The sequence below is a fragment of the Streptomyces sp. NPDC107498 genome (genome assembly GCF_055582805.1).
The window spans coordinates 201969-305442 of the sequence record NZ_JBVJPE010000009.1; the positions used below are offsets into that span (position 1 = coordinate 201969).

At 72.8% G+C, this 103474-nt stretch carries 93 protein-coding genes; 58 read left to right on the forward strand and 35 right to left on the reverse strand.

The window, feature by feature from the left end:
- The first annotated feature begins 542 nt into the window (after positions 1–542).
- The gene (locus tag ACZ66Z_RS18390; protein ID WP_469935265.1) at positions 543–2036 is read left to right on the forward strand and encodes an FUSC family protein; all 1494 of its coding nucleotides are present in this window, start codon (positions 543–545) and stop codon (positions 2034–2036) included.
- 338 nt (positions 2037–2374) lie between these two features.
- On the forward strand, positions 2375–3430 hold the full coding sequence (locus tag ACZ66Z_RS18395; protein WP_469935112.1) for a lactonase family protein: 1056 nt from the start codon (positions 2375–2377) through the stop codon (positions 3428–3430).
- 152 nt (positions 3431–3582) lie between these two features.
- Here the strand turns inward: ACZ66Z_RS18395 and ACZ66Z_RS18400 are convergent, their stop codons facing one another.
- Positions 3583–4506, reverse strand: coding sequence for a sirohydrochlorin chelatase (locus ACZ66Z_RS18400; protein ID WP_469935114.1), 924 nt, complete (start codon positions 4504–4506; stop codon positions 3583–3585).
- A 214-nt stretch (positions 4507–4720) separates the two neighbouring features.
- On the reverse strand, positions 4721–5716 hold the full coding sequence (locus tag ACZ66Z_RS18405; RefSeq protein ID WP_469935116.1) for an N-acetylglucosamine kinase: 996 nt from the start codon (positions 5714–5716) through the stop codon (positions 4721–4723).
- An 89-nt stretch (positions 5717–5805) separates the two neighbouring features.
- On the opposite strand from ACZ66Z_RS18405, the gene ACZ66Z_RS18410 reads away from it, so the two are divergent.
- Complete coding sequence (locus ACZ66Z_RS18410; RefSeq protein WP_469935118.1) at positions 5806–6483, forward strand: uracil-DNA glycosylase; 678 nt, start codon at positions 5806–5808, stop codon at positions 6481–6483.
- A gap of 92 nt (positions 6484–6575) precedes the next feature.
- On the opposite strand, the gene ACZ66Z_RS18415 is transcribed toward ACZ66Z_RS18410, so the two are convergent.
- Positions 6576–7658 carry a WD40/YVTN/BNR-like repeat-containing protein gene (locus ACZ66Z_RS18415; protein WP_469935120.1) on the reverse strand — a complete coding sequence of 361 codons (1083 nt, stop codon included), beginning with the start codon at positions 7656–7658 and terminating at the stop codon, positions 6576–6578.
- 97 nt (positions 7659–7755) lie between these two features.
- The gene (locus ACZ66Z_RS18420; protein ID WP_469935122.1) at positions 7756–8835 is read right to left on the reverse strand and encodes an NADH:flavin oxidoreductase/NADH oxidase; all 1080 of its coding nucleotides are present in this window, start codon (positions 8833–8835) and stop codon (positions 7756–7758) included.
- A gap of 122 nt (positions 8836–8957) precedes the next feature.
- Between ACZ66Z_RS18420 and ACZ66Z_RS18425 the strand changes: the two genes are divergently transcribed.
- The gene (locus ACZ66Z_RS18425; protein ID WP_469935124.1) at positions 8958–9311 is read left to right on the forward strand and encodes an ArsR/SmtB family transcription factor; all 354 of its coding nucleotides are present in this window, start codon (positions 8958–8960) and stop codon (positions 9309–9311) included.
- A gap of 29 nt (positions 9312–9340) precedes the next feature.
- On the opposite strand, the gene ACZ66Z_RS18430 is transcribed toward ACZ66Z_RS18425, so the two are convergent.
- Positions 9341–9988 carry a DUF305 domain-containing protein gene (locus tag ACZ66Z_RS18430; RefSeq protein ID WP_469935126.1) on the reverse strand — a complete coding sequence of 216 codons (648 nt, stop codon included), beginning with the start codon at positions 9986–9988 and terminating at the stop codon, positions 9341–9343.
- 179 nt (positions 9989–10167) lie between these two features.
- On the opposite strand from ACZ66Z_RS18430, the gene ACZ66Z_RS18435 reads away from it, so the two are divergent.
- Positions 10168–11706 carry an LVIVD repeat-containing protein gene (locus tag ACZ66Z_RS18435; protein ID WP_469935128.1) on the forward strand — a complete coding sequence of 513 codons (1539 nt, stop codon included), beginning with the start codon at positions 10168–10170 and terminating at the stop codon, positions 11704–11706.
- Here the strand turns inward: ACZ66Z_RS18435 and ACZ66Z_RS18440 are convergent.
- The 4 genes from ACZ66Z_RS18440 to ACZ66Z_RS18455 form a co-directional block, all read right to left on the reverse strand.
- A complete protein-coding gene (locus tag ACZ66Z_RS18440; RefSeq protein ID WP_469935130.1) occupies positions 11685–12356 on the reverse strand; it encodes a TetR/AcrR family transcriptional regulator in 672 nt (223 codons plus the stop codon). The two genes, ACZ66Z_RS18435 and ACZ66Z_RS18440, sit on opposite strands and share 22 nt — an antisense overlap.
- A gap of 129 nt (positions 12357–12485) precedes the next feature.
- Positions 12486–13184 (reverse strand): phosphatase PAP2 family protein, encoded by a 699-nt coding sequence (locus ACZ66Z_RS18445; protein ID WP_469935132.1) that lies wholly within the window; start codon positions 13182–13184, stop codon positions 12486–12488.
- A 159-nt stretch (positions 13185–13343) separates the two neighbouring features.
- Complete coding sequence (locus tag ACZ66Z_RS18450) at positions 13344–14279, reverse strand: M56 family metallopeptidase (protein WP_469935134.1); 936 nt, start codon at positions 14277–14279, stop codon at positions 13344–13346.
- A gap of 126 nt (positions 14280–14405) precedes the next feature.
- Positions 14406–14993 (reverse strand): DUF5134 domain-containing protein, encoded by a 588-nt coding sequence (locus tag ACZ66Z_RS18455; protein ID WP_469935136.1) that lies wholly within the window; start codon positions 14991–14993, stop codon positions 14406–14408.
- 170 nt (positions 14994–15163) lie between these two features.
- Here ACZ66Z_RS18455 and ACZ66Z_RS18460 point away from each other — a divergent pair, with 170 nt between their 5' ends.
- The 5 genes from ACZ66Z_RS18460 to ACZ66Z_RS18480 all read left to right on the forward strand — a co-directional run bounded on the left by ACZ66Z_RS18460 (position 15164) and on the right by ACZ66Z_RS18480 (position 19837).
- On the forward strand, positions 15164–15715 hold the full coding sequence (locus ACZ66Z_RS18460) for a GNAT family N-acetyltransferase (protein WP_469935138.1): 552 nt from the start codon (positions 15164–15166) through the stop codon (positions 15713–15715).
- Between the two features lie 157 nt (positions 15716–15872).
- Positions 15873–17279 (forward strand): DUF6421 family protein, encoded by a 1407-nt coding sequence (locus tag ACZ66Z_RS18465; RefSeq protein ID WP_469935140.1) that lies wholly within the window; start codon positions 15873–15875, stop codon positions 17277–17279.
- Positions 17280–17311: 32 nt separating this feature from the next.
- A complete protein-coding gene (locus ACZ66Z_RS18470; RefSeq protein ID WP_469935266.1) occupies positions 17312–18073 on the forward strand; it encodes an SDR family NAD(P)-dependent oxidoreductase in 762 nt (253 codons plus the stop codon).
- Positions 18070–19149, forward strand: a complete 1080-nt coding sequence (locus tag ACZ66Z_RS18475; RefSeq protein WP_469935142.1) for a threonine aldolase family protein — start codon at positions 18070–18072, stop codon at positions 19147–19149. The genes ACZ66Z_RS18470 and ACZ66Z_RS18475 overlap by 4 nt, the downstream gene beginning before the upstream one ends.
- Positions 19150–19246: 97 nt before the next feature.
- On the forward strand, positions 19247–19837 hold the full coding sequence (locus ACZ66Z_RS18480; protein ID WP_469935267.1) for a transglutaminase-like domain-containing protein: 591 nt from the start codon (positions 19247–19249) through the stop codon (positions 19835–19837).
- A gap of 26 nt (positions 19838–19863) precedes the next feature.
- On the opposite strand, the gene ACZ66Z_RS18485 is transcribed toward ACZ66Z_RS18480, so the two are convergent.
- Positions 19864–20586, reverse strand: coding sequence for a lysophospholipid acyltransferase family protein (locus ACZ66Z_RS18485; protein ID WP_469935144.1), 723 nt, complete (start codon positions 20584–20586; stop codon positions 19864–19866).
- Between the two features lie 223 nt (positions 20587–20809).
- Between ACZ66Z_RS18485 and ACZ66Z_RS18490 the strand changes: the two genes are divergently transcribed.
- The 6 genes from ACZ66Z_RS18490 (at position 20810) to ACZ66Z_RS18515 (ending at position 27410) form a co-directional block, all read left to right on the forward strand.
- On the forward strand, positions 20810–21121 hold the full coding sequence (locus tag ACZ66Z_RS18490) for a TlpA family protein disulfide reductase (RefSeq protein WP_469935146.1): 312 nt from the start codon (positions 20810–20812) through the stop codon (positions 21119–21121).
- A gap of 230 nt (positions 21122–21351) precedes the next feature.
- A complete protein-coding gene (locus tag ACZ66Z_RS18495; RefSeq protein WP_469935148.1) occupies positions 21352–21882 on the forward strand; it encodes a flavin reductase family protein in 531 nt (176 codons plus the stop codon).
- A 199-nt stretch (positions 21883–22081) separates the two neighbouring features.
- Entirely contained in the window at positions 22082–22867 is a 786-nt protein-coding gene (locus tag ACZ66Z_RS18500) for an electron transfer flavoprotein subunit beta/FixA family protein (RefSeq protein ID WP_469935150.1), read from the forward strand.
- Positions 22868–22930: 63 nt separating this feature from the next.
- Positions 22931–23893: an electron transfer flavoprotein subunit alpha/FixB family protein gene (locus ACZ66Z_RS18505; RefSeq protein ID WP_469935152.1), complete on the forward strand. Its 963-nt coding sequence runs from the start codon at positions 22931–22933 to the stop codon at positions 23891–23893.
- Between the two features lie 156 nt (positions 23894–24049).
- Positions 24050–25348, forward strand: a complete 1299-nt coding sequence (locus ACZ66Z_RS18510; RefSeq protein ID WP_469935154.1) for a DUF6986 family protein — start codon at positions 24050–24052, stop codon at positions 25346–25348.
- Positions 25349–25424: 76 nt separating this feature from the next.
- On the forward strand, positions 25425–27410 hold the full coding sequence (locus ACZ66Z_RS18515; protein WP_469935156.1) for a serine/threonine-protein kinase: 1986 nt from the start codon (positions 25425–25427) through the stop codon (positions 27408–27410).
- Between the two features lie 59 nt (positions 27411–27469).
- Here the strand turns inward: ACZ66Z_RS18515 and ACZ66Z_RS18520 are convergent, their stop codons facing one another.
- The gene (locus tag ACZ66Z_RS18520) at positions 27470–28501 is read right to left on the reverse strand and encodes a LacI family DNA-binding transcriptional regulator (protein ID WP_469935158.1); all 1032 of its coding nucleotides are present in this window, start codon (positions 28499–28501) and stop codon (positions 27470–27472) included.
- Positions 28502–28628: 127 nt separating this feature from the next.
- Here ACZ66Z_RS18520 and ACZ66Z_RS18525 point away from each other — a divergent pair, with 127 nt between their 5' ends.
- Positions 28629–29585: an ROK family protein gene (locus tag ACZ66Z_RS18525; RefSeq protein ID WP_469935160.1), complete on the forward strand. Its 957-nt coding sequence runs from the start codon at positions 28629–28631 to the stop codon at positions 29583–29585.
- Between the two features lie 80 nt (positions 29586–29665).
- Here the strand turns inward: ACZ66Z_RS18525 and ACZ66Z_RS18530 are convergent, their stop codons facing one another.
- Entirely contained in the window at positions 29666–29845 is a 180-nt protein-coding gene (locus tag ACZ66Z_RS18530) for a hypothetical protein (RefSeq protein WP_469935162.1), read from the reverse strand.
- A gap of 136 nt (positions 29846–29981) precedes the next feature.
- On the opposite strand from ACZ66Z_RS18530, the gene ACZ66Z_RS18535 reads away from it, so the two are divergent.
- Positions 29982–31016 carry an NUDIX hydrolase gene (locus ACZ66Z_RS18535; protein WP_469935164.1) on the forward strand — a complete coding sequence of 345 codons (1035 nt, stop codon included), beginning with the start codon at positions 29982–29984 and terminating at the stop codon, positions 31014–31016.
- Positions 31017–31164: 148 nt separating this feature from the next.
- Here ACZ66Z_RS18535 and ACZ66Z_RS18540 read toward each other — a convergent pair whose 3' ends face one another.
- Positions 31165–31869, reverse strand: a complete 705-nt coding sequence (locus ACZ66Z_RS18540; RefSeq protein ID WP_469935166.1) for an MBL fold metallo-hydrolase — start codon at positions 31867–31869, stop codon at positions 31165–31167.
- Between the two features lie 85 nt (positions 31870–31954).
- Positions 31955–33319, reverse strand: coding sequence for a M20/M25/M40 family metallo-hydrolase (locus ACZ66Z_RS18545; RefSeq protein ID WP_469935168.1), 1365 nt, complete (start codon positions 33317–33319; stop codon positions 31955–31957).
- 345 nt (positions 33320–33664) lie between these two features.
- Here ACZ66Z_RS18545 and ACZ66Z_RS18550 point away from each other — a divergent pair, with 345 nt between their 5' ends.
- Entirely contained in the window at positions 33665–34915 is a 1251-nt protein-coding gene (locus ACZ66Z_RS18550; protein ID WP_469935268.1) for a geranylgeranyl reductase family protein, read from the forward strand.
- A gap of 32 nt (positions 34916–34947) precedes the next feature.
- Here the strand turns inward: ACZ66Z_RS18550 and ACZ66Z_RS18555 are convergent, their stop codons facing one another.
- On the reverse strand, positions 34948–35400 hold the full coding sequence (locus tag ACZ66Z_RS18555) for a nitroreductase family deazaflavin-dependent oxidoreductase (RefSeq protein ID WP_469935270.1): 453 nt from the start codon (positions 35398–35400) through the stop codon (positions 34948–34950).
- A 232-nt stretch (positions 35401–35632) separates the two neighbouring features.
- Here ACZ66Z_RS18555 and ACZ66Z_RS18560 point away from each other — a divergent pair, with 232 nt between their 5' ends.
- The 3 genes from ACZ66Z_RS18560 (at position 35633) to ACZ66Z_RS18570 (ending at position 38443) form a co-directional block, all read left to right on the forward strand.
- On the forward strand, positions 35633–36334 hold the full coding sequence (locus ACZ66Z_RS18560; protein WP_469935170.1) for a TetR/AcrR family transcriptional regulator: 702 nt from the start codon (positions 35633–35635) through the stop codon (positions 36332–36334).
- Between the two features lie 100 nt (positions 36335–36434).
- On the forward strand, positions 36435–37781 hold the full coding sequence (locus tag ACZ66Z_RS18565; RefSeq protein ID WP_469935172.1) for a sensor histidine kinase: 1347 nt from the start codon (positions 36435–36437) through the stop codon (positions 37779–37781).
- The gene (locus ACZ66Z_RS18570) at positions 37778–38443 is read left to right on the forward strand and encodes a response regulator transcription factor (RefSeq protein WP_030685972.1); all 666 of its coding nucleotides are present in this window, start codon (positions 37778–37780) and stop codon (positions 38441–38443) included. The genes ACZ66Z_RS18565 and ACZ66Z_RS18570 overlap by 4 nt, the downstream gene beginning before the upstream one ends.
- A gap of 126 nt (positions 38444–38569) precedes the next feature.
- On the opposite strand, the gene ACZ66Z_RS18575 is transcribed toward ACZ66Z_RS18570, so the two are convergent.
- Both ACZ66Z_RS18575 and ACZ66Z_RS18580 read right to left on the reverse strand, forming a co-directional pair.
- Positions 38570–39370, reverse strand: a complete 801-nt coding sequence (locus ACZ66Z_RS18575; protein ID WP_469935272.1) for a maleylpyruvate isomerase family mycothiol-dependent enzyme — start codon at positions 39368–39370, stop codon at positions 38570–38572.
- 58 nt (positions 39371–39428) lie between these two features.
- A complete protein-coding gene (locus ACZ66Z_RS18580; protein WP_469935174.1) occupies positions 39429–40661 on the reverse strand; it encodes an MFS transporter in 1233 nt (410 codons plus the stop codon).
- Positions 40662–40743: 82 nt separating this feature from the next.
- On the opposite strand from ACZ66Z_RS18580, the gene ACZ66Z_RS18585 reads away from it, so the two are divergent.
- The gene (locus ACZ66Z_RS18585) at positions 40744–41970 is read left to right on the forward strand and encodes an ROK family protein (RefSeq protein WP_469935176.1); all 1227 of its coding nucleotides are present in this window, start codon (positions 40744–40746) and stop codon (positions 41968–41970) included.
- Positions 41971–42066: 96 nt separating this feature from the next.
- Entirely contained in the window at positions 42067–43026 is a 960-nt protein-coding gene (locus ACZ66Z_RS18590; protein WP_469935178.1) for an LLM class flavin-dependent oxidoreductase, read from the forward strand.
- 10 nt (positions 43027–43036) lie between these two features.
- On the opposite strand, the gene ACZ66Z_RS18595 is transcribed toward ACZ66Z_RS18590, so the two are convergent.
- A complete protein-coding gene (locus ACZ66Z_RS18595) occupies positions 43037–43531 on the reverse strand; it encodes an SRPBCC family protein (RefSeq protein ID WP_469935180.1) in 495 nt (164 codons plus the stop codon).
- Positions 43532–43728: 197 nt separating this feature from the next.
- Between ACZ66Z_RS18595 and ACZ66Z_RS18600 the strand changes: the two genes are divergently transcribed.
- Complete coding sequence (locus ACZ66Z_RS18600) at positions 43729–44487, forward strand: methyltransferase (RefSeq protein WP_469935182.1); 759 nt, start codon at positions 43729–43731, stop codon at positions 44485–44487.
- Positions 44488–44505: 18 nt separating this feature from the next.
- Here ACZ66Z_RS18600 and ACZ66Z_RS18605 read toward each other — a convergent pair whose 3' ends face one another.
- The gene (locus ACZ66Z_RS18605) at positions 44506–45063 is read right to left on the reverse strand and encodes a DUF4865 family protein (RefSeq protein WP_469935274.1); all 558 of its coding nucleotides are present in this window, start codon (positions 45061–45063) and stop codon (positions 44506–44508) included.
- 54 nt (positions 45064–45117) lie between these two features.
- Here ACZ66Z_RS18605 and ACZ66Z_RS18610 point away from each other — a divergent pair, with 54 nt between their 5' ends.
- From ACZ66Z_RS18610 to ACZ66Z_RS18665, 12 genes are all read left to right on the forward strand, one after another.
- Positions 45118–46617, forward strand: coding sequence for a recombinase family protein (locus ACZ66Z_RS18610; RefSeq protein WP_469935184.1), 1500 nt, complete (start codon positions 45118–45120; stop codon positions 46615–46617).
- Between the two features lie 414 nt (positions 46618–47031).
- Positions 47032–47565, forward strand: coding sequence for a hypothetical protein (locus ACZ66Z_RS18615; RefSeq protein ID WP_469935186.1), 534 nt, complete (start codon positions 47032–47034; stop codon positions 47563–47565).
- A gap of 1112 nt (positions 47566–48677) precedes the next feature.
- A complete protein-coding gene (locus ACZ66Z_RS18620; protein WP_469935188.1) occupies positions 48678–49526 on the forward strand; it encodes a hypothetical protein in 849 nt (282 codons plus the stop codon).
- 14 nt (positions 49527–49540) lie between these two features.
- Positions 49541–49894, forward strand: coding sequence for a hypothetical protein (locus tag ACZ66Z_RS18625; RefSeq protein ID WP_469935190.1), 354 nt, complete (start codon positions 49541–49543; stop codon positions 49892–49894).
- Positions 49891–50127: a hypothetical protein gene (locus ACZ66Z_RS18630; protein ID WP_469935192.1), complete on the forward strand. Its 237-nt coding sequence runs from the start codon at positions 49891–49893 to the stop codon at positions 50125–50127. The genes ACZ66Z_RS18625 and ACZ66Z_RS18630 overlap by 4 nt, the downstream gene beginning before the upstream one ends.
- A 242-nt stretch (positions 50128–50369) precedes the next feature.
- A complete protein-coding gene (locus ACZ66Z_RS18635; protein ID WP_469935194.1) occupies positions 50370–50765 on the forward strand; it encodes a phage terminase small subunit in 396 nt (131 codons plus the stop codon).
- Between the two features lie 693 nt (positions 50766–51458).
- Positions 51459–51716, forward strand: coding sequence for a hypothetical protein (locus ACZ66Z_RS18640; protein ID WP_469935196.1), 258 nt, complete (start codon positions 51459–51461; stop codon positions 51714–51716).
- Positions 51716–56467, forward strand: a complete 4752-nt coding sequence (locus ACZ66Z_RS18645) for a peptidoglycan DD-metalloendopeptidase family protein (RefSeq protein WP_469935198.1) — start codon at positions 51716–51718, stop codon at positions 56465–56467. The genes ACZ66Z_RS18640 and ACZ66Z_RS18645 overlap by 1 nt, the downstream gene beginning before the upstream one ends.
- Before the next feature lie 106 nt (positions 56468–56573).
- The gene (locus tag ACZ66Z_RS18650) at positions 56574–57011 is read left to right on the forward strand and encodes a hypothetical protein (protein ID WP_469935200.1); all 438 of its coding nucleotides are present in this window, start codon (positions 56574–56576) and stop codon (positions 57009–57011) included.
- Positions 56983–57507 carry a DUF6879 family protein gene (locus tag ACZ66Z_RS18655; protein ID WP_469935202.1) on the forward strand — a complete coding sequence of 175 codons (525 nt, stop codon included), beginning with the start codon at positions 56983–56985 and terminating at the stop codon, positions 57505–57507. Before ACZ66Z_RS18650 ends, ACZ66Z_RS18655 begins: the two co-directional genes overlap by 29 nt.
- Before the next feature lie 3 nt (positions 57508–57510).
- Positions 57511–58356, forward strand: a complete 846-nt coding sequence (locus ACZ66Z_RS18660; protein WP_469935204.1) for a helix-turn-helix domain-containing protein — start codon at positions 57511–57513, stop codon at positions 58354–58356.
- A gap of 300 nt (positions 58357–58656) precedes the next feature.
- Positions 58657–58887, forward strand: coding sequence for a DUF7848 domain-containing protein (locus tag ACZ66Z_RS18665; protein WP_469935206.1), 231 nt, complete (start codon positions 58657–58659; stop codon positions 58885–58887).
- A gap of 330 nt (positions 58888–59217) precedes the next feature.
- Here the strand turns inward: ACZ66Z_RS18665 and ACZ66Z_RS18670 are convergent, their stop codons facing one another.
- On the reverse strand, positions 59218–59793 hold the full coding sequence (locus tag ACZ66Z_RS18670; protein WP_469935208.1) for a TetR/AcrR family transcriptional regulator: 576 nt from the start codon (positions 59791–59793) through the stop codon (positions 59218–59220).
- Between the two features lie 148 nt (positions 59794–59941).
- Here ACZ66Z_RS18670 and ACZ66Z_RS18675 point away from each other — a divergent pair, with 148 nt between their 5' ends.
- Genes ACZ66Z_RS18675 through ACZ66Z_RS18685 form a run of 3 tightly spaced genes read left to right on the forward strand, consistent with a single transcriptional unit; the run spans position 59942 to position 63563 of the window.
- Positions 59942–60220 carry an SHOCT domain-containing protein gene (locus ACZ66Z_RS18675; protein ID WP_469935210.1) on the forward strand — a complete coding sequence of 93 codons (279 nt, stop codon included), beginning with the start codon at positions 59942–59944 and terminating at the stop codon, positions 60218–60220.
- The gene (locus tag ACZ66Z_RS18680) at positions 60217–61008 is read left to right on the forward strand and encodes an ABC transporter ATP-binding protein (protein ID WP_469935212.1); all 792 of its coding nucleotides are present in this window, start codon (positions 60217–60219) and stop codon (positions 61006–61008) included. The genes ACZ66Z_RS18675 and ACZ66Z_RS18680 overlap by 4 nt, the downstream gene beginning before the upstream one ends.
- Positions 61005–63563 (forward strand): FtsX-like permease family protein, encoded by a 2559-nt coding sequence (locus tag ACZ66Z_RS18685; protein ID WP_469935214.1) that lies wholly within the window; start codon positions 61005–61007, stop codon positions 63561–63563. The genes ACZ66Z_RS18680 and ACZ66Z_RS18685 overlap by 4 nt, the downstream gene beginning before the upstream one ends.
- Before the next feature lie 143 nt (positions 63564–63706).
- Here the strand turns inward: ACZ66Z_RS18685 and ACZ66Z_RS18690 are convergent, their stop codons facing one another.
- Both ACZ66Z_RS18690 and ACZ66Z_RS18695 read right to left on the reverse strand, forming a co-directional pair.
- Positions 63707–64318: an ATP-binding protein gene (locus ACZ66Z_RS18690; protein WP_469935216.1), complete on the reverse strand. Its 612-nt coding sequence runs from the start codon at positions 64316–64318 to the stop codon at positions 63707–63709.
- Positions 64319–64490: 172 nt separating this feature from the next.
- Positions 64491–64820: a hypothetical protein gene (locus tag ACZ66Z_RS18695; RefSeq protein WP_469935218.1), complete on the reverse strand. Its 330-nt coding sequence runs from the start codon at positions 64818–64820 to the stop codon at positions 64491–64493.
- A 187-nt stretch (positions 64821–65007) separates the two neighbouring features.
- Between ACZ66Z_RS18695 and cds1 the strand changes: the two genes are divergently transcribed.
- Positions 65008–66132, forward strand: a complete 1125-nt coding sequence (gene cds1 / locus ACZ66Z_RS18700) for an L-cysteine desulfhydrase Cds1 (RefSeq protein ID WP_469935220.1) — start codon at positions 65008–65010, stop codon at positions 66130–66132.
- Here the strand turns inward: cds1 and ACZ66Z_RS18705 are convergent.
- From ACZ66Z_RS18705 to ACZ66Z_RS18715, 3 genes are all read right to left on the reverse strand, one after another.
- Positions 66092–66592 (reverse strand): SRPBCC family protein, encoded by a 501-nt coding sequence (locus ACZ66Z_RS18705; protein ID WP_469935222.1) that lies wholly within the window; start codon positions 66590–66592, stop codon positions 66092–66094. The two genes, cds1 and ACZ66Z_RS18705, sit on opposite strands and share 41 nt — an antisense overlap.
- A gap of 454 nt (positions 66593–67046) precedes the next feature.
- Positions 67047–67487 (reverse strand): SRPBCC family protein, encoded by a 441-nt coding sequence (locus tag ACZ66Z_RS18710; protein ID WP_469935224.1) that lies wholly within the window; start codon positions 67485–67487, stop codon positions 67047–67049.
- Positions 67484–68311 carry a DeoR/GlpR family DNA-binding transcription regulator gene (locus ACZ66Z_RS18715; protein ID WP_469935226.1) on the reverse strand — a complete coding sequence of 276 codons (828 nt, stop codon included), beginning with the start codon at positions 68309–68311 and terminating at the stop codon, positions 67484–67486. Before ACZ66Z_RS18715 ends, ACZ66Z_RS18710 begins: the two co-directional genes overlap by 4 nt.
- A gap of 134 nt (positions 68312–68445) precedes the next feature.
- On the opposite strand from ACZ66Z_RS18715, the gene ACZ66Z_RS18720 reads away from it, so the two are divergent.
- Positions 68446–70839, forward strand: a complete 2394-nt coding sequence (locus tag ACZ66Z_RS18720; protein WP_469935228.1) for a hypothetical protein — start codon at positions 68446–68448, stop codon at positions 70837–70839.
- Here the strand turns inward: ACZ66Z_RS18720 and ACZ66Z_RS18725 are convergent.
- From ACZ66Z_RS18725 to ACZ66Z_RS18740, 4 genes are all read right to left on the reverse strand, one after another.
- Positions 70809–73217: a right-handed parallel beta-helix repeat-containing protein gene (locus ACZ66Z_RS18725; protein WP_469935229.1), complete on the reverse strand. Its 2409-nt coding sequence runs from the start codon at positions 73215–73217 to the stop codon at positions 70809–70811. The genes ACZ66Z_RS18720 and ACZ66Z_RS18725 overlap by 31 nt on opposite strands.
- Positions 73218–73453: 236 nt before the next feature.
- Positions 73454–74062 (reverse strand): Rv1733c family protein, encoded by a 609-nt coding sequence (locus ACZ66Z_RS18730; RefSeq protein ID WP_469935231.1) that lies wholly within the window; start codon positions 74060–74062, stop codon positions 73454–73456.
- 114 nt (positions 74063–74176) lie between these two features.
- Positions 74177–75010, reverse strand: a complete 834-nt coding sequence (locus ACZ66Z_RS18735) for an MOSC domain-containing protein (RefSeq protein ID WP_469935233.1) — start codon at positions 75008–75010, stop codon at positions 74177–74179.
- Positions 75011–75064: 54 nt separating this feature from the next.
- Positions 75065–75559: a DUF6643 family protein gene (locus tag ACZ66Z_RS18740; protein WP_469935235.1), complete on the reverse strand. Its 495-nt coding sequence runs from the start codon at positions 75557–75559 to the stop codon at positions 75065–75067.
- Positions 75560–76345: 786 nt separating this feature from the next.
- Here ACZ66Z_RS18740 and ACZ66Z_RS18745 point away from each other — a divergent pair.
- Positions 76346–77146: a DeoR/GlpR family DNA-binding transcription regulator gene (locus ACZ66Z_RS18745; protein WP_469935237.1), complete on the forward strand. Its 801-nt coding sequence runs from the start codon at positions 76346–76348 to the stop codon at positions 77144–77146.
- 204 nt (positions 77147–77350) lie between these two features.
- Here the strand turns inward: ACZ66Z_RS18745 and ACZ66Z_RS18750 are convergent, their stop codons facing one another.
- On the reverse strand, positions 77351–78529 hold the full coding sequence (locus ACZ66Z_RS18750; protein ID WP_469935239.1) for a glycosyltransferase: 1179 nt from the start codon (positions 78527–78529) through the stop codon (positions 77351–77353).
- 58 nt (positions 78530–78587) lie between these two features.
- Here ACZ66Z_RS18750 and ACZ66Z_RS18755 point away from each other — a divergent pair, with 58 nt between their 5' ends.
- The 6 genes from ACZ66Z_RS18755 (at position 78588) to ACZ66Z_RS18780 (ending at position 85335) form a co-directional block, all read left to right on the forward strand.
- Positions 78588–79382 carry a glutamate racemase gene (locus tag ACZ66Z_RS18755; RefSeq protein ID WP_469935240.1) on the forward strand — a complete coding sequence of 265 codons (795 nt, stop codon included), beginning with the start codon at positions 78588–78590 and terminating at the stop codon, positions 79380–79382.
- A 214-nt stretch (positions 79383–79596) separates the two neighbouring features.
- Complete coding sequence (locus tag ACZ66Z_RS18760) at positions 79597–80169, forward strand: hypothetical protein (protein WP_469935241.1); 573 nt, start codon at positions 79597–79599, stop codon at positions 80167–80169.
- A gap of 133 nt (positions 80170–80302) precedes the next feature.
- On the forward strand, positions 80303–81901 hold the full coding sequence (gene lnt / locus ACZ66Z_RS18765; protein ID WP_469935242.1) for an apolipoprotein N-acyltransferase: 1599 nt from the start codon (positions 80303–80305) through the stop codon (positions 81899–81901).
- Positions 81902–81992: 91 nt separating this feature from the next.
- A complete protein-coding gene (locus ACZ66Z_RS18770; protein ID WP_469935243.1) occupies positions 81993–82475 on the forward strand; it encodes an NUDIX hydrolase in 483 nt (160 codons plus the stop codon).
- Positions 82476–82531: 56 nt separating this feature from the next.
- Entirely contained in the window at positions 82532–83371 is an 840-nt protein-coding gene (locus ACZ66Z_RS18775; RefSeq protein ID WP_469935244.1) for a 3-hydroxybutyrate dehydrogenase, read from the forward strand.
- A gap of 68 nt (positions 83372–83439) precedes the next feature.
- Positions 83440–85335, forward strand: coding sequence for a helix-turn-helix domain-containing protein (locus tag ACZ66Z_RS18780; protein WP_469935245.1), 1896 nt, complete (start codon positions 83440–83442; stop codon positions 85333–85335).
- 61 nt (positions 85336–85396) lie between these two features.
- Here the strand turns inward: ACZ66Z_RS18780 and ACZ66Z_RS18785 are convergent, their stop codons facing one another.
- The gene (locus ACZ66Z_RS18785) at positions 85397–86767 is read right to left on the reverse strand and encodes an MFS transporter (protein WP_469935246.1); all 1371 of its coding nucleotides are present in this window, start codon (positions 86765–86767) and stop codon (positions 85397–85399) included.
- Between the two features lie 332 nt (positions 86768–87099).
- Between ACZ66Z_RS18785 and ACZ66Z_RS18790 the strand changes: the two genes are divergently transcribed.
- On the forward strand, positions 87100–88488 hold the full coding sequence (locus ACZ66Z_RS18790) for an aspartate ammonia-lyase (RefSeq protein ID WP_469935247.1): 1389 nt from the start codon (positions 87100–87102) through the stop codon (positions 88486–88488).
- A gap of 101 nt (positions 88489–88589) precedes the next feature.
- Here the strand turns inward: ACZ66Z_RS18790 and ACZ66Z_RS18795 are convergent, their stop codons facing one another.
- Complete coding sequence (locus tag ACZ66Z_RS18795; protein WP_469935248.1) at positions 88590–90017, reverse strand: hypothetical protein; 1428 nt, start codon at positions 90015–90017, stop codon at positions 88590–88592.
- A 310-nt stretch (positions 90018–90327) separates the two neighbouring features.
- Here ACZ66Z_RS18795 and ACZ66Z_RS18800 point away from each other — a divergent pair, with 310 nt between their 5' ends.
- The 6 genes from ACZ66Z_RS18800 (at position 90328) to ACZ66Z_RS18825 (ending at position 96753) form a co-directional block, all read left to right on the forward strand.
- Positions 90328–91269: an ABC transporter substrate-binding protein gene (locus ACZ66Z_RS18800; protein WP_469935249.1), complete on the forward strand. Its 942-nt coding sequence runs from the start codon at positions 90328–90330 to the stop codon at positions 91267–91269.
- 2 nt (positions 91270–91271) lie between these two features.
- A complete protein-coding gene (locus tag ACZ66Z_RS18805) occupies positions 91272–92234 on the forward strand; it encodes an amino acid ABC transporter permease (protein WP_469935250.1) in 963 nt (320 codons plus the stop codon).
- Complete coding sequence (locus tag ACZ66Z_RS18810) at positions 92231–92995, forward strand: amino acid ABC transporter ATP-binding protein (protein WP_469935251.1); 765 nt, start codon at positions 92231–92233, stop codon at positions 92993–92995. Before ACZ66Z_RS18805 ends, ACZ66Z_RS18810 begins: the two co-directional genes overlap by 4 nt.
- On the forward strand, positions 92992–94209 hold the full coding sequence (locus ACZ66Z_RS18815) for a M20 family metallopeptidase (protein WP_469935252.1): 1218 nt from the start codon (positions 92992–92994) through the stop codon (positions 94207–94209). The genes ACZ66Z_RS18810 and ACZ66Z_RS18815 overlap by 4 nt, the downstream gene beginning before the upstream one ends.
- Before the next feature lie 138 nt (positions 94210–94347).
- The gene (locus ACZ66Z_RS18820; protein WP_469935253.1) at positions 94348–95637 is read left to right on the forward strand and encodes a cyanophycinase; all 1290 of its coding nucleotides are present in this window, start codon (positions 94348–94350) and stop codon (positions 95635–95637) included.
- A 162-nt stretch (positions 95638–95799) separates the two neighbouring features.
- Positions 95800–96753, forward strand: coding sequence for an ABC transporter substrate-binding protein (locus ACZ66Z_RS18825; RefSeq protein ID WP_469935254.1), 954 nt, complete (start codon positions 95800–95802; stop codon positions 96751–96753).
- A gap of 61 nt (positions 96754–96814) precedes the next feature.
- On the opposite strand, the gene ACZ66Z_RS18830 is transcribed toward ACZ66Z_RS18825, so the two are convergent.
- Positions 96815–97690, reverse strand: a complete 876-nt coding sequence (locus tag ACZ66Z_RS18830; RefSeq protein ID WP_469935255.1) for a MurR/RpiR family transcriptional regulator — start codon at positions 97688–97690, stop codon at positions 96815–96817.
- 356 nt (positions 97691–98046) lie between these two features.
- On the opposite strand from ACZ66Z_RS18830, the gene ACZ66Z_RS18835 reads away from it, so the two are divergent.
- Positions 98047–98226 carry a hypothetical protein gene (locus ACZ66Z_RS18835; RefSeq protein WP_469935256.1) on the forward strand — a complete coding sequence of 60 codons (180 nt, stop codon included), beginning with the start codon at positions 98047–98049 and terminating at the stop codon, positions 98224–98226.
- Between the two features lie 45 nt (positions 98227–98271).
- On the opposite strand, the gene ACZ66Z_RS18840 is transcribed toward ACZ66Z_RS18835, so the two are convergent.
- The gene (locus ACZ66Z_RS18840) at positions 98272–99654 is read right to left on the reverse strand and encodes a glycosyltransferase (protein WP_469935257.1); all 1383 of its coding nucleotides are present in this window, start codon (positions 99652–99654) and stop codon (positions 98272–98274) included.
- A gap of 164 nt (positions 99655–99818) precedes the next feature.
- Here ACZ66Z_RS18840 and ACZ66Z_RS18845 point away from each other — a divergent pair, with 164 nt between their 5' ends.
- Positions 99819–102110, forward strand: coding sequence for a glycosyltransferase (locus ACZ66Z_RS18845; protein ID WP_469935258.1), 2292 nt, complete (start codon positions 99819–99821; stop codon positions 102108–102110).
- A 100-nt stretch (positions 102111–102210) separates the two neighbouring features.
- Here the strand turns inward: ACZ66Z_RS18845 and ACZ66Z_RS18850 are convergent, their stop codons facing one another.
- Entirely contained in the window at positions 102211–102951 is a 741-nt protein-coding gene (locus ACZ66Z_RS18850; RefSeq protein WP_469935259.1) for a peptidoglycan recognition protein family protein, read from the reverse strand.
- Positions 102952–103474: the final 523 nt, after the last annotated feature.

The window sequence follows — 103474 nt, forward strand, 5'->3', positions numbered from 1 at the left end:
GCGGACCGGCGGACCGGCGGACCGGCGGACCGGCGGACCGGCGGACCGGCGGACCGGCGGACCGGCGGACCGGCGGACCGGCGGACCGGCGGACCGGCCGACCGGCGGACCGGCCGACCGGCCGACCGGCGGACCGGCGGACCGGCCGACCGGCGGACCGGCCGACCGGCGGACCGGCCGACCGACGGACCGGTCGACCGGTCCGAGCGTGCCCGGCCCCCGACCCCGGCCCGAGCAGGGCGCGGTGCGCCGTCGGCGGCCCGGGTGCGACGGCGTGGGCCAATGGCTCCGTCCGGTCACCCGCACCGCCGTTCCACTGGGCCGATGGCCCACCGCTTCGTCCATCGGTTGAGCCGCTGTACCCCCTGCGGTCTATCCTTGTAGCCATCACACACCTTCGGCGCCGCAGCGCCGTCCGGCGACGAGGCCGGACCGGCCCGCGGTGCTTTCGTCGTGTCCGGGCCCCACCACCCCAGGGGATCTCGCGCGCGGTGAGGAACAGATCAAGGGGGGCGGAATTGGCCGCCGTGCAGAAGTACTTCATGGCTCCGGATCCGGGGCTCGTCCGGCTCCGGATCTCGCTCCGCGCCGTCCTCGGCGTCGCGCTCGCGGTCGCCCTGGCCGAGCTGTCCGGCCTGTCCCTCGCCGCGTCCGTCACCGCCGGGCTCGCCGCGCTGCTCGCCCTCTTCACGGTCGCCGACCCCACGGTGCGCCGTCAGGTCGTCACCACGGCCCTGCTGCCGACGGTCGGCTTCCCCGTCCTCGCCCTCGCTGCCCTCCTGCACGGCGTGCCGCTCCTGCGCGACGCGGTCTGGCTGCTCGTGATCTTCGCCGGCGTCTATGCGCGCCGGTGGGGGCCGCGCGGCCACGCCCTCGGCATCTTCGCCTTCATGCAGTTCTTCGTGACCCAGTTCCTGCACGCCCTGCCCGCCCAGCTCCCCGAGCTGTACGCGGCCACCGGCGTCGCGCTGGGCGCGGCCGCGACCGTGCGGTTCGTGCTGTGGCCGATCGAGCGCCGGGTCCCGCCGCCGGCCGTGCCCGCCGCCCTTCCCGGGACGGGGCTCGCCAGGGCCACCACCCGTCAGGCCGTCCAGGTCGCCGTCGCCTCGGGGGCGGCCCTCGTCGTCGGACAGTTCCTCTCGGAGGAGCGCTGGTACTGGGCCGTCGGCACCGTCTGGTGGATCTTCGTCAACACGGCCTCACGGGGCGAGACGCTCGTCCGGGGCTTCCGCCGTGTCCTCGGCACGGTCACCGGCATCGCCGCCGGATTCCTCGTCGCCGTCCCGCTGGGGGGCGCGCCCGTCATGACGGCGTTGCTGGTCGCCGTGTGCGTGTTCGGGATCTTCTACACCGCCGCCGTCTCGTACAGCTGGATGATCCTCGCGGTCACCGTGATGGCCAGCCTGCTCTACGGGCTGCTGGGGGTGCTGGACGGCGCGCTGCTCCTGCTGCGCGTGACCGAGACCGGCGTCGGGGCCGCGTGTGCCGGCCTCGCCGTGACGCTGGTCCTTCCCGTCCGGACGCACACGACGAACGACGCGTGGATCCAGCGGGCGCTCCTCTGCGTCCGGTCCGCGACCTCGGCGTCCGTACGGCGTCTCGCAGGTGAGGAAGCCGCCGACCCGACGCCGCACGCCGCCGAGCTGGAGGCGCTCCTCGGGCGCGTGCGGCTCTCGCTGGCTCCGCTGGTGCATCCGCTGAACCCCCTCACGGGGAGGAAGCAGCGGGCGCGCCGCGTCCTCGTGCTCCTCGACGAGGCGGCCGGAGAGGTGCGGGGCCTGGTCGCGGTGGCCGCCGACCCGGACGCCGGCCACGACGCCCGCCTGGCCGCCGCCTGCTGGCGGGTCGAGGCCGCCGTGGAAGCCCTCACCTCGCGCGAAGGGGCCGCGGTGGAGCCGGAGGGGCACCTGCGGACCGAGGGCGACGTCCACGCGGGCGTGCCGGCCCTCGCCCATGCGACGGGGCTCGCCCGCGTGCTCACGGAGCTGGACGCTCCGCTGCGGACTCCGCCCGGTGAGTGGCTGCTCCGTTCCTGAGGAGGACGTGCGGGGCGGGTCCGCTCCGGGGCCGGCGCCGTCCTGCCGGGGATCCGTTCGGTGACGCGGCGGACGTCGCGGGCGACGACGGACCCCGCGCGGGCGACGACGGACCCCGCACCGGAGGTGTCGGACCCCGCACCGGAGGCGCGGGCCTCGCCGTCGCGCACGCCGCACGCCGTCGGGCTTCCGTCGTCTCCGAGCCGCGGGGTCCGTCGTCGCCCGCCTTCGAGCCGTGAGGTCCAAGCCCCTCCTTTTGGTCTAGACCGCCTGCTACCGTCGGCCCCACGAGACGACGGCCGGTCGACCGTGACCGGCCCGGGGACAGGGGAGGCGCCATGGGCGGCACAGGGACGGTCCGAGGCCGGAGCGGGGTACGGGCGTACATCGGCTCCTTCACCACGGCGGGCGGCCGCGGCGTCCTCGCCGCCGACGTGGACGGGGAGACCGGCGCACTGACCGTCACCGGCGGCAGCGACGCCGTCGACGACCCCTCCTTCCTCGCCCTCGCCGGGTCCGTGCTCCACGCCGTGTCCGAGACCGAGGCGGGCGCCGTCGCCGCCTTCGACGTCACCGGCCCCGCGCCCCGGCCGCTCGGCGCCCCCGTCCCCGTCGACGGTGCGGGCCCCACCCACCTGGCGCTCGCCGCCGGGCACCTCCTCACCGCCAACTACACCTCCGGCAGCGTCACCGCCCTGCCGCTGGCCGGGGACGGCACCGCCCGCCCCGCCACGGCGGTCCTGCGACACGAGGGCAGCGGCCCCGTCACCGACCGCCAGAGCCGCCCGCACGCCCACCAGGTGCTCCCCGACCCCGGCGGCCGCTGGATCGTCAGCGTGGACCTCGGCACCGACTCCGTGCGGATCTGCGCGCTCGACCCCGCGACCGGGGAGCTCGCCCTCCACGGCGAGACCGCGCTGCGCCCCGGCACCGGACCGCGCCACCTGGCCTTCCATCCGGCCGGCACGCACGCGTACGTCCTGAACGAACTGGAGCCCACCCTCACCGTCTGCCGCTGGGACGCCGTGCGGGGCGTCCTCGAACCGCTCGGGGAGACGCCCGTCGTCCCCAAGGGCACCACCGGCCCCTGTCACCCCTCCGAGGTGGTCGTCGCCCCCGACGGCCGCTTCCTCTGGGTCGCCGTGCGCGGCGCGGACACCCTCGCCGTGCTCGCCCTCGGGGCGGACGGCGCCGAGGCCGGTCTCGTCGCCACCGTGCCCTGCGGCGGCACCTGGCCCCGCGACCTGACCCTCGACCCCTCCGGACGGCACCTGTACGCGGCGAACGAGCGCTCCGGAGACGTCACCTGGTTCACCCTCGACCCGGAGACCGGGGTCCCGTCGCGCGCGGGCGCGATCGAGGCCCCCGCGGCCTCCTGCGTCGTCCTCGGCTGAGCCCCCGCGCCCCGCCGGACACGACGAAGGGCCCGCACCGGACAGATCCGGAGCGGGCCCTTCCGTACGACGCGGGGCCGAGGCCTCGGAAGACGGGCCTCAGCACGAGGACGGGCCTCAGCACGAGGACGGGCCTCGGCGCGAGGACGGCCTCAGAACGACGGGGCGCCCTGCGGCTGCTGCGGCGCGAGGCCCAGCGCGGCCGTGTACTGCGAGAGCACCAGCTTGCCGATGGCCGGGTAGGCGCCCAGCGGCTCGGCGGCGGCACACCCCGCCTCCTTCGACGCCTCGTCGAGGAGACCGTCGGCCAGCTCGGGGCCGATCAGGTACGGGGCGAGGGCCAGCTGCTCCGCGCCGGCGGCACGCAGCTGCTCGGCCACGGAGGCGATGGAGCCCTCCTGGTCGAGGGCGGCGGCCATCACCGGGACGGCGAGGCGCGCGGCGAGCAGCATGCCGGTGATCCCGGCGGCCTGCACGGCCTCCTCCCCGCCGACCGTGGCCAGGATGATGCCGTCGGCGGCCGTCGCGACCGTGAACAGCCGGGCGCGGTCGGCGCGGGCCAGACCGGCCTCGGAGAGGCGCACGTGCAGCGCCTCGGCGAGCAGCGGGTGCGGGCCGAGGACGTCGGTCAGCTCGGCGGTGTTGCCGCCGTCCATCAGGGCCTGGCGCACCTGGCGCATCTGGGCGCTGTCCGGGCCCGCGAGCAGCGGGACGACGACCGCGGCGGGGCCCGTCGGGGCGGTGGCCTCGCGGCCGGCGGCCAGGGCCAGCTCGTACCGCTCGGTGCGCAGCGCGGCCGCCGCCGTGAGCACGGACGCGAGCGAGGGGAACCCGGCGTCGTCGCCCTCCAGGAAGCCGATCGCGGCCTCCAGACCGGGCAGCTCGGAGCGGGCGATGCTCACGACCTCCTCGGCCAGTGAGCGTATGGCGTCGGACGGCGCGCCGGGCACGGCGAGAACCAGTGCGGGAGCGCCCTCGGGCGCCGCCGCGGGTTCGGGGCGACGGTGACGCCCGGACTGGCGGGGTCGAGGCATTCGTACAGGCAGGCCGGAAGCAGGCCCAGTGGGGGAGCTCATGGCGCCGCATGCTACTGGTTTCGACCGTCGCGCCGTTGGCTGAGGTGCGGTCACGTGCCTTCCGTCCCCCTATGTCCGCTCTCGCCCCGGGCTTCCGTTCCGCCACCCTTTCGCGCCCGCCCCGGCCCGACTTCCGCCTCCTTCCCCTCGGCCGCCCCGGCCGGGCCCTCTCCCGCCTCCGCGCACCGCGTCCCACCTGCGCGAACGACCTCGCCTACGCCGCTCCGGCGCCGAACAGGCGGAGCAGCGACGGGTCTTCCGGCAGCCGCAGGGTGCCGGTGGCGAGCGCGGAGGCGAGGGCGACCGCCCCGGCGAGCGGGTCCCCCGCCGCCTCCACCGTCCGGGCCCCCGGCAACAACTCCCCGAGTGCGGACCGGAGGGGCGCGAGCAGGGGCTCGCCCATCTTGAAGAGCCCGCCGGTGAGGGCCACCGGGGCGTCCGGCTCCGTCGGGCACACGGCCTCGGCGGCCTCGGCGATGTGGGCGCCGGCCCGCGCGAGGATGCCGGCCGCCACGGGATCCGCCGCGGCGCAACTCCCCACCTCGGGGGCGAAGGAGGCGAGCACCGCGGGCCGGTCCGTACGCGGGTAGAGCAGGCCCGGCAGTCCGGCCGCGGGACCGAAGAGCTTCTCGGCCCGGGTCAGGAGCGGCGCCGAACCCCCGCGCCGCCCGTCGTGCGCGCGCATCGCCGCCTCCAGGCCGGCCCGGCCGATCCAGGCGCCGCTGCCGCAGTCGCCGAGGAGGTGCCCCCAGCCGTCCGCCCGCCGCCAGGCCGTCAGATCGGTGCCGAGCGCGACCAGGCCCGTACCGCCCGCGACGACGGCGCCCGGCCGCTGCCCGAGCGCCCCGGCGTAGGCGGTGACCGCGTCGGCCGCGAGCGCGAGACGGCGTACGCCCCAGGCCTCCTCGAAGGCGCGCGGCAGTTCGGCCCGCAGCTCGTCGCCGAGGGTCGCCATTCCGGCCGCGCCCACGGCCGCGGCGGCGACCGGCCGCGCGCCGGCCCGCGCCCGCAGGGCGGCGACGACGGGCAGGACCTGCTCCAGGAAGTGACCGGCGGAGATCCCGCCCGGCCCCGTCCGCACCGGCTCCCGGGAGGAGGCGGTCCCCAGGACGGTGCCGCTCGCCGCCTCGGCCAGCGCGACGCGGAGCCCCGAACCGCCGGAGTCGACGCCGACGACGAGACCTGACGCGGGTTCGTTCACGGAGACCACGGCACACCGTCCTCACGGGGCAGTCGGAAGGGTGCTCGGCAGTCTAGGAGGCGGGGCACTGTCGGTGTGGGCCGGTAGAGTGACGGACCGTGACAGCGCGACCCTTGAACGAACTGGTGGAGCCCGGCTGGGCGGAGGCCCTGGGCCCCGTCGCGGGACGTGTCGCCGCGATGGGCGACTTCCTGCGGGCGGAGATCGCCGCGGGCCGGACGTACCTGCCCTCCGGGCCGAACGTGCTGCGGGCCTTCCAGCAGCCCTTCGAGGAGGTGCGCGTCCTGATCGTGGGTCAGGACCCGTACCACACCCCGGGAATGCCGATGGGGCTCAGCTTCTCGGTCGCGCCCGAGGTCCGCTCGCTGCCCCCCAGCCTGGAGAACATCTTCCGGGAGCTGCACACCGACCTCGGCCTGCCCCGGCCGTCGAACGGCGACCTGACGCCGTGGACCCGCCAGGGCGTCCTGCTCCTCAACAGGGCGCTGACCACGGCCCCGCGCAAGGCGGGCGCCCACCGGGGCAAGGGCTGGGAAGAGGTGACCGAGCAGGCCATCCGCGCGCTGGCGGCCCGGGACAAGCCCCTGGTCTCGATCCTCTGGGGCAGTGACGCCCGCAGGGCCCGACCGCTGCTCGGGAACCTGCCGGCGATCGAGTCCGCGCACCCGTCCCCGATGTCGGCGGACCGGGGCTTCTTCGGCTCCCGCCCGTTCAGCCGGGCCAACGAGATGCTCCTCGGCATGGGCGCCGAGCCGGTGGACTGGCGCCTGCCCTGAGCCCGGAGGGGCGCCGGACGGACCGGCGCCCCGACCGGCGGGGCGGACCCGCTCGAAGCAGGGCTTCCGGCCGGGCCGGCAGCGGAACGCCGTCAGAGCACGGCCGCCCGCACGCAGAGCACGTCCGGCAGGTGCTCCACCAGGAGCTGCCAGCTGTCCCCGTCGTCGGCGCTCGCGTACACCTCGCCGTTCCGGTTGCCGAAGTAGACGCCCGCCGGGTCCGCGTCGTCCGTGCACAGCGCGTCCCGCAGCACCGTGCCGTAGTGGTCGCCCTGGGGCAGGCCCCGGCTCAGCGGCTCCCAGGTCCCGCCCGCGTCCGTCGTGCGGTAGACGCGGCAGCGGCGGCCCGCCGGAACCCGGTCGGAGTCGGCGGTGATCGGGAAGACGTAGGCGGTGTCGGGGCGGTGCGGGTGCGCGGCGACCGCGAAACCGAAGTCGGAGGGGAGTCCCGAGCCGATGTCGGTCCAGCTCGCGCCCGCGTCGTCGCTGCGGAAGACCCCCCAGTGGTTCTGGAGGTAGAGCCGGTCCTTGTCGCCCGCGTCCTGGGCGATCTTGTGGACGCACTGCCCGAACTCGGGGTCCGGGTCGGGCAGGAAGACGGCGGACACCCCGTGGTTGGAGGGCGCCCACGCGGCCCCGCCGTCCCGTGAGCGGAACACCCCCGCCGTCGACACCGCGACCGTCAGCGCGTCCGGGTCGCGCGGGTCGGTGACGACGGTGTGCACGGCCTCGCCGCCCCCGCCGGGCACCCACTTCGAGCGGGTCGGGTGCTCCCAGAGCGGACGGACCAGCTCGAAGGACTCGCCGCCGTCCGCCGACCGGAAGAGCGCGGCCGGCTCGGTCCCCGCGTACACGACGTCGGGGGAGTGCTCCGGTGCCGGGTGCAACTGCCAGACCCGCTCCAGGGAGGCCTCCGTGTCCTCGGGGAACCTCACCGCGGGGCGGGCCGGTTCGGTCCAGGTCCTGCCGAGGTCGTCGGAGTGGAAGACGGAGGGGCCCCAGTGCGCGCTGTCCCCGCCCGCGAGGAGGCGCGGGGTCGGCCGCCGGGTGTCGATGGCGACCGAGTACACCGCCTGCGCGGGGAAGCCGGGATCGTCGAACTCCCATCGTCCGTCGCGCCTCCGGCCGATGAAGAGGCCCTTGCGGGTGCCTACGGTGAGGAGCACGTCGGGCATGGCTGCCACCTCCAGGACGCCGTTGTCACTGATACGGGCCAGTCTGCACCCGGCCACCGACAACGACCCCCGGAGACACTCCCGGCCCGCCCGGCGCTCAGATCGCCCAGGCGTACTGCGGCGGCGCGGGGGTCCGCGCGCCCAGTTCACGGGCGGCGCGGCGGGGCCAGGAGGCGTCGCGCAGCAGCTCGCGGCCGAGCAGGACCACGTCGGCCTCGCCGTTGGCGAGGATCTTCTCGGCCTGCTCGCTCTCGGTGATCAGGCCGACGGCGCCGACGGGCAGCCCGGTCTCGGCCCTGACGCGGGCGGCGAAGGGCACCTGGTAGCCGGGGCCCACCGGGATCTCGGCCGGTCCGCCGTTGCCGCCGCTGGAGACGTCGAGGAGGTCGACGCCGTGCTCGCGCAGCAGGGCGGCGAAGCGCACGGTCTCGTCGACCGTCCAACCCCGCTCCTCCAGCCAGTCGGTGGCGGAGATCCGGAAGAGGAGGGGCAGTTCCTCGGGCCAGACGGCGCGCACGGCGTCGACGACCTCCAGGGCGAGACGGGTGCGGTTCTCGAACGGGCCGCCGTAGGCGTCCGTGCGGCGGTTGCTGTGCGGGGAGAGGAACTCGCCGATGAGGTAGCCGTGGGCTCCGTGCACCTCCAGGACCTCGAACCCGGCCGCCAGGGCGCGTCGGGCCGCGTCCGCGAACTGCCCGGTGATCTCCCGGATGCGCTCCACGGTCAGTTCGGTCGGCACGGGGTGGCCCTCGGCGAACTCGACCGGGCTGGGGCCGACGGGCTGCCAGCCCTCGGCCGGACCGACCGGGCCGCGGCCCACCCAGGGGCGTTCGGTGGAGGCCTTGCGTCCGGCGTGCCCGATCTGGATGCCGGGCACGGTGCCGTGCTCCTTGAGGAAGCCGGAGATGCGCCGCAGTCCCTCGATCTGGGTGTCGTTCCAGAGGCCGAGGTCGGCCGGGCTGATGCGGCCCTCGGGGGAGACGGCGGTCGCCTCGACGAGGATCAGTCCGGCGCCGCCGGTGGCGCGGGCCGCGTAGTGCGCGAAGTGCCAGTCGTGGGCGACGCCCGCGTTCGGTCCGCTCGTCTCCGCCGAGTACTGGCACATGGGCGCCATCCAGACCCGGTTGGGCACGGTCAGGGACCGCAGGGTGTACGGCTCGAACAGGGCGACGCTCATGACGGACTCCGTTTCGGGATGCCTCGAAGGTGCTCGTACGATACTCATCGTAGTACGGCGCCTGTCAAACTACGAGAGCTCTCGTACAATGGGCGCATCCCGGATGAAGTGGAGCCGCCGCCATGACGACCACCACCAGCCCGCGCGTCCTCGAGCACCCCGCGCGCGACCAGATCCGCCTCGAAGAGGTGCTGCACGCCCTCTCGGACGCCGTGCGCCTGCGGATCGTGCGGGACCTGGCGCGCGAGGAGACCGAGCTCAGCTGCTCGTACTTCGACCTCCCGGTGACCAAGTCCACGACCACGCACCACTTCCGGGTGCTCCGCGAGAGCGGCGTGATCCAGCAGATGTACCAGGGCACGACCAAGCTCAACTGCCTGCGCAGGAGCGACCTCGACGCCCTCTTCCCCGGCCTCCTCGACTCCGTCCTGGCCGCCGCCGGCGCCCAGGCGGGGCGCGAGGGGGAGACGGCCTGACGGCCGGCCCCCCTCCTCCCCGGCCGCGCCTACAGGGAGCGCATCCGGTTGATCTCCGAGGTCTGCTGGGCGATCACGTCGTTCGCCATCTCCTCCACGAGGACGTTGTTCCCCTCGCTCAGCACCTCGGCCGCCATCGTCACGGCCCCCTCGTGGTGCGCGATCATCAGCTTCAGGAAGAGCTCGTCGAAGGCCTCGCCCTTCGCGCCCCGCAGCTCCTCCAGCTGGGCCTCGGTCGCCATGCCCGGCATCGCGTGGTGATCGTGCGCGCCCTGCGCGCGCGGACCACCGTTGTTTTTCAGCCAACCTTCCATCGCGTCGATCTCCGGTCCCTGCGCCGCCGCGATCCGCGCGGCCACCTTCCTCACCTGGGGCGAGGACGCCCGTCCCGGGACCAGCGCCGTCATCGTCAGGGCCTGTCGGTGGTGCGCGGTCATCATCTGCACGTAGCGGAAGTCCGCGCCGTTCGGGCTCTCGTCGGGAAGCAGTCGCGCGGCCTCCTCGGGGGACACCCGCCGGGCCGGTTCCCCCGGCTTTCCCGGTGCCACCACCTCGTGGCCGGCCGAGGCCCCGGCCCGCGGAGCGCCCTGGTGGGGGGTCGACTCGCAGGCACCCAGGGCGAGTGCGGCGAGGACGGACAGGGCCGCGGCGGCGACGGCACGCTGACGGCGGATCAACAACGCGACCTCCAGGGGTTCTTGCGGGGGCAGTGACCGTTCCTAGCACTTTTCTCGGGGGGACCGATCAAAAACCTTCATTACGGCTGTGTTGCCATCTGTTGAGATGTGCACGCCACGGAAGATACTGCCGGGGAGCAACACCCGTTCAAAGCTGAACGGATACCAGGGAGGACGGAGTGACTTCGTTGCGTACCCCGCGTACCACGTCCGACACGCGTGACCCGCGTGCCCGGCTCAGACGTCCGGGTGTGGCATCCGCCGCCGCCGGGCTGCTGGCCACACTGCTCGCGGCAGGCCCCGCGGCCGCCGTCCCCGACCCCGGAGACGCCGGCCCCGCACAGGGCGCGGTCTCCTCGCAGCAGGCGGCCGAGGCGCGCTCCGCCATCCGGAGCGGCGAGATACCCGGCGTGGACGAGATCGTCCACAGCAAGAACATCGAGCACCTCGCGAACGTCCCCAAGGACGCCCTCCAGAGCCTGAACACGGACCTGGCGTTCCAGGGCAAGTACGCCTTCGCCGGCAACTACGACGGCTTCCGGATCTACGACATCAGCAACCCGAAGGCCCCGAAGACCGTCGCGCAGGTCCTCTGCCCGGGCTCCCAGAACGACGTCTCCGTCTCCGGGAACCTCCTCTTCCTCTCCACCGACTCCTCCCGGAGCGACAACTCGTGCGCCAGCACGACGCAGCCCGCCTCGGTGAAGGAATCCTGGGAGGGCATGAAGATCTTCGACATCAGCGACATCGCCAACCCGAAGTACGTCGCCGCCGTCGAGACCGCCTGCGGTTCCCACACCCACACGATCCTGCCCAAGGGCAAGAACGTGTACGTCTACGTCTCCTCCTACTCGCCCAACGCGGCCTTCCCCGACTGCCAGCCCCCGCACGACGGCATCTCCGTCATCAAGGTGCCCCGCAAGGCGCCCGAGAAGGCGGCGGTCGTGGGCTTCCCCGTCCTCTTCCCGGGCGAGGGCCCGGACGGCGGCGGCAACCCGGGCTCACCCACCAACCCGGGCGTCTCCAAGACCACGGGCTGCCACGACATCACCGTGCTGCCGGAGAAGGACCTCGCGGCCGGCGCCTGCATGGGCGACGGCATCCTCTTCGACGTCGAGGACCCCGAACACCCGCGGGTGATCGACCGGGTCCAGGACAACGTCAACTTCGCGTTCTGGCACTCCGCGACCTTCAACCAGAAGGCGAACAAGGTCGTCTTCACCGACGAGCTGGGCGGCGGCGGCGCCGCCACCTGCAACGCCGAGGTCGGCCCGAACCGGGGCGCCGACGGCATCTACGACATCGTCGGCAAGGGCGACAGGCGCAAGCTCGTCTTCCGCAGCTACTTCAAGATCCCGCGCCACCAGGCCGACACCGAGAACTGCGTCGCCCACAACGGCTCGCTGATCCCGGTCAAGGGCAAGGACCTCATGGTCCAGGCCTGGTACCAGGGCGGCGTCTCCGTCTGGGACTTCACCGACTCCTCCGCTCCGAAGGAGATCGCCTACTTCGAGCGCGGCCCGCTGTCCACCACCGCCATGACGACGGGCGGCTCGTGGTCCGCGTACTACTACAACGGCCTCATCTACTCGAACGACATCGCCAAGGGCTTCGACGTGCTGAAGCTCTCCGACCGCCGTACGGATCCGGCGAAGCGGATCCGGATGGACGAGCTCAACGTCCAGACCCAGCCGGACTACTTCGACTTCGACGACTGACCGGCGGCGGGACGGCCGACCGACGGCCCGAGCGCCGGCGTGCCGCCGGGCGGACCCCCGCCCGGCGGCACGCCCGCCTCCCAGTCCAGCCCGTACCGCTGGAACAGCTCCGACCGCAGGCGCGCCAGCGGCATCGGAGCCCCCGGCAGCAGCACCGCCACCACCGAGCCCATCAGCAGGGCGCGCAGCAGCGGGTAGTCCGTGTCCACGTCCGTGGAGCCGTACCGCGTGACCGTGTCCCGCAGCAGGAACGCCAGGCGCTGCTGCTCCTCGCACTGCACGAACCCGTCCGCCTGCAGGATGCCCGCCATGTGGGTCCGCATCAGGGTGGGCCGGGTCACCGCGAGCCCCAGGATCGCGTCGATCGCCCGCGCCAGCCGCTCGCGGCCGTCCTCCGTGCGCGGCTCCCGTTCCAGCGCCTCCTCCAGGGTGAGGTGCATCAGCCGGTGCACCGCCGCCTGGAGGAGCACGTGCTTGCCGGGGAAGTAGTACGAGATCAGCCCCCGCGCCGTACCGGCCCGCTCCGCGATGTCGCCGAGCGTGGTCGCCTCGTAACCGTGGGCGTCGACCAGCTCTACGGTGGCCTGGAGAATCCGCTCCCGCGACCTGCGCCGAAGCTCTTCATTGACCGATGGGCTACGCGGGGACATGCTGGACTCCTGCGTTGACTGGCTGCCGGCCAATATACTCGGCGCATCTCGTCGGCATGCCCGTGTGGCATGCCGCCGGGGACGCCGTCTGTTCTGGGCGACACGGGGGATCGTCCAGAACAGGCGGCTTCATCGTCCTTCTCCCATTCTGCTCCCGCCGCTCCCCGCGCCGCCGTCGTCGTCCCCGGGGGAGCGCCGCTCCGCTCCGCGCCGCTCGCTCCACCGGTACGCGAGCACCGCCGTCGCCACGCAGCACCAGCCGAGCAACCAGCCCCCGACGACGTCCGAGGGCCAGTGCACGCCCAGGTAGACCCGCGTCCAGCCGACCCCCAGGACCGAGACGAGGGCGGCGCCCGCCAGGGTGCCCCAGCCGCGCCACTCGTCCCGCCAGTGCAGGGCGAGGACCCACAGCAGCAGTCCGCAGGTGACCGTCGCCGTCATCGCGTGACCGGAGGGGAAGGCGGCGTACCGCGCCGAGTCGACCGGGTGGGCCCACTCGGGCCGCTCCCGCCCCACCAGGGACTTGAGGGCCTGCTGGAGCCCGACGGCCAGCAGGCTCGTCGCGACCACCCACAGGGCCGTCCGCAGCTCCCGCCGCCACCACAGGAGCACCGCGGCGGCGGCGGCCAGGGCGCGCATCGTCCACGGGTCCCACACCCAGTCCGTGAGGACGCGGTTGACGTGGGTGAAGCCGGGGTGGGCGAGGGCGCTGCGGTGGAGCGCCTCGGCGACCGAACGGTCGAAGGAGAGCAGTGGCGGCCATCCCACCGCGACGAGCACGAGCAGAGCCAGGGCCAGGACTCCGGAGACCACGGCGGAGGAGCGCATGCGCCGATCCTGCCCGACGATCCGCCCCGCACGGCCCTCCACGCGACCCGTGCGCGTCGCCGCCGGGGCCCCGTACGCCGTGCGCGCCGTCATGGGGCCCCCGTCTGTCGTGCGCGCCTCATGGGAGCCCCCGTCTGTCGTGCGCGCCGTCACCGGTCGCTATCCCAGTGCGCTGAGCGCCGGGACGAAGGCCACCAGCACGGGGACCACGGGCACCAGGGACGCGACCGCCGTCAGGCGGAGCCGGCGCCCGGCGGTGAGGCGGGGGGCCGCGGTGAGCAGCCGGTTCACCCGCTGCGGCAGATCGGCGTCGGTCGCCGGACCGGGGCCGAAGACGCCCCGGTCCTCGTTGAGTTCGACCAGTGCGAGCGCGATCGTCAGCCGTCCGAAGCGGCGCGAGGCCACGTCGTCGGCGGCCAGCTCCACCAGACGGTGCATCTCCTCGCGGAAGGCCGCGAAGACCGGGATCCCCGGGAACCCGGCGGCCAGGGCCGCCGAGGAGTGCAGCAGCCAGTCGTGCCGCGCCCGGGCGTGGCCCTGCTCGTGCGCCAGGACCGCGTCCAGCTGGCGCCCCTTCAACCGGCGCAGCGCCGCCGTCGTGACGACCAGCCGGGGCGCGGAGCCGGCCATCCACCAGGCGTCCGCCCGCTCGCCCTCCAGCACGACGAGCCGCTCGCTGCCCGGCCGCTCGCCGGGCAGCAGGGGTGCGCGGACGAGCAGGTCGCAGCGGCGGCGACGGCGCCGGGCGCGGGCCCGGCCGATCTCCCGGCCCAGCATCGCCCCGGACCAGAGGCCGCCGGCCGCCAGCGCCACCGCGAGCACCGCCGACCAGGGCCCGGACGTGCCGAGTTCGTACGCGTCGACCACCGCGCGCGGCGCACCCGCGAAGACCTGTCCCCGCACGGCCTTCCACGCCGCGGACGCGCTGAACGTCATGGAGAGCGCGAAGCTGACCAGCACCGCGGCCACCACGCACTGCCACACCCACAGGGCCACCACGGGTTCTCGCTCCACCCAGTCGGCCCGGGACAGCAGCCGGGGGGCCGCGACGGCGGCCAGGACGCCGAGCAGGAACAGCGCGAGGGAGACCCACATGGGCGTCAGCCTATGAGCGCGGTACTCGCCGGGGGTACGGGCACGGACGGCAAGTGACGTACGCCACGGTTTGGTTGGCCGGAAGCCGCTGTCGCCGGGCCGGATCCCGCGAGGTCCTCGGAATCGTCACAGGGTCACCAGCATGGCGAGCATCGCGAGGGCCATCGAGAGCCGGCAGGCGTGCGCCAGCTCCGGCCGGGCCGCCCAGTCGCCCCCGCCGCCGACGGCCGTCCGGGCCGCGCCCGCGCCGCTCCCGGCGGCCGCCACCGGGACGAGCCGGACCCCCGAGCGGAGCACGTACGCCACGTAATAGAGGAGGAGCCCGGTCGTGAGCACGGGTATGCCGCCCGTCGCTCCCGCCGTGTGCCCCGCGTGCGCCCCCGCCGCGCCGGGCGCCGCCATCGCCACCGCCATGTAGACCATGGCGAGCGAGCCCACCAGGTGGTGCAGGTGGTGACCGCCGCGCCGGGCCGCCAGGAGGCCGTGCAGCGCCGCCGCGCCGAACACCGCCGCGTACACCGCCCAGCCCCACTCCGGCGGGGTCAGGACCGCGGCCGGCAGCGCCATGGCCGCCATCCCGAATCCCATCACCGCCTCGCCGACCGCGGCCCCCCGCTCCTCACCGGCGCAGGCGCGCGTCCGCAGCAGGCAGTACACGCCCGTCGCCGCGCACAGCGCGACCAGCAACCACCCGGACAGAGCCGGTCCGTGCACGGCACACCTCCCCCTCGACGCCGTCCCCTCCAGGGAGGAATGCCCGCCTCCCGGCGCCGCACGCGGGCGCACGGGCGCGCACGGGTGTACGAGGGGAGCGAAGGAGGCGCGCGTTAGGCTCGGGACGATCGCGCACGCCGATCGTCAGCGCCCGAGGGGAGCCCCGTTACATGGACACCGCCACGTCCCAGGAGACCGGCCGGATCAGCTACCGCGAAGCGGTCCTCGACGACGTCCCGGCACTCGTCCCGCTCGTGGAGTCGGCCTACCGGGGCGACGCCAGCCGGGGCGGCTGGACGACGGAGGCGGACCTCCTCCAGGGGCAGCGCACCGACCCCGAGGGCGTGGCCGCGGTCATCACCGCCCCCGGCAGCCGGCTCCTGGTCGTCGAGCGGGACGGCGATCCGGTCGCCTGCTGCCAGCTGGAGCACCGGGGCGAGGTCGCCTACTTCGGCATGTTCGCGGTCCGCCCGGAGCTCCAGGGCGCGGGCCTGGGCAAGCAGATCATCGCGGAGGCCGAGCGCCGGGTGCGCGAGCTGTGGGACGTGCGGGAGATGCACATGACGGTGATCTCCGTGCGCGAGGAGCTGATCGCCTGGTACGAGCGGCGCGGTTACCGGCGCACGGGCCGGATGACCCCCTTCCCCTACGGCGACGAGCGCTTCGGCCTGCCCCAGCGGGACGATCTGGAGTTCGAGCTGCTGATCAAGCCGCTGAGCTGATCCGTCCGGCGGAAGGGCGGCCTCGACCCTGACCGACAGGAAAAACTTCTGTCGTCAGGGGGGTCCCACAGGATAATTTCTCTTGCCTCCCCTTGTGAGAGTGAAGCGTCAACGGTTACGTTGTCTTGACGCAAGGTTCTCCTGTGGAGGAAGAGGCATGACGGAAATTCTTGTGCAGGACGTGACCGGTGGGGGGATATCCACCGAATCCCGTGTGATCGACCACCCGGCCTGGACCGAGCTCAAGAACGCCGTGGAGGAGATCCGTCCCTGGCAGTCCGCGGACGGCTCCATCGACCTCGAGGCCGAGGGCGCGCCCGCCCGCGCGCTCGTCGAGCTGACCGTGGACCGCCTGGTCGCGGCCGTCGAGCAGCTCTCCCCGCTCGTCCCGCACGACGGCGCCTACCACCGCGCCCTCGTCGCGGACCTGCGCAAGTGGGTCGAGAGCGGCTTCGCCGTGCCGGACTTCCTGGACTCCCTCATGGAGTTCCACCCGGCCGCCGGCCGCGCCGACGGGCTCCAGCACCTCGTGCTCTTCCCGATGTACACGCAGAACGGCAACCTGGATCGCAACTTCGAGGCCGTCGTGCTCCGCATGGTCTGGCCGGAGTGGCTCTCCGAGCTGGAGCGCACCCGCTACGACAACCCGGGCTTCTGCGGCATCACCTTCGAGGACTTCACCGCCGGGTACGACACCAACTCGGCCGTCCTCTTCCCGGAGACCGTCGCCGTCCGCGAGGTCCCGGAGCGCTTCACCTGGGGCGGCATCTTCTGCGACCGCGAGGCCGCGCGCTTCCGCAAGGTCACCGAGGCCGCGGTCGACACCCTCGGCGTGAAGCTCCCCGAGGACATCGCCGTCATGCTCGGCGACCAGAACCGCTGCCAGCAGGCCTTCGCCCTCTGGGACCTGGTCCACGACCGCGCCCACAGCCGCGGCGACCTGCCCTTCGACCCCTTCATGATCAAGCAGCGCCAGCCGTTCTGGATGTACGGCCTGGAGGAGCTCCGCTGCGACCTCACCGCCTTCAAGGAGGCCGTGAAGCTGGAGGCCGAGGGCAACGGGCACGGCCGTGACGTGCAGTACGCCGTCCTCTTCGACCGGATGTTCCGCTTCCCGCTCACCGGCGACCGCGTCCGCAACTACGACGGTCTGGGCGGCCAGCTCCTCTTCGCGTACCTCCACAAGAACGACGTGGTGCGCTGGACGGACAACATCCTCACGATCGACTGGGACCGCGCGCCCGAGGTCACCAACCGCCTCTGCTCCGAGATCGAGACCCTCTACCGCGAGGGCATCGACCGCCCGAAGCTGGTCCACTGGTTCAAGGCGTACGAGTTCGTCTCCACCTACCTCGCCCCGCACCCGGGCTCGAAGTGGGCCAAGGGTCCCGACGCCCTCGACCTCTCCCTGCCGCCCCGCAAGCTCGTCGACGACGTGCTTCCGGACGAGTTTCCGCTCAGCATGTTCTTTGAGGCCCTCGCCAAGAAGCTGAAGGGCGTGATCGCCGACACCAAGGGGATCACCGCCGCCGACGTCCCGGACACCGAGCGGGCCGCCGCGTGAGCGACCTCACCGAGAACACCGAGGAGGCGCCCATGATCGCCAACGGAAACGGCGGGCCGCTCGACGGCGCCGTCATCGCGGTCGCCGGCGCGGCCGGTCCCGCCGGTCGCGCGGCGCTGCTGCGCCTCGCCGAGGCGGGCGCGACGGTCGTCGCCTCCGACGCCGACCCGGCACGCCTCGCGGAGGCCGTCGACGCCGCCCGCTACGCGCACGGCGGGGCCAAGGTCGTCGGCGACACGGTCGACCTCCTCGACCTGGACGCCACGCGCGACTGGGCGGCGAAGACCGAGAAGGAGTTCGGCCGGATCGACGGCCTGGTGCACCTCGTCGGCGGCTGGCGCGGCGCGCCCTCCTTCGCGGAGGCCGACCTCCGGGACTGGGACTTCCTGGAGAAGCTCCTGATCCGTACGGTCCAGCACACCTCGCTCGCCTTCCACGACGGGCTGCTGCGCGCCGGCGGCCGCGGACGGTACGCGCTGATCAGCCAGTCCGGCGCGTCCAAGCCGGTCGCCAACAACGCCGCGTACAACGCGGGCAAGGCGGCCGCCGAGGCCTGGACCCTCGCCATGGCCGACTCGTTCCGCAAGCTGGGGGGCGACGAGGGACCGCAGGCGGCGGCTGCCATCCTGGTGATCAAGGCATTGGTGCACGACGCGATGCGCGCCGAGCGACCCAACGCGAAGTTCGCGGGCTTCACCGACGTCAAGGACCTGGCCGAGGAGATCGCCGGGCTCTGGGACAAGCCCGCCCAGGAAGTGAATGGACAGCGTCTGTGGCTGACCCCCAAGCCGTGACCGCGGCACTCGGCCCCAGGACCGACGCACGTCGTCACCACGACCCGTCGGTCCGGGGCTTCGCCAGCGACAACTACGCCGGCGCCCACCCCGAGGTCCTCGCGGCCCTCGCCCTCGCCAACGGCGGCCACCAGGTCGCCTACGGCGAGGACCAGTACACCGAGCACCTCCAGCGGATCATGCACAGCCACTTCGGCCCCACGGCCGAGGCCTTCCCGGTCTTCAACGGCACCGGGGCGAACGTGACGGCCCTCCAGGCGCTCACCGACCGCTGGGGCGCCGTGATCTGCGCCGAGACCGCCCACATCAACGTGGACGAGGGCGGCGCGCCGGAGCGGATGGGCGGCCTCAAGCTGCTCACCGTCCCGACCCCGGACGGCAAGCTCACCCCCGAGCTGATCGACCGGCAGGCCTGGGGCTGGGAGGACGAGCACCGGGCGATGCCCCAGGTCGTCTCGATCACCCAGAACACGGAGCTCGGCACCGTCTACACGGTGGAGGAGATCCGCGCGATCGTGGAGCACGCCCACGCCAGGGGCATGAAGGTGCACCTCGACGGGGCCCGGATAGCCAATGCGGCCGCCTCGCTGGACGTGCCGATGCGCGCGTTCACCAACGCGGTCGGCGTGGACGTGATCTCGTACGGCGGCACGAAGAACGGCATGCTCTTCGGCGAGGCCGTCGTCGTGCTCAACCCCGACGCGGTCAGCCACATGAAGCACCTGCGCAAGCTGTCCATGCAGCTCGCCTCGAAGATGCGCTTCGTGTCGGCGCAGCTGGAGGCCCTCCTCTCGAAGGACCTGTGGCTGCGCAACGCCCGCCACTCGAACGCGATGGCCCAGCGCCTCGCCTTCGGGGTGCGCGAGCTCGACGGGGTGGAGATCCTCTACCCGGTGCAGGCCAACGCGGTCTTCGCCCGCCTTCCGCAGGAGGTGTCGCGACGCCTGCAGGAACGCTTCCGCTTCTACTTCTGGGACGAGGCCGCCGGCGACGTCCGCTGGATGTGCTCCTTCGACACCACGGAGGACGACGTGGACGCCTTCCTCCAGGCGCTGAAGGAAGAACTGGCCCGTTAGCGTCGCGCGCAGGGACATGCGCGTATAAATATACGGCCGGACGGAAAGTTATTGACTCCGTCCGGCCGTCTTCATAGGGTCGTCCCGCAGGGAACTCATCCAGCAGGACCCCGACATCAACGCGTACCTCGCGGCGAGCGAGGCCGTCGACCATGAGCACCCGCTCGTCAGGGAGGTGTCCGACCGCCTCGCCGACGCCCACCCCGACGCATGCGCATACGCCGAAGCGGCCTTCGTGCACGTCCGCGACACCATCCCGCACTCCATGGACTCCGGCGATCCCCGCGTCACCTGGCGCGCCTCGGACGTCCTGGAGCGGCGCACCGGCATCTGCTACGCCAAGTCCTTCGCGTACGCCGCGCTCCTGCGGGCCCGGGGCGTCCCCGCGGCCCTCTGCTACCAGAGGCTCACCGAGGACGACGGCTCGGACCCGGCGGTCCACGGCCTGGTCGCCGTCCTGCTGCCCGGCGAGAGCACCTGGGCACGCCAGGACGCGCGGGGGAACAAGCCGGGCGTCGACGCCCGCTTCTCGCTGGGGGAGGAGCGGCTGGCCTGGCCCGTACGGCCGGAACTCGGCGAGGTGGACTACCCCGAGCTGTACGCCGAGCCGCACCCGGCCGTCCTGGGCGCCCTGAAGGCCGCCCCGGACCGCGCGCACCTCGACCGGACGCTGCCCACGGAGCTCTGACCCCCCGCGGCGGCGAAGCGGTTCCGTCAGCCGGCTTCCTTGACCTGCGCCGGCGTCGGGGCCGTACCGCCCAGGTGGGCGGGCACCCACCAGGTGTCGCCCGCGTCCTTGGGGCGGACCGGGTAGGCGCGCTGCGCGGCCTCCAGGAGCTCCTGGACGCGCTCGCGCAGCCGCCGCGTGATCGCGCCCGCGTACTGGTCGGCGGGCGCCTCGACCGGCTCGCCGACGCGGATGGTCACCGGGATGTGGCTCCGCTTGAAGTTACGCGGCCGGCCCTTCGTCCACAGCCGCTGGGTGCCCCACAGCGCCATCGGGATCAGCGGGACGCCCGCCTCCTGCGCCAGGCGCGCCGCGCCCGTCTTGAAGCCCTTCAGCGTGAAGGACTGCGAGATGGTCGCCTCGGGGAAGACGCCGATGATCTCGCCGGCCCGCAGCGACTCCAGGGCGTGCCGGTAGGCGTGCTCGCCCTGGGCGCGGTCCACCGGGATGTGCTTCATGCCGCGCATGAGCGGCCCCGAGATCCTGTGCTTGAAGACCGAGTCCTTCGCCATGAAGCGGACCAGGCGCTTCTGGGGGAGGGTCGCGAGCCCGGTGAAGATGAAGTCCAGATAGCTGATGTGGTTGCTCACGAGCACCGCCCCGCCGGTGCGCGGGATGTTTTCCGAACCCTGCGTGTCGATCTTCAGGTCGAGCGCCTTGAACATGGTCAGAGCGGCGCCGATGACCGGTCGATAGACGAGTTCTGCCATCGGAGAGGAACCTCTTCTTCGTGTGCCAGGAGCGGGTTCTCCCGGCGAAGTTACGCGGCCGTAGGTTTTCGGCTTTGGGCAGATCGTGCCCCATGTGCGGCCCCGTGACCAGTCCAGACGGCTTCGTACGGGGAGATTCTCGTCACTCGCGGTGGTCGTGGCGGGAATCGATCGGCTCCGTGCGACGCTGCACCTGGGGAACGGGAGAGCGAAGGGGAGTGGAATGACCGAGGTTCTGGGGCCGGAGGTGCTCGGCGCCGCACTGGGGGAGAGGGCCACCCTCGTGCAGTTCTCGACGGCCTTCTGCCAGCCCTGCCGGGCCACCCGCCGCACCCTCGCCGAGGTCGCCGCCATGGTGCCGGGCGTGGGGCACGTGGAGATCGACGCCGAGGAGCGCCTCGACCTCGTGCGCGAGCTCGGCATCGACCGCACCCCCACCGTCCTCGTCCTCGACGCCACCGGGCGCGTCGTCCGCAGGGCCGCCGGACAGCCCCGCAGGGCGGACGTCATCGCCGCGCTCGGCCGGGCCGTCTGACGTCGTGACACCGCCCCGGACCGAACCGCCTGACGTCGTGACACTTCTCCCACATCCCGGTACGCACTTGACTGCACCGTCCACCGATCGTCACCCTGACGGAGTGCCCACGGAACTCCTTCTCTACGGCCGGGCCCACGTGGACCTGGCCCGCAACGCGAGCGCGCGCTGTCCGGGTGTCTGACCACTCCAGGACCCCTTTCATGACGCCCTCGCAGAAGGACCACTCCATGACGGTCTCACCGGACCTCCGCCTCGGTGCCGTTCCCACGATCGGCGCACCCCGACAGGCCTCCCCCGACCTGCTCCGCTCGGTCTTCCGCCGGCACGCTGCCGGCGTCGCGGTCGTCACCGCGCACGGCGAGCGGCCCGTCGGTTTCACCGCCACCTCGCTCAACTCCGTCGCCGCCGAGCCCCCGCTGGTCTCCTTCGGGGTGGGCACGGGCTCCTCCAGCTGGCCCGTGGTCTCCGAGGCCGAGTTCATCGGCGTCCACATACTCGGCGAGCACCAGCAGGAACTCGCGGCCACCTTCGCGCGCAGCGGCGCCGACCGCTTCGGCGAGGGCACCCGCTGGAGCGTCGGCCCCGAGGGCGTGCCGGTCCTCGACGGCGTCCTCGCCTGGCTGGTCTGCCGGGTGGTGGCCCGCGTTCCCGCGGGGGACCACCGGATCGTCATCGCGCAGGCGGTCGCCGGAGACCCGGACGGGGCGGGCCGGCCGCTGCTCTACCACCACGGCCGCTTCAACGCGCTGCGCGACTGAGAGTTCCCGTGCGCGCCGCTCTCCGCGCGTTGGCAAGGTCACATGCCTGAGCGCTTGCTCACTGGTAACGGACTGGGTGTACTGACGAGTAATATTTCGGTCGGGGCGTCCGGCGCCCCGACCGGAAACCCGCCCTTCAGGCGCCTATGCTGCGAGCAACAAGGCAGCCCAGTTATGACGATGCAGTAGGAGAGCCGGCGTGAGCTTGAGGATCGTTGTCTGTGTGAAGTACGTGCCCGACGCCACCGGCGACCGGCACTTCGCCGATGACCTGACGGTGGACCGCGACGACGTCGACGGCCTGCTGTCGGAGCTCGACGAGTACGCGGTCGAGCAGGCGCTCCAGATCTCCGAGGAGGCCGACGACGCCGAGGTCACCGTCCTCACCGTCGGTCCCGAGGACGCCAAGGACGCGCTGCGCAAGGCGCTGTCCATGGGCGCCGACAAGGCCGTCCACGTCGAGGACGACGACCTGCACGGCACCGACGTCATGGGCACCTCGCTGGTGCTCGCCAAGGCGATCGAGAAGATCGGCTACGACGTCGTCATCGCCGGCATGGCCTCCACCGACGGCACCATGGGCGTCCTCCCGGCCATCCTCGCCGAGCGCCTGGGCGTCCCGCAGGTCACCCTGCTCTCCGAGGTCTCCGTCGAGGACGGCGTCGTGAAGGGCCGCCGTGACGGCGACAGTGCCTCCGAGCAGCTGGAGGCCTCGCTTCCGGCCGTCGTCTCCGTGACGGACCAGTCGGGCGAGGCCCGCTACCCGTCCTTCAAGGGCATCATGGCCGCCAAGAAGAAGCCGGTCGAGTCCCTGGACCTCTCCGACCTCGACATCGAGGCCGAGGAGGTCGGCCTGGAGGGCGCGTGGACCGCGGTCGACTCCGCCGCCGAGCGTCCGGCGCGCACCGCGGGCACGATCGTCAAGGACGAGGGCGAGGGCGGCAAGCAGCTGGCCGAGTTCCTCGCGAGCCAGAAGTTCATCTAGCCGCTGGGCTCGCGCGAGCCGCTGAAGTCCGCCCCCTTTTCGTTCGCAGGAGATTGAAGTCCCATGGCTGAGATTCTCGTCTACGTCGACCACGTCGACGGAGCCGTCCGCAAGCCCACCCTGGAGCTGCTGACCCTCGCCCGCCGCATCGGCGAGCCGGTCGCCGTCGCCCTCGGCAACGGCGCCGCCGACACCGCCGCCGTCCTCGGCGAGCACGGTGCCGTGAAGGTCCTGACCGCCGACGCCCCCGAGTTCGCCGACTACCTCGTCGTCCCGAAGGTCGAGGCCCTCCAGGCCGCGTACGAGGCCGTGTCCCCGGCCGCCGTGCTGGTGCCGTCCTCCACCGAGGGCAAGGAGATCGCCGCCCGCCTCGCGGTGCGCATCGGCTCCGGCATCATCACCGACGCCGTGGACCTGGAGGCCGGTGACGAGGGCCCGGTCGCGACGCAGTCCGCGTTCGCCGCCTCCTTCACCACCAAGTCCCGCGTCTCCAAGGGCACTCCGGTCATCACGGTCAAGCCGAACTCGGCCCCCGTGGAGGCCGCCCCGGCCGCCGGCGCCGTCGAGGCGCTCACCGTCTCCTTCTCGGAGAAGGCCCGCGGCACCAAGGTCACCGCCCGCACCCCGCGCGAGTCGACCGGCCGCCCGGAGCTGACCGAGGCCGCGATCGTGGTCTCCGGCGGCCGCGGCGTCAACGGCGCCGAGAACTTCGCGATCATCGAGGCGCTCGCCGACTCGCTCGGTGCCGCCGTCGGCGCCTCGCGCGCCGCCGTCGACGCCGGCTGGTACCCGCACTCCAACCAGGTCGGCCAGACCGGCAAGTCGGTCTCGCCGCAGCTGTACATCGCCTCCGGCATCTCCGGCGCGATCCAGCACCGCGCGGGCATGCAGACCTCGAAGACCATCGTCGCCATCAACAAGGACGCCGAGGCCCCGATCTTCGACCTCGTCGACTACGGCGTCGTGGGCGACCTCTTCGAGGTCGTCCCGCAGCTCACCGAAGAGGTCAAGACCCGCAAGGGCTGATGACCTGCGGTTCTGTCGGTCCCGGGGGCCGCACGGCGATCTGTCGCCGTGCGGCCCCCGGCCGTTTCGGACAACCATTGACGCAGGTCCCGACCGCCCACTAACTTCGCTATACGGATTGTTGATTCCGTGCAGCGGAAAACAGGAGGATGCAGGATGGGTCAGCAGGAGAAGGTGTCGACGAGCCTCGCGGGCGCGGTCAGCGAGGGCATCAGCGCCTCCCTCGCAGCGGTGGACGCCGAGCTCGACCGCCGCTACCCGGGAGACCCGGGCACCCGCCAGCCCGTCCACACCGTCTACGTGCCCGGCAACGTCTTCGACGCCGGCACCATCCGCTCCTGGGGCGACCAGGCCCTCGCCGCCCTCGACGAGCACGCCCCCGACGCCGCCTCCTTCGCCGCCGTCCTCGGCCTCTCCGACGACCTCGCCGAGGACGTCCACGGCCGCGTACGGGCCAAGCTGGAGCGCGAGCCCATCGAGGACCTCCGCGTCGACTTCGAGGACGGCTACGGCGGAAAGGACGCGGCCGCCGAGGACGCGGACGCCGCCCGCGCCGCCCGCCTGATCACCGAGGCGTACGCGAACGGCACCGCCGCCCCGTACATGGGCATCCGGATGAAGTGCATGGAGGCCGCCGTCCGCGACCGCGGCATCCGCACCACCGACGTCTTCCTCACCGGCCTCCTGGAGAACGGAGGCCTCCCCGACGGCCTCGTCCTCACCCTCCCCAAGGTCACCTACCCCGAGCAGGTGACCGCCTTCGTCCGCCTCCTGGAGGCCTTCGAGAAGGCCCACGGCCTCGACGCCGGCCGCCTCGGCTTCGAGATCCAGATCGAGACCAGCCAGTCCATCCTCGCCGCCGACGGCACCGCCGCCGTCGCCCGCATGATCGACGCCGCCGAGGGCCGCGCCACCGGACTGCACTACGGCACCTTCGACTACAGCGCCTGCCTCGGCGTCTCCGCCGCCTACCAGGCCAGCGACCACCCGGCCGCCGACCACGCCAAGGCGATCATGCAGGTCGCAGCCGCCGGCACCGGCGTCCGCGTCTCCGACGGCTCCACCAACGTCCTGCCCGTCGGCTCCACCGAGCACGTCCACGAGGCCTGGCGCCTGCACTACGGCCTCACCCGCCGCGCCCTCTCCCGCGCCTACTACCAGGGCTGGGACATGCACCCCGGCCACATCCCCACCCGCTACGCCGCCGTCTTCGCCTTCTACCGCGAGGGCTTCGAAACCGCCGCCAAGCGCCTCTCCGCCTACGCCAACCACGCGGGCGGCGACGTCATGGACGAGCCCGCCACCGCCAAGGCCCTCTCCTCCTACCTGCTGCGCGGCCTCCAGTGCGGCGCCCTCGACACCGCCGAGGTCGACGCCCTCACCGGCATGACCCGCACCGACCTGGAGCGCTTCGCCGCCCCGCGCCGGGGCGACCTGACGGCGACCGCCCAGTAACCGGTCGCCCACGGGGAGTCCACCGCCGCCCCGTACCCTGGACGCGTCCAACGCAGCCACAGGGAACGGGGCATCGGTGTCATCGGGGGAGTACGAGCGGCTCGCGGGCCGCTACAGAACGGTGCGGCAACTCGGGCGCGGCGGCATGGGCGTCGTCTGGCGCGCGGTCGACGAGGTCCTCGGCCGTGAGGTGGCCGTCAAGGAACTGCGCGCCTACAACGACGCGTCGGGTCCCGAACTGGAGGACCTGAGGCTGCGGATGCAGCGCGAGGCGCGAGCGGCGGCCCGGGTCCGGCACCCCGGGGTCATCGCCGTCCACGACGTGACCGAGCACGAGGGCCGCCCGGTCATCGTCATGGAACTCGTCGACGGCCCCTCCCTCGACGGCGTCCTCGGCGAGCGCGGCACCCTCGGTCCCCGGGAGGCCGCGCGGATCGGCGCCGCCGTCCTGGAGGCGCTGGCCGCCGCGCACGACGCTGGCGTGCTCCACCGCGACGTGAAGCCCGGCAACGTGCTCCTGGACGGCGGGGGCCGGGTCGTCCTCACCGACTTCGGCATCGCCACGATGGACGACCCCGGCGACGGCTCCGCCACCCGTCTGACGCGCAGCGGGGAGATCGTCGGCTCGCTCGACTACCTGGCGCCCGAGCGCGCCCAGGGGCAGCAGCCGGGGCCCGCCTCGGACGTCTGGGCGCTCGGCGCCACCCTGTACGCGGCCGTCGAGGGCACCTCTCCGTTCCGCCGCACCTCCACCTGGCAGACCCTGAACGCCATCGTGGTGGAACCCCTGCCGGAACCCCGTCGCGCCGGTCCCCTCGCCCCGGTCCTGGCCCGGCTCCTCGACAAGGACCCGACCCGGCGCCCGGACGCCCGGACGGCCGCCCGCCTGCTGACCGCGGTCGCGGAGGGACGGGACGCCACGGCACCGGGCGCGGAGGGCGCGCAGGGCGGGCCGGCCGGGGTGCCCGGCGCCACCGGCCCGTGGCCCACGGCCGTCGACGCCCCGGCAGCGGGCCCGGACGCGCCGTCCTCGGCGCCGGGCACGACGGCCGCGGGCCCCGGCGCGTCGCCCTCGGCCCCGGACGTCCGGCCCGGCGGCCCCGACACGCCGCTCCCCGGTGCCCCGCACCTGTGGGCGCCCACCCGGCACGACGCCGTACCGCACCGCCCCGAGGGTTTCGGACCGGTCGTGCCGCCGGTCGTCGGAGCGGCCGTGGGCGCGCCCGGGCCGGCCGTCCCCGGCGGTCCGGTGCCGATGTCCGGGACGCAGGCGGGGCCCGTGGCGTACGGCGCCGGTGCCGCGCCGACGAGGCGCTCGGCCACCCACGGGCGGTCCGGGCGGAACCGCTCGGGCGCCCTGGTCGCCGCGGCGGCCGCGGGCGTCCTGCTGGTCGGCGGCGGCGTCACGTACGCCCTGGTCGGCCGGGACGGCGGCCCGGAGCAGGGGCAGCAGGCCGCCGGCCGGTCGCCGACGGGCCCGGGCGCCGACCCCGGTCGGGTCCTCGATCCGGGAGCGGTCGGGTCGGGAGCACCCGCCGCCAAGGGCCCGTCCGGGTCCGCGAAGCCCTCCGAGGGGCACACGGGGAAGCCGTCGTCCGCGAACCCGAGCCGGTCCTCGTCCTCGTCCCCTTCCTCCTCGTCCCCTTCCTCCTCGTCTTCCTCCTCCTCGCACTCGTCCCCGTCCCCGTCGAGGACGACCAGGGCGCCGGTGCCCGGCGGGACGACCGGTGGCGGCCCGGGCACGACGGGCGGCGGCGACGCGTCCCCGAGCCCCGCGTCCGGCGGCTGCGCTTCCATCGGCGGCGGGAAGTACGACTGCCAGGTGTGGCGCACCGAGAAGACGTACCGTCACGACGGCGGCGAGATGGGCGTCCTGAACGCCGGCACGAACTACTTCTACTGCCAGGTCGACCTGGGCCGCCGCGAGACGTACGGCCGATGGACCAACGTCTGGTGGGCCAGGACCGACGACGACAGCGGCAACACCAACGTGTACTTCAGCGTCGTCTACCTCAAGGGCGGAGCCGACGACCGGCCCGTGCCGGGTCTTCCGGTCTGCTGAACGGACCGCCGGTCACCCCGTCGGGTGCCCGGCCCGGCCGTACGGAGCCGGGCCGGGCGTCAGCCCTCGGCCGGGGGCACCTCGCCCGAGCCGCGGGCGGTCAGGCGGGTGTCCAGGACCACCGTGGCCGGCGGCTCGTCGGCCCCCTCCAGGCGGCGGAAGAGCCGTTCCGCCGCCGTCCGGCCGAGCGCGGCCGCGTCCTGGGCGACGACCGTGATGCCCAGCAGGTCGGCGAGCTCGATGTCGTCGAAGCCGACCAGGGCGACCGGGCGTTCACGGCCGGCGAGGACCCGTACGGCGGTGACCGTCACCCGGTTGTTGCCCGCGAACAGCGCCGTCACCGGCTCGGGCCCGGAGAGCATCGCCCCGGCCGTTCTCGCCACCCGCTCCGGATCGGTCGGACCGAGCGACACCCACGCCTCGGCCACGTCGAGGCCCGCGTCCTCCATCGCCGCCCGGTAGCCCCGCAGCCGCTCCTTCGCGGTGTGGATGCCGGGCCGGTCGGCGATGAAGCCGATCCGCCGGTGGCCGTGTGCGACGAGGTGCGCCACCCCGGCCCGCGCCCCGCCGAAGTTGTCCGAGAGGACGGCGTCCGCGTCGATCCCGCCCGCCGGGCGGTCGACGAACACGGTGGCGACACCCGCCCGGATCTCCGGCTCCAGGTAACGGTGGTCGCCACCCGCCGGGATGACGATCAGTCCGTCCACGCGCCGCGCGCACAGCGCGAGGGCCAGCTCCTGTTCCCGGTCCGGGTCCTCCGCGCTGGAACCGTTGATGAGCAGGGCCCCGTGCGCCCGCGCCACCTCCTCGACCGCCCGGCTGAGCGGTCCGTAGAAGGGGTCGGCGAGATCCTCCAGGACCAGCCCGACGGTCGCCGTCCGGCCCTTGCGCAGCACGCGCGCGCTGTCGTTGCGGCGGAAGCCCAGGGCCTCGATGGCCTCCCGCACCCGGTGCTCGGTGTCCGGGGTGACGCCCGGTTCGCCGTTGACGACCCGGGACACCGTCTTGAGGCCGACGCCCGCCCGGGCGGCGACGTCCTTCATCGTGGGCCGATTGCCGTAGCGGGACTCGGGGCGGGCGATGTCGGCCACGGTGTGCGGTTCCTCCGGAGCGTGTCGAGTCGATCTCGGTTCGAGCATAGGCCCTGGACAACGTTGTCACGGCTGGGAGACTGTGGGGAACGACTTCCCGTTCCCGCCGACCGGAGGCTTCGCGCCCATGGACACCGACCCCGCCACGGGCCTCGTCGCCGCCCTCGACATCGGGGGCACCAAGATCGCCGGGGCGCTGGTCGACGAGGAGGGTCGCATCCGTCTCCGCTCCCAGCGGCCCACGCCCGCGCGTGAGGACGGCGAGACGGTGACGGCGGCGGTCGAGGCGGTGCTCGCCGACCTCGCCGCCTCCCCGCTGTGGGAGTCCGCCGGGGCCGTCGGCATCGGCAGCGCGGGTCCGGTCGACACCGCCCGAGGGACCGTCAGCCCGGTGAACGTGCCCGGTTGGCGCGACCATCCGCTCGTCGAGAGGGTGCGCCGGGTCACGGCCGGCCGGCCGGTCACCCTCGTCGGCGACGGCGTCGCCATGACGGCGGCCGAGCACTGGCTCGGAGCCGCCCGGGGCCACTCCGACGCCCTGTGCCTCGTGGTCTCCACGGGCGTCGGCGGCGGTCTCGTGCTCGACGGCCGGGTCCACACCGGCCCCACCGGCAACGCCGGTCACATCGGACACATCCCGGTGGACCTCGACGGCGAGCCCTGCGCGTGCGGCGGACGCGGCTGCGTCGAGCGCGTCGCCAGCGGCCCGCACCTCGCCCGCCGCGCCCTGGAGAACGGCTGGCGGCCGGGGCCGGACGGAGACGTCTCCGCCGCCGCGGTGGCCGCCGCCGCACACGCCGGGGACCCGATCGCCGTCGCCTCGTTCGAGCGCGCGGCCCAGGCGCTCGCGGCGGGCATCGCCGCCACCGCCGCGCTCGTCGAGATCGACATCGCGGTCGTCGGCGGCGGGGTGGCGGGCGCCGGCGAGGTCCTCTTCGCCCCGCTCCGGCGCAGCCTCCGCACCTACGCCACGCTCTCCTTCGTCCGGGACCTGACGGTCGTCCCCGCCGTCACGGGCACGGACGCGGGGCTTCTGGGGGCTGCTGCCGCGGGCAGGGGAGGCTGGGCGGACGCCGTCTCCTGAGCCGGATCCAGGAGGCTGGATTCAACATTCGAAAGCCAGGTCCGGAGGCTGGGTTCAACATTCGAACTCAACCGGCCCCCTCACTCCCGCAACCGCTCCGGCGTCCGCTGTTCGACGACCACCAGGAACGCGTCGGACTCCAGGTCCATCACGACCCGGGCCGGCACTCCCTCCTCGCGCCGCGCACCGGCGAACTCCTCGGCCGGCCAGCTGCCCCGTGGCCCGCCGGCCGGAAACCGTTCGAGAACCGTACGACTCATCTCGGCACCCCCTCGTGCTCGCCGTTCTCAACGAGAGCCGTCCGGAAGTGTCACGCACATGCCGAGACGTGTGTTCGTGGTTTCCGTGGCAGGGTGTTGCGGGCAAGCCACTGGGGGCTATCGAAGAGGGGGAAACGTGATCGTCTGGATCAACGGTGGTTTCGGCGCGGGAAAGTCCAGCACCGCGCGCGAGCTGGTCGATCTGATCCCGAACAGCACCCTGTACGACCCCGAGCTCACCGGCGGAGAGCTGCGCCGGCTGCTCCCGGCCAAGCGGCTCGCCGAGGTCGAGGACTACCAGGACCTGCCGATCTGGCGCCGTCTGGTCGTCGACACCGCCGCCGCCCTGCTCGCCGAGGTCGGCGGCGTCCTGGTCGTCCCGATGACCCTGCTGCGCCAGGAGTACCGGGACGAGATGTTCGGCGGGCTCGCCGCCCGCCGCATCGATGTGCGCCATGTGCTGCTCGCCCCGGAGGAAACGATCCTGCGGCAGCGGATCGACGGCCGGGCGGAGTACGGCGACCCCGAGGCCGACGCGCGCGTCCGGGAGTGGTGCCACCGGCACCTGCCGTCGTACCGCGCCGCCCTCGACTGGCTCGCCGCCGACGCGTACACGCTCGACACCTCGGCGCTCACCGTCGCCGAGGCCGCCCGGGCCGTCGCCGACGCGGTCCGGTCCGACCGGATCGCGCCCTGCGGCATCGTCCAGACGCCCGAGCCGACCGGCGAGACCCTCGCCGCCGGGGTCCTGCTCTTCGACGAGCAGGACCGGTTCCTCCTCGTCGACCCCACCTACAAGCCCGGCTGGGAGTTCCCCGGCGGCGTCGTCGAGCCCGGCGAACCCCCGGCCCGGGCCGGCATGCGCGAGGTCGCCGAGGAGATCGGCCTCGAACTCGACGCCGTGCCCCGTCTGCTGCTCGTCGACTGGGAACGCCCGAAGCCCCCCGGCTACGGCGGCCTGCGCCTCCTCTTCGACGGCGGAACGCTCCGCACCGCCGACACCGAGCGCCTGAGGCTCCCCGGGGCCGAACTCCGCGACTGGCGGTTCGTCACCGAGGAGGAGGCCGCCGAGCTGCTGCCCCCCGTCCGCTACCGCCGCCTCCACTGGGCCCTGCGCGCCCGCGAACGCGGCACGGTCCTCAACCTGGAGGCGGGCGACCCGGTGGGCTGATCCCCGCTGACCCGGCGGGCCGACCCCCGCTGACCCGGCGGGCCGATCCTTGCCGACCCGGTGGGCCGACCCCGGCTGACTCCACGGGCCGACCGCAGCTGACCCCGCGGGGTGCCCCCTGCCGGCCCCGCGGGCCGAATCCCCGCCTCTACGCCCGGGCCGCCGCCGCCGCGGCGGCCGTCAGCCGGGCCGCCGTGTCCGTGGTCACCGGTGCTCCGTGCCCGCAGCACAGCACCGAGGGCGCGAGCTTCGCGAGGGCCCGCATCGAGTCCAGGGCGAGGGCCCGGTCGACGTGGAAAACGCCGAACATGACGTCCGGCACCGAGGCCACCGTGTCCCCGGCGAACAGCACGCCGTGGCGCGGGAGGTGGACGGCGATCGAGCCGGGGGTGTGGCCCGGGCCGTGGACCACCACGGCGCCGTCGCCGAAGTCCAGCTCGTCGCCGTCCTCGACCTCCCGGTCGACCCGGGTCGGCGGCGCCTCCGGCACGGTCAGGCCGTGCTCGAAGATCGGGACCTCCCAGTCCAGGAGGTCGGGCTCCGGGACCGGCGCCTCGCCCCGGATCACCGGCGCGTCCAGCCGGTGCGCGAGGATCTCGGCCCCGTGCCGGTCCGCGAGCTCCTGGGCCGAGCCCACGTGGTCGCGGTGGCAGTGGGTCAGCACGATCCGGCGCAACCGGTCCGGATCCAGGCCGGCCGACCGTATCGCCGCGGCCGTGCCGTCCGCCGTGCCGGCCCAGCCGGCGTCGATCAGGGTCAGTTCCTCCTCGTCCTGCCACAGATAGGCCTGGCCGACGGAGAAGTCGAGGAGGTGCAACCGCGGGGTGATCGCGGTGAGTTCGATGGAAGTCATACGGCGAACCTACGCAGCCGCGCAGGTCCGCCGTGTGCTTCTACGCTCTCGGCGAGCTTCGCCGAGCGCTGAACCGTTCCCTGCGTCAGCTCTGCTTCGAGCGGGCGTAGTTGACGAGGAAGTGCGCCTCGGCCACCGAGAGGCGCTCCAGCTCCTCCGGCGAGACGGACTCGTTCGGCGCGTGGATCTGCGCCTCCGGCTCGCTCAGGCCGATCAGCAGGATCTCCGACTCCGGGTAGAGCGAGGCCAGCGTGTTGCACAGCGGGATCGAGCCGCCCATGCCCGCCGTCTGCATCTCCTCACCGGGGTACGCGATCCGCATCGCCTCGGCCATCGACGCGTACGCCGGGCTGGAGGTGTCCGCCTGGAACGGCTGGCCCTGGCCGACCTGCTCCAGGGTCACCCGGGCGTCCCACGGCGTGTGCTTCTCGATGTGCGCGAAGAGCAGCTTCGTGGCCTCGGCCGCGTCCTCGCCCGGCGGCACCCGCAGGCTGATCTGCGCGCGCGCCGACTTCGGGACCGACGGGGTCGCGCCGGCCACCGGGTGGGCGTCGATGCCGATGACCGTGACCGCGGGGCGCGCCCAGATCCGGTCGGCGACCGTGCCGGAACCCGGCAGGGACACGCCCGCCAGCACCTTGGCGTCCTGACGGAAGTCCTCCTCCGGGTACTGGAGGCCCTCCCACACCTGGTCGCCCGTGAGGCCGTCGATGACGGTGGAGCCGTCCGGGCCCCGCAGCGAGTCCAGGACGCGGATCAGCGCGGCCAGCGCGTCGGGCGCGGCGCCGCCGAACTGACCGGAGTGCAGGTTGCCCTCCAGGGTGTCGATCGTGACCCGGATCATCGTCATGCCGCGCAGGGTCGCGGTCACCGTCGGCAGGCCCACGCGGAAGTTGCCCGCGTCGCCGATCACGATGGCGTCGGCCACGAGGAGGTCGGGGTGCTGCTCCGCGTACCGCTCCAGGCCGCCGGTGCCCTGCTCCTCCGAGCCCTCGACGACGACCTTGACCGTCACCGGCACGCCGCCGTTCGCCTTGAGGGCGCGCAGCGCGAGCAGGTGCATGATGAAGCCGCCCTTGCAGTCGGCCGCGCCGCGCCCGTACCAGCGGCCGTCCCGCTCGGTCAGCTCGAACGGCGGGGAGAGCCACACGGACTCGTCCAGCTTCGGCTGCACGTCGTAGTGGGCGTACAGGAGGACGGTCGGCGCGCCGGCCGGGCCGGGCAGGACGCCGTACACCGACTGCGAGCCGTCCGGGGTGTCGAGCAGCGCCACGTCCTGGAAGTCCTCGGCGCGCAGGGCGTCCGCGACCCAGTTCGCCGCGGCCTCGCACTCGCTGCGGGGCGCCACGGCCTCGTCCGCCACCGACTCGAAGGCCACCAGCTCGGTGAGCTCGGCCTTGGCCCGGGGCATCAGTGACCGGACGGTCTCGGCGATCGGATTCGAGGTCATGGGCACGCTCCTGATGGGTGCGACGTTACGACGAGAGGAGGACGTTCGCCGTATGTCGTGGTACGCCGAACGCCCCGTCGATCCTACGGGCGGCCCCCTGGCTACCGCGCCGTAGGATGCGTCAGGAGCAGACCACCGGTCGGATCAGGAGCAGAAGCACACGTGAGCAGCGAGCACGCAGAGAACGCCGGTCCGGAGCACACCGAGCCCGAAGGCGCGGCTCCTGGGACCGCCGGGAGCCCGGACGCGGAGGCGGCGCGGCTCCCGGACGACGCGGCGCCGGACGGAGCGCCGGTCCGGGCGGGCGACGAGCCCGCCGAGGAGCCGGCGGCCGTCTGGGACGTCGTGGTCGTCGGCGCCGGCCCGGCCGGCGCCTCCGCGGCCTACGCGGCGGCGGTCGCGGGCCGCCGGGTGCTGCTCCTGGAGAAGTCCGAGCTGCCCCGGTACAAGACCTGTGGCGGCGGCATCATCGGCCCCTCGCGGGACTCGCTCCCGCCGGGCTTCGAACTGCCCCTCCAGGACCGGGTCCACGCCGTCACCTTCTCCCTGGACGGACGCTTCGCCCGCACCCGCCGCTCGCGCCGGATGCTCTTCGGGCTCATCAACCGTCCGGAGTTCGACGCGCAGCTCGTCGAGCACGCGCAGAAGGCCGGCGCCGAACTGCGGACCGGCGCCACGGTGACCCGGGTGGAGCAGCACGGCGCGGCCGTGCCGGACCGGCGGACCGTCGCCCTCGTCCTCGCCGACGGCGAGACCGTCCTCGCGCGCGCGGTCGTCGGTGCCGACGGCAGTGCCGGCCGGATAGGCGCCCACGTGGGGGTGAAGCTCGGCCAGGTCGACCTGGGCCTGGAGGCGGAGATCCCCGTGCCGCCGTCCGTGGCGGAGGACTGGAAGGGGCGCGTCCTCATCGACTGGGGTCCGATGCCCGGCAGTTACGGCTGGGTGTTCCCCAAGGGGGACACGCTGACCGTCGGCGTCATCTCGGCGCGCGGCGAGGGCGCCGCCACCAAGCGGTACATGGAGGACTTCGTCGCCCGGCTCGGCCTCGCCGGCTTCGAGCCCACGATCTCCTCCGGCCACCTGACGCGCTGCCGCACCGACGACTCGCCGCTCTCCCGCGGCCGGGTCCTGGTCTGCGGCGACGCGGCCGGCCTCCTGGAGCCGTGGACGCGCGAGGGCATCTCGTACGCGCTGCGCTCGGGCCGTCTCGCGGGCGAGTGGGCGGTGCGGGTCGCCGAGTCGAGCGACGCGGTCGACGCGCGGCGCCAGGCCCTGAACTACGCCTTCGCCATCAAGGCGGGGCTCGGTGTCGAGATGGCGGTCGGGCGCCGGATGCTCGCCGTCTTCGAGCGGCGGCCGGGACTGCTGCACGCGACGATAACGGGCCTGCGGCCGGCCTGGAACGCCTTCGCCGACATCACCCGCGGCTCGGCCACGCTCGGCGGCATGGTCCGCTCGAACGGCATGGCCCGGCGGGCGCTCGAGCTCCTCGACAAGCGGATGGACACCTCGACCGGTGTCGGCCCGGCGGGTCGGGGCGTCAGCCCGCGCGAGCGCGCGGCCTCCGAGCCGGAGAGCGCCTCGGAAGAACTCTGACCTTTTCCCACGGGCCCCGTGCCCCGGCCGCGTCAGGCCGCCGGGGCGGCGGGGCCCGTCGTCGTGATGCGGAAGACGGGGTGCTTCGGCGCGGCGGCCCGCAGCTCCTCCACGGAGGAGTCGGGGCCGACGCCGTCGAAGAAGACGCCGACCTCGGCCTTCCAGCGCTTGAGGTAGGCGCGGAGCAGGGCGGGCTTGTCGTCGTCGGCCACCTCGACGGCGGTGAACTCCTCCGCGTGCTTGCCGAGGTGCAGCTGCCCGCCGCCGGCGGCCCGCATGTTGTGCGTCCACTGGACGTGGCCGCGGGGGGCGACGAGGTACCGGGCGCCGTCCACCGTCAGGAGGTTGACGGGGGTGCGGCGCCATTCGCCGCTCTTGCGGCCGCGGACGGCCAGGACGCGGGAGCCCCAGACGCTGATGCCGCGGCGGGTCATCCAGGCGACGGCGCGGTTGAGGACGTTCACCGTGAACCAGCCGGGCTTCATGACGTGGGCGGCGGGGGTGGCGCCGGCGGTGGGGATCGCGGGGGAGGGGGTGCGGGGGGCGGAGCCGGCGGGGGTGGCGGGCTGGGCGGACATGGGGCCTCCTCGGGAATCCTGCGGATCACAACTGTGAGCACTGCTCTCGCTTGAGATCAGTGTGCACGGTCCGGTGCTCACAAGCAAGAGCAGTGCTCTCTTTTCGTTCCGGTGCTCCGGAAGTGGCACACTGCTCTCCATGACGACCGTTCGAGGAGCCCGCGCCCGCGCCCGCATCGAGATCACCGCCGCCATCAAGGACGAGGCCCGCGCCCAGCTCGCCGCCGAGGGCGCCGCCAAGCTGTCCCTGCGGGCCGTCGCCCGCGAGCTCGGCATGGTGTCCTCCGCGCTCTACCGCTACTTCCCCAGCCGCGACGACCTGCTCACCGCCCTCATCGTCGACGCCTACGACGCCGTCGGCGCCGCCGCCGAACGCGCGTCCACCGAAGCCGAGGCCGAGGCCGAACGCCCCCTCGACCGCTGGACCGCCGTCTGCCGGGCGGTCCGCTCCTGGGCCGTCGCCCACCCCCACGAGTACGCCCTCATCTACGGCTCCCCGGTCCCCGGTTACGCCGCCCCGCAGGACACGATCGTCCCCGCCTCCCGCGTCGGCCTGGTCCTCGTCGACATCGCCCGCCGGGCCCACGCGGGCGAGGGCGTCGCCCTCCCGCCGCTGCCGGACGCCCTGCGCCCCGAAGCCGTCCGCATCAGCGCCGACATCGCCCCGGACCTCCCGCCCGCCCTCGCCGTCGCGCTCGTCGCCGCCTGGTCGCAGCTCTTCGGCCTCGTCTCGTTCGAGGTCTTCGGCCAGTTCCACCGCGTCGTGGAGGACCGCGACACCTTCTTCACGGCCGCCGCCCGCCGCCTGGGCCAGGACGTGGGCCTGCTCCCGCGCGGCTGACCCGGCCGTCCAGGACCCCGCCCGTACTCCCGCGGGAGTACGGGCGACCACCTCGCCGGGCCGACGTGCGCGGCGGGCGGTCACGGTTAGCGTGACCGGTATGGAAGCCGGTAGGGACGAGGAACGGCCGGCCGGACCCGGGCGCGGGCACGGCCGCGGGCCCCGGTACGGGCACGACCGGGCACCCCGGCGCGGGCACGGCCGCGGGCCGTGGCGTGCGGATGACCGCGGGCCGTGGCGCGGGCCGCGGGAGCGGGGGCGGGGGAGCGGCCGGGGCCTGCCCTGGGGGTCGACGGTGCTGATCGCCGTCCTCGTCATGGTGGGAACCGGATTCTCCGCACGGAACCAGCCGGGCCGGGAGGCGCTCGACGCCCTCGGACGGGCGCTGCTCCTGCTCGGGGCGGTCCCGCTGCTGTTCCGTCACCGCAGGCCCGTGCCGGTGGTGTTCGCCGTCGCGGCCGTCACCCTCGGGTACGTCGCGGCCGGCTACCCGTACGGCCCGGTCTTCGCCATGGTCGCCGTCGCCTGCTTCGCGGCCGTCGTCCACGGGCACCGGACCGCCGCCTGGTGGGCCATCGGCCTGCTCTGGGCGGGCCATCTGCTGCTCTCGCACTGGTTCTACCGGTGGCTGCCCCCGGCCGGTGACGGGCCCGCCCCCTGGGGGCAGGAGCTTCCGGCCGCCGCGTTCGCCGTGGCCGTGCTCGCCGCCTCCGAGGCGGTCCGGGTGCGGCGCGAGCAGGGTGCCCAGCTGCGGGCCGAGCGGGCCGCCGCCGAGCGACGGCGCGCCGACGGGGAACGGCTCCGCATCGCCCGCGAACTCCACGACGTGCTCGCCCACTCGATCTCCGTGATCAACGTGCAGGCGGGCGTCGGCCTCGCCCTCCTGGACTCCGACCCGGAGCAGGCGCGGACCGCGCTGACCACCATCAAGGCGGCCAGCAAGGAGGCGCTCGGCGAGGTCCGGCAGGTCCTCGACACCCTCCGCACCCCCGGCGACGCCCCCCGCGCCCCGGCCCCCGGTCTCGACCGGCTCCCCGAACTCGTCGAGCAGGCCGCCGCCGCGGGCCTCACCGTCACCGTCTCGACGAGCGGCACCCCGTCCGCCCTGCCGCCGGGCGCCGACCTCGCCGCCTTCCGGATCGTGCAGGAGGCGCTCACCAACGTGGTGCGGCACTCCGGTTCCCGTACGGCCCGGGTGTGCGTCGCGCACGGCTCCGGGCGCCTGGAGCTGACCGTCGACGACGACGGCCCCGCCACCGGCACGGAGGCCGGCGGCAGCGGGAACGGGCTCGCCGGAATGCGGGAGCGGGCCGCCGCCCTCGGTGGCACCATCGAGGCGGGCGCCCGCCCCGACGGCGGTTTCCGCGTCCACGCCGCCCTCCCCCTCCGCCCGCGGGAGGCCCCGGGGACGGGGAAGGCCCCGAGACCCGAGGAGAACCGTCCGTGATCCGTGTCCTGCTCGCCGACGACCAGTCGCTGGTACGGGCGGGGTTCCGCGCGCTGCTCGACGCCCAGCCCGACATCGAGGTGGCCGGCGAGGCCGCCGACGGCGAGGAGGCGGTGGACCGGGTCCGCGCCCTGCGCCCCGACGTCGTGCTCATGGACATCCGGATGCCCCGGCTCGACGGCCTGGAGGCGACCCGGCGCCTCACCGGGGACCCGGACCTCGGCGGGGTCCGGGTCGTCATGCTGACCACCTTCGAGCTCGACGAGTACGTCTTCGAGGCGATCCGTGCCGGTGCCTCCGGATTCCTGGTCAAGGACACCGAGCCGGAGGAGCTCCTGCGGGCCGTGCGGGCCGTCGTCCACGGGGACGCGCTGCTCTCCCCGGGCGTCACCCGCCGGCTCATCGAGGAGTTCGCGGCCCGCTCCAAGGCCCCGGCGGCGACGGCCGCGCTGGGCGCCCTGACCGAGCGGGAGCGGGAGGTGATGGCCCTGGTGGGGATCGGCCTGTCGAACGAGGAGATCGCCCGCCGGCTGGTCGTGAGCCCGCTCACCGCCAAGACCCATGTGAGCCGCGCCATGGTGAAGCTCGGCGCCCGGGACCGCGCCCAACTCGTGGTCCTCGCCTACGAGTCGGGGCTCGTCAGACCCGGCTGGCTGGGCTGAGGTCCGGCGCCGGACCGCCCGCCCGAGGACGCCCGCCCGAGGACGCCTACCCGAGGACGCCCGCCCGAGGACGCCTACCCGAGGGCGCCTGGTCAGGAATCCCGGCCCGGCGCCCTCGGTCCGGCGTCAGCCCCAGGTGATCGCCGAGGTCTCCCGCCACAGCCGCAGGATCTCCTCGTCGCCGGTCAGGGTGACGGCCCCGGCCGGCAGCCGGTTCCACAGGGTCAGGTACAACCGGTCGGCGGGCCCGCTCAGTTCGGTGTCGGCCGCCCCGCCGGCACCCTGGCCGCCCTGACCGTCCAGGTCACCCCGGCCGCCCTGATCACCCCGGTCGCCCCGCTCCGTCCGGGGCGGATCGGTCGGCGACAGGTGCACGGTCCAGACGTCGCCGGTGTCCGTCGCCCGCACCCGCAGGGTCCGGGGTTCGGGCGTGCGCACCCGGCTGCGGTCGCGCGCGTGGAAGGCGCCCAACAGCTCGTCGACGCCGTCGGCGGCGACCGCCGGATCCACCGGGCCCGGACCGCCCGCGAGCGCGGACTCGGCGTCCGCGCGGTGGACGGTCGTCTCGTGTGCCTGGCGGCGGGCCCAGAAGGCCAGGGGCGAGGGCGCGGGCAGGAAGCTCCAGCACTCCAGGTCCTCCGGTGCCGCGCGCAGGGCGGCGACCAGCCGCGCGTGGCCCTCGCGGAAGTGTGTCAGCAACTCCTCGCCGTCGAGCGCCGTCTCGCCGTCGCCCGGGTGGAAGGCGGTGCGTCCCCCGGCCACGAAGGTCGTGGCCCAGCGGTGCACCATGGCGGTGTGCCGGAGGAGGTCGCGGACCCGCCAGCCGGGGCAGGTCGGCACCTCGGCGTCGGGGCCGGCCTCGGCGGCTGCGTCCGCGAGGCCGAGCCCGGCCGCCTCCAGCGCCTCGATGTGATCCGTGATCTTCAGCGTGTCCATGCCGCGGATTGTGGCAGCCGCGCGGGGACGCCGCACGCGGCGCACCCGCTCAACCGCCCCGGGACGCTCCCGCGTTGCGCGCCCCGTACCCCATGACCGCCGCGCCGGCGGCGAGCACCGCGACCGTCGTGAGGGCCGCCGGCAGGGAGAAGCGGTCGGCGAGGAAGCCGATCGCGGGCGGGCCGAGCAGCATGCCCCCGTAGCCGAGGGTGGACGCCGTCGCGACCCCGCCGGGCCCGGCGACCGCGCCCGCGCGGGCCACGGCGACGGGGAAGATGTTGGCGAGGCCGAGGCCGGTGACCGCGAAGCCCAGGAGCGCGGCCCAGACGCTCGGCGCGAGCGCGCCGAGCAGCATGCCGGCGGCGGCGGTCGCGCCGCCCGCGACGAGGGCGCGGGTCTGGCCGAGGCGTTCGAGGAGCGCGGTGCCGGAGAGTCGCCCGGCGGTCATGGCCAGCGCGAAGACGGAGTACCCGGCGGCGGCGACCCCCGGGTGCGCGTGCAGGTCCTGGGCGAGGTGGAGGGCGCCCCAGTCGGCGAGCGCCCCCTCGCCGTACGCGGTGCAGAGCGCGATCACCCCGAAGACGAGGACCGTACGGCGCGACCCGGCTGCCCGCGTGCCGGCGCCGTCCGGGGCGGACGGCGCCGGGAGGGGCTCGGGGCGCACGGGGGAGGGGTGGCGCAGCAGTACGGGACCGGCGGCGGCCGTCAGGGCCAGGCCGACGGTCGTGAGGCCGAGGAGGTGGGCGGTGGGGGACAGGCTTCCGGCGAGCAGCCCGCCGAGCCCCGCGCCGAGCATGCCGCCGAGGCTGAAGGCGGCGTGGAAGCTCGGCATCACCGGCCGCCGGAGCGCGTTCACGAGGTCGACGGCCGCGCTGTTCATGGCCACGTTGATCCCGCCGTACGCGGCGCCGAAGACGAGGAGCACGAGGCCGAGCGCGAGCGGGGACCGGGTGAGGGCGGGGAGGGCGACGGAGAGGGAGAGCAGGACGGCGGTGGCGACGGTGACGGCGTGGGAGCCGTGGCGGCGGCAGAGCCGGCCGGTCAGCGTCATCGTGATCACGGCGCCCGCCGAGACGCCCAGGAGGGCGAGGCCGAGGTCGCCGGCCGAGGCGCCGGTCTGCTGCTTGACGGCGGGGATCCGGACCACCCAGCCGGCGAACAGGAAGCCGTCGAGGGCGAAGAAGAGGGTCAGGGCGGAGCGGAGGCGGGACGGGGAGCGGGCGGCGGTGTCTCCGCCGGAACCCCCCGGGAGGGCCGTCCGTACTTTGTTTAGTAGCGGCACAAACTCAGGATAGGGGTCGGGGGTGGGGGGAATCAACCGGGCGGGGACGGCACCCCGGTCCGATCATGGGAGACTCACCACCATGAACGGCAAGGCGACGACGACCCGGACACGGCTGGACAGGGGGCGTAACGCGCTCGGCCCCGCACTGGAGCTGGTGCACACCGGCAGGGCGCCGACCCGGGCCGTCCTCACCGCCGAACTCGGCGTCACCCGGGCCACCGCCGGCGCCGTCGCCGCCGAGCTGGAGGCCCTCGGTCTCATCCGCGTCGACTCCAATCCCGGTGCCGCCGCGGGCTCCCAGGGCCGGCCCTCGCACCGCCTCGCCGTCGAGGAGAAGGGCCCCGTCGCCCTCGCCGCCCAGGTCCACGCGGACGGTTTCCGCGCCGCCCTCGTCGGTCTCGGCGGCACCATCGTGGCCACCGCTCCCGGCTGCGTCACCGTCTCCGCCGACCCCGCGCAGGTCCTCGGCGCCGTCGTCGACGCGGGGGCCGCGCTGCTCCGGGAGAGCGGCCGCCGGTGCGTCGGCGCCGGGCTCGCCGCGCCCTCCGCCGTGGCCGAGCCCGAGGGCACGGCGCTCAACCCGCTCCACCTCGCCTGGCCCGCCGGGGCGCCCGTCCGGGAGATCTTCGCCGAGCGGGTGCGGGCCGCCGGCATCGAGGGCCCCGCCTTCACCGGCAACGACGTCAACCTCGCCGCGCTCGCCGAGCACCGCCACGGCGCGGGGCGCGGCGCCCGGGACCTGCTCTGCGTCGCCACCGGCCACCGGGGCGTCGGCGGCGCGCTCGTCCTCGACGGGCGGCTGCACACGGGGAGTTCGGGCCTCGCCCTGGAGGTCGGGCACCTGACGGTCAACCCCGAGGGTCGTCCCTGCCACTGCGGCAGCCGCGGCTGCCTCGACGTCGAGACGGACCCGCTCGCGTTCCTCACGGCCGCGGGCCGGGTCCCCGGTCCGGAGGTGTCCCTGCTCCAGCAGTCCCGCGACCTGCTGCGCACGAGCCCCGACGACCCGGGCGTCCGGGTCGCGGTGGGGGAGCTGATCGACCGGCTCGGGCTCGGGCTCGCCGGTCTGGTGAACATCCTCAACCCGGACCGGATCATTCTCGGCGGGCTCCACCGCGAGCTCCTCGACGCCGACCCCGAGCGGTTGCGCGCGGTCGTCGCCGACCGCAGCCTCTGGGGCCGCAGCGGCGGTGTGCCGATCCTCCCCTGCACCCTGGACCACAACAGCCTCGTCGGCGCGGCCGAACTCGCCTGGCAGCCGGTCCTGGACGATCCGCTCGCCGCCCTGGGGCGCGAGCCGGTCTGAGCCCCCTTCCGCCGTACGCCTCCTCTTCGCCGCGGTTGCGGTTCGTGATGCGAACCAATATCGTTCGTGTCGCGAACTTAAAGGTGTCGTTTCGGCATGCCGGAGGTTGCGTCCGGCATGCCGTGGGGGAAGGACGGAACAGTAGCCGGACGACAGGTGCTCTTCGGCTTCGGAGCGCACAGCGGCTTCGACGACGGCCCCGAGCTGCTGCGCCGCGTCGAGCGGGCCGACGCCGACGGGCTCGACCTCTTCTCGCTCTCGGACCATCCGTACCTCGGCGCACGCCTGGACGCGTACGCCTCCCTCGGCTTCCTCCTCGGCCGTACGCGGCACATCGCGGGCTTCGCCAACGTCACCAACCTGCCCACCCGGCCGGCCCCGGTGCTCGCGCGGACGGTCACCACGCTGTCGGCGCTCAGCGGCGGCCGCGTCGTGCTCGGCATGGGCGCCGGCGGCCTGTGGGACCGCATCGCCGACATGGGCGTCCCGAAGCTCTCCCCGGGCGAGGCCGTCGAGGCCTTCGAGGAGGCCGTCGTCCTGATCAAGAAGCTGTCCGGCGGCGGCCCGCCGGTCACCCACCGGGGCCGCCACTACCGGGTGCGCGAGCTCGAGACGACGCCCGTCGCCGCCCCGCCCGTCTGGACCGGCTCCAACGGCCCGAAGTCCCTGGCCGCGACCGGCCGGGTCGCCGACGGCTGGCTTCCCGGCCACGCCGCCGACTGGCTCAGCGAGCGCTACCGGACCTCGCGGCCGGTCATCGACGAGGCCGCGGCGTCCGTGGGGCGCGACCCGGGCGAGATCCGGACGGTCTACAACCTCCCCGGGCGCATCACCGAGCGGCCGCTGGCCGCCACCCGCGACGGGGAGGGACGCTGGATCGGCGGGTCCGCGGAGCAGTGGGTGGAGGAGCTGACCGGGGCCGTGCTGGAGCACGACGCCTCGGGCTTCGTCCTCTTCTCACCGGGCGGCGGCGCCCAGGACGTCGACGCGCTCGCCCGCTGGGGCGGTGAGATCGTCCCCGCCGTGCGCGGGGCGCTCGCGAAGGAACGCGGCTGATCCGGAGGACCTAGAGGACGTCTCGTCCCCGGGGATCGGGGCGATCGGGGCGGCCCTCCGTCAGTGCGGCGAGCCGGTCGAGCGCCATGCGCGTGCCGGTCTCGTTGGCGGCGGGCGGCACCGCGTCCGGCACCCCCTCGTGGACGACCAGGACCTCGGTCCCGTCCTCGATCTCCGTCAGCGTCGTCGTGAGGATCATCGTCCCGTGCAGCGCGGGGTCCGGCGCCTCGAACTCGACGCTCTCGACGACCTTCTCGTACGGCACGAGCTCCAGGAAGGTGCCGTGGTACGTGTCCGTGCGGGGCCCCGACTTCCCGGCGCCGTCGGGCGACTCGTACCGCAGCGACACCCGGAAGGCGCCCCCCTCGCGCGCCTCGAAGTCGTGCACCTCGCAGGTCATCCCGTACGGCACCCGCCAGCGGGCGACGGCGTCCGGGTCGAGGAGCGAGCGGTAGACGGCCGAGGCCGGGGCGGCGATGCGACGGGACACGCGCGTGGTGTACACGCCTCCCAGGCTAATGGCGGACCGGCGCGGACGCCGGGCGCCCGGTGCGCGAGCCCCGGCGAAGCCCCGGAGGTTCGTGGTGGGGCCCGCCGCCCGCTCCGCAGACCCGGACGGGGCCGTGGAAAACCGATGGGCGGGGGAGGCGGAGCGACGTACTGTTCCGCTCCGTGGTCACTCCTGAAACCGACGCCCCTTCCGTGTCCGATCTCCCTCCGCGTCTCGGCGCCCTCACCTTCCACGGCCCCCTCTCCGAGGCCCGCGCCACCCGCATGATCGAGCGGCTGGCCGCCGCCGGGCCCGCCGACGTGCTCGACATCGGCTGCGGCTGGGGCGAGTTGCTCCTCCGCGTCCTGGAGGCGGCCCCCGCCGCCCGGGGCGTCGGGATCGACATCAACGCCGAGGACCTGGCCCGCGGCCGGGCGCTCGCCGAGCGGCGCGGGCTCGTCGATCGCGTCGCCTTCGTGGAGGAGTCGGCGCTCGGCACCGACCGGGGCCCCGTCGACGCGATCCTCTGTCTCGGGTCCAGCCAGGCGCTCTGCGACCCCGAGCTGCCGTACGACCCGGCCGCCGTCCTGCGCGAGCTGCGCCGGCTCGTCCGGCCCGGCGGGCGGGTCGTGCTCGGGGAGGGCTTCTGGGAGCGCACGCCGGCCGAGGCGGAGCTCGCCGGGATGTGGCCCGGCGCGACCGCGGACGACCACTTCTCCCTCGGCGCCCTCGTCGACCTCGCCGTCGAGGCGGGGTTCCGGCCCGCGTGGATCGAGACGGCGAGCGCGGAGGAGTGGGAGGAGTTCGAGTCCGGTTACCGGTACGACACCGAGGTCTGGCTCGCCGCCCACCCGGACCACCCGCTCGCCGCCGAGACGCGCGAGCGCGTCGACCGGCAGCGCTCCGGTTGGCTGAACGGCTACCGGGGCGTGCTCGGCATCGCCTACCTCACCCTCGTCGCCGTGGCCTGAGGGGCCCGGAGCCCCCGCTCACCACTGCCGCCCGCGGGCGAGCGCCGCACGGCCCGGTGCCGACAGGTGCAGCACCCGGAAGCGCTCGCCCTCGTCGGCGGGTGCTTCCGCGCCCTCCCACAGGGTGAACGAGAGCAGTTCCCAGTGGCGCGGGTCCACCGCGAGGGCGGAGGCCACCACCCCGTCCCGCCGCGCCCCGCGCGCGTGCCGGGCGACCGCCTCCGTCACGGCCTCGCCCGGCGGGACGCCCTCCCCGAGCGGGGTCCTCCGCCGCGTCGCGGCGCCCGGCGCCGACGCGGCCGCCGGCCCCTCCTCGTACGACAGGACCGCCCAGTGCTGCACCACCGGCCGGCCGAAGTCGTCGACGACGCCCTGGAAACCGGGGCCCCAGAGGAAGGAGTTCATGCCCTCGGGGGTGTCCCAGAGATAGAACGGCGCGTACTGGTTGACGGGTGAGCCGGCCTCCCGCTCCCGGATCAGATACGCCTTCAGGCCGAGTCCGGGGAAGGCGTCGAGCAGATGCCCCCTGGTCGCCACCCGCTTGCGGATGACCTCCATGTCGTAGTCGGCGGGCAGGGTCGCATGGACACCCTTGCATGTAGTCTCACGGGCAGGGGAGGAGAGCTATCTGTGCAAGAGATTGATCTGTATTTGCGTAAGTCCGCTATCACGCGGCAGCGAGAGCGCGCGTTGACGTTCCGCGCACAGGAAGAGCGCGGGCGTCGATGGGCTGCGGACAACGGGTACGCCGTGCGCAAGGTGTGGGCAGACAACCTGAGTGCCTACACCGACACCGTGCGCCCAGAATTCGACAAGGCGATTGCAGCACTCGCCAATGAGGAAGTGCCAGCGCTCTGGTGCTACGCCTGTGACCGATTTTCCAGAAAGGGAGCCGGCTCGGTAATACCGCTGCTGGACTCAGGTAAGCGGATCGTCTTCGATTACGAGCGACTGGATTCCGCAGACCCGCGGGATCGACGGGACATCATCAATCGAGCGGAAGAGGCGCGCGAGTACTCTGCTCTACTGTCGCACCGTGTCACGGACACTAAAACCCAACAGCGTAAAGAGGGGGCGTGGCTAAGTGCACCTCCTTTCGGGTTTGAGATCGAAGATCCTATAACGCGCAAACTGAAGAACGGTGTCGACTGGCCAACGGTTCTGGAGGTTTTTGAGCGCACTGCTGAGGGAATGTCCGGGCGTTCGATTGCGCTGAAGTTCAACACGTCCTCCCCTCCCGTTCTCTCTCCCGACGGGAAATCGTGGGGTGGATCTACGATCCACCGGATGATTCAAAGCCCCGTGTACGAAGGGTGGCAGGCAATCACCCTTAAGCGTGGCGGTCGGTCCGTGCCCTTCCGCGACGCTGAGGGCAATAAAGTGTCAGTGCTTGCGAAGGGAGCCAAACCCGTCCCCCCTGAGCTAGTGAAACGAGCTCGTCTCGCCGTCGCAGGACATGGAGCCGTGGCGCCGGAGCATCGGTCAGGAAAGCCGAAGCACTTGTTGTCGGGGCTTCTGGAGTGCGCGGCGTGCGGAGGCGGTTCCGCAATTCACGGGCGGTCCTATCGCTGTTACAACTTCACGGTGGGTAAGCCATGTGCAGCCCCGATGTCAGCGATGCGAGCACGCATTGAGGAGTACGTCTACGGCGAGTGGTTGGGTGCTGTCCTCCGGGCGGATCTGAATGATGCTGATCCGCTGATGGTGGCTGTTGCAGAGCGCTGGGTGGCGCTCACGAAGCCAGAAGAAACCGAGGAGCACAAACATGCGCTGGCGGCCGTCAAAGCCGCAGAGACGGCGCTTGAGCGACTTGCGGAAGATCGCAAAGCGGGCATCTACGATGGTGCGATGGGCCGGTTTTTCCCCCGGCTCGTGGCCGAGGCAGAGACCGACCTAGCGAACGCTCAGCGGCGCGTCTCTGAGTTCAACGGCGTTGTGGATCTGACGCTGTTTGACGACTTCGACGCACTGAACGACGCATGGCAAGCGGCCGACGATGACCTTCGACGGGACCTGATTCGCCTAGCAATCGACAAGGTCACTGTGACCAAGGGGCCTCGCAGAGGGGCCCCCTTCGACGGCGACGCGCGATGCGTCATCACGTGGGCCACGCCTGCGCGCGACGACTAATCGAGCACGCAAAAGCCCCCACCGCGACAGGTGGGGGCTTTCGTGTACTCAGGAGCCGGATGGTGTCGACCACGGTCCCACGGGCGGCCTCACGGGCGGCTTAGCGCCAGGACGCCGACAGTAGTGCGCGATGAAGCGACGCAGCACCTCCGATCGGTCGGTGTCGTCGGGTACTGCATCCCCGAACGCTTGCCAGAGTTCGGCGTCGATCCGGAAGCGGCTGACAGGGGTCTTCGGCTGATTGGGCATACCCATACGCTACCAGGGTGTAGCTACACCTGGGAGGCGTAGAAGGGTTGCGGGTGTAGCCACACCCATGCTTAGGTGTAGCCACACCGGACGCCAGAAATGGCGAACGCCCCGCAGTCCTGGCAGACCAACACGGGGCGTTCGCTTCTAGCTCTAGGAGCAACTATGGCACACACCCTCTTCTCCCGTCCTGGCCTCACCCCCGCACAGCATGAGCGCGTCTCCTGCGTCCGCTGCGACGAGTCCGCGGGTCTCATGTCCCCGGTCGACGTGGAGGGAACTCTCCTCCTCGCGCACCCCTCCTGCCTCTCCGGCGGCGTCACCAACGGCTTCATTGCCCTCATCGGGGACACCTCGACACCGGACGCCTACGCCGACACCTGCGCGGCCGGCATGGACGTGGCTGATCGCCTTCAGATCCCCTGTCGGATCCTCGTAGGCATGGATCACGACGTCCTTCAGTACGAGGGGGCCGTCATCCTGGACACCTACCTCGACAGCGTGGCGAGCGCGGCCCTCGGCATGGAGGCCCGCCAGGGCGACATGATGACGCTCAACTACTCGACGCTCCTGGCGTACCCGATGGACCTCACCTGCGGGCACTGCGGCGAGGATGACGAGACCGCCGAACCGCGCCGTGTCGGAGACGAGTGGACGACCAGCGTGTGTGACTCCTGCGTGAGCCACGCGAGTGTGTAACGCTCTGTAGCCGCCTCACCGTCGACAGACCCGCCTCTTCACCCCGTGGAGGCGGGTCGTCGGCGTTTTGGGCGACGTCGAGCGGCGTCCTCGTCCTCCGGCAGGGTCGGTTCGTGCCGAACCTCTCGAAGTTCGGCACTGCCCTGACCTGCGAAGATGACCAGAGCGGTCAAACTAACCCCTAACTTCAACTTTCTCTCTAACGCGTTAAGGGAAAAAGGAAAATGCCAGTTAGTTTAGCTTTTTGGACCCCGAACTGACCCGGCCACTTGATCCGACGTAGGGCGACGAGGTGGACGAGGCACGGGAGGCGCGAGGCGGCCCGTAAAGGGGCTCCTGAGGGCCTATCTGTACATCTGGCTACTTGGGTCTACTCAAGGGGCTACGGGGCACAGAGGGGAGCGTAGGGGCGTGCGCGGCTTCATGAGGTTCGATCGTCCCTCACTCGACGTCCCAAGAGGTTCGTTACGCAGCGTGCGCGCCTATGTAGACCATGATCAACAAACCCGAACATGCCCCACATAACTGTAGTAGAGGGAGTTTTGCGCAGCCGGCGAGTAGCACGGCGCCGTTCCCTCGTTGACGGCGCTGCCTCCTCCTCTCGGGCAGCGCATCCGCCTCCGCGACGTCGAGCGACCGAGTGTGCCGCGACTCTCCTCCGTGAGTGCCGGTCAGCTCCGTCGCGGAGGCTTGACTTTCAAGCGCTGTCCATCGGGCGGCGCTTCTCTTATTTGCCCGCAATTCGCCAGGAAGGCGAGGAAGACAGGACGGGATCAGCAATGGCCGACGTGCCTACTCCACACTCCGACGCTCGCCCCTGCACGTGGTGCGGGCGCCAGCTTCCACGGGACATCCGATTCTTCAGCCGTGACGCCATGGGGCATCAAGGACTATCCGCCAGGTGTCGTGACTGCCGCGCGGCCATCGAGCGTGAGAGGTACGCCCGCACGTCGGCTGACGTCCTGGAGCGCAAGCGTCAGGCGCGTATCGAGAGGGCGGAAATGTTCCGCGACTCACCCCAGTGGAACGCCGCTTAGGCGCCCACGTAGACCCCTTCCTGAGCCCCTGCCATCCGGTGGGGGCTCAGTCGTTTTAGCCATCGAGAGGTAGCAATGAGCAACACCAACCCCGAGTTCCGCGCGGCCTGGAGCGCCGTGCCTGACGTTGTGCACGCGGAGACACAGCTCCACAAGTTGGAGGAGCGTCGAAGGGCACTGGGCGACGTCCTGAGCCCCGACCTTGCCCGACGCAAGGTGTTCAACGACGCGACGGACGCGATGCGCGCCGGCGCGGAGTTCCCTGACGACATCGGGAAGCGCGCGGCGGACGCGTACAGGGATGCCCTGGAAGCTGAGTCGGAGGCACTGGGACTTCAGGAGGGCGTCTGGAGTCTTCGCGCCCACCTGGAGTACCTGCGCGCAACGGACGGCGCGGAGACGGCTCTCGAAGCCCTCGGCAAGCGCCTCGCTGAGTTCCTGGCGGAGGTGAAGAAGCCAGCGGCGGAGCTGAACGGCGCGCGGTCCGCGGAGGAAGCCATCCACATCGGCGGCAAGGCGCCTGCGGCGTGGAAGACGCTCACAGACATGCTCGGAACGCTCCGCAATATCCGGGAAGCCCAGTTCACCATTCTCCGCCCACTCGGCGACGGTCACCGTCTCCAGGAGCTCCGCGAGAAGGGCTACTTCGAAGCGGCCGGCATCGCCTCCGACGGCGTCCCCGCGGACATCCTGCGTGCCATGACGTCGGGACACTACAACGTCCCATACCTCGTGTACCTGGCAGAGCTTCCCAACGCCTGGGTGCCGACGAGCTTTGACGAGCTGGAGGCGGAGGACATCGTCGACTGCGGCGTCCCCGACGACTCCTTCATCGACTACAACCCGCGCGAGCGGATCATTCCCGCGCACCCCGAGCCGGTACGCCACGGCCACGAGCGCGCCCCCGACATTTCCCTGAAGTAAGAGAGGCGTCACCCATGAACGAACCCACCCCCGAGCAGCTTGCGGCCGGCGAAGCGCACGGCCTCACGCCTGAGATGTGCGCGTACCTGCGTGGCGAGACTTCCGAGGAGCTCCAGGCCGACGCAGTGAAGTTCCTCGACGCCTTCGGGACGCCAGTGCCGCCCGCGCCCGTGTACCGCTCCGGCGGACCCCGCGGGGTCGACGTGGCGAGCTCTGGCGGACGAGGCAGCGTTAGTGCCGGCGCCGCGCTCTACCGCGAGCGTCACGGCCTTGACGAGGACGGTCGTCGCCCGGAGAAGCCGAAGTCAGTCCCGACGACGAACCGCAACCCATTCCAGTCCAACGCCTACACGATGGAGTCCCGGTGAACGTGAATGTGAACGACTACGTGCAGGCCATCAAGAACCGGGCCTTGGAGCTCAACGGCACGACCGTGAGCGTCGAGCTCAGCGGCGGGAAGACCCTCGTCGGCACGCTCGCCTACGCCGTCGCTACCGACGCCGGTGGACGCCAGCGGTACCCAGACGTCCTGACAGTGACAGTCTCGACGAAGGCTCAGACCATTCGTGTCGACCGCATCGACGCCATCGGTCAGGGCTGACGGGGCTGAACTGGCGTTCCGACGATCGTGCCAACGCAGGCGTGCGCGCTGCCATAGGGCGGCGCCTGCGTGGGTGACGAGCAGTTCAAAGAGAAGGCTGACCAGGAAATCCACGAAGACCCCATGCGTAACGGCGGAAACGGTTACGGCTCGGTGCTTCCGAGCGTCCACGGGGGGTCCACGCGTGGTCGGGGCTGAGATAGATCCCAGCACCCAACACATTAACAGAGAGGGGGTCGTTCATGCCGGCACGCGGTAGACCTGGCCCACGACCAAACCCCAGCGCTCCGCGCTCCCGGCACCGCCCGGACGAGCGGCCCGTCACCTACCTCCCACCTGACGGGTGCCAGGACGAGCCGCCCCCGCTCCCGCCAGGGCGAGCGTGGACGGAGGCGGAGGTGCACCACTGGCGAGAGCTGTGGTCCGCACCGCAGGCGGATGTGTGGGAGGACAGTACTTATCCGGCTGTCGCTGCCCTCGTCGTGGCGACGTCGACAATCCTGGGAGGTGGGCGTGTGAGCGCTCAACTCATCGGTGAACAGCGGGCGTTGATGAACGACCTAGGCCTGACGCCGGCCGCTATGGAGCGCCTGCGGTGGGTCGTCGGTGAGCCCCCGTCCACCACGCGGGCGGACTGATGGGACGTCGTGAGCAGCGCGCACAGCGCATGCGCGACGAGGCGCGAGGAGTGGACACTCGGACGGGAGAGATCCCGGAGTACGCGTGTCCTCCGCGCCTCCTGGCTCCAGCGGTGGTGGAGGAATGGCTCACGGCGCTGGAGCTGGACTCGCTGGCCGACGTCGACGCGACCATCCGCGCGTGGCGACGCTGGAGCGACGCACGCGACGACTACGCACGCGGGCAAGCGGACGACGAGCGCGGCCCCAGAGCGCGTGTCACTCAGCTCTGTGGTCCGACGAGCCGTCCCGTGTGGCGCGACGAGCTAGGGCAGCGCTGGCACGCGCGACGCCGCTAGCAGCGCTCTGACCTGCGGAGACACCAGGGGGGTGACCTGGGGCCGGCAAACAGGGAGACCGAAGAGGTGCTGGTCCTCGCTCCGTAACTGCGGCACAGATGGTCGACGAAGGAGCCCGACAGGGGCTCCGCAGAGGCTTTCAGGGGCCCGCCAGGGGCCCTAACGAGGCGTGGACGCGACGGAGCGTGCCCGTTCGACGATCAAGCCTTAGGCAGGAACGGCCCTCGCTACCGTAACAAACCGCAGGTCAGCGACCTAGAAGTGTTCCAAAGATGCAGTAGCCAACTATCCCCCGAAGGGCCCGTAGCCATTGCGCTGCGGGCCCTTCGTCGATTCCCAACCCCGAGAGGCCCCGATGCCCGCTGACCTGAACGAACCCTGTGCCCGACGCGGGTGCGGTTTCCTGCCCGAACTCGTCATGATCGCCGACATGGCGTTGCCGGCGGTGCACTGTAGCCACGCCTGCGCCGACTACGTGTGGCTGGAGCGGACGCTCGCCCGCGCCCCTGTCACGGAGGACACGTCCCTCGCTTGGGCGGGGATGGGGAGGCTGCGGGAGGCGCTCGACGCCCGACGCGAGCCCGCCGACATCGGTCCCCTGGTGGAGTTCTAATGGCAACCGATCTGGACATCGTCGGTACCGCAGGTGTCGACGTCGTACCGGTGGCGCCACGCTTCCATCAGAAGCTTCAGGCTGTCGTCATCCCCGCCGCGGAACGAATCGGCGACGAGGCGGGCCGCATCATCGGCGACCGAATGAGCGACGAGATCGCTCGACGTGTGGCGGCAGCGCTCCCGCAGGCGGTTCAGGTTGGCGGGCAGGCTGCACAGCGTCAGGCAACTCGACAGGGCTCCGACACGGGCGGTGCCTTCGCGCGGTCTCTGAAGGAAAAGCTCACGGTGGCCTTCAAGGCGATGCCGAAGCTCGACGTCCGTCTCTCTGATACGGGCGTGAACGCTGAGCTCGCCCGTCTCCGCGCCCGCATGGAGACGCTCGCCGGCAAGCGCATCGGCATCGATGTCGACGTCGCTGCCGCTGAGGTGGAAGTCCGCAAGATCGAGGCAGAGCTCGAACGTCTCGGCGCCTCTCATCCGAACATCGCGGTTCGGGCTGACACTGCCACGGCACGCGCAGCACTAGCGGAGCTCCGTGCCGAAATCGCAGCCGTGGACGCGACGGAGGTCGACCTCGACGTCAACGTCGATACCTCCGGCGCCCGGTCCGCGCTGATGTCGCTCGGTATCCAAATGATCGCCCTGACGGCGATTCCTATCGGGCCCGTTCTCGCTGCCGGACTCGGCTCCGTGGTTGCCATGGCCACGGCCGCCGGCGCCGGCTTCGGTGCGCTCGCCCTGGCGGCCATTCCTGCCGTGAAGGGCGTGACGGAGGCACTGACGGCGCAGACGGCTGCACAGGAGGACGCTGCGAACGCCGCGCAGCGCGGATCCGCAGCGACGGCCCAAGCGGCGCAACAGGCCGCATCGAAGTCGCTCCAGCTTGCCGGCGCTCAGGCGTCACTCGCGACGGCTCACCGCAACGCTGAACGGCAGATCGTCCAGTCCAACCGGGCGATCGAAGATGCCGAACGAGCTCTCGCACAGGCGGGCATGCGCGCCGCGGACCAGCGTCGTCAGGCGGCCGAAGCCGTCGAGCGCGCGGAACAGTCCCTTGCCGACGCCAAGCGTGACGCGCTGAAGGCGGAGGAGGATCTCACCACCGCCCGCCGGGAGGCCGCTCAGGAGCTTGCGGACCAGCGTAAGGAGCTGTCCACGCGTCTGGAGGACTCCTCCCTCGACGAGCGGGACGCCGTCCTTCGCGTCAAGGAAGCGCAAGAAGAGCTCGCGAAGGTCATGAAGGACCCGAAGGCCACGGCCCTTCAGCGTGAGCGCGCGCAGCTCGCGGCCGACGAGGCGGAGCACAGCCTCCAGCGCCAGCGCGAGAAGATCAAGGAGCTCCAACTCGACCTGTTGCGACAGACGAAGGCCTCCGTCGACGGCTCTGACCGAGTCGTCCGCGCTCAGGAGCGGGTCACCGACGCGCAGCAGAAGGTGAAGGATCAGGCGACGGCACTTGCCGACGCGCAGGAGGCCGCCTCCCGCGTACAGGTGCAGGCTGCGCAGGACGTTGCCGAAGCGCAGCGCCGCGTAGCGGACGCCGTCGACAACTCCGCCAATGTCCAGGTAGCGGCTGCGGAGGCCATTGCATCGGCTGAGCGTGGCGTAGCGTCTGCCCGGCTGGCGGGTGCGTCTGCGACGTCCACGGCGATCACGAAGCAGGACGAGTATCTCCGGGCCCTCGCCAAGCTGACGCCGGCGCAGCGCGCGCTGTACGACTCGATCGCCGGTCCGCAGGGGATCAAGACGGCCTTCAAGGATTGGTCGACGGCGCTTCAGCCGCAGGTGCTCCCGCTCTTTACCCGCGGGGTGGACGGTGCGAAGGCGTCTCTTCCGGGCCTGACACCGTTCGTTCTCGCTGCCGCAAGTGCGGTTCAGACGCTCATGGACAAGGCGTCGGCGCAGCTCAAGACGCCTTTCTGGCAGGAGTTCAAGACGGATCTGAAGGAGAACGTCGAGCCGGCGATCATCGGTTTCGGCGTCGCCTTCGGCAACATCATCAAGGGTCTGGCCGGCGTCATTGACGCATTCCTGCCGCACATGGACGGCATCGCGGCTCGCTCGGATTCGATCACGGAGCGGTTCGCGAAGTGGGGGACGAGCCTGAAGGGCTCCCCAGAATTCGAGAAGTTCCTCCAGTACGTGAAGGATAGTGCTCCATCCGTTGGGGCACTCGTCGGAAGTGTTCTGACGGCGTTGATCGCGACGTCGCAGACGTTGAGTCCCGTTTCAACGGCGTTGATGGCCGTTGTGAAGCCGTTGTTCGACGCGATTACCTGGCTCGCAACAAACGTTCCGGAACTCGTGATCGGCCTGTGGGCTATTTGGGCGGCACAGAAGGCAATCACTGTCGGAATGGCGGCATGGGCAGCCGCTCTAGCGGTCTATAACGCCGTTGTTTTGACGGCGCAGGTGGTGACCGGCGGATGGGCCGTGGCTCTGAACGCGACGGGAATCGTCCCGATCATCCGGGCCATCGTGCTCGTAATCGGCCTTCTCGTCGCGGCCGTTATCTACGCCTACAACAACTGGGACTGGTTCCGGGTCACCGTCGACACCGTGGCGTCAGCCATCGGGACGGCAATGTCGTGGCTCTGGCAGAACGTCCTCAAGCCCGTATTTGACGGCATTTGGTGGGTGATAAAGAAGGTCGGCGACATCGCCGTGTGGCTGTGGAACGAGGCGCTTGAGCCTACCTTCAGCGTCATCGGCGAGGCCGCACAGATCCTCTTCACCGGCCTCGTGACCCTCCTTCTCCTGCCCGCCTACCTGGCGATCAAGGCGCTAGGGAAGATCGGTCTGTGGCTGTGGAACGAAGCGATCAAGCCCGCCTTCGACGGCATCGCCAAGGGTGCAGGGTGGCTCTGGACGACGATCCTGCGGCCCATCTTCACGTGGATCGGCGATAAGGCTACGTGGCTTTACAACAAGGCCATCAAGCCCGCTTTCGGTGAGGCGAAGAAGACCTTCGATGCTCTTGGCGCCGCCGGAAAGTGGCTGTGGAACAAGGTCCTTGAACCCATCTTCACGTGGATCGGTGACAAGGCGGGATGGCTGTACGACGAGGCCATCAAGCCGGCGTTTGACAGCATCATGGACGCCGTCGACGCCGTCTCCAAGTCATTCGAAGATGGAAAGTCCGCCATCAAGAAGGCTTGGGATCAGGTTCAGGACATCGCCAAAAAGCCCGTGCGCTTCATCATGGAGCACGTGTACAACGGGGGAATTGTTCCTCTCTGGAATCACGTAGCCGATATCACCGGAGCGGACAAGCTGAAGAAGCTTGACCTTCGTGGATTTGCGCGAGGCGGCATCCTTCCGGGCCAGTCGACGTGGAGGCAGGGGGACGACCAACTCGTCCCGATGCGTCGCGGCGAGGGCGTCTACGTCTCCGAAGCGATGCGCGACCCCTACGAGCGTGCTCGCCTCCACGCTGTCAACCGCGCGGCCATGAACGGTCAGTCACTCGGCCGATTCCAGGGCGGGTACGCGGAAGGCGGCATTGTCGATTGGCTGAAGGACAAGGCGTCGGACGTCGGCGACTTCTTCAGTAACCCGCTCGACGTCTTCCGTGACGCAAAGAACATGGTCACGGACCAGATGAAGAGCATTCTCACCAACCCATGGGCCCGTGAGATCGCCAAGATGCCGGGCCGGATGCTCGACGGCCTGAAGAACAAGGCTCTCGACTTCCTTGGCTTCGGGGGAGGCGAGGGCGGTAGCGGAGGCTGGGTTCGCCCCGTCGACGCCCCGTTCGGTACCCCGTTCGGCAAGCGCGGTTCGATGTGGGCTTCCGGACGACACAGTGGTCTCGATTTTCCAGCCGCTGTCGGCACTGCGATCCACGCCGTGGCCGGCGGACGCGTCTCCATGGCGCAGGGCGGGGGACCCTACGGCAACCACGTGATGATCAATCACGGCGGGGGTCTGTCGTCGCTGTACGCCCACATGTCCGGGATGCTGACTGAACTCGGCAAGACGGTCCGGGCCGGCGAGACGATCGGAAAGGTCGGCGCAACCGGCAACGTCACCGGTCCGCACCTCCACCTGGAGGCGCGCCGGAACGGCACTGCCGTCGACCCCATGCCGTACCTGACGGGTGGCGGAGGCGGAGGCGGATCCGGCGTCGAGCGGTGGCGGAACGTCGTTCTCCAGGCGCTCCAGATGACGGGCAATCCGTCGCAGTACGCAGATCTGACGCTCCGGCGGATGAACCAGGAGAGCGGCGGCGACCCCAACGCCGTCAACAACTGGGACATCAACGCGCGCAACGGCACGCCGTCGGTCGGCCTCATGCAGCTAATCAAGCCCACCTTCGAGGCGTGGGCCGGTCACATGCGCAACGTCGGGCCGAAGCTCTTCGGTGTTTCGACGAGCCCGCTTGCCAACGTCTACGCCTCGATGCGCTATGCCACCTCGCGGTACGGCAACCTTCCGAACGCTTACAACCGTCCCGGTGGCTACGCCTCCGGCGGGTTCCCTGGCGTCGGTGAGCTGGCATGGGTGGGCGAGCACGGTCCCGAACTCGTTCGTTTCCTCCACCCCACGCAGGTCTACAGCAACAGCGACTCCGCGGCCATGGTCCGCCAGGCCGCGACGCTCCAGGCCGGCGCAGGCCGCCCAACACAGCTCCAGGCCGACGTTCACGTCTACGTCGGCGACCGAGAAATCGCCGACATCGTGCGCACTGAAATCGACATCCGCGACGCCGACACGGCGCACGCGCTCACTTACGGGCGCATCGTCTAGCGCACACCCTCACGCGCCCCGCGGCCGACATGGCTGCGGGGCGCCCCCTGACTGAGAGAGATAACACCATGGACACCACTACGCCGATCAAGACTGAGCCGTCCCCATGCCTGCACTGTGGGGTCAACGTGCCGCAGAAGGCTGGAGCTGGCCGACTGAAGCGCTTTTGTACACCCGCGCATGGCCGGATGTGGCGACGCAAGGCCCGCTTCTTCGGATGGCTCTAGGCGCTCTTGACGGCCGCTCCCGCAGGCGTGATGGTCGTAGAACTCTGCGCAACTTCAACGACCTTGGAGCAGCCATGTCGCTACGTTATGTAGGCAAGGATCCGAACAGCGAAGAGGAGAACTGCCCGAGCGTCCTCGTCGACGAGCAGACCGGGGACTACGTCCTCCAGGGCTGGACAGCGGACGACGTGACCCGCACGGAGTGCGAGCAGTTCGGCCCGATCGCACCGAACGAGTCCGTGATCCGGATCCCCGCGCGGATGACAGAGCTGCTGAAGGAGGCGATTCGTGCCAACGAGCATCCCGACGTTCGCTGAGCTCCTGGCCAAGACGTCGCGTCACGCTCTGCACCTGGAGATGCGAGACGTCTACGGCGTCGAGTCGGAGGACGCGGCCTTCGTTGAGTGGAAGGCGGGGGTGTCGCGGGACTTCAGCGACCGCGCGTCCTGGTGGTCGAACTTCCATCAGCTTGTTGCCAACAGTGTGGGACGGGGTGTCCAGGTACGCAGGGCCCGTGTCGTCTCTGAGCCTGTATCGGACTACATCCGGTTCGAGCACGCTGGAACGGTGAAGAATCTCGCCGCGGGTGAAGAGGTCCGGTGGCTTTCCAGGAGCTCCGCGTCGGACATCATGCTCCCTGGTAACGACGTCTGGATCTTCGACGACTTCGCGTTGAAGTTCGGGATCTTCGACGGCGACGGCCGGCACGTCGGAGGACAAATGTCTTACGATGCCGACCTCATCCGACGGTGCACGAACGCGTTCAATACCGTGTGGGAGCGCAGTACCCCACACAGTGAGTTTGAGATCTGAGGCATGTCTGAAGCCCCGTCCGCCCGCATAGAAGAGGCACGTCAGCGCGTTGCTAAGCGTCTTCGCGATCTTCGCCTCGACGCAGGGCTGACGGGGCAAGACATCGTCGAGCGCACGGGCTGGCAGAAGTCGAAGGTGTCCAGGCTTCAGAACGCCGTGACACCCCCGTCGACCGAGGACATCCGCACGTGGTGCCGAGTCTGCGGCGCAGACGATCAAGCGGTCGACATCATCGAGGCGGCCCGGACTGCCGACTCCATGTACTCCGAGTGGCGCCGACGGAACCGAAGCGGGCTCAGGCCCATGCAGGTTGCGCGGGCGAGCATCCACCGTGAGACAGCACAGATGAGGGTCTACAGCTCCACGCTCATTCCCGGCATGCTCCAGACACGTGCCTACGCCATGGCGCTCCTCTCGGACATCGCACGCGCGAAGCGCATCCCCGACGACTCTGAAGCGGCTGCGAACGCACGTGTCGAGCGGTCGAACATCATCCGGGAGGCCGGCCGCACCTTCGCCTTCGTGGTGGAAGAGGCGGCACTCCGGCGCCACGTCGGAGGCCCGGACGTGATGACCGAGCAACTTCTCCACCTACTCGACGCTGCCCGGTACCCCGCCGTCTCGTTGGGTGTCATTCCTGCCGGCGCGACTGCCCGGTGGCCGCTGGAGACGTTCACGGTGTACGACGATGAGAAAGTGTTCGTCGAGCTCCTCACAGCCGCGCTGACGATCACCGCACCGTCGGAAGTGGCGCAGTACGTAGAGGCACACCTTGAAATGACGCGTGCTGCCGTCTTCGGTCCGGACGCGTACCGGATCATCGCAGGGTCGATCCCTGCGTCGTCCTAAGTAGCGTAGAACTCCATAGAACTGCGTGGAACCGATCAAGTCGCGCCGCCTACCGTCAGAGACGAAGAGGGGACGGTGCGCAATGACGGAAGATCAGTGGCAGCCGACAAAGAGTCGGTACGCGGTCGACTCGGAGGGACGTATCGGCCGGGTCGTCGACCGGTACGAAGGCAGCATCTATCTACGACCGCCGGGCGGAGGGCGAGAGTGGACCGTCCCTCCGGAGGAATTGCGCCCGCCGACGCAGGCGGAAATGCGGGAGATTCAAATCTTCACCACTCCGGTGCCTGGAACGACGTCATGAGCCCCGTGGGGACGGTGCTTGGGTACGCACTGCACGAGATCGGCCGTCATCCCGACTCGGAGCCCACGTTCTCCGCCCGGTGTCTGCATCCGGACTGTAAGTGGTCCGTGGCGCCCACTCCCGACGACGAACGGGCCGACAAAGACTGCATGACCCACACGGGTCTTACCGGGCACGGGATCTTCGCCCGGACGTGTGAAGCCATCGCGGTCGTCACTCGCAAATAAAGCTCCGCTCCTCCAGCGCTTTGGGGAGCTCTCTGGAGGAGCGGGTCAGGCCCGCGCGGCGCAGCTCGCGACTGTCCGCGCGGAGAGCGGGCCGGGACGTGGTCCGATGAGGTCGGCTCCACGTCCCGCCCGTGCAACGTCGAGCCGGCACCCCAGACCGCCCCGGTCGTCCTCTCTACCCCGTGGAGGACGGCCGGGGCTTCTTTGCGTTTCCGCAGGTCAGCGGCCGTGGTAACTTCTATGCAAGGGTGTCCCGTTCACCAGGGTGATCTCGTACTGCAGCGCGTGCACGGGAAGGTCTCCGATCCTCCGGGGTCCGGGTGGGGGCGGTCAGACGGCGAGCAGGGCGAGCAGTCCGCGTACGGCGGTGTCGAAGGAGGCGGGCGAACCCGTCGCGCGGGCCAGCACGTATCCGCCCTGCACGGTCGCGAGGACCGTCGCCGCGATCTCCTCCGGGTCGAGGGAGCCCCTCAACTCGCCGCTGTCCAGGCCCTCTCGCACGACCTCGGCGATCCTGCCGCGCACCCGTCCGAGCACCTCCTCGACCGGTGCGCGCAGCTCCGGGTCCGCGATGACCTCCGGGTCCATGGTCAGCCGGCCCACCGGGCAGCCGCGCAGGACGTCGCGCTCGCGCCGCAGGTACGCCTCGATGCGGTCGTACGCCGAACCCCCGCCGCCGAGGACCGCCTCGGCCGCCGCGCCCAGCTCCTCGGCCGAGCGCCGGATGGCCGCGAGCGCCAGGTCCTGCTTGCCGGCGAAGTGGTGGTACATGCTGCCCTGGCCCGCGCCCGCCGCCTGCTGGACGGCTTTGGGGCTGGTGCCGACGTAACCGCGCTCCCACAGGAGTTCGCGGGTGGCCTCGATCAGCCGCTCCGGGGTGCTCATGCTCATGTCGTCACTGTACATACCAGTAGGTACAGAGCGGAAGCAGTGGCGCCCCGGCGACGTACTCCCGGTGTCGTACGCCGGGAACCGCTGCCCGTACGACGACCCGGACCCCCTCCCGGAGCGAGTCTCGAACCAGAGCCGGATACCACCGAGGAGCTGAACCCCCATGAACACACTCGCCCACGCGGGCCCCGGCCCGTGGGTCCTCTTCTTCCCCCTCGTCTGGGCCGCCGTCGTCATCGGGATCGTCACCGTCGCCCGCCGCGCCGGATGGCGCCGGGGCCGGCCGTGGCACGACTCCGGGCCCGACGAGCACTCGCCCATCGCCCTGCTCGGCCACCGGTTCGCGGCCGGCGAGATCGACGAGGACGAGTACTGGCGGCGCCTGACCGTCCTGGAGGAGCAGTTCGGCCGCGCCACGGACCCCAAGGGGCGCCGGACATGACCGCCCCCGCCCTCCGCACCGCCCCCTCCGCCCCGCTTCCGGCCGCCCGGGTCGTCGACGCCGTCAAGGTGTACGGGCGCGGGGACACCGAGGTCAGGGCCCTCGACGGCGTGAGCGTCGACTTCCCGGCCGGCCGCTTCACCGCCGTCATGGGCCCCTCCGGCTCGGGCAAGTCCACCTTGATGCACTGCGCCGCCGGACTCGACACCCTCACCTCCGGCGCCGCCCTCGTCGGCGACACCGACCTGTCCACCCTCGACGACCGGCGCCTGACCCTGCTGCGCCGCGACCGGATCGGCTTCGTCTTCCAGGCCTTCAACCTGCTGCCGACCCTCACCGTCGCCGAGAACGTCACCCTTCCGCTCGACCTCGCCGGGCGGTCCGTCGACCCGGAGCGGTTCGACCGGCTCGTCGACACCGTCGGCCTGCGCGACCGCCTGCACCACCGGCCCGGCGAACTCTCCGGCGGACAACAGCAACGCGTCGCCGTCGCCCGGGCCTTCGCCGGCGACCCCGACGTCGTCTTCGCCGACGAGCCCACCGGCAACCTCGACTCGCGCTCCGGCGAGGAGGTCCTCCGCCTGCTCGGCCGTACGGTCCGCGACACCGGCCGCACGGTCGTCATGGTCACCCACGATCCCGTCGCCGCCGCCCACGCCGACGAGGTGATCTTCCTCGCCGACGGCCGGCTCGTCGACCGCATGACCGGTCCCACGGCCGATCGCGTCCTCGACCGCATGAAGGCCTTCGACACGGGCGCCGCGACGGTCCCCGGAGGCACGACATGAACGCCCCCGCCACCCTCCGGCTCGCCCGGGCCTCGCTCCGCGCGCACCGGCGGCGCTTCCTCGGCACCTTCGCCGCCGTCCTCCTCGGCGTCGCCTTCCTCACCGGCACCCTCGTCATGGGCGACACCCTCCGCGCGAGCTTCGACTCGATGTTCACCGACGCCACCCGGGGCACCGACGCCGTCGTCCGCAGCGCCACCACCGTGACCGCCGCCGGCGCGGCCCAGGGCACCCGCGGCCCCGTCGACGCGGACCTCGCCGAGCGCCTCGCCCGGGTCCCCGGGGTCGCCGCCGCCGCGCCCCGGATCGAGGGCGCGGGCCAGCTCCTCGCCGCCGACGGCACCCCCGTCGGCGGCAAGGGCCCGCCCACCCTCGCGGGCAACTGGATCGACGACCCCGCCCTCAACCCGTACCGCCTCGCGGAGGGCCGCGCGCCGCGCGCCCCCGGCGAGGCCGTCGTCAACCGGGGCGCCGCGAGGACGGCCGGCCTCGCCGTCGGCGACACGACGGTCCTGCGCACCCCCGACCCGGTGGAGGTCACCGTCGTCGGCCTGGCCACCTTCGGCGGCGCGGACGGCATGGGCCAGGTCACCTGGACCGGCCTCACCCGCGCCGACGCCGAGGAACACCTCACGGCGCGGCCCGGGGAGGCGACGAGCATCGCCGTACGCGCCGGACCCGGCGTCTCGCAGGACGAGCTGGTCGCCACGCTGACGCCCGCCCTGCCCGAGGGAGTCGAGGCGATCACCGGACAGCGGGCCGCCGAGGAGAACACCGCGATGGTCTCCGGCCGCTTCCTCGACCTCTTCACCACCTTCCTGCTGGTGTTCAGCGGGGTCGCCGTGTTCGTCTCCGTCTTCACCATCCACAACACCTTCGCCGTCCTCGTCGCCCAGCGGACCCGCGAGAACGCCCTCCTCCGCGCGATCGGCGCCACCCGCCGCCAGATCGTCACCGGCACCCTCGCCGAGGCGCTCACCGTCGGACTGCTCGCCTCCCTCGCCGGGCTCCTCGCCGGGATCGGCGTGGCCGCCGGGCTCCAGGCGCTGTTCCCCGCGATCGGCTTCCCCTTCCCCGAGGGCGGCCTCGTCGTGACCGGCCCCTCCCTGGCCCTGCCGCTCGGCGTCGGGCTCGCGGTCTGCGCCGGTTCGGCGCTGCTCCCGGCCGTACGGGCCGGGCGCACGGCCCCGCTCGCCGCGCTGCGCGAGACGGACGTCGACGACTCGGGCACCTCCCGCCGTCGCGCCCTGACCGGAGGCGCCCTGCTCGCCGTCGCCGTCGGCGCGGCCCTCGCCGGTGTCCTCGGCACCCCGTCGCTGTGGCTCGCCGCCACCGGGGCCGCGCTCGCCGTCGCCGCGTTCGTGGTCCTCGGACCGGTCGCCGCCTCGCTCGCCGTACGGGTGCTCGGCCGCCCGCTGCGCGGGGTCAACCACCGCCTCGCCCGCCGCAACGCCCTGCGCAGCCCGGGCCGTACGGCCGCGACCGCCACCGCCCTGATGGTCGGGGTCGCCGTCGTCACCCTCTTCACGGTCTTCGGCGCCTCCCTCAAGGCGACCACGGACCGCACGGTCGACCGCTCCTTCGCCGGGGACGTGGCCGTCGGCGCGCCCTCGTTCGGCGCGGGCGGCAGCGGGCTCAGCCCCCGCCTCGCCCCGGCCGTCGCCGCGCTGCCCGAGGTCGACACCGCCGTGGGCCTGGGGCGCGGCGTCGCGGAGGTGGACGGCCGGGGCCGCGCGCTCACGGTCACCGACCCGGCCGCGCTCGCCCGGACGCTCGACCTGGGGGAGGTCCGGGGTTCCCTCGCCGGACTCGGTACGGACGGCCTCGCCGTCGCCGCCGACGAGGCCGCCGCCTCCGGCCTGGCCCCCGGCGGGGCCGTCGAGCTGACGTTCACCGACGGCAGTCGGCACGCCTTCACGGTCCGCGCGGTCTACGAACGCTCCGACCTCGCCGGCGACTACCTCGTCACCCGGGAGGCCTGGGCCCCGCACCGCACCCAGGACGCCGACCGGCTGGTCGCCGTCTCCTTCGCGGACGGCGTCCGCGTCGAGGACGGCAAGGCCGCCGTGACCGAGGTCGCCGACCGGTACGGCCGTCCGGAGGTGCAGACCCGCGAGGAGTACGCGGAGGCCTCGGCCGGCGGCATCGACATGATGCTCACCCTCGTCTACGCGCTCCTCGCGCTCGCCGTCCTGATCGCGCTGCTCGGCATCGCGAACACGCTGACCCTCTCCGTCCACGAACGGACGCGCGAGCTCGGTCTGTTGCGGGCCGTCGGGCAGACCCGGGCCCAGCTGCGGACCACGGTCCGCTGGGAGTCCGTCCTGGTCGCCGCCTTCGGGACGGTCGGCGGGATCGTGCTCGGCGCCTTCCTCGGCTGGGTCCTCGTCCGCGCCTCGGGCGGCCCGGGCGACAGCGCCCCGGCGTTCGCCGTACCGGCCGTGCGGCTCGCGGCCGTGGCCCTCGCCGGGCTGGTGGCGGGAGCCGTGGCGGCCTGGCGTCCGGCCCGCCGCGCGGCCCGCCTGGAGATCCTCCGGGCGATCGCCACGGAGTGACGGGGCCGGAGGGACTCCGTCGACCCGCCCGGTCGGGAACCCCGACCGGGAGCGGGCCGGGCCGGCAGCGGTTTCCTCAGCCCGGCAGGCCAGGCCGTCGACCGGCCTCGTCAGTCCGCCGGCCAGGTCGTCGACCGGCCTCGTCAGCCCGGTCGGCCCGCCAGGACCGGGCGGGCCACCGACGGGGCCGGCACCGGTTCGACCGGCGAGCTGAGGGGCACGCCGGGGAGGCGGCTGTACCCGACGCCCGCGAGCAGGTCCTCGGCCGCGGCCCCGTACACGGCCCGCGCGCACGCGTCGACGGGGTCGCCGAGGGCCGGCGCCGTGAGGGTGAACCACACGACCTTGCCGTCGGCGCCGCACGGGCGGACGCCCCAGCTCTCGCTGACCGCCCCGACGATGCCGAGGCCCCGGCCGGAGGTGGCGAGCGCGTCCAGGTCGTCCATCGGGCCGGGCGTCCCGCACGCGTCGAGCGCGTCCGGGAGCCGGACCTCGGGCAGCCGGGGATCGTGGTCCCGGACCGAGACGGTGAGCCGGTCGAGCAGCAGCTCGATCTCGACCTTGCACCCCTTGTCCGGCTGGGCGTGGCGGTGCACGTTCGTCAGCAGCTCGGTCAGACCGAGGACGGCCTGGTCCACCAGGGAGTCCAGCTGCCAATGTCGAAGGTGCGCGGAGATGATGCGGCGGATCTGTCCGATCCGCGACGGCAGGGCCTGAAGCTCCACCGCGTAGTACCTGCTCGGCTCGCTGATCACGGCTGCGACTCCCCGAAGTGGTCCGGAAGAAGACGAAGATTCGGATCTGTCTCTGCGGTACAGAAGGGGCGGTGACCTGATCGCAGCGTCACCACCGCTGAACCCTCAGTGAGGTGGGTTCCAGCCTGGACCAGCCGTGACCGCCCCGCAACTCGCCGCGAACCCCCGCAGCTCAGGACCGCCCGGCCGCCCGCTTCAGCGCCGCGAGGAAACGCCCGGACACCTCCGCCTCCCCGTCGCCACGGTCGCGGTCGCCGTCCTCGTCGGAGTGCAGGGTCAGCCGGTACCGCGTGCCGTTCACGGTCGCCACCGTCTCGTCCGCCTTCGCGAACCACGGGCGCCCCGCCCGCACCGCCGAGACCGGCGCGCTGTCGATCTCGCTGCCGTAGCTCGTCAGGAGCGCGAGGCGGCCGTCCTCGATCCGCACCTCGCCCGCGCGCGTCAGCGAGCGCGGCCAGCGCGCGATCCGTACGCCCCTGGCGCTGAACTCGGGCTCCGCCATGCCGATCCGCCCCTTTCACCCGGTTGCCGCATCCAGTGTGCCGGGCCGTCGCCGCGCGCACCAGTAGCCCTCCCGAAGACCGTCCACAAGGGAGCCCTATGGAACGTCAAAGGGAACGTTTGCCCAGGTGAGAGCGGTATTGTCGGAAGGGCGAGACCCCTGAGGCGACACACGAGGAGAGGGACGGATGAGCACCACCCACGAGAGTGCGGCCGCGGTCACGGTCGACGTCGACCGCAGCGACCCGGCGTACCGGTCCTGGCTGAAGGAGGCCGTGCGCAAGGTCCAGGCCGACGCCAACCGTTCCGCCGACACCCATCTGCTGCGCTTCCCCCTCCCCGAGAAGTGGGGCATCGACCTCTACCTCAAGGACGAGTCGACCCACCCCACCGGCAGCCTCAAGCACCGCCTCGCCCGCTCCCTCTTCCTCTACGGCCTCTGCAACGGCTGGATCCGCCCCGGAAAGCCCGTCATCGAGGCCTCCAGCGGCTCGACCGCCGTCTCCGAGGCGTACTTCGCGAAGCTCATCGGCGTCCCCTTCATCGCCGTGATGCCCCGCACGACCAGCCCCGAGAAGTGCCGGCTCATCGAGTTCCACGGCGGGCGGTGCCACTTCGTCGACGACTCGCGCACGATGTACGAGGAGGCCGCGGCCCTCGCCGAGCGCACCGGCGGCCACTACATGGACCAGTTCACCTACGCCGAGCGGGCCACCGACTGGCGCGGCAACAACAACATCGCCGAGTCGATGTACCAGCAGCTGCGCCTGGAGCGGTACCCGGAGCCCGCCTGGATCGTCGCCACCGCCGGCACCGGCGGCACCTCGGCCACCATCGCCCGCTACGTCCACTACATGCAGCACGACACCCGGATCTGCGTCGCCGACCCCGAGAACTCCTGTTTCTTCGACGGCTGGACGCACCACGACCCGAACGCCACCGCCGACTGCGGCTCGCGCATCGAGGGCATCGGCCGCCCCCGCATGGAGCCCAGCTTCGTGCCCGGCGCCGTCGACCGCATGATGAAGGTCCCCGACGCGGCGAGCGTCGCCGCCGTCCGGGCCCTGGAGACCGCGATCGGCCGCAAGGCGGGCGGCTCCACCGGCACCGGTCTGTGGAGCGCCTTCAAGATCGTGGCCGAGATGGTCGCCCACGAGCGCACCGGCAGCGTCGTCACCCTCATCTGCGACCCGGGCGAGCGCTACCTCGACAAGTACTACTCCGACGACTGGCTGGCCGCCCAGGGCATGGACATCGCCCCGTACTCCGCCGCTATCGAGCGGTTCCTGGCGACGGGGGCCTGGCCGGAGTGAGCCGCCGGTCCAGCCGGCGCGCCGCGTCCCGGAAGGAGAACCCCACGCCCGGCGCCGCGAGGCGCAGCGCGAGCCGGAACGAGGCCGCGCCGTCGGCGGCCATCGTCCATCGCAGACGGGTGCCCCGGCCGGTGGGGGAGAGGGTCCACTCCTCCGCCATGGCCGTCACCCCGGGCGCGTTCGTCGCGTCCACGCGGTAGGCGTAGCGGAGGTCGGGCTCGGAGGCCAGGATCGTCTCGTCGAAGGCGATCCCGCCCCGCAGCCGTACGGACCGGCCCGCGCCGTCGCCGGTCGGGACGGCGGAGGCGACGGCCGTGAACCACGACGGCAGGCTCCCCACCTCCACGGCCACCGACCGGTAGACGGCCGACGGCGGGGCGGCGAGGGTCGCGGTGAAGACCAGGCGGACGGGCGCGGACGTGGTGAAGTCGAGCTCCACCGGGCGCAGTCGGCGTGCCATGGACCCTCCCGGGGCGGGGCGTGGGCGGAGGCAGCACGATAGCTGACGCGCTGTCAGTAGCACAGGGGGGCGCCGCGCGGGACCCGCGTCCACCGGGCCGGCGCCCCCGGCCGTGTGGGCGCGCGCCTCACGGGGCGGTGCCCCCGGCCCCTGCCCGTGTGGGCAATCGTCCCGCTGGGGCGGGACGGGTGGGCACACAGGACGGTGCGCTCCAGTGGCGCCTCCGCGTTCCGCGCCTGGACCCGCACCACTTCGCGCGGCGCACAACGGGGTGCGGGTCAGGGCAACGGGAGCCTCGGGCGCCGGCAAGGGGCGCCGTCCGTTGTGCCCACCCTCCCCCAAGCTCTCGGCTCCGCTCGAGCAGGGGGGACCCCCTTCGCCCCAGCGGAACAGTTGCCCACAACGGGGCCGGCGGGCGCAGCCCGCAGGAGGCGTCAGCGCGGCGGGGTCAAGGTCACGGGCCCCGCAGCACCCCGTCCACCGCGCGGCCGAACACGACCCGGCCCGCCAGGCGCAGCACCGGGTCGAAGGCCCCCGGGACGCCCCGTACCGTCAGTTCCTCCGTCCACACCACCCGGCAGCCGCCGCCCGCCGTCCCCGTCACCTCGACGAGCGCCCAGCCCCGCACGACCCGCCCGGTCTTCTCCAGACGGCAGACGCCGGGCCGGCCGGGCGACGGGGGCTCCCAGCGCACGACCTCCATCGGGTCGTCGAAGGACAGCCGGCCGACGCCCGTACGGGCGACGAACCGCGTGCCCACCCCGTCCGGCCCCGGCGTCAGCACCCTCGTCCGGGTCAGCGGCACCTGGCGGCCGTGCGCCGGCCAGTCCGTCAGCCGCCGCCACACCTCCTCCGGTGCCGACGGCACCGTCCGCTCGACCCGGAAGAGGCTCACTCCTGTTCCTCGCCCGGCACCACGAGACCCGGCACGTACTCCGTCACCTCGGCCCGCACCCCCGCGGGCAGACCGCTGTCCGTCACCCAGGTGTCGACCTCGTCGAGGGCGGCGAAGGAACTCAGTCCCACCGTCCCCCACTTGGTGTGGTCGGCGACCACCACGACCCGGCGCGCCGAGCGCATCAGGCACCGGTTGGTCTCGGCCTCCGCCAGGTTCGGCGTGGAGAGGCCGGCCTCCACCGACACGCCGTGCACGCCGAGGAAGAGCAGGTCGAAGTGGAGCGAGCGGACCGCCCGGTCCGCCACCGGCCCCACCAGCGCGTCGGACGGCGTGCGGACCCCGCCGGTCAGGACGACGGTCGCCGCGCCGCGCCGCGACTCGCTCCCGCCGCCCATCTGCTGCGCCTCGTGGAACACGTCGGCGACCCGCACCGAGTTGGTGACCACCGTCAGGTCCGGCACGTCGAGCAGGTGCCGGGCCAGCGCGTAGGTCGTCGTCCCGCCGGACAGGGCGATCGCGGTACCCGGCGACACCAGGGCCGCCGCCGTCCGGGCGATCTCGTCCTTGGCGCTCGGTTCGAGCACCGATTTGGCCTCGAAACCAGGCTCGTGGGTGCTCGCCTCGACCACCGGAACGGCCCCGCCGTGCACCTTGGCGACCATGCCCTGCCGGGCCAGCGCGTCCAGGTCGCGGCGGATCGTCATGTCCGAGACGCTGAGGCGACGGGTCAGCTCGTTCACCCGTACGCCGCCACGCCGCCGTACCTCGTCGAGGATCAGGGCACGCCGCTGCTCCGCGAGGAGGTTCTGGTTGTCAGTCACCGTCGGGGCCGGTCCTTCCGCAGGAGACAAGGGGATGAGTGTCGGATTCGGTGAGGAACCGTGCGCAGCCGCACGACCTTCCGCGATCCTGTTGCCGACGTCGCATCTTCCCACTCTGAGAGGAAGTCCCCTCAGTGTCCCCTGCCACACCCACCCCGGAGAGCGGGGGCGCGGCGCTCGAACTCCTCGTCCACGGAGTCGGCGGAGCCACCCCCGAGTCGATGCTCGACGACCCCAGGACCGTACGGGTGACCGGCGACCGGACCGCCGCCGTGTACCGACGCGGCGACGACCTCGACGCCGAGGACCACCCCGAGCGGTACGCGGCGGGCCCCGTCCCGGAGGCGTACTGCTGGTCCAATCTGACCTCAGGCGACGGCGCCCGCGCCCTGTGGCTGCTGCTCCTGCCCTTCATGGTGGCCAACCTGGCGCACTGGATGCGGCCGCCCGCCGAGGGCAGGCCGGTGCTCGTGCGGTTCTACGGGGTCGTCGTCCGGCTCGTCGCCCTCACCCTCACCGTCCTCCTCACGGCCGCCGCCTGCGAGGTGGCGCTCGACCTGACGGCCTGGCAGTGCGCGTCCGCCGCCGCCTGCGCCGACGCGCACTCCTGGCTCGGCTTCCTCTCCGCCGGGCGCGGCGGCTGGTGGTCCGTGCCCGGCCGCCGCCTCGCCCTCGCCGCGCTCGTGCCGACCGCGCTCGTCGGCCTGCTCTGGTACCTCTCCAACCGGACCTGGAGCGCGTACGAGGCGCAGCGCCCGCCCACCGGGTACGACGTGCCCGTCGAGGAGCCCCGGGCCGACACGGAGACGGCGGACGCCGAGCCCGCCGGCTCCGTCGATCCGCGGCCCGCGCTCGGCCGTCCCGGGTTCTGGTACGGCCGCCGGCTCGTCGCCCGCCTCCGGGCCGCCCACACCGCCGCCGGGTTCCTGACCGTCGCCGCCGCCCTCGTCACGGCCACCGTCCGCCACGACGCCGACTCGTCCGGCCCGCGCACGGTCCTCGGCTGGGTCCTCCGGGCCGCCGTCGCCGTCCTCGCCGTCGTCGTGGTCGGGGTCGTCTGCCGGCGCGGCCGCAGCGAGAGCCGCCTCGACCTGCGCGTCGAACGCGTCCTCGTCTCCTGGCTCCCCGCCGCCTCCCTCGCCCTCCTCGTGCTCACCGCCCTGCACGCCGGCTGGTCCCGCCCCGGTTGGATCTCCTCCGGAACCCTCCCCGGCGACGCCGTCTTCGGCGCCCTCACCCTCGTCCAGGGCGGTCTCGTCGTCGCCCTCGGCGTCGTCGCCCTGCTCCTCCAGCGGCCCCGCCGGGACCCCCGTACCGCGCTGCGCGGACTCGGCGGGCCCGCGGTCGCCATGCTCGCCTGCGCGCTCGCCGGGGTCATGTCCGGGGGAGTGGCGCAGCGGGTCGCCGACTGGCTCGACGGTCCGGCCACCCCCGGCATGGGCGACCGCAGCGGCCCCAGGATCGGCCCGCCGGTCCTCCTCAGCTGGCAGGCCTCGGTGATCCCCGTCCTGCTCCTGCTGCTCCTCGTGCCCGCCGCCCTCCTCGCCGCGCGGACCGTCCTCGACGCCCGGCGCCTGCGCTCCGCCGTCGAGTCCGACTACGCCGCCGCCGACGAACGCGACCCGGTGCGTACGGGACAGATCGCGACCGGCCGGGCCCGCGCCTCGCTCACCGACTCCGCGCCCGTCCTCGTCGGCGTCGTCTCCGGCGCGACCCTGCTCCTCGGGGCCGCCTCCGTCGCGGGCGCCTGGGCCAGCGGCAACGTGCCGGGCCGGGCCTTCGACGGCGCCCACCCCGCGATCGCCTCCCTCGCCTCCGTCACCCAGGCCCTCGGCTCCTGGATGATCGGCCTCGGCTTCCTGCTCTTCGTCACCTGGGGCCGCCGCGCCTACAAGGACGCCTCCGCCCGCCGCACCATCGGCATCCTCTGGGACGTCGGCACCTTCTGGCCCCGCGCCGCCCACCCCTTCGCCCCGCCCTGCTACGCCGAACGCGCGGTCCCCGACCTCACCTGGCGGATGAGCTCCTGGACCCGGAGCACCGGCGGGCGGCTGGTCATCTCCGGGCACTCCCAGGGCAGCGTCCTCGCCGCGGCCGCCGTCTGGCAGCTGCGGCCCGTCACCCGGAGCCGGGTCGCCCTGCTCACCTACGGCTCGCCCCTGGAGCGGCTCTACGGCCGCTGGTTCCCCGCGTACTTCGGCCCCGAGGCGCTGCGCGCCCTGAACCGCACGATGCACTGCTGGACCAATCTGTACCGCGCCACCGACCCCATCGGAGGCCCCGTCGGGGTCCCCGCCGAGGACGGCCGCCCGGCCGTCGACGAAGCGGTGCTGCTCGACCCGGTCGCGTACGGCCGCACCCGCCGGCACCCGCTGCCCGAACCGATCCTCGGACACTCCGACTACCAGGCCGACCCGGCCTTCGCCCGGTGCCGCTCCGCACTCCTCGACCGGCTCCCACCGTCCTTCCCCCGCCAGCGCTCCGACTCCCCCCTGGATCAGGGGATGTCGGGGATGTCCTCCGGGTAGAGCAGGGTCAGGTCGTCCGTGCTCGCCTCGGCGAGCGCGGCGACCCGGCCCGCGTGCCGCTCCACCATCGACTCGAAGGTCCCCCGCGCCGTACGGCCGTTGCCGAACGCCGGGCCCTTGGGCAGCTTCTCGAAGTACGCGAGCAGCGCCTCGTCCGTGCCCGGCGCGAGCCGGTACTCGTGCTCGTCCGCCTGCTGGCCGACGATCCGCAGCAACTCCTCCGGCGCGTAGTCGCCGAAGGTGATGGTCCGGGAGAAACGGGAGGCCACGCCCGGGTTGACGGTGAGGAAGCGCTCCATCTCCGCCGTGTACCCGGCGACGATGACCACCACCGCGTCCCGGTGGTCCTCCATCAGCTTCACCAGCGTGTCGATCGCCTCGCGGCCGAAGTCCCGCCCCGAGTCCTCCGGCGACAGCGCGTACGCCTCGTCGACGAAGAGGACGCCGCCGCGCGCCCGGTCGAAGGCCTCCTGCGTGCGGATCGCCGTCGAGCCGATGTGCTCGCCGACCAGGTCCACCCGGGAGACCTCCACCAGGTGACCGCGCTCCAGGACCCCGAGCGAGGCGAGGATCTCGCCGTACAGCCGGGCCACCGTCGTCTTGCCCGTGCCCGGATTGCCCGTGAAGACCAGGTGGCGGCGGACCGAGGCCGCCTTGAGTCCCGCCTCCTGGCGCCTGCGCCCCACCTCGATCATGTTGGTGAGGGTCCGCACCTCCAGCTTGACGCTCTCCAGACCCACCAGGGCGTCCAGCTCGCCGAGCACGTCCTGCGAGGAGCGGGCCTCCGGCGCCGGTTCCGCGACGGCCGGCGCGGCCGGTGCCGGGGCGCGCGGCACGGGCACCGTACCGAGCAGCCCCGCCGGCTGCGTGGCCGTCAGGACCGTGCCGCCGTCGGGCACGGAGGAGCGGACCGCGCTCTCGTCGCTGGTGCAGTCCTCCGCGCTCGCGCCCTCCTCGGGGAACTCGTAACCGCCGCGCGCGCAGCGCTCCGTGCGGCACTTGCGCAGGGTCGTCCGGCAGCCGTCCGTGACGTGGAAGCCGTATCCGCCGCTGCCCGTCACCCGGCAGCCGTGGAAGGAGCCGCGGCCCTCCGCCGAGACGTAGAAACCGGCCTCGGCGGGCGAGGTGACCACGCACCGGTCGATCGTGGGGTCGGCGCCCTTGGTGACGATGACCCCGGTCTGCACGGAGTCGATCGTGCAGCCGCCGAGGGTGCCGCCGCTGCCGTGGTCCCGGAACCAGGCGCCCGTGGACGCCTCCCGGATCCGGCAGTCGTCGAGCTGGGCCGTGGCCCCGTCGCTCACCGACACCGCCGTGTTCCGCACCTGCGTCAGATCGCTGTCGACGACGTCCACCCGCGAGCCCCGGTCGAGGACGAACAGCGCGTCCGGCACGTCGTGGACCCGGCAGGCGTCGAGGACGGCGGTCGCCCCGTCGCTCACCCACACCGCCGGGTAGTCGCCCGTGCTGTCGTGGATCTCGCACTGGTTGGCGTCCACCCGCGTCCCCGGGTCCCACACCGACAGGCCGTTGCGCCCGAAGCGGCGGACGGTCGACCGGGTCAGCGTCAGGACCGATCGCGAGCGCAGGTCGACCGCGTTCTCCGGCACGTCGTGGATGTCGCAGTCCGAGAGCGTGAGCACCGCGTCCGTGTCCAGCGTGATGCCGTCCGCCGAGGTGCGGTGCACCGTGGAGTCGGTGAGGTGGGCGGCGGCGCGGGCCGCGATCTGCAGGCCGGCGCCCTTGATCTCGTACACCTCGCAGCCGACGCCCTCCAGGCCGCTGCCCTCGCCGGTCACGGCGATGCCGGCGCCGGAGGCGTGGTGCACCCGGCAGCGCTCGAGGCGTGGATGCGCCCCGCCGCGCACCGAGACCCCGGCCTGCCCGGCGGAGACCACCTCGCACTCCTCGAACACCCCGCCCGCGCCGTCGAGCACGGCGATCCCGACTCCGGCCGGATTGTCGATCGTGCAGCGGCGGGCCGTCGGCCGGGCGGCGCCCCGGACCTCGATCCCGGCGGCCGAGCGGGTCATGATCCGCAGGTCGAGCAGCTCGGGCGTGCCGTCCTCGACGAGCAGCGCGGGCGCGGCCACGTCCTGCCCCTCGATGTGCAGGTCCTGCACGGTGACGGAGGCGCGCAGGGTCAGCGGCACGCCGTCCGGCGGCGCGATCCGCACCGAGCCGATCCCGCCCTCGGGGCCGCGCAGGGTGACGGCCCGCCGGATCACGAGGTTCTCCCGGTAGGTCCCGGGCGCGACGGTGAGGACGTCCCCGTCGCCCGCGGCCTCCAGGGCGGCGGCGAGGGAGGGGTACTCACCCGTGCGGCGCCGCCACCGCGATGTGCCGGTGTGCGTCACCTGGACCGTGCCCTGTGCCATGGGTGTGTCCTGCCCCCGCCTCATGCCTCGCCGCTGATCCGATGCCCCACCGTAGCGCGCGCGGCGCCGCCGGGTTGACGGGTCGCGGGCCCTTGCGCGTACGGGAGGCCGACCGCCGTCGGGCACGCGTCACCGCCGGTCCGGGCCGGTCCGGAGCGGTCGGGACCGGTCGTGGAACGGTCGAAGTCGAACGCGGTGCCGCGGCCGGCCGGACGGTACGGCCCCGCCCGCCGGCGTCAGCTTCCCGTGCCCGTACGGCCCCAGTCGGGACCCGCCGCCGCCCATGCGCGGTCGAGGCGCGCGTACCGACGCAGCACCAGTCTGCGGACGGCGAGACGGCGGACGAGCTCCACCAGCGAGCCGACGAGGAGGGCCGCCGTCAGGCCGGCGACGACCGCGTGCGCGCGGGCCGCCCCCGTCTGCATCGGCGGCGCCACCGGGCGCCCGTCCCGGTCCGTCCAGAGCCGGAAGGCGGCGCCGGGCGCGGAGTGCCGCCGGGCCGTCGCCACCGTCCCCGTGCGGGCCGAGCCGTCCGGCGCGGTCCAACGGGCCACCACCGAGCGCCGCAGCCGCTCCTCCCCGGCGGTCCCGACGGATCCGTGGCCGCTCGCGGGGACGTCGGCGAGCCGCACCACCCGGGCCGTCGTCGGCAACCGCTGCGCCTGCTGGGTGCGGGCCGCGCGCGACAGCGGGCCGTACGCGGAGGTGCCGGCCGCCCAGCCGGTCAGCGGCACCGCGACGCAGAGCAGGACGACCGCCGCGAGGGCGATCCACGCCTCCACGAGATCAGTGGTCCGGCGCAGGGGATTGTGCCGCCAGCGCCAGAGTCCGGTGGCTGCGCGCACGTCTGGACCCCCTCGTCGTTCACCGCCTCGTCGTTCACGCCTCCTCCAACGAGTGTGCCCCCGGGGTGGGTTCCCCGCCCGTCGACCGGTGGGCGCGGCGCGCGGTCCGGGGCCTCAGTCCAGGATCTTCACGGCGTCGCCGACCCGGACGGTGCCGGTGTGCTCGGGGACGAGGTTCTGGCCGAAGATGACCCGGCCGTCGCTCGTGCGGTGCCGGGCGAGGCTCCGCAGCGGCTCCTTGCCCCGCTCGGCCGTGAACTGGTCCGTCGTGGTGACGACGCAGCGCCCGCAGGGCCTGGCGACCCGGAAGGTGACCTCTCCGACGGCGAGCCGCTTCCAGCCGTCCTCCGCCCAGGGGGCGGTGCCCTCGATCACCAGGTTCGGCCGGAACCGGTTCATCGGCAGGGGGCCCTCGTCGGCGTGGTCGCCCCGGTCTATCAGGGAGTTGAGGGCGTCGAGCGAGGCGGTGGTGGTGACGAGCAGCGGATAGCCGTCCGCGAAGCTCACGGTCTCGCCGGGCAGCGCGTAGTCCGGGTCGACCGGACGCCGGTGCTCGGGCGCGTCCATGTGCACCAGGCGCACGTCGCTCTCCAGGTACGCCGAGAGCCAGGCGGCCGCGGCGGGGTCGGCCGGGACGGCCTCCACGGGCTTGTCGAAGATCTCCATCGTGACGGTGGCCGTGGCCGGCGGGGGCTGGGGAACCCCGACCGCCAGCGTCGGCCGGGCGGGAGCGGACAGGGAGACCCCGCCGCCCGGCAGCGGCTCCGCCGTGACCAGCGCCATCCGAGGGTGACGGCGTTGGGTCACGACCTTGTTCGCGGAGTCGACGACGGCCCAGCGGCGGTCACCGGCCAGCCCCCAGGGCTGTACCTCGGCCTCCGTGCGGGCCAGCGCGCGCATGGCTTTCACCGGGTGGACGTGGAGGGAGCGGAGCACAGGAGTCGGCATGCCCTCATCCTGCCAGCCGCCCCGTCCTCCCCGTCGGCCGTTGCGCGGAGCCGGTCAGTAACCCCCGCCCTGGTAGGGACGGTTGTACGGGTCGTCGTACGGCGCGGGGGTCGGGACCGGCGCGGGCCGGGGGGCCGCCGGACGCATCGCCTCGTATCCGGCGGCGGCCGGACGGGGCTGCTGCGGGTACTGGGCGCCCGGGTAGCCGCGCGGGGCCGTCGGCTGCTGCGGGATGTACGGGGCCGGGGCGTGCTGCAGCGGGACGGGGGCCATCTGCGGAGCGGGCTGGGGGTAGCCGTATCCGCCGCCGTAGGCCGGGGCGGGCTGCGGGCTGGGCGCCGCCGGGAGGGCGGGCAGCGCCGAGGGGAGCGCCGGCAGGTGGGAACCGCTTCCGGAGAAGCTGCTGCCGGTGTCGTAGGCGGCGGGCACTCGGATCGGGGCGATCTGAGGCGTGCCCCGCTCCGCGACCAGGGAGTCGTAGATCGGGGTGTCCGGGAAGGACGGCGCGGTGTGGTAACCGCCTCCATAGATGGAGCGGGGGGAGGTCATGGCACATAAGTTAAGCCCACGATGTGCTGGTTGGGGAGCCCCCATCTTGGGGTTATCCGTTTTACGCTGGTTTTGCCGACCTGACCTGCCGAAACGTTGTTAAAGGACGCGTTGGCGGGAAGGGTTTTTCCTTGTGTCCGCCACGGGGTTAACGGGAAGTGTCGGCCTGACTTCAAAGCGACATCCGATAAGCGCCCACCCGGCCGAGCGCTTCGCTCCCGAGCCCCTGAAACGCGGTGTCCGTCATCTGATTACCGAAGGTAACTGAACTCCTGCGCACCGCCATTGCGGCGGGCGCCGACGGATTCCCCGGCAGGCGTACGACAGGGGGGCGGTGGGCGATGCGCCGGAATCCACGGACCGTGCTGCAGGCGGGCGACGAACGCGACGGCGGACCGCCCCGGGGCGCCGACCCCACCGGTCCGCCGCGCGGGGCCGCGCACGGGAGAGGTGAAGGAACCCGGGCGGACCGCCGAAGTCGCTCGGGAAGCGCGCGCATGGGTCGTTTTCTCGACCGGGAAGCGCCGGGTCCCGACTGCCACCGACGCGTCCTGGAGGCGGCGGGCGGTCTGCTCGCCCGGGCCCAGGAGCACGGAACGGCCCGTGTCGACCCGCGCGCCGGCCCCGGCCGGGCAGGCGGCCACCGGTCCACGGCGGTGCTCGACGGCGTCGCGCTACGATCGGCCTCGCGCATGCTTCGCCGGTCCGACGGTCCTGCCGGACGGCCTGCCGCCGAGGACTCGGGCGTGCGGTTCGGGCGTCTCAGGGGCAGGAAGGGTGCGGCACATGTCCAAGCAGGAGCGGTGGAGCAGATTGCTCGAACTGCTGGCGGTCGAGGGCAGGCTGGACGTGGAACGGGCCGCGGTCGTCGTCGACGTGTCGCCCGCCACCATCCGCCGGGACCTCGACGAGCTCGCCGAGCAGCGGCTCCTCGTCCGCACCCGTGGCGGGGCGATCGCGCACGGCGTGTCGTACGAGCTCCCGTTGCGCTACAAGTCCTCCCGCCAGGCGTCCGAGAAGCAGCGGATCGCCGGCGCCGTGGCGGACCTCCTGAGCGTGGGGGACGTCATCGGCCTCAACGGAGGGACGACGACCACCGAGGTGGCCCGCGCGCTGGCGCTGCGGGTGGGCGGAGGTCCGGGCGAGTCCGTCGAGGGGCACTCCGGCCCCTCGTACACCGTCGTGACCAACGCGCTGAACATCGCCGGCGAGCTGGCGGTCCGCCCGCAGTTCAAGATCGTGGTGACCGGTGGCGTGGCCCGGCCGCAGACCTATGAGCTGGTGGGGCCGCTGACGGCGGGAGTGCTGAACGAGGTGGTGCTGGACGTCGCGGTCCTGGGCGTCGACGGCGTGGACCCGAAGCTGGGGGTCATGACGCACCAGGAGGACGAGGCCGGCATCAGCAGGCTCTTCGCGGAGCGCGCCCGCAGGGTCGTCCTGGTGACCGACTCCACCAAGATGGGCAAGCGCGCCTTCGCCAGGATCTGCGGCCTCGACCGGATCGACTCCCTCGTCACCGACTCCGGGATCGCCCCGGAGATGGCGGCCAGGCTCACCGAGGCCGGCATCGAAGTGATCACCGTCTGAGAGCACCCGCCGCGGCCCCGGGCGGCACGGGCGGAACCCGCCCGAGCCCACCGGGTCCGCCCGTCCCGGGGTGACACCGAGGCCGAGCCCACCGGGCCCGTCCGACCCGGGGCGACACCGCGCCCGAGGAGCTCCCGCTCTCCCGCCCGGACGGCGCGGCGGAGGCCGGTCGTCTCCGTGAAGGTGCCGCGGAACCCGGGGCGTTCACCGGTCCGGTGCCGCCTCCGGGCGCGCGTACGTCCGGCCCTTCCACGCCGCGCCCCGGCCCCGGTGGTGCCGCACCGCCGAGTCCACCGTCATCAGGAGGTACAGGAACGCGGTGAACGGCAGCAGCGGGGCGAGCCACAGCGACTGACGGTAGTAGCGGAGCATCGGGACGTACGTCCCCGCCATCACCGCCCACGCGACGCCGCCGGTCCACGCCGCCACCGCGTCCCCGCCCCCGACGCCGGCCACCACGGCCGCCGGCGGCACCAGATAGACGAGCACGAGACCCGCGACCGTCCCCGCGAGCAGCAGCGGGTTGTGCCGCAGCTGCGCGTACGCGCTGCGCGCGACCATCCGCCACAGCTCGCCGAGCCCCGGATACGGGCGGACGCTGTCGACCCGCTCCGCCAGCCCCAGCCAGATCCGCCCCCCGGCCCGCCGCACCGCCCGCGCCAGCGACACGTCGTCGATCACCGCCTGCCGGATCGACTCCGGCACGCCCGCCGCCACCGCCGTCTCCGTCCGCAGCAGCACACAGCCGCCCGCGGCGGCCGTCGCCAGCGGGCGCGCCCGGTTGATCCAGCGGAAGGGATACAGCTGGGCGAAGAAGTAGACGAACGCCGGAACGACCAGCCGCTCCCACGCGCTCGCCACCCGCAGCCGGGCCATCTGCGACACCAGGTCCAGGCCGCCGTCCACGGCCGCCGCCACCAGCCGCCGCAGACTGTCCGGCTCGTGCGCGATGTCCGCGTCCGTGAGCAGCAGGAACTCCGGCCCACGCGCGCGTGCCAGTGCCATCCCGTGGCGCAGCGCCCACAGCTTCCCCGTCCAGCCCGGCTCCGGCTCTCCCGGCGACACGACGGTCAGCGGCAGCCCGCCGTCCCGGGCGGCCAGCTCGACGGCCAGCTTCCCCGTCCCGTCCGTACTGCCGTCGTCGACGAGGAAGACCTCCGCGACCCCCGGATAGTCCTGCGCGAGGAGGGACGGCAGGCTCATCGGCAGCACCTCCGCCTCGTCCCGCGCCGGCACCACGACGGCCACCCTCGGCCATTGCTCCGGGGGAAGCCGTCGCGCCCGCGGCAGCCGTTGATCGGTGCGCCAGAAGAAGCCCTGGCCGAGGAGCAGCCAGCACCAGACGGCCAGGGAGGCGGTCGAGAACCAGGCAAGGGTGCTCATTCGCGGCAGTCTGCCCCAGATCGCGGGGGATGAACGGCTCATCGGCTAGGGTGACCGGGTGAAGATCGCGCTCATGGACTCCGGAATCGGCCTCCTCCCGGCGGCGGCCGCGGTGCGTCGGCTCCGGCCGGACGCGGACATCCTCCTCTCCAACGACCCCGACGGCATGCCGTGGGGCCCGCGCACCCCCGAGGACCTGACGGGGCGTGCCCTCGACGTCGCCCTCGCCGCCGCCGAGCACCGCCCGCAGGCGCTCATCGTGGCCTGCAACACCGCCACCGTGCACGCCCTGCCGGCCGTGCGCGCCGCGCTCGAACCGGACATCCCGGTGATCGGCACCGTGCCCGCGATCAAGCCCGCCGCCGCGGGCGGCGGCAAGGTCGCCATCTGGGCCACCCCCGCCACGACCGGCAGCGCGTACCAGCGCGGACTCATCCGCGACTTCGCCGACGGAGCCGAGGTCACCGAGGTGCCCTGCCCGGGGCTCGCCGACGCCGTCGAGCACGCCGACCGGGACGCGGTGGACGCCGCCGTCGCCGCCGCGGCCGCGCTCACCCCGACCGACGTCCGCGCCGTCGTCCTCGGCTGCACCCACTACGAACTCGTCGAGGAGCGGATCCTCGCCGCTCTGGAGCCCCACCGCCGGGCCGGACTGCCGCCGATCGTCTTCCACGGCTCCGCCGACGCGGTCGTCGCCCAGGCCCTGCGCCGGATCGGTGCCGAGCCCGCGCCCGACGCGGACCCCACCGGCACCCTCTCCGTCCTGCTCAGCGGGCGCCCCGGCCCCCTTCCCGCCGAGGCCCTCGACTACGCGGAGGGCCGCACCCTGGCGGCCACGGCCGCGGCGCGCTGAGGGAGACCCTCCTTTCCCTGCGCGGAGGAACCCCGTCCCGCGCCGAGGTCCCGCCCCGTGCTGTGAGCTGCCTTACGGATCCCCGCGCCGGCCCCCGGCACGGCCCCGCCCCCGTCCGGTGTTCCGCAGGCGAGCACCCTCGTCCTTCACCGAGCGTCACCGCGTGAGCGCGCTCCGGCGCGCCGCCCCCGGTCGTCCTCGGTACCCTCCCCTTATGAGGGACCATTTCCGGGACCGGAGCCCGCGTGCCGACGAGCTGATGCCCGTCGTCTGGACCGGTCGTGCCACCAACCGTTTCCAGTGGGTCGCCGCCGTCGCCGGTGCCGCCTGCATGGCCCTGGGCGTCGCCATCGCCGTCGAGTCCCCGTGGACCTCCGGCATCGCCGCCCTCCTCATGGCGGTGGTCGGCTGCGTCGCGGCCGGACTGCTCGTCCTCTTCGGCACCCTCGCCTTCGTCCACGTCGCCGTGAAGGTCGACGACCGCGCCATGGAGGTCCGCTGCGGCCACATCGGCGTGCCGCGCCGCCGCATCCCGCTCGCCCACGTGGTGGAGGCCGACTTCGCGCCGAGCGTCACCCCGCGCCAGTGGGGCGGCTGGGGCTACCGCTGGCGGCCCGAGAAGGGCACGGCCGTGATCGTCCGGAGGGGCGAGGGCCTGGTCCTGCGCCTCGGCGACGGACTGACCTTCACGGTGACCGTCGACGACGCCGAGTCCGCGGTCCGTGTCATCCGCGCCCACCTCCGCCGCTCCGCCCCGCCGGTCCCGCCCGCCGCGACCGGCGTGTGAGCCGGCTCGCGTCGCCGGGAAGCGGCCCCGTGCCGGTCACGCCCCCAGGGGCGGTCCCGTGCCGGTCACACGGCCCCCGGGCCGATCCGTACCGCCCTCCTGAGGGGCGGGAACGCCCCGTAGACTCCGCTGGGTGAGCGCCACCATCACCCCCGTCGACGCGTCCGGACCCGACACCGCCCCTACGCCGGGCGCCCGGCTGCGGCGGTTCGCGCGGCCCGGGGCGGCTCTGCTGTCCGGGTTCCTGCTCTACCTGAGCTTCCCCCCGCGCCCCCTGTGGTGGCTCGCGCTGCCCGCCTTCGCGCTGCTCGGCTGGACCCTGCGGGGCCGCCGCCCCCGCGCCGGGTTCGGCCTCGGCTACCTCGCGGGGCTCGGCTTCCTGCTCCCGCTGCTCGTGTGGACCGGCGAGGAGGTCGGCGCCGGTCCGTGGCTGGCCCTCGCCGCCGTCGAGGCGCTCTTCGTCGCCGCCGCCGGTCTCGGCGTCGCGGCCGTCTCCAGGCTTCCCTGGTGGCCCTTCTTCGCGGCCGGGGTGTGGATCCTCGCGGAGGGGGCACGCGCGCGCGTGCCCTTCGGCGGCTTCCCCTGGGGCAAGGTCGCCTTCGGCCAGGCGGACGGGGTCTTCCTGCCGCTCGCCGCCGTCGGCGGCACCCCGGTGCTCGGCTTCGCGGTCGCCCTGTGCGGCTTCGGCCTGTACGAGGCGTGCCGACGGTTCCAGGCGTACCGGACCACCGGCGCCGTCCCGCGCGGCCCGCTCGCCGCCGCGGCGCTCGCGGTCCTCCTCCCGGTCACCGGCGCCCTCGCCGCGCTGCCGCTCGTCGACGACTCCGCCGAGGACGGCACCGCCACCGTCGCGGCCGTCCAGGGCAACGTGCCCCGCCTGGGCCTGGACTTCAACTCCCAGCGGCGGGCCGTCCTCGACAACCACGTGGCCCGCACGCGCGAGCTCGCCCGGGCGGTCGAGGAGGGCCGCGAGCCGCAGCCCGACTTCGTGCTGTGGCCGGAGAACTCCTCCGACATCGACCCGTACGCGAACGCCGACGCGGCCGACGTCATCGACGGCGCCGTCAAGGCGATCGGCGTGCCCACCGTGATCGGCGCCGTCGTCACCCCCGAGACCGGCAAGCTCCGCAACACGCTCATCCAGTGGGACCCCGAGCGCGGCCCCGTCGCCACGTACGACAAGCGGCACGTCCAGCCCTTCGGCGAGTACATCCCGATGCGCCCCTTCGTCCGGCTCTTCAACAGCAACGTCGACCGGGTCAGCCGTGACTTCGGCGCCGGTACGAAGGTCGGCGTCTTCGACCTCGCCGGTACGAAGGTGGGCCTGGCGACCTGTTACGAGGCGGCCTTCGACTGGGCCGTGCGCGACACCGTCACCCACGGCGCCCGGCTGATCTCCGTCCCCAGCAACAACGCCACCTTCGGCCGCAGCGAGATGACCTACCAGCAGCTCGCGATGAGCCGGGTGCGCGCGGTCGAGCACAGCCGGTCGGTCGTCGTGCCCGTGACCAGCGGCGTCAGCGCGATCATCCGCCCCGACGGCGAGATCGTCGCGCAGACCAGGATGTTCACCCCGGACGTCCTCGTCGAGAAGGTGCCGCTGCGCTCCTCGCAGACCCCCGCGACCCGCCTGGGCACCCTGCCCGAGGCCCTGCTCGCGGTGCTCGCGGCGGCCGGTCTCGGCTGGGCCGGCGCCCGCGCGGTGCGCGCCCGCCGGGCCCCGACGGCCTGACCCCGGATCCCTGGCCCGGGCCCGGGCCCGGGCCCCGAGGGGGTCCGGCCTCGGGCCCCGCCCCGATCCGTAGGTGATCTAGGGTCGGGGCATGGGCACTCCTGACTTCATCCGCGAACTGCGCGAGACGGCCGGCCACCAGCTGCTCTTCCTGCCGGGCGTCAGCGCCGTCGTCTTCGACGACCGGGGCCGCGTCCTGCTCGGCAAGCGGGCCGACAACGGTCTGTGGGCGGTCATCGGCGGCATCGTCGACCCGGGGGAGCAGCCCGCCGACTGCGCGGTGCGCGAGGTGTTCGAGGAGACCGCGGTGCGCTGTGTGCCCGAGCGGGTCGTGCTCGTGGAGACCCTCCGCAAGCCCGTCGTCTACTCGAACGGCGACATCTGCCAGTACATGGACGTCTCGTTCCGCTGCCGGGCGGTCGGGGGCGAGGCGCGGGTCAACGACGAGGAGTCGACCGAGGTCGGCTGGTTCGGGACGGACGAGCTGCCGGAGATGAGGCGTTTCTCGTACCTGCGGATCGAGAAGGCGCTCGCCGATGAACCCACATGGTTCCGCACCACAGCAACCAGCTGAACTGTGGGCCCGGCACACATCGGTGGGGGGAGGGGCCCGTTCATAGGGTGCGGAACATGAGCGCCCCCCTCACCGTCCCCGGCACCGAGCCCGGTGCCGACGTCGCCTCGCCCCTGCCCCGCGCCGCGGGCCTCGCCCTCGACCTCACCGGCCGCACCGCGCTCGTCACCGGCGCGGCCGGCGGCATCGGGCGGGCCTGCGCGCTGCGGCTCGCCGCCGCCGGGGCCCGGGTCAGAGCCGTCGACCGGGCCGCCGAGGGCCTCCGGACCCTGGCCGAGGAGGCCGGCGCGCTCCCCGGCGACCTCGAACCGCGGCTCCTCGACCTGACCGACCTGGACGCCGCCGAGGCGGTGGCCGCCGGCACCGACATCCTCGTCAACAACGCCGGGATCCAGCTGGTGCGCCCCATCGAGGAGTTCCCGCCGGACGTCTTCCACACCGTGCTCACCGTGATGCTGGAGGCGCCCTTCCGGCTCATCCGGGGCGCCCTGCCCCACATGTACGGCCAGGGGTGGGGGCGGATCGTGAACCTCTCCTCCGTCCACGGACTGCGCGCCTCCGCCTTCAAGTCCGCCTACGTGGCCGCCAAACACGGCCTGGAGGGCCTCTCCAAGACCGCCGCCCTCGAAGGCGCCCCGCACGGGGTCACCTCCAACTGCGTCAACCCCGGCTACGTCCGCACCCCGCTCGTCGAACGGCAGATCGCCGACCAGGCCGCCGCCCACGGCATTCCGCCGGAGCGCGTCCTCGCCGAGGTCCTCCTCAAGGACTCGGCGCTCAAGCGGCTCGTCGAACCGGAGGAGGTCGCCGAGGCCGTCCTCTACCTCTGCACCCCGCAGGCCTCGTTCATCACCGGCACCTCCCTCACCCTCGACGGCGGCTGGACCGCCCACTGAGGCGGACCCCTGTGCGGCTCGTCCACAGGGGTGGTGCGACCACACGTACGGCAGGTATTCCTGTGTCCATGTCCCACGAACACGTCGCCTACCTGGAACTCCTCGCCCGGGGAGCAGCGGCGGAGGCCTACGACCGGCCCGTGCTGCTCGCCCGTGCGAGCGGCGCGGGCCCCGAGGCGCTGGCCGAGCTGGAGGAGGCCAAGCAGCTCGCGCTGCGGGTCCGGGCCGAGCTGGAAGGGCGGCGGCGCCGCGAGGCGGAGCTCTCCGCCCTCTTCGCCACCGCCCACGACCTCGCGGGACTCCGCGACCTCGACGCGGTGCTGCGCGCCATCGTGCAGCGCGCCCGCTCGCTCCTCGGCACCGAGGTCGCCTACCTCAGCCTCAACGACCCGACCGCCGGCGACACGTACATGCGGGTCACCGAGGGCTCGGTCTCCGCCCGGTTCCAGCAGGTCCGGCTGGGCATGGGCGAGGGGCTCGGCGGCCTCGTCGCCCAGACCGCCCGCCCGTACGTCACGGAGGACTACTTCGAGGACCCGCGCTTCCAGCACACGCGCACCATCGACGCGGCGGTGCGCGACGAGGGCCTCGTCGCCATCCTCGGCGTGCCGCTCAGCCTGGGCAGCCAGGTCATCGGCGTGCTGTTCGCCGCCGACCGCAGGGCGAGGGTCTTCGAGCGCGAACAGGTGGCGCTGCTCGGCTCCTTCGCCGCGCACGCCGCCGTCGCCATCGACACCGCCAACCTGCTCGCCGAGACCCGCTCGGCCCTCGCCGAGCTGGAGCGGGCCAACGACATCATCCGCGAGCACAGCGGTGTCATCGAGCGGGCCTCCGAGGTCCACGACCGGCTCTCCGAACTGGTCCTGCACGGCGGCGGCGTCCACGACGTCGCCGACGCCGTCTCCGAGGTCCTCGGCGGCACCGTCGAGTTCACCGAGGCGGGCGCCGGCTCCGCCCGCCTCGCCGGGGGCCACGCGGTCCGCGAGGGCGACGACTGGGTGGCGGCCGTGTCGGCCGGCGGCGAGACCCTGGGCGCCCTCGTGCTGCACGGCCAGCCCGACCTCGACCCCGTCGACCAGCGCACCCTGGAGCGCGCCGCCCTCGTCACCTCCCTGCTGCTGCTCGCCCGCCGCTCGGCGGGCGAGGCCGAGCAGCGGGTGCGCGGCGAACTCCTCGACGACCTCCTCGACGCCCCCGACCGGGACCGCCGACTGCTCCGCGAGCGCGCCGCCCGGCTCCGCACGGACAGCGAGGCACCGCACGTCGTGCTCGCCGCCCGCATCGACCGGGCCGCCGGCGACACCGCCGAAGCCGACGCCGGAGGCCGCGAGAGCGCCGACCGCCAGCGTCTGTGGTCGGCCGCCTCGCACCTGGCCGCCACCCGGCACGGGCTCGCCTCGGCCCGCGACGGCGGGACGGTCCTCCTGCTGCCCCTCGGCTCCGGGGAGAGCGCCGCCGACCTCGCCCGCCAGACCGCCCGGAGCCTCGGCGGCACCCTGCGCGAGCCGGTCACCGTCGGCGCCTCCGCGCCCGTGCGGACGCTCCTCGACCGCCCGGACCAGGTGGCCGTCGCGTACCAGGAGGCCCGCCGCTGTCTGGACGCGCTCGTCCTGCTGCACCGCTCGGGGCAGGGCGCGGCCGCCGAGGACCTCGGCTTCCTCGGCCTGCTCCTCGCCGACGGCCGGGACGTCGACGGCTTCGTGGGCCGGACGATCGGCCAGGTCGTCGCGTACGACCGGCGGCGCGGCACCGAACTGGTCCGCACCCTGGACGCCTACTTCGCCAGCGGCATGAGCCCGGCCCGCACCAAGGACGAACTCCACGTCCACGTCAACACGGTGGCCCAGCGCCTGGAGCGCGTCGGCCGGCTGCTCGGCCCCGACTGGCAGTGCCCGGCCCGCGCCCTGGAGATCCAGCTCGCCCTGCGCCTGCACGCCCTGTCGGACGCGGTCGCGGGCAGGTGACGCACGAAGGCTCCGTGCCCCGCCCGATCCGGGCGGGGCACGGAGCCTTCGTGACCCGGGCTCAGGCGTCGGCGCGGACCCGGGCCTCCTCGGGGCTGCGGTCGTCGATCTCCCCGAGGTCCCGGTCGCGGGTCTCCCGGGCGGCGGCGATCGCGACGACGGTGAGCAGCGCGGCGGCGATCACGTACAGGGCGATCGGGGTCGAGCTGCCGTAGTCGGCGAGGAGCGCGGTCGCGATGAGCGGCGCGGGGGCGCCGGCGGCCACGGAGGAGAACTGGGCGCCGATGGAGGCGCCGGAGTAGCGCATCCGGGTCGCGAACATCTCGGAGAAGAAGGCCGCCTGCGGGGCGTACATCGCCCCGTGCAGGACCAGACCGACCGTGACGGCGAGCAGCAGGGAGCCGAAGCCGCCCTGGTCGATCAGCAGGAAGAACGGGAACATCCAGGCGCCGACGCCGACCGCGCCGATCAGGTAGACCGGGCGGCGGCCGATGCGGTCGGAGAGCGCGCCCCAGGCGGGGATGACGGCGAAGTGGACGGCGGAGGCGATGAGGACGGCGTTCAGCGCGGTCTGCTTGCTCAGGCCGACCTGCGTGGTCGCGTACACGAGGATGAACGCGGTGATGACGTAGTACGAGATGTTCTCCGCCATGCGGGCGCCCATCGCGATCAGCACGTCCCGCCAGTGGTGCTTGAGGACCGCGACCAGCGGCATCTTCTCGACCTCCTGCCCGGCGGCCGCCCTGCGCTCCTCGGCGGCGGCGAGCGCCGCCTTGAAGACCGGCGACTCGTCGACGGAGAGCCGGATCCACAGGCCGACGACCACCAGGACGCCGGAGAGCAGGAAGGGGACGCGCCAGCCCCAGGAGGCGAAGGAGGCGTCCGAGAGCAGCGCGGTCAGCGCGGACAGCACACCGGTCGCGAGCAGTTGGCCGGCGGGCGCCCCGGTCTGCGGCCAGGAGGCCCAGAACCCGCGCCGCTCGGCGTCGCCGTGCTCGGACACGAGCAGGACGGCCCCGCCCCACTCGCCGCCGAGCGCGAAGCCCTGGACGAGCCGCAGCGCCGTGAGGAGCACCGGAGCGGCGGATCCCACGGCCGCGTGCGTCGGCAGGAGGCCGATGGCGAAGGTGGCCCCGCCCATCATGAGCAGGCTCAGGACCAGCAGCTTCTTCCGCCCGAGCCGGTCCCCGTAGTGCCCGAAGACGAGCGCGCCGAGCGGCCGTGCGGCGAACCCGACCGCGTAGGTCAGGAACGAGAGCAGCGTCCCGACCAACGGGTCGGACTCGGGGAAGAACAGCTTGTTGAACACCAGCGCCGCAGCCGACCCGTAGAGGAAGAAGTCGTACCACTCGATGGTGGTGCCGATGAGGCTGGCGGCGACGATGCGCTTGAGGGAACCGGGGGGTGTGGGAGCGGTTGTTGCGGCGGCCATGTGCACCACTTCCAGGCAGGTACGGGGACGTTTCGGTGTCGCCACACCGTAGGAAGCAGCAGGTCAGGGGCGTATGTGGCGGGACACCATAGTTCGCTGCTTCTGCATGCGCCCGGCCGCCATGGCTCTCCTCCGAGGCCTCACCGGCCCCTGCGGAGCGGCCGGATGAACGCCTGTGCGCGTCGCGCTGATCGGGGATGACGCGGCCGCCTCCCGGGGCCCCGTCGGTCACGTAACGTAAGATTCCTTTGTGGTCTTGCATGGCATTCTTGTAATGAATGATACTTGCCTCGGTTCGGCGAGAACCGATCATCGAGGGCTAAGGGGCCGGCATGCAGCGCGAGGAGCACGATCTGATCGGCGGGAGAGAGATAGGGCCCGAGGTCTACTGGGGCATCCACACCCTGCGCGCGCGGGAGAACTTCCCGCTCACGGGGATCCCCCTTTCGTCGCATCCCGAACTCGTCGTGGCTCTCGCCGCCGTGAAGGAGGCGGCCGCGCTGGCCCATCTGGACCTGGGGACGCTTCCCGAGGAGCGGGGCAGGGCGATCGCGGGCGCATGCCGGGAGATCCGTGAGGGGCGCCTCCACGACCAGTTCGTCGTGGACGTCTTCCAGGGCGGTGCGGGCACATCGGCGAACATGAACGCCAACGAGGTCATCGCCAACCGTGCGCTCGAGCTCCTGGGGCACGCGCGCGGGAGTTACGCACACCTCCATCCCCATGACGACGTGAACCGGTCCCAGAGCACCAACGACGTGTACCCCACGGCCGCCAAGCTCGCTCTGTACGCCGCCGCCGGGCGGCTGCTGGACGCCATGTCCGTGCTGCGCAACGCCTTCGCCGAGCGGGGAGGGGCCTTCGCCAAGACCGTCAAGCTCGGCCGTACCCAGTTGCAGGACGCCGTGCCCATGACGCTGGGGCAGGAGTTCGACGCGTTCGCCCTCACCGTGCGCGACGACGCCGAGCTCGTCCGCCTCGCCTCCGAGGGCCTGCTGGAGGTCAACCTGGGGGGAACGGCCATCGGCACCGGGCTCAACGCCGACGCCGGGTTCGCGGCTCTGGCCGTGACCCACCTCGCCGCCGTCTCGTCCGCACCGGTCAGACCCGCCCGTGACCTGGTGGAGAGCACGCAGGGGGTGGGCGGGTTCATCCGGCTCTCCGGCGCCCTGAGGCAGTTCGCCCTGCGTCTCTCGAAGATCTGCAACGACCTCAGACTCCTGGCCTCGGGCCCTCGCGCCGGGCTGGGCGAGATCAGGCTGCCGGAGCTGCAGGCGGGGTCGAGCATCATGCCGGGCAAGGTCAACCCCGTCGTTCCCGAGGCGGTCAACCAGGTCTGCTTCGACGTCGTGGGGGCGGACGCCGCCGTCTGCGCGGCGGCCCAGGCGGGGCAGCTCCAGCTGAACGCCTTCGAGCCCTTGATCGTCCACCACCTGCTCAACTCGGCCAACCGGCTGAACGCCGCCTGCGTGCTGCTCGCCGAGCGCTGTGTCGGAGGCATCGAGGCCGACGAGGAGCGCCTGTCGGTCCTCGTGGAGAGCAGTTCGGGTCTCGCCACGGCCCTCAACCCGGTCATCGGCTACCAGCGGGCGACGGCCCTGGCCCGCCGGTGCCAGGCGACCGGCCTGCCCGTCCGGGAGCTGGCGGCTCGCGACGGGCTGATCCCCGAGGGAGAACTCGCGGTGCTGCTCGACCCGTTGCGGCTCGCCCGGCCGAATTGAGCCGCCCGGCCCGCGTGCAGGTCGCTCGGAAGCGTCGAGTGCGCCGGGGAACGGGCGTCCGGACCGCGCACGCGGGCCGGACGCCCGTCGTACGGACCGGATCAGCTCTTCGTCACGGTGCAGTCGTAGGACGCGGTTCCGGATCCGCTGTAGGCCTCCACGTCGAGGTGGTAGGTGCCCGTTCCGGAGGCGGTCCTGGTGAAGGACAGGGACTCGTCGGCGCCGGCGCCGTTGGTGACGGAACGGGTCAGGGTGCTGCCGTTCGTGTCGAACCAGTACAGGTCGGCGTCGTAGGCGGAGGGGACGGCGCAGTTCACGGAGGCCGTCTGGCCCGAGGACAGGGCCAGCTTGAAGTGGTCGCGGTCACCGGCCGGCTGCATGCTGCCGGTCAGGGTGCCGGGGGAGGGCAGGGCGGTGGCGTCGTCGGCCGTGGCGAGGGTGTCGTTCGGCTCGCTCTCGGCGAGCGTGCTCCCGCCGCCCCGGCTGCCGCAGTCGGTCACCGGAGTGCCGCTGTAGAGGTTGGGGTCGGCGACGCCGTTGGTGACGCTGCGGAGGTAGTAGCCGCAGGTGGGGCGGTTCTTGAAGTCGAAGGTCGAGCCGGGCGTCAGGCGCCAGATCTTGAAGCCCGAGTAGGTCAGCGGTTTCCGGTCGACGGCCTGTTCCGGCTGGTGGTCGGCGAGGACGACATAGGCGTCCTTGCCGTACTGGGTCGCCGTGCCGTTGCGGTCGAGGTACAGCGAGCCGCCGCCCTCCTCCACCCCGACGCCCCAGGCGGCGCCCCCCGGCGCGAGGCCGTCCTTCACCGCGCGGGCGAGGAAGGACATGGTGCGGCCCATGCGGTCGCGGGTCACGAAGTGCGAGTCGTTGATGACGGAACCGTAGTTCGCCCACTCGAACATGCCGGTGGTGAAGCTGACGTACCGGTCGTAGGGGTTGGCGAGCGCCTCGGCGCTGGTGACGCTGCCGTTGCACGCGTCGTAGACGATCGGGCTGTTGATGTGGTGTCCCGCGCTGCCGCCGCCGGAACCGCCGCCCTTGGCCACGACCGACTCGACGGAGGCCTCCAGCGCGGTTCCCTTCCACGCGGCGTACCGGCACTGGTCGCCGCCGGCGAAGTAGACGAACTCGGCGTTGCGGACGTCGGTGTTGACCTGGCTGTTGTTGCCGTCGTTCGCCGCCGTGAGCGTCCACGTCGTACAGGAGTTGACCCCGGTCAGTCCGGTGATGGTGTCGCACTCGGGCGTCTTGCTCCCCGAGGTCGGCGCCGAGCCTGCCAGGACGACGACGTCGAGGGATCCCGTGCCGCCCCGGATGTCGTCGACGGCCCGGGCCATCGAGGCGGTGACGATGCCGCCGGCGCCGTTCATGGTGAACGCCGGGCCGTTCCACGTGCTTCTGCTGACGTCGGACGTGCTGCCGAGCCGGATCCTGGTGGCCGCCGCTTGGGCCGGCTGATGCGCGATCAGCACCGTGGCCGTCGCGGTGAGTACGACGGCGGCCGAAGTGAACTTGAGTGAACGGAGTGGCATCTGCGCTCCAAGAAAAAGGGATTGATCGATTCCGCAGCGACCCGCTGAGGGGGTGGCGGTTGGTAGCGGAACATACAAGTAACGAGACACCGTAGGAAGATGTAAGGCCGTTTCGGCCCGTGAAGATCTTTCACACCCCGAAACTATGGGGGCAAAGTGGTCAAAATTGGCTTCGTTGGAGTCGCGCGGGCCGTGTTATGTGAACGTAATGAGACATACATCTAGCCAATGATCGCGTTCGTATGTAACTTCTCTGCTGTGTCTGGCGGCCAGATTCCGTCGGCAGAAAACCACCGAGAGGTTCCACGCGATGAACGCTCGTATCGCACGCCCCGCAGCGGCCGCCGCTGCCGCGGCGATGATGCTCGCCTCCCTGTCCGCCTGCGGCGACGATGACGCCGCCGCCCGGCCCGGCAAGGCCGTCATCGCCGGTGTGGAGGTCGTGAAGGACCAGAAGCTGCACGACTTGCTCCCCGAGAAGATCAAGAAGGCCGGCGAGGTGCGCGTCGCCACGGACGTCCCGTACCCGCCCTTCGAGATGTACGTGAAGGAGGGGGAGACCGATCTGACCGGGCTGGACCACGACCTCGGCCAGGCGCTGGGCGCCAAGCTGGGCGTGACCTTCGCCTTCGCTCCGCAGAAGTTCGACGGGATCGTCCCGGCCATCCAGGCCGGCAAGTTCGACGTGGCGATGTCGGCCATCACGGACAACGAGGACCGGCAGAAGGTCGTCGACTTCGTCGACTACTCCCAGTCCGGCTCCGGCATCATCGTCGGCGACGGCAACCCCTCCAAGATCGAGAAGCTGGACGACCTGTGCGGCCTGAAGGTCGCCGTGCAGGCCGCCACCAACCAGCTCGACCTGCTCACGTCCCATCAGGACGCCTGCGGCAAGGCGGGCAAGGGGAAGATCGACATCCAGACCTTCCCCAAGGACTCCGACGCCCAGCTCGCCCTGCGCTCCGGCAAGGTCGTCGCCCAGGTCCTGACCAAGCCCGCCGCCGGCTGGGTCGCCAAGACCGCCGACTCCGGCAAGGCCTTCGACCTGGTCGAGGACCCGGCCGCGCCCGGCGGCTACAACGCCTCGCCCAACGGCATCGCGATCAGCAAGCAGCTGCCCGAGCTGACGGACGCGGTGCAGAAGGCCCTCCAGGCCCTCATCGACGACGGCACCCTCATCAAGATCTACAACAAGTACGGCGTCGCCTCGATCGCGGTGAAGGAAGCCACCAAGAACGCGTCGGTGGACTGATCATGATCGACACCAAGTCCCCCGCCGACCACACGGCCACCGGCGCGACGAGCACGCGCGATCTGGAGATCGTCGCCGTCCGCAACTACGGGCGCTGGATCGCCGCCGTCGCCTCACTGCTCGCCCTGGTCGGACTGATCGGATCGCTGGCGAAGAACGACAACCTGCACTGGGACGTCGTCGGCGACCACCTCTTCGCCGACCTCATCTTCGACGGTCTGACCACCACGCTCTGGCTGACCGCCGCCGCCATGCTCCTCGGCCTGGGGCTGGGAACGCTGATCGCCGTCATGCGGCTCTCCTCCAGCCCCGTGCTGTACGGCCTGGCCAACGCCTTCGTCTGGGTCTTCCGCGGCACCCCCCTGCTCGTCCAGATCATCTTCTGGGGATACGCCGCGGCGCTCTACAAGTACGTGAAGATCGGCATCCCCTTCACCGACGTCACGTTCTTCCAGGCCGAGACCAACTCCCTGCTGACACCGGCGATCGCGGCCCTGCTCGCCCTCGGGCTGAACGAAGCCGCCTACGCCTCCGAGATCGTCCGCGCCGGCATCCAGTCCGTCGACCCCGGCCAGGCGGAGGCCGCGCACTCGCTGGGCATGCGACCCGCACTCACCATGCGCCGGATCGTGCTGCCCCAGGCGATGCGCGTGATCATCCCGCCGATGGGCAACGAGACCATCAACATGCTCAAGATGACCGCACTGGTCTCGGTCATCTCCGCCCACGACCTGATGTCCAACATCCAGGACGTCTACGCCCAGAACTACCAGGTCATCCCCATGCTGGTCGTGGCCAGCATCTGGTACCTGGCCCTCGTCACCCTCCTCAGCGTGCCCCAGGCGTGGCTGGAACGGCGCTACGGCCGCGGCACCACCCGCGCCGGACACGTCTCGCCGTTCCGGCGCCTCCTCGGCGGAACCGCGGAGCGGCTCGGCAAGAACAGCAAGGAGCAGAACCGATGAGCACCCCCATGGTGCGCGCCGAAGGCGTACGCAAGCGCTTCGGGAGACTGGAGGTCCTCAAGGGCATCGACCTCACCGTGGAACGCGGCCAGGTCTGTTGCCTCCTCGGCCCCTCCGGCTCGGGCAAGTCCACCTTCCTGCGCTGCATCAACCACCTGGAGAAGGTCGACGGAGGCCGGCTCACCGTCGACGGCGAGCTCGTCGGCTACCGCCAGCAGGGCGACAAGCTCCACGAGCTGCGTGAACGCGAGGTCGCGGACCGCCGACGGGACATCGGCATGGTCTTCCAGCGGTTCAACCTCTTCCCGCACATGACCGCCCTCGAGAACGTCATGGAAGCCCCCGTGAAGGTCGGGTCGGTCTCCAAGGGCGACGCCCGTGACCAGGCGCAGGACCTGCTCGCACAGGTCGGACTCGGCGACCGGGCCGGTCACTACCCCGCCCAGCTCTCCGGCGGCCAGCAACAGCGGGTCGCGATCGCCCGCGCGCTGGCCATGAAGCCCAAGCTGATGCTCTTCGACGAGCCGACCTCCGCCCTCGACCCCGAGCTCGTCGGAGACGTCCTGGACGTCATGCGGCAACTCGCGGCCGACGGCATGACCATGGTCGTCGTCACCCATGAGATCGGCTTCGCCCGCGAGGTCGGCGACACCGCCGTCTTCATGGACGAGGGCGTCGTGGTGGAGGCGGGGGACCCCCGAGGGGTGCTCGTCGACCCGGAGCAGGAACGCACCCGCGCCTTCCTGTCCAAGGTCCTGTGAGCGCCCCCACCCGCCGGCAGGACGGGCTCGACCACTTCCTCGGCCTGGCCCGGGCCCGCCGCCACGACTACCTGCACGATCTGGAGCAGCTCGTCTCCATCGACTCCGGTTCCTACAGCGCCGAGGGCGTGGACAAGGTCGCCGACTGGGTCGAGCGCCGACTCGAAAAGATCGGGTTCGACGTCGAACGCGTCCGCTTCCCGGCGACCGCCGACGGGCGCCGGGCCGGTGACGCCCTCGTCGGACGCAGACGCGGCGGCCTTCCCGAGGCGGCAGGAGGACGCAGGATTCTCCTCGCCGGCCACATGGACACCGTCTTCGAGGACGGCACCGCAGCCGCCCGTCCCTTCCGCGTCGACGGCTCCACGGCGTACGGCCCCGGGGTGAGCGACGACAAGGGCGGTCTGCTCGCGGGCCTCACCGCTCTGGAGATCCTCGGGGAGTGCGGCACGGACGCCTACGCCGAGTTGGTCTTCCTCGCCACCCCCGACGAGGAGATCGGCTCCCCCGCCAGCCGCACCCTGATCGAGAACACCGCCAGGGACATGCACTACGGGCTCGGCCTCGAATGCGCCCGGGAGAACGGCGACCTGGTCATCGCGCGCAAGGGCGTCGCGGACTTCCGCCTCACGGTCACCGGCCGGGCGGCGCACGCAGGCATCGAACCGGAACGCGGAGCCAACGCCGCCCTCGCCGCCGCCCACTTGACCGTCGCGCTCCAGGCCCTCAACGGTCATTGGGACGACGTGACGGTCAACGTCGGCGTCGTCCGGGCCGGCACCCGCGCCAACATCGTCTGCCCCGACGCCGAACTCCGCATCGAGGTCCGCGCCGCCACGACGGCCGACATCCAGCGCGTGACCCGGGCCATCCGGGAAGCCGCAGACCACCCGGGCGTCCCCGGCGTCACCGTCGAGGTCGAGCAGCTCGACCTCTGCCCTCCCATGGAGGACATCCCCGCTTCCCGACGGATGTTCGACCACGCGCGCCGCGCGGCCCGCGCAGCCGGCATCGATCTCGGTGCCGCCGCGACCGGAGGAGTGGGGGACGCCAACCTCATCGCCGGAACGGGAGTTCCGGTCCTGGACGGCCTGGGACCCGTCGGAGGCGCGGACCACACGCCCCAGGAGTGGCTCGACACCACCAGCGTCCCCCAGCGCGTCGCCCTGCTCGCTGACCTGATCGTCTCCCTCGGCGACATCGGCACCACCTGAGCGGCGTCGACACGCGGGCGGAGGGAAGGTCCGCCTCCCTCCGCCCGCGCGCTCGACGACCCAGCCCGACCGACACGGGCTCGTACCGCACGCCGGACACCCGAGCCCGTCGACCCCTCTCCCGCCCCCGGAGGCATCATGCGCGCACCTTCCGCTCCAGCACGCCGCACCGTCCTCGCCTGCGGCCTTGCCGTGGCCCTCCTCACCGCGGCCTCCCCCGCGAGTGCCGACTCCCGACCGGCCCGGAACCAGGCCGGATCCCTCGTGCTGATCGGCGGAGCACTGAAGGAGGGCAACACCCAGGTCTACGGCGAGATCATCAAGCGGGCGGGCGGGCCGCACGCCCGCATCGGCGTCATCACCGCCGCCTCCGTGCCCGAAAGCCAGGACCCCCACGCCGGCGATCCCGACCTGTGCAGCAACTCCGCCTGCAACGGCGCCTACTACGCCGACCTCTTCAAGCGCCACGGCGCCGCGGACGCCCAGTGGATCCCCCTCGACATCGACCACGTGGCCGACGCCGACTCGGACGCCGTCGTCGCGCAGGTCGACTCCATGACCGGCTTCTTCTTCGGGGGAGGCGACCAGTACCGCTACGTCACCACCCTCCTGCGCGGAGACGGACACGAGGACTCCAAGGTCCTCGCCGCCATCCGCGCCAAGCTCGCCCACGGGGCCGTGGTGTCCGGATCCTCCGCGGGCGCCCAGATCGCCTCCGGCCCCGACATGGTCAGCGGCGGCGAGTCCTACGAGGCGCTCCGGGACGGCAGCGCACCCGGCTACTTCGACGACCCGACCCGCCTCGGATACCTCCCCCGGGGCGGGTTCGGCTTCCTCCGCTCCGGGCTCGTCGACACCCACACCGGCGCCTACGGGCGCGAAGGCCGGGCGCTGCGCCTCGCCTCCGACACCGGCCACGACCGCGTCTACGCCCTGGAGGAGAACACCGCCCTGGTCGTCGACCGGCCCGGCAGCGAGCGTGAGCACGTGACGGTCCTCGGCCCGAACGGCGTCGCCGTCCTCGATCTGCGCGACGCCCGCGCACACGACTCCGCGAACGGCTGGTCCCTCCGCCGGGCCCGGTACAGCTACCTCACCGACGGGGACCAGTACGACGCCCGCACCTGGACACCGCGCGTCCACCCGGGCAAGCAGCCCCTGATCCCCGCTGCCACGACCCCCGTGCCGGCCAACACCGACGTCTTCCACTCGGCCGCCGACCCGGACGGCACCCCCTACTCCTTCCGCACCACCGCCCGTGCGCTCGCGTCGACCCGAGCACAGGACAGCGCCACGGCGACGACCTTCGAGACCGGACCGCGGTTCACCGTGACCTTCACCAAGGCCCGGGGGTTCGCAGCCTTCACCGACGACGGAACCGGCGCCCGGACCCTCATCGGGCTGCGGATCGACATCGCGCCGCGGTGATCGGCCGAGCGCCGGGGGACGCCACCCTTCCCCCGGCGCTCCGCCGGCACCGGCACCCGTCCGTCAGCCGCGAGAACCGCTCCGCCGCCGCCCGCCCGTTCCGGGCGAGACGCCGCTGAACCGCCTCGTCGCCCGCCCGTCACCCCCGAGAAAGGCCGCCCCATGTCCGTCCGCTCCCGCACCACGGCCGTCTCCGCCGCCCTGCTGACGCTGCTCGCCTCCGGATGCGGCACCCAGTCCGAGGCCTCGTCCCCCGCCCGGCCCCGGATGGCCGGCCCCGTGACCGTCCTGCCCGACCTCACGATCAAGCCGGACCCCGAGCTCTACGCCATGCTCCCCGCGGACATCCGTGCCGAAGGCGCCGTCCGTGTCGCCACCGACGTTCCTTATCCCCCCTTCGAGATGTACGCCGAGGAGGGGAGCAAGCGGATCACCGGAATCGACCACGACCTCGGTCAGGCCGTAGGGGCTCGCCTCGGTGTCGGGTTCGTCTTCACGGCGCAGAAGTTCGACGGGATCCTGCCCGCGGTACAAGCGGGGAAGTTCGACGCCGTCATGTCGGCCATGACGGACAAGAAGGCCCGACAGAAGTCCGTGGACTTCGTCGACTACCTGAACGCCGGCCCCGGCTGGCTCGTCAGGAAGGGCAACCCCGAGAACATCGCGGTCGTGACGGACGTGTGCGGAAAGCCGGTCGGAGTGCAGACCGGCACCAACCATCAGAAGCTCCTTCAGCAGCGTCAGGAACTCTGCAGGGCGAAGCACCTCCGGCCCATCGAGATCCTCGCCTTCTCGAAGGACTCCGAGGCCCAGCTGGCCCTCCGGAGCGGCAAGGTCGTCGCCGACTACCTGGACGAGGTCACGGCCGCGTACGTCGCCTCCACCGCGGACGGCGGCACGTCGTTCTCCACGGTGACGGGACGTGAGGCGGTGGGAGAGTACAGCGCCTCCCCGATGGGGATCGGGGTGTCCAAGGACCACCCGGGCCTCAAGGAAGCCGTCCGGGCGGCCCTGCAGTCCCTCATGGACGACGGCTCGTACCGCAAGATCCTCACGAAGTACCGGGTCCCCGGAATCGGGATCGCGGAGGCGACCGTCAACGGAGCCCTCGACTGACCCGTGCCGGGGGAACCCTCCGCGCGGACCCCGGCCGTCCGGGGTCCGCGCGGAGGGCCGCTCACAGGAGGCCGGTGCGCCGGGCGATCCCCTCGGCCTCCTTCATCCGCTCGTGGCCGTCGCCGCCGATCCGGTCGAGGACGGCGGCGACGACCGACTCGACGACCGCCAGGGCGGGTGTCAGGCTGTCGTAGGGGGAGTCCGAGGACACCTGGGTGATGAGGACGACGTCCGCGTGGGCGGCGGCGGGCGAGAGCCACGGGTCGGTGAACACGATGACCTTGCCGCCGCGTTCCCTGGCCAGTTCGGCGATGAGCGTCTTGTCGGCCTCGTAACGCCGGTAGTCGAAGAGCACGGTGACGTCGCGTCGGGCGAGCTGCGTGAGGAAGGACGTCCGCTCCACGTCCTTGTGCGGCAGGAGGCTCACCTGGTCGCGGAACTGCATCAGATGCAGGCCCAGGTACTCGGCCAGAAGGTGCGTGAACCTTCCTCCCGCCAGGTGCACCCGGCGCTTGGGGTCGCCGAGAAGGCCCACCGCCTCCTCGAACTCGTGCTGGGCCACCTCCTCGAAGGTCTGGGAGACCGCCTGCTGCACGAGGGCCGAGCGCTCGCCGAGAGGGGTGGCCGCGGACCTCGGCGGGGCCGTCGTCTCCCGCTCCGACGTCTCCGTGGCCGTGTAGAGGGTGATCGGCGAGGCGTTGCGGGCGTCGAGCTCCGAGCGGAGGGCCGCCTGCAGATCGGGAAAGCCCTTGAAGCCCAGCCGCGACGCGCACCGCAGCACCGTGGGCGCCGAAACGCCGGCCCGATCCGCGATCGTGGCGACCGTCTCGAAGACCGCGGCGGGGTAGCCCGCCAGCAGGACCCGCGCGACCTTGCGTTCGGCAGGACTCAGCTCTCCGAGCCGACTGCGGATCTCGTCGGCCAGCGTGGGGCTCATGGATTTCCCTTCTGCGGCGGGAGATCTCCGAAGGCCGCGCACAGTCCTCGGGGGCGTGCCATCCGGCCTCCCGTGTTTCAGATCATGGAGTTTCAGGGCGTAAATGTATCGCCTATTACGAGATCTGGACAGTCTCACGGTCCGACGACCGGGCGCGCCTGCGGTGCGGGCGCCTTCCGGAGCGTTCGTGCGGACGGCCCCCGGACGCCGCACGGCCGGATGTCGCGCCACCGGGGGAGCCCCGTCCTTCGCGTCGCTTATCGACGCACGATCGATGCGTCTCGCGGTGACGGCGGTGGTGGGAGACGGTGGAGACCCGGCGGCCTCGGACCGCCGCACACACCCAGGGAGCGATCATGAGCGTGCCGTTCGTACCTCCTGAGGAGACCCCGCCCGTGGAGGGCAGCACCTCGTCGGCCCACCCCGAACGCGCCGACGGCGGCATCTGGGACCACCCGATGGTCTGGGTCTCCCTCGTCCTCTTCGGTGCCGTCCTCGGCGGACTCTTCTTCCTGTTCCGGATCTTCGGCTTCTGACGAGGACCTTCTGCGAGGGCGACGGCGCCGGCGACGGGGAGCTCCTCACGGACGGGCGCCGGTCGCCGGGGCCATGGCCCGCGCCAACTTCCGGGCCATCCAGTCCGGCCCCCGGCGCCGGACCTCGTCCGTCCAGCGCGGCAGACCGGCCGGCACCTCCGCCAGCAGGCGCCGCAGAGCCCCTCCGGCCGCGTGCGGGGTCAGCCGGGACGGGTCGAGGCAGAGGGCGAGCCGAGCCCTCTCCGCGTCGTGCGCGATGGAGAACTGGTCGCTGGAGAAGGGCAGGACCAGCGCCGGAGTTCCCGAGACCACGCACTCCGTGAAGGAGTTGTTCCCGCCGTGGTGCACCATCGCGTCGGCCCTCCCCAGCAGCCACCGCTGCGGCACGACGTCCGCGATGTGCACGTCCGGCCCCGCCAACGGGGCGAGGGCCGCCGCGCGGTCGCCCGCGGCGACCACCACCGCGGCGTCGGGGACGCGGGACCGGATTCCGCGCACGAGTACGGCCAGCACGTCGTCGCGGGCGGACAGGAAGGTGCCGAGGGCCACGAGCACCAGCCGGCGACGGGCCGTTCCGAGCCGACGCACCACCTCCTCCCACGCCTCACCGGGGCTCGGCTCCCCGGCGGGCGAGCAGTGCCCTCCGTAGAAGAACTCCGCCGTGCCCCCGGGGCGTTCCGGAAGCCACGGGAAGGACGGGTAGTTGAACGCCACCGCGTGGGGCGAAGCGAGCGCGAAGGCACGTCCGGGAGCCGGGGCGGCGGGGGCGTGAGCACGCGCGACCCGGGCGAACCGTTCGGTGAACGCCTCCTCGGCGGCCTCCGCCGCGCGCCGCAGTTCGGCGAGGTGTCCCCCGTCGGGGCGGACCGCCCGGGGCCACGCGTGGGGGACGCCGAAGAGGGCCTCCGGCGCGTGCGGCACGTAGGTCGGGTGCCCGGGGCAGAAGGTGGCGTACGGAAGGCCGAGGCAGTGCAGCGCCAGTGTCACCGGGTAGCTCAGCTGGTCGACCACGTACCAGTCGGGTGACAGACGGGCGTGCAGCTCCCGCAGCCCCGCCAGAACGACCGACGGGTCCGCCAACAGGTCCTCGCCGCGGTGTCGTGCCTGGGTGAGCAGCGCCGCGACGGCCCCGTCCCGGGTGGAGGCGAGGAACTCCTCCAGCCGCTCCGCCTCGCGGGCCCCCTGCCGGGTGTTCCGGGCGACGCCGGTGTTCGCGTTCCGCGTGACGGTCAGCGGGACGAACCGCACCCCCGCCGCCTCCGCGAGCGGGGCGAAGGGCGGCGCGCTCGCCACGTACGCGTCGCAGCCCGCCCGGGAGAGCGCTCCCGCCAGCACGGACAGGGGCTGGGCGTGCGAGAGGAACGGAGGACTGACGACCACGACGCGTGGCCGGCGGGTTCCGGTGGCACCGGGACGCGAGTGCTTCATGCCGGTGCCTTCCCCCGCCCGCCGTCCGGCGGATGCGCACGCGCATGCCGCGGGAGGGCGGGAGCGGCCGTCCCGGGGCCGGTGCCCCTGCCGAGAGGCCCGTGCATCCACGTCCCGGACCGTCGGCGAACCACTCCGTGCCGACCCGTCGTCGAGGAGTTCCGATGAAACGCCCCGATCCCGCCGTGCCCGTCGACCGCACCCCCCGGGGCCGCCCGACCGGGACGTCCGATCCGTTCGTGGCGGCCAGGGCCGCCCACTGGAGGCGAACGCCCCGTCCTTCCCCGGGGTGGCGCGCCGCCTCGCCGAACCTGTTCGCCGAACTCGTCCGGGCCGAGTACCACCCCGACGACGCACCCGCCGGCACCCCCGCCGCCGCGACCTCCGGGGACCTCGCCCTGGCAGGACTGCGACACCGCATACGGGCGGGCGGCGCACCGCCTCCCGAGACGTGCGTACGGCTCCTCGCCGCCGGCGACCACACCCGCGCGGCCGTCTTCGACGCCTGGCCGGACACCGTCCGACGCCACGGGACGGCGCGTGCCGCGGCCGCCGTACGGCGTGGCCTCCACGCCGCCCGGCGCCCGCACCTCGTCGCGATCCTGCTCGACCTCGCCGCGGCGGAGTCCCTCGTCCCCCTCGCGCGGCCCGAACTGCTCCGGCTGGCGCACGCGCGCGAACGGGCCGTACGCCACGCGGCCTGGCGTCTCCTCGCCACGTACGACGGCCCGCTCCTCCTGCCCGGTGCCGACGCCCGCACCACACCCGGGTCCCGCCCCGCGGACGCCTACGAGCGTCTGCTCCGCGAGGCCCTGCGGGCCCCGGCTTCCCCGGCCGCCCCCGAGAACACGGGGCTCCGCCCCGGGACGCTCGTCGCCCAGTCCATGCTCATGGGGCACCTGGACCGGCCGGGCGAGGGGCTCAGCGGTGGCCTCGGCGTCCTGCTGGGCTCCCTCGGCGACGCCCTCGCGGAGACCGACCGCGTCGCGGGCGTCCTCACCGTCGTGACGGCCTCCGTCCCGGAACTCGAGGCCGATCCGGTCCTCCTGCACCGTCGCGACCGTCGGCACTGGGTGCTCAGGCTCCCCGTCGACAGCCCCCGGCAGGTCCGGCCCGAGGAGCTGGGGCGGCACCGCGAGGCGTTGGCCTGGTGGGCGACCCGACTGCTCGGCTCGCTGGGCCGACCCGTCGACGTGCTCCACGTCCGCTACGCCGACGACGGCTCGCTCGCCCTCGCCGAAGCGGCCCGCCGCTCGGGCGCGGCCCTGGTCTTCACCGCCACGCCGGACCCGCACCGCCAGATGACGGAGCGGCACGACGCGCCCGGCGCGGATCCGGACGCGCTCCGGCAGGACCTGCACCGGGTGTTCGTCGCGGACCGGCTGGTCGACCGGGCCGACCGTGTCGTCGGCATCGCGGGGCCCGGCGGAGGGGCGGACGAACTGCTCCTCCACTTCCCGCAGTTGGCCGGCCGTGCCGACGGACCCGTTCCCGACGCGCCGCCCGAGGGCATCCCGCCGTACCGGCCTCCGGCGGACGCCGTCCGACGGAGCGAGTCCCTGCTCGCGGCCGTCGACGCCCGCATCGACGCCACGGCCGGAGCGGTCCGGTCACGCACGCCCACGGTGCTGCTCACCGTCGGTCGGCTGCACCCCGTCAAACAGCAGGACGTCCTCGTGCGCGCCTGGATCGCATCGGGGGCTTTCCGGGAGTCGGTCCTCGTGTGCGTCGGCGGCAGCCCGTCGGACGACGATCCCGTCGAACGCGCGATGCGCGCACGCGTCGACCGGGCCGTCGCCGCCGCTCCCGGGGCGGCGGAGCGCCTGATCCTCCTGCCCGCTCTCGCCAACGCCGACGTGCGCGCGCTGGAACGTCGACTCGCCGCCCCCTCGCGCGGGTTCCGCGCGCGGTACGTGTGTCCGAGCGCGAAGGAGGAGTTCGGGCTCGCGGTGCTCGAAGCCATGGAGGCCGGACTCCTCGTCGCCGGTCCCGTGCGCGGCGGCGTCCCGCACTACCTCGTCGACGGCCTCAACGGCCTGCTGATCGACACCTCCTGCGCCCGGACGCTCGGCGAGGGCCTGCGCAGGCTGCTCCGGGTCGACGACGGGGCGGCGGCCGCGATGGCGCGCAGCGCCCGGGGCCTCGTCCGTTCCACCTACTCCTCGAACGCCATGGCGCAGGCCCTGGCCGGCCACTACGCGGCCGTGGCGCCCCGCACCCGTGGAAGGGGAGGAGACCCCCGGGACGGCGCCGCGCCGGATGTGACGGATCCCCTGCCGAACGCGGACGCACCGGCCGGTCGGCGGATCCGGATCAGGAGCCGTGGCGCCGGAGGCGGTGCGCCGTGGCAGACCTCCGGACGGGCCCGAAAAGCCTTCGCCGGACGAGGCACGTCGCCGCTTCCCCGAGTGAAGGACCCGTCCGTCGGGTGGCCGGCCCCGAACGAGGAGACGTGAACGCTTTCGGTCCGACGGGTGCGAGGCCTCGACGATCCGGGTCCCTCCCCCATCCTGATGAGGACACCGCACACGGTGTCCTCATCAGCCCGGCACGGCACTAGGCGAAAGCGGCGCCCCACGTGGCCGGTCCGACGACGCCGTCCACGCTCAGACCCCTGCTCGACTGGAAACTGCGGCACGCCGCGTCGGAGCCCGGTCCGTACTGGCCGTCCACGGTGAGGGAGTAGCCGTGCGCGCTGTTCATCCGGTACTGCCAGGTCGCCACGCTCGCGTGCACGGTGGCCGGGGGCTGACGGAAACCGACCCCGGGATGGGGCAGGGGGCCGCCGCCGGGGTTGACCTCGCCGCTGAGGACCCGGGCGTACAGCTTTCCCGGGCAGTCGGTCGCGTGGTGGTCACGATGGCCGGTGATGGCCTGCGCGGCACCGCCCGACACCCTCAGGCGGTTGATCCCGTACCGGATCGCGTCGATCAGCCCGGCCGTGATGACGTCGTAGTCGCTGCCGGTGCCCCCTGTGAGCGCGCAGACCGCGTACCAGTCGTCGTTGCCCTGCGTGGTGCCCTGGGCGGCGGTACGAACGTTCTCGCCACGCCCCTGGAAGAGGTAGCCGTGGACGCAGGCGAGATGGCTGTAGGCGATGTCCGCCCAGCCGTTGGAGTCCATGTGGAAGTTCTGGATGCCCCTCACCTGCGCGGCACAGTCGGCGTGGTCGGCCTCGGCCACCTTCACCGCGTCGACGTGGTGGACGACCACGCCGCCCTGTTCCGGGGTGATGCTGCCGCTGACGCCCGTGGACGTTCGAGCGCCCCATTGGGCACGGGTGACGAAGACGGCCATCAGCGACGCCCCCCACGGCCCACGGCACAGCCGACGGCGGCGTTCAACGGTTCCGCGTGCGCGTTCCGTGCGGCGTCGGAGCCGTAGACCGCCCCGGGATCACGGGGGTTCGTCACGATCGGGTGTTCGCCGCTCCCCGGCGGAAGAGGGGTGGAGGCGTGCGCGGTTCCGGAGCGGACGACGGGCAGCACGAGTGTGCTGCCGGCTGCCGCCAGCAGCACGACGCGGCGGGAGATCTCTCGGGTCAACGGTCCTCCAGGTGAAACGAGTCGGTCGCGGTTCTTCGGGCACAAGAGCGGCGCAGTGGTGCACTCTGTGTCGAAGAGTGCATTTTGCGCGCGGTCGGGCTTCTCGTGCACGCACTCCACGCGCATGTCGGCTCCGGAGCCCGGTGACCCGTCACGGGGTCACCGGGCGGAGGGAACGGCGGTCAGCAGCCGCCGCAGTTGTAGAAGGTCACGTCCCAGTGGTTGCCCTCGTCGGCGTAGACGTTGCCCGCGCCGGACTTCCACTGCGGGGCTCC

Excerpts from the sequence above, each read along its gene's own strand:
- ACZ66Z_RS18390 (WP_469935265.1), top strand. The coding sequence starts at position 543 with ATGGCTCCGGATCCGGGGCTCGTCCGGCTCCGGATCTCGCTCCGCGCC.
- ACZ66Z_RS18395 (WP_469935112.1), top strand. The coding sequence starts at position 2,375 with ATGGGCGGCACAGGGACGGTCCGAGGCCGGAGCGGGGTACGGGCGTAC.
- ACZ66Z_RS18400 (WP_469935114.1), bottom strand. The coding sequence starts at position 4,506 with ATGAGCTCCCCCACTGGGCCTGCTTCCGGCCTGCCTGTACGAATGCCT.
- ACZ66Z_RS18415 (WP_469935120.1), bottom strand. The coding sequence starts at position 7,658 with ATGCCCGACGTGCTCCTCACCGTAGGCACCCGCAAGGGCCTCTTCATC.
- ACZ66Z_RS18420 (WP_469935122.1), bottom strand. The coding sequence starts at position 8,835 with ATGAGCGTCGCCCTGTTCGAGCCGTACACCCTGCGGTCCCTGACCGTG.
- ACZ66Z_RS18425 (WP_469935124.1), top strand. The coding sequence starts at position 8,958 with ATGACGACCACCACCAGCCCGCGCGTCCTCGAGCACCCCGCGCGCGAC.
- ACZ66Z_RS18440 (WP_469935130.1), bottom strand. The coding sequence starts at position 12,356 with ATGTCCCCGCGTAGCCCATCGGTCAATGAAGAGCTTCGGCGCAGGTCG.
- ACZ66Z_RS18445 (WP_469935132.1), bottom strand. The coding sequence starts at position 13,184 with ATGCGCTCCTCCGCCGTGGTCTCCGGAGTCCTGGCCCTGGCTCTGCTC.
- ACZ66Z_RS18450 (WP_469935134.1), bottom strand. The coding sequence starts at position 14,279 with ATGTGGGTCTCCCTCGCGCTGTTCCTGCTCGGCGTCCTGGCCGCCGTC.
- ACZ66Z_RS18460 (WP_469935138.1), top strand. The coding sequence starts at position 15,164 with ATGGACACCGCCACGTCCCAGGAGACCGGCCGGATCAGCTACCGCGAA.
- ACZ66Z_RS18465 (WP_469935140.1), top strand. The coding sequence starts at position 15,873 with ATGACGGAAATTCTTGTGCAGGACGTGACCGGTGGGGGGATATCCACC.
- ACZ66Z_RS18470 (WP_469935266.1), top strand. The coding sequence starts at position 17,312 with ATGATCGCCAACGGAAACGGCGGGCCGCTCGACGGCGCCGTCATCGCG.
- ACZ66Z_RS18485 (WP_469935144.1), bottom strand. The coding sequence starts at position 20,586 with ATGGCAGAACTCGTCTATCGACCGGTCATCGGCGCCGCTCTGACCATG.
- ACZ66Z_RS18490 (WP_469935146.1), top strand. The coding sequence starts at position 20,810 with ATGACCGAGGTTCTGGGGCCGGAGGTGCTCGGCGCCGCACTGGGGGAG.
- ACZ66Z_RS18495 (WP_469935148.1), top strand. The coding sequence starts at position 21,352 with ATGACGGTCTCACCGGACCTCCGCCTCGGTGCCGTTCCCACGATCGGC.
- ACZ66Z_RS18505 (WP_469935152.1), top strand. The coding sequence starts at position 22,931 with ATGGCTGAGATTCTCGTCTACGTCGACCACGTCGACGGAGCCGTCCGC.
- ACZ66Z_RS18510 (WP_469935154.1), top strand. The coding sequence starts at position 24,050 with ATGGGTCAGCAGGAGAAGGTGTCGACGAGCCTCGCGGGCGCGGTCAGC.
- ACZ66Z_RS18525 (WP_469935160.1), top strand. The coding sequence starts at position 28,629 with ATGGACACCGACCCCGCCACGGGCCTCGTCGCCGCCCTCGACATCGGG.
- ACZ66Z_RS18530 (WP_469935162.1), bottom strand. The coding sequence starts at position 29,845 with ATGAGTCGTACGGTTCTCGAACGGTTTCCGGCCGGCGGGCCACGGGGC.
- ACZ66Z_RS18540 (WP_469935166.1), bottom strand. The coding sequence starts at position 31,869 with ATGACTTCCATCGAACTCACCGCGATCACCCCGCGGTTGCACCTCCTC.
- ACZ66Z_RS18545 (WP_469935168.1), bottom strand. The coding sequence starts at position 33,319 with ATGACCTCGAATCCGATCGCCGAGACCGTCCGGTCACTGATGCCCCGG.
- ACZ66Z_RS18555 (WP_469935270.1), bottom strand. The coding sequence starts at position 35,400 with ATGAAGCCCGGCTGGTTCACGGTGAACGTCCTCAACCGCGCCGTCGCC.
- ACZ66Z_RS18560 (WP_469935170.1), top strand. The coding sequence starts at position 35,633 with ATGACGACCGTTCGAGGAGCCCGCGCCCGCGCCCGCATCGAGATCACC.
- ACZ66Z_RS18565 (WP_469935172.1), top strand. The coding sequence starts at position 36,435 with ATGGAAGCCGGTAGGGACGAGGAACGGCCGGCCGGACCCGGGCGCGGG.
- ACZ66Z_RS18585 (WP_469935176.1), top strand. The coding sequence starts at position 40,744 with ATGAACGGCAAGGCGACGACGACCCGGACACGGCTGGACAGGGGGCGT.
- ACZ66Z_RS18590 (WP_469935178.1), top strand. The coding sequence starts at position 42,067 with ATGCCGGAGGTTGCGTCCGGCATGCCGTGGGGGAAGGACGGAACAGTA.
- ACZ66Z_RS18615 (WP_469935186.1), top strand. The coding sequence starts at position 47,032 with ATGGCACACACCCTCTTCTCCCGTCCTGGCCTCACCCCCGCACAGCAT.
- ACZ66Z_RS18620 (WP_469935188.1), top strand. The coding sequence starts at position 48,678 with ATGAGCAACACCAACCCCGAGTTCCGCGCGGCCTGGAGCGCCGTGCCT.
- ACZ66Z_RS18625 (WP_469935190.1), top strand. The coding sequence starts at position 49,541 with ATGAACGAACCCACCCCCGAGCAGCTTGCGGCCGGCGAAGCGCACGGC.
- ACZ66Z_RS18635 (WP_469935194.1), top strand. The coding sequence starts at position 50,370 with ATGCCGGCACGCGGTAGACCTGGCCCACGACCAAACCCCAGCGCTCCG.
- ACZ66Z_RS18640 (WP_469935196.1), top strand. The coding sequence starts at position 51,459 with ATGCCCGCTGACCTGAACGAACCCTGTGCCCGACGCGGGTGCGGTTTC.
- ACZ66Z_RS18645 (WP_469935198.1), top strand. The coding sequence starts at position 51,716 with ATGGCAACCGATCTGGACATCGTCGGTACCGCAGGTGTCGACGTCGTA.
- ACZ66Z_RS18650 (WP_469935200.1), top strand. The coding sequence starts at position 56,574 with ATGCCTGCACTGTGGGGTCAACGTGCCGCAGAAGGCTGGAGCTGGCCG.
- ACZ66Z_RS18660 (WP_469935204.1), top strand. The coding sequence starts at position 57,511 with ATGTCTGAAGCCCCGTCCGCCCGCATAGAAGAGGCACGTCAGCGCGTT.
- ACZ66Z_RS18665 (WP_469935206.1), top strand. The coding sequence starts at position 58,657 with ATGAGCCCCGTGGGGACGGTGCTTGGGTACGCACTGCACGAGATCGGC.
- ACZ66Z_RS18670 (WP_469935208.1), bottom strand. The coding sequence starts at position 59,793 with ATGTACAGTGACGACATGAGCATGAGCACCCCGGAGCGGCTGATCGAG.
- ACZ66Z_RS18675 (WP_469935210.1), top strand. The coding sequence starts at position 59,942 with ATGAACACACTCGCCCACGCGGGCCCCGGCCCGTGGGTCCTCTTCTTC.
- ACZ66Z_RS18680 (WP_469935212.1), top strand. The coding sequence starts at position 60,217 with ATGACCGCCCCCGCCCTCCGCACCGCCCCCTCCGCCCCGCTTCCGGCC.
- ACZ66Z_RS18685 (WP_469935214.1), top strand. The coding sequence starts at position 61,005 with ATGAACGCCCCCGCCACCCTCCGGCTCGCCCGGGCCTCGCTCCGCGCG.
- ACZ66Z_RS18695 (WP_469935218.1), bottom strand. The coding sequence starts at position 64,820 with ATGGCGGAGCCCGAGTTCAGCGCCAGGGGCGTACGGATCGCGCGCTGG.
- cds1 (WP_469935220.1), top strand. The coding sequence starts at position 65,008 with ATGAGCACCACCCACGAGAGTGCGGCCGCGGTCACGGTCGACGTCGAC.
- ACZ66Z_RS18705 (WP_469935222.1), bottom strand. The coding sequence starts at position 66,592 with ATGGCACGCCGACTGCGCCCGGTGGAGCTCGACTTCACCACGTCCGCG.
- ACZ66Z_RS18725 (WP_469935229.1), bottom strand. The coding sequence starts at position 73,217 with ATGGCACAGGGCACGGTCCAGGTGACGCACACCGGCACATCGCGGTGG.
- ACZ66Z_RS18735 (WP_469935233.1), bottom strand. The coding sequence starts at position 75,010 with ATGCCGACTCCTGTGCTCCGCTCCCTCCACGTCCACCCGGTGAAAGCC.
- ACZ66Z_RS18740 (WP_469935235.1), bottom strand. The coding sequence starts at position 75,559 with ATGACCTCCCCCCGCTCCATCTATGGAGGCGGTTACCACACCGCGCCG.
- ACZ66Z_RS18745 (WP_469935237.1), top strand. The coding sequence starts at position 76,346 with ATGTCCAAGCAGGAGCGGTGGAGCAGATTGCTCGAACTGCTGGCGGTC.
- ACZ66Z_RS18750 (WP_469935239.1), bottom strand. The coding sequence starts at position 78,529 with ATGAGCACCCTTGCCTGGTTCTCGACCGCCTCCCTGGCCGTCTGGTGC.
- ACZ66Z_RS18760 (WP_469935241.1), top strand. The coding sequence starts at position 79,597 with ATGAGGGACCATTTCCGGGACCGGAGCCCGCGTGCCGACGAGCTGATG.
- ACZ66Z_RS18770 (WP_469935243.1), top strand. The coding sequence starts at position 81,993 with ATGGGCACTCCTGACTTCATCCGCGAACTGCGCGAGACGGCCGGCCAC.
- ACZ66Z_RS18775 (WP_469935244.1), top strand. The coding sequence starts at position 82,532 with ATGAGCGCCCCCCTCACCGTCCCCGGCACCGAGCCCGGTGCCGACGTC.
- ACZ66Z_RS18780 (WP_469935245.1), top strand. The coding sequence starts at position 83,440 with ATGTCCCACGAACACGTCGCCTACCTGGAACTCCTCGCCCGGGGAGCA.
- ACZ66Z_RS18785 (WP_469935246.1), bottom strand. The coding sequence starts at position 86,767 with ATGGCCGCCGCAACAACCGCTCCCACACCCCCCGGTTCCCTCAAGCGC.
- ACZ66Z_RS18790 (WP_469935247.1), top strand. The coding sequence starts at position 87,100 with ATGCAGCGCGAGGAGCACGATCTGATCGGCGGGAGAGAGATAGGGCCC.
- ACZ66Z_RS18795 (WP_469935248.1), bottom strand. The coding sequence starts at position 90,017 with ATGCCACTCCGTTCACTCAAGTTCACTTCGGCCGCCGTCGTACTCACC.
- ACZ66Z_RS18800 (WP_469935249.1), top strand. The coding sequence starts at position 90,328 with ATGAACGCTCGTATCGCACGCCCCGCAGCGGCCGCCGCTGCCGCGGCG.
- ACZ66Z_RS18805 (WP_469935250.1), top strand. The coding sequence starts at position 91,272 with ATGATCGACACCAAGTCCCCCGCCGACCACACGGCCACCGGCGCGACG.
- ACZ66Z_RS18810 (WP_469935251.1), top strand. The coding sequence starts at position 92,231 with ATGAGCACCCCCATGGTGCGCGCCGAAGGCGTACGCAAGCGCTTCGGG.
- ACZ66Z_RS18820 (WP_469935253.1), top strand. The coding sequence starts at position 94,348 with ATGCGCGCACCTTCCGCTCCAGCACGCCGCACCGTCCTCGCCTGCGGC.
- ACZ66Z_RS18825 (WP_469935254.1), top strand. The coding sequence starts at position 95,800 with ATGTCCGTCCGCTCCCGCACCACGGCCGTCTCCGCCGCCCTGCTGACG.
- ACZ66Z_RS18830 (WP_469935255.1), bottom strand. The coding sequence starts at position 97,690 with ATGAGCCCCACGCTGGCCGACGAGATCCGCAGTCGGCTCGGAGAGCTG.
- ACZ66Z_RS18835 (WP_469935256.1), top strand. The coding sequence starts at position 98,047 with ATGAGCGTGCCGTTCGTACCTCCTGAGGAGACCCCGCCCGTGGAGGGC.
- ACZ66Z_RS18840 (WP_469935257.1), bottom strand. The coding sequence starts at position 99,654 with ATGAAGCACTCGCGTCCCGGTGCCACCGGAACCCGCCGGCCACGCGTC.
- ACZ66Z_RS18845 (WP_469935258.1), top strand. The coding sequence starts at position 99,819 with ATGAAACGCCCCGATCCCGCCGTGCCCGTCGACCGCACCCCCCGGGGC.
- ACZ66Z_RS18850 (WP_469935259.1), bottom strand. The coding sequence starts at position 102,951 with ATGGCCGTCTTCGTCACCCGTGCCCAATGGGGCGCTCGAACGTCCACG.